We start from the raw sequence: 103,323 nt of genomic DNA on the forward strand, positions 1-103,323 counted from the left end.
CCTTGCCGCGTGCCGAGACCGAGCTGACGATCCCCTTTCACGATATCGACATGATGCAGGTGGCCTGGCATGGCCACTACGTCCGCTACCTGGAGATCGCGCGCTGCACGCTGCTCGATGCCATCGACTACAACTACCCGCAGATGAGCGAGTCGGGATTCGCCTGGCCGGTGATCGACCTGCGCCTGCGCTATGCCGCCCCGGCGGTGTTCGCCCAGCGCATCGCCATCGAGGCGCGACTGAGCGAATGGGAGCATCGCCTCAAGATCGACTACACCATTCGCGATGCCGAGACGCGGCGACGCCTGACCCGCGCCTGGAGCGTACAGGTCGCGGTGGGCCTGGACGACCGGGAGATGCGCCTGGCGTCACCGCCGGCCCTGGTCGATCGACTCCTCGCCTGGCAGGAGGCCAACCTCTGATGCGCCAGATGCTCGGTGCTGTCAGCCTCGGCCTGCTCCTGTGCACTGGCCAGCCCCTCTGGGCGTCTCCGGAAGCCGGTGCGCTCGCCGAACGCCTCGCCGACCATGCGCCGCAGTGCGCCGGCTTCGAGCAGTCGCGCTGGCTGGCCGACCTCGAGGTCCGACTCGACAGCCGCGGCCATTTCCGACGCCGGGACAACGCACTGGTCTGGTCCACCACGGCGCCGGTGGCGGATCGCCTCTACCTGAGCGAAGAGAGCGACGACCTGCCGATGGGCTTCCGGGTGCTCCTGCCGGTCTTCACCGGCCTGCTGTCGGGAGACTGGCAGGCCCTGGAGCATCACTTCACCATCGCGCTCGGTGGTGAGCTGGACGAGTGGCGGGCCGACCTGACGCCCATCGACCCGGCCCTCGGCGAACACCTCTCGCAGCTGGTGGTACAGGGTGGGGAACGCGTCGAACGGCTCGCTATCGCGTTCCGCGACGGCGACCGCCTCGAGCTGAGCCTGACACCGGTCGACTGCGCAAGCCTCGATGACGGAAACGCCGCCCAGTGAGCGGGCCGACACGGATGAAGCAGGCCGAACGCCTCGGTGCCTGGTGCTGGGCCTTGCTCCTGCTGGGCGCCGCCCTGCTGCTGGTCAGCCAGCTGCGCCAGGCAGCGCCCCTGGACACCCGCATCACCGCCCTGTTGCCGGAGGTCCGGGAGACCCCGCTGATCGAGCAGGCCGAACGGCACCTGACGCAGGCCTTCGAGGACCGCTTGGTGCTGCTGGTCAGGGGCGAGGATCCCGCACGGCTGGTCGCCGATCTCAGGGATCGCCTGCGCGACTCCCATGCCGTGGCGGAGTTCGACGATGGCGCCATCGAGCGTGCCGATCGAGCCCTGGCGGACTACCGCTATCGCCTGCTGGCCGAACCACTGGCCAGTGCTGGCGACGAGGCCTGGACGCAACGGGCCCTGTCACGACTCTTCGCCCCCGGCGTGGGCGCCGATCCACTCGGTGACCCCTTCGGGCTGCTCGACGCCTGGCTGTCCCGGCTGCTCGACGGCCCGATCCGCCCCGTCGAGGGCCTGCCCGCCGTCGACGACGAGGGCGGCCACTGGTTCCTGGTGGGGGGGCGATTGGCTGCCAGCCCCTATGACATGACACTGCAACGGCAGCTGGTGGGCGCCCTGGATGGCTTCCGAACGGCCCACCCCGACGCCGAGCTGCTGCGCGCGGGTCTGGTCTTCCACGCCGCATCCGGCGCCAGCCAGGCCAAGCGCGAGATTTCCACCATCGGGCTGGGCGCCCTGCTGGGTATCCTGCTGCTGCTCTGGTGCGTGTTCCGGCGCGGCGTCACGCTGTTCAGCCTGCTGCTGCCGGTGGCCTGCGGAGTGCTGTTCGCGCTACCGCTGACCTGGGCGCTCTTCGGCACCCTCAACCTGTTGACGCTCGCGTTCGGCGCCAGCCTGATCGGCGTCGCCGTCGACTATGCCCTGCATCTGCAGTGTGCCCGCCAGCTCTCCCCCGATCGCCCCTTGTCGAGGATCTGGCCGGGGCTGTGGCTGGGTCTGGCATCGAGCCTGGCCGCCTATCTCGCCCAGCTCGCCACACCGCTCCCGGGCTTGCGCCAGATGGCGACGTTTGCCGCCCTGGGGCTGCTCGGCGCCTGGCTCACCGTGCGCCTGTGGCTGCCCCACTTTGCTGTGCAGCCACACCCGGTCACGGCTAGCCTGGCCGAACGCCTCGACCGCCTGCGTCTGCCATCGCGGGCGCCGCTGAGCTGGGGCGTGCTCACCCTGCTCGGCGTGGCCGCCGTGGCGGTGATCGCCATGCGCCTGACGACCAGCGACGACCTGCGCCAGCTCAACCCGTCTCCCGCCTCCCTGATCGCCGAGCAGCAGCGCGTACAAGCCCTGCTGCAGCGCCCCACCGGCAGCCGTTACCTGGTTGTCACGGCCGACCACGAGGACGAGTTGCTGGAGCGGCTTGAAGCCCTCGAGGCACCGCTGGCGGAGCTGCACGGGAAGGGCCATCTGACCGGCTATCGCCATCTCGGCCGTGCCGTGCCCTCGCCGGCCACCCAGCAGGCCAACCTGGCGCGGGTACGCCAGGCCTATGCCCACGCGCTGCCGCCAATGATCGAACGCGCCGGCCTCCCCATGCATCTGCAGGACTCAGCCGAGGAGTTCCTGGATGCGGCACCACTACTGGCAATCGACGAGTGGCTAAAGATGCCACTGGGGCGTGCCGATAGCATGCTGTGGCTGGGCCGGGTCGCGGTGGACGGCGAGCTTCGGTCGGCATCGTTGGTCGTGCTGGGCGATGCCGATGCCGTCGCCCAGCGACAACTGGCCCGGCTCGCCAGCGTGCCGCATGTCCACTATCACGACCGGATAGCCGCGCTCTCCACCCACCTGGCCGACTTGCGCGACACCATCGCCCTGTGGCTGATCGCCGCGGTGGCGGGACTGACGTTGCTCTTCGGCTGGCGCTACCGAAGCCGCACCTGGCGTGTGCTGCTGCCGCCGCTGGGCGCCGTGGTGGCGACCCTGGCGCTGTTCGCTGCCCTGGGGGTCGGCCTGACCCTGTTCCACCTGCTGGGGTTGCTGCTGGTGCTGGGGATCGGGCTCGATGCCGGCATCTTCAGCACCGAACACCCGGAAAGCCCCGCGGCGTGGCTGGCGATCAGCCTGTCATGCGCCTCGAGCCTGCTGGCATTCGGCCTGCTGGCATTCAGCGCCACGCCGGCCTTGCACTACCTGGGCATGACCTGCCTGGTGGGCCTCGCGGCGACCTGGGCGCTGGTGCCCTTTGCCCGGGCCGATACGAGGGACACCCCATCGACACCTGCCATCCGCGATGGCCGATAGGAGAACCGATCTCATGGAAGCACGGCATGCAGTGCCGCAAGGGCAGACCGTCACGGACGTCGCCATCATCGGCGCCGGACCCTCCGGCGCCGCGGCAGCGGCCTGGCTCGCGCGACGTGGCCTGGCCGTCAGGGTCATCGAGCGCAGCCGTTTTCCACGCTTTTCCATCGGCGAGAGCCTGCTGCCCCAATGCATGGTGCACCTCGAGGCTTGCGGGCTGCTCGAGGCCGCCCGGGGCGGCAATTTCCAGGTCAAGAACGGTGCCGCCTTTACCTGGCGCGGGCGGGACACGACCATCGACTTCCGCGACAAGTTCACTCCCGGCCCCGGCACCACCTGGCAGGTCGAGCGTGCCGAGTTCGACCAGCGCCTGATCGAAGGGGCACGACGCGCCGGCGCCGAGGTGGAATTCGGCAGCACCGTCGAGGCCTTCGTCCCCGATGCCGAACGACCTCGATTGACGATCACCGACGCCCGGGGCGAACGCAGCACCCTCGAGGCCCGGTTCGTGCTCGATGCCAGCGGCTATGGCCGCGTCCTGGCCAGGCTCACCGGGCTCGCCCGGCCCTCCAGCCTGGAGTCGCGCTGCGCCCTGTTCACCCATGTCGAGGACCGCATCGACTGCTCGCGACATGACCGCGAGAAGATCCTGATCGGCATCCACCCCGACCACTCGGACATCTGGTACTGGCTCATCCCCTTCCGCGAGGGGCGTGCCTCGGTCGGTGTGGTCGGAAACCGGGCCACCCTCGAAGCCGTCGGCACCAGCGATTCCGAGCGTCTCTGGCATTTCATCCATGCCGAACCGCGGCTCGCCGAACTCCTTGCCAAGGCCGAGGCCGTTCGCGATACCGGACGCCTGGAAGGGTATTCCGCCGACGTCGAACGCCTACACGGCCCTGGCTTCGCACTGCTGGGAAATGCGGGCGAGTTTCTCGATCCGGTATTCTCCTCGGGGGTCACCATTGCCCTGGACTCGGCATTACGCGCGGCCCCGCTGGTCGAACGCCAGCTCGGCGGCGAAGGTGTCGCCTGGGACACGGAGTTCGAGCAGCCACTGCGGCGCGGCATCGCCACCTTCCGCGAGTTCGTCGATGCCTGGTACGATGGACGTCTTCCCCGCATCATCTTCAATGAACGGCAGACGCCACGCATCCGCTCGATGATCAGTTCGATACTCGCCGGCTATGCCTGGGACACGGCCAACCCCTTCGTGGCCGCCAGTCGCCGTCGACTCGACAGCCTTGCCGAGGCCTGTACCGTCGAGCCTTACAACGTCGCCACTTCCGCCGAGCGCCACCCATGACCTTAGCGCGCCTCGTCATCCACTCGCTCCTGGCTGGCTGGCTGGTACTGTCGACCGGTTGTGCCACGCGAGCTGTCCATGCACCCTTGCCGGAGCTGTCGACACTGCCCGCGGCCGATGCCCGGACCCAGCGACTGACCTTCATCCATCAGGACGAACGGCACGAGCTGCTCGGCGTGTTGCGCCACGATGAAAGCGGATTGCAACTGGCCCTGCTCAGCCCCCAGGGTCAACGGCTGCTGACCCTGGTGCATGATGCCCGGGGACCTCGCTTCCTGCCTGGCGCCCGGTTCGAGCCACCGTTCACGGCCGAGTGGCTCGCCAGCCGCCTGGCCTGGAGCCTGTGGCCTGCACCAGCGCTGGAGCAGGCCTTCGGCGACAGCGGCTGGACACTCCGGGATGCTGCCGATGGGCGCATCGTCGAGTATCGCGGCCGAACGATGGCCCGCATCATGGGCAGCAGCGACTGCCGCATCATCGACGACATCGAGGGCGGCTATCGCCTGCGTGTCGCCACCCTTGGCGATGACTCCAACCGGACCGAAGCTGCATGCCCGACCGACTGACACCCTTGCAGACACAGCCCTGTCGACTTTCCCCACCGGCCCTGGTCTGCCCGTTGGGAGACGACCTGGCCACCATCGCCGATGCCCTGTTCCGCGGTCAGCGCGCCCTGGTGCGAGCCGACACCTTCACCCCCGGGCGCCCGTTGCCATTGGGCCGCGTGACCGCGACGCTGCCCGCCACCCGAGCCTGGCCAGCCGAGCATCGCTCGCGCAACAACCAGCTGCTGGCGGCGGCAGTGGAGCGGCTGTTGCCGACGCTCGACGCCTTTCGCGAGCGTCGGCCCCGCGCGCGCATCGGGGTCGTCCTGGGTACCAGCACCTCGGGAATCGGCGAGACCGAAGTCGCGCTGAGTGCCCGCCAGCAGAGCGGGAGCTGGCCCGAATCGTTTCACTACCAGCGTCACGAAATCGGCTCGCCGGCACGATTCGTGGCCGACCGACTGGGGCTCGAGGGGCCTGTCTATACGCTGTCCACTGCCTGCACGTCGAGCGCCCGTGCCCTGATCAGTGCCAAGCGGTTGCTGGCGACAGGCGCCTGTGATGCGGTCATCAGTGGTGGTGCCGACAGCCTCTGCGGCCTGACCGTCAACGGCTTCGCCTCGCTCGAAGCCTTGAGCGACTCGCCTTGCCAGCCATTCTCGGTCAATCGCTCGGGTATCAATCTGGGCGAAGCCGCCGCCCTCTTTCTTGTCACCAGCGAGCCCGGCGGCATCCAGCTCGCCGGTTATGGCGAAACCAGCGACGCCTACCATATCTCCGCGCCGCGGCCGGATGGCCAGGGAGCCGCAGACGCCATGCAGGCCGCCCTGGACATGGCCCGATGCCCGTCCAGCGCCATCGATTATCTCAACCTGCACGGTACCGCGACCCGCCAGAACGACAGCATGGAGGCGCTGGCCGTCTCGCGGGTCTTCGGCGACCGCCTGCCGTGCAGCTCGACCAAGGCCCTTACCGGCCATACCCTGGGGGCCTGCGGGGCCCTGGAAGCGGCTTTCTGCTGGCTGACCCTGGATGCCGGCCGCCTGCCCCCGCAGGTTCACGATGGCCAGGTCGATCCCGAACTGCCAACGCTGACCTACGCCACCGCCACGCCATGCGATGCCACCCACACCCTGAGCAACTCGTTCGCCTTCGGGGGCAACAACGTCGCCTTGCTGATGGAGCGCCGCTCATGACCGATACCCCGATGCCCCCCTCGCTGCCCTGCGCTATCGCGCCCTTCGTGCCACACCGCCACGGCATGTGTCTGCTCGATACGTTGCTCGAGGTCGGCGATGAGCACCTGCTCGCCGAGGTCACCCCGCGCCGAGACGGCCTGTTCGCCGCTGCCCGGGGAGTCCCCGCTTGGGTCGGTCTCGAGTGGCTCGCCCAGGCCGTCGCGGCCTGGGCCGGGGTGCAGGCCGTGCGCCAGGGCGACGAGCCGCGTATCGGTTTCTTGCTCGGCACGCGTCGCTACCGATGCCAGACCCCATGGTTCGCGTTCGATCGGCCGGTACGGGTCGGCGTCGCTCTCGACTTTCGTGCCGACAACGGCCTCGGCGCCTTTCGCGGCGAGCTGCGAGGAAGCCACGGGGAATCACTCGCCACCACCACGCTCAATGTCTTCCAGCCCGAGTCACTGGAAGCGCTGGAAGCCATCCAACGAGGGGAGAGCCCATGACCGCCAGCATTCTGATCACCGGCTCGAGCCGCGGCATCGGTCGCGCCATCGCCCTGCGCCTGGCCCGTGACGGCTTCGACATCGTCCTGCACTGTCGGCACCGACGCGAGGCCGCCGATGCCGTTGCCGAGCAGATCACCGCCATGGGTCGTTCGGCCCGGGTACTCTGTTTCGACGTGGCCGACCGCCAGGCGGCCCGCCAGGCCATCGAGGCCGACATCGAGGCACATGGGGCCTATTACGGCGTGGTCTGCAATGCGGGCATCACCGCCGACGGCGCCTTCCCGGCGCTGTCCGACGAAGACTGGGACAGCGTCATTCACACGAACCTGGACGGCTTCTACAACGTGGTGAAACCCCTGGTCATGCCGATGGTCCGTCGCCGTGCACCGGGTCGCATCGTGGTGATGTCCTCGGTGTCGGGGTTGATGGGCAACCGGGGACAGGTCAACTACAGCGCCGCCAAGGCCGGCCTGATCGGGGCGGTCAAGGCCCTGGCGGTGGAGCTGGCCAAGCGCCGAATCACCGTCAACTGCGTGGCCCCGGGCCTGATCGACACCGACATGACCGATGACCTGGTCACCGAGGAAGCCCTCCGGATGATTCCCATGCGTCGTACCGGCAGCGGCGAGGAAGTCGCTGCCACCGTGAGTTTCCTGTGCTCGGGCGATGCCGGCTACATCACCCGCCAGGTCATTGCCGTCAACGGAGGGATGTGCTGATGTCGAGCAAGGGGCTTCGTAGCGACGGCCTCGGCCGACGGGTGGTGGTCACCGGCATGGCGGGTTTCTCTCCCATCGGCAACGACTGGCCCAGCATTCGTTCGCGGCTCGAGCGTCTGGAGAACGGCGTCCGCCATGTCGATGAGTGGTCCGTCTACGATGGCCTCAATACCCGTCTCGGCGCCCCCGTCGTCGATTTCGACCTGCCCTCGCACTATCACCGGCGTGTGTTGCGCAGCATGGGGCGGGGAGCACAGATGGCCACCCGCGCCAGCGAGCTGGCGCTCGAGGATGCCGGCCTGCTCGGCTCGCCACTGCTCTCCAGCGGAGACCTGGGCATCGCCTATGGCGCCTCGGCGGGGGAACCCGATGCCGTGGCCGATTTCGGCAACATGCTGATCAACAAGTCCACCGACGGGCTGAACGCCAATTCCTATATCCGCATGATGGCCCACACGGCGCCGGTCAACATCGGGGTCTTCTTCGGCATACGCGGGCGCATCCATACCACCTCGAGCGCCTGCACCTCGGGTAGCCAGGGGATCGGCTACGCCTTCGAAGCCATACGCTTCGGTCGCCAGAAGGCGATGATCGCCGGCGGCTGCGAAGAACTGTCGGCCTCCGAAGCCGCGGTCTTCGATACCCTGTTCGCCACCAGTACCCGCAACGATGCCCCGCACACGTCACCGCGGCCCTTCGATGTCGAACGCGATGGACTGGTGATCGGTGAAGGGGCGGGCACGCTGATCCTCGAGGAACTCGAGCATGCCCAGGCCCGTGGGGCGACCATCCATGCAGAGCTGGTCGGGTTCGGCACCAACAGCGACGGTCGCCATGTCACCCAGCCCGATGCCGGCATGATGGAACAGGCGATCCACCTGGCGCTGGCCGACGCCGGACTGGCTCCACAGCAGATCGGCTATGTCAGTGCCCATGGCACGGCCACCGATCGCGGCGATATTGCCGAGAGCCATGCGACCCATGCGGTATTCGGCAAGCGCATGCCGATCAGCGCCTTCAAGAGCTTCACCGGGCACACCCTGGGCGCGTGCGGCGCCCTGGAAGCCTGGGTGGCCATCGAGATGATGCGTGAGGGGCGATTCCATGCCACCGCCAATCTTCACCGCCCCGACCCCGCCTGCGCCGACCTCGACTATCTCCGCGACGAGATGCGGTCTATCGATTGCGAATACGTGATGAGCAACAACTTCGCCTTCGGGGGGATCAACACCTCGTTGATCTTCCGCCGCTGGCCTTGATGCCGGCATGCCCGAGGTGCCGACGACCGGCACCGCTCACCTACCTGAACGCAAGGAATGATAAATGACCAGGGGACTGCTATCGCTCACCCTTCTGATCGGCGGCTTGGCACTGGCCGCTACGGCACAGGCCAGGGATACCCGGCACCTGCTGTCGATCGAGGAAGCCATGAACACCTCCGCGGCCAGGGAGCGCCTCGATCCCGAGATCCGCTTCGTGTTCGCCGATGCCGACCACGGTGAGGTCGTCGCCGAGCACGGCAACTACGTCACCAACAAGAAGACCAATGCCTTCAACAAGAGCGACGAGGAGGCCTGCCGTTGGGTCATGCTCTCGGCACTGCTCAGCCTGCAGGAGCGCGTCAGGGCGGAGGGCGGCAATGCCGTGATCAATATCGAGAGCTACTACAAGCGCAACACCATGGCGTCGCGAACCGAGTATGAATGCCATGCCGGGGCAGTGATGGCCGGGGTAGCCCTGCGCGGCGACGTCGTCACCCTGCGTTGAGCGGATGAAGGCTCACCTGGAGCTGATCCTGGCGCAGGCTCCCCCTGCCAGCAGCGGAGCCTGCCTGTCTCGGCTCGGGCGCGAGCTGTTGTCTCGGCTCGCCGCACGTCGTGGCCTCGACTGCCCTCTGGCCGACTGGTCGCCCAGGGGGCAGGGGGCGCCGCGACACCCCGCACTCCCCATGCCCTGGCGTGCTTGCCTGAGTCATCGTGATGGACGCGTCGTGGCGGGGCTCGCCACGGTGCCGGTCGGCATCGACCTCGAGCATGCTCGTCCCAGGCACGGTGCTCGCCTGGCGGAGCTGGTCGACCTGTTGCCCGAAGCCAGGGTACGCCGTGCCATTCTCGAGGCGGCCAGCCCACTGGGTGCGTTCTATCGCGCCTGGACACTGCACGAAGCCCTGTTCAAGCTCGACTGTCTCTCTGGCCGGCCCCCAGGCAGCGTACTGGAAACGAGACTCTCACGGTTGCTTCCCGGCGGCGGAGTCCAGGCGTGGCAGTGGCAGCACGACGGCTGGACATTGAGCATCTGCAGCTACCAGCGCCGACTATGCATTCATTCACTCCCCCCGGCTGGCGATCGCGGAAAGCTGGCTTCCCCAGACAGGCCACGAAGATAAAGACGGCCAGCTCGGCGGGGACCGCCCCGCCTGACGCGACGAAGCCCCGCATCGCGGGGCTCCATCTCCGGTCGCCGGCCACGGCTCGTCAGCCGGCGAAGGCCGCGTAGATGATGATCACCAGCACCACCAGCACGCCCCCGGCTGGCACCGCCCCCCGCCAGGGGGTCAGATCGACGTCGCCGCTGTATTCATGCACCCAGTCGGTGGCCCGCGGCCGCAGCCTGCCGATGAGCAGCATGATCCCCACCAGCAGCACGAAGACCCCGGCCACGAAGTGGAACTCGTGCATGATCTCCGGCAGCTTGTCGAACGGCGGCACGAAGTAGCCGGCGGCGATCAGCAGGCAACCGCCGATCAGGGCGACCTTGGCAGCCATGGGCGGCACCCGTCTGGTCAGCAGCCCCACGATCACCACCGCCAGGATCGGGATGAAGTAGATGGCGTTCATCTTCTGCAGGTAGCCGAACAGGCTCTCCTGCCCGGCCAGCAGCGGGGCGATGGTCATGGTGGTGATGGCCATGATCCAGCCGAACACCTTGCCCGACTTCACCACCTGCTCCTCGGAGGCGTCCTTCTTGAGCACCCCCTTGTAGATGCCGAGGCTGAAGATGGTAGTGGTACTGTTGAGCGCCGAGTTGAAGGACGACAGGATGGCGCCGACCATCACCGCGGCGAAGAAACCGGTGAGGTAGGGCGGCAGTACATTGAACACCAGATGGCCATAGGCCTCGTCGGCGCGCACGCCCTGCTCGGCGTAGAGGTGGTAGGCGATGATCCCCGGCAGCACCAGATAGAGCGGGCCGAGCAGCTTGAAGAAGCCGGTCAGCAGCACGCCCTTCTGCCCCTCGGCGAGGGTCTTCGCGGCGAAGGTCCGCTGGATGATCTGCTGGTTGGTGGTCCAGTAGAAGAGGTTGATCAGGAACACGCCGGTGAACAGGGTGAAGAACGGCACCTGCTGCTCGGCACCGCCAATGGAGTTGAGCTTGTCCGGGTCGCTCTCCTTGAGGATGTTCCAGCCCTCCAGCAGGCCACCGTCGCCGCTCACCGCCTGCAGGCCGAAGTAGACGATCACGAAGCCACCGACCAGCAGGCCGACGCCGTTCAGGGTATCGGACACCGCCACGGTGCGCAGCCCCCCGAACAGCGCATAGAGGGACCCGATGATGCCGACGACCCACACCGTCAGCCACAGCAGCGCAGTGGGCGACTGGATGCCGGTGAGCCCCTGGAGGTCGAGCATGCCCTGCAGGCCCATGGCCCCGGAGTAGAGGATGATCGGCAGCAGGATCACCGCATAAGCGATCAAGAAGATCACGTTGGTGATCAGCTGGGTGCCGGCGTCGAAGCGAATCGCCAGCAACTGCGGCAGGGTGGCGATGCCGCTACGCAGGAAGCGCGGCAGGAAGAACAGCGCCAGCGCCACCAGGGCGATCACCGCCACCACTTCCCAGGCCATCACGCTCAGGCCGTCGGCGAAGGCGGCACCGTTGAGGCCGACCATCTGCTCGGTGGAGAGGTTGGTCATCAGCAGCGAGCCGGCGATCAGCGGGAAGGTCAGGGAGCGCCCGGCGAGGAAGTAGCCGCTGGTGCTCTCGTGATCGTCGCGCCGCGTGAGGCGCCAGGTGATGAGGGCGACCAGTCCAGTGAAGAACAGGAAGGACGCCAGGGTCAACGCATGCATGGAGGTCTCGCTCCGGGGTCGACGTGGAAGGTTCAGCCTGCACCGTGGCGCGGACCACAATGTCGGACATTGATAAACAACGAGATTCTAGGCAGATGACCCGCAAATAATATGCGACTTTCGTCTATTTCAAGTCTTTAACATTCGTAATATTACGAATAAAAACGGCTCGACCGCCAGGCGCCGGGGGCAAGGCCGGTGCTGCGCTTGAAGGCGCGGCTGAAGGCCGCCTCGGATTCGTAGCCGACGTCTGAGGCGATCTGCGCGATGCTGGCACCGCCACGGGTCAGCTTGCCCGCCGCCACCTGCATGCGCCAGTGGCAGAGATAGGTCATGGGCGCGACGCCGACGCGTTCTGTGAAACGGCTCACCAGCACGGTTCGGGAAACGGCCGCTTCCCTGGCGAGGGTGTCCAGGGTCCAGGCTCGTTGCGGATTCTCGTGCAGCAGGCGGATGATGCGCCCGACGTGAGGGTCCGCCAGCGCGGCCAACCAGCCGGTGGCATCGTCGGGAAGCGACTCCATGTGGCTGCGCACCACTTCGATGAAGAGCAGCTCACTGAGTCGTGCCAGCACGTTGTCGACCCCGACGCGCTGGCGGCGGCTCTCCGTCATGATTGCCTGGATCAGGCTGCTCAACCAGCCATCGCCGGCTGTATAGCCATCGGGAATATGCACCATGCGCGGCAGCGCCTGGATCACGGGATTGAACGGCAACAGGTCGCAGCCAAGGAACCCACAGATGAGCCTCGTCTGCTCGGGGCCGCCACCGAATTGCTCGATATAGAAAGGGGGCGACAGTTCCGCGGGTTGAGCGAAGAGGCCGACGTTGGGCTCCGCCCGCATTTGCGGGCGGCTGGACAGCGCGTGCGGGTCGCCCTGGGGAAACATGATCACGCTCCCGGGCGCCAGCCGTACCGGATCCTCCGGCGAATCGATCAGCGTTGCCCAACCGCAGCCGCTGGTAATCACGTGATACTCGATGAGGTGTTGCGCATTCGGCATCACCAGTGGCAGCAGCGAGGCAGCGGCCGGCGCTTCGGCCACCCAGGGCGAAGACGCGGCGACGTCGAAGAATACCGCCCCCGACAGGCTCACGGAGCGCAGCACCTCGGACAGGATGTCCTCTTTCATGATGCCCCCCCGCGGCCCGATTCCCTGCGGCGACACGCGCCGAGCGCAAGATCCGGACGATCGGGCAAGAAACCCGGCCGCCCGGTCATGTCCAGTAACGTCCCGGCCAGCCAAGCTTCGTCTCACGCTCGCCGTATTCGAGCGCTCCCCAACCCGGCTGGCGGCTGGAGCCCGCGCCGGTCTCACATGACAGAGGAATCACTATGGACAGCGCAACCGTATCTGTACAGGTCAACGAAGAGCGCCTCGGAGCCTTCGTAGACAAGGTGATGGAAGACATCGGCGGCTCCTTCGCCGTCCTGCTCTCCTTCCTGGGCGATCAGACCGGTGTCTACCGCACCTTGCGCGATATCGGCCCCTGCAGCACCACGGAACTCGCCCGACGGGGCAAGGTCGACGAGCGCTATCTGCGGGAATGGCTCAGCGCCCAGGCGGCGGCGGGCTACGTGCTCTATCACCCGGAAGACGATACCTTCTCCCTCACCCCGGAACAGGCCATCGTACTCGCGCAGGAAGGCCATCCCGCCTGCATGCAGGGCTTCTTCCAACTGCTGGTCTCGCAATTCACCACCCATGACAAGGCGGTGGACACCCTGCGCTCCGGTGACGGTCGGGACTGGGGAGAACACCACGGCTGCTGCTTCTGCGGCACCGATCGTTTCTTCCGGCCGGGCTATGCCGCGAATCTCGTCGACGCCTGGCTGCCGGCACTCGAGGGCGTGACGGAAAAGCTCGTCGCGGGCGGCAAGGTCGCCGATGTGGGTTGTGGACACGGCTCGTCCACGGTGTTGATGGCACAGGCCTTTCCGAACTCCACCTTCTACGGCTATGACTTTCACGCGCCCTCGATCGGCATTGCCACGGAAAAGGCTACTGCGGCAGGCACGGCAGCGAACACACGCTTCATCACCTCGACGGCCAAGGACATTGCCGATGACGGCTTCGACCTGATCTGCATGTTCGACGCCCTGCACGACATGGGCGACCCCGTCGGCGCGGCACGGCGCCTTCGCGAACGCCTGAAGCCCGATGGCACCCTGATGCTGGTCGAGCCCCTCGCCGGCGATCACCTGACCGACAACCTGCATTTGCTCGGGCAGATCTTCTACTCCGCTTCGACCATCATCTGCACCCCGGCCTCGCGGGCCCAGGAGGTAGGGCTGGCGCTGGGCGCGCAGGCGGGTGAGCGAAGGCTGACCGAAATCTTGAAGGAAGCGGGGTTTCGGCAGGTGCGACGGGCCACGCAGACGGAGGTGAACATGGTGCTGGAAGCGCGTCCCTGAATTCCATGATGAGTCCTACGGGAGGCGGCCATGACCCGATTCCACAAGCTTGTCGAAACCCGGCAGCAGTTGCGTGCCGTGCTGCCGGAGCCCAGTGAACTCGTGACCCGCAAGTGCCTGTCCGCTCTGGACAGGCACTGCGCCCTGTTCATCGGGCGCTCGCCCTTCATGCTGCTCGCCTCGGCCGATGCCCAAGGCAATGTCGACATCTCGCCCAAGGGGGACCCCGCGGGTTTCGTCAAGATTCTCGATGCCCGGACCCTCGCCATTCCCGATCGGCCGGGGAATCACCGTGCCGACTCGATGGAGAACATCCTGACGAATCCCAAGGTCGGATTGATCTTCCTGATCCCCGGCAAGACCGAAACCCTGCGCGTCAGCGGCACGGCCACCATTACCCAGGACCCGGCGCTGCTCGACTCGCTGGCGATCGCCGGAAGAAGCCCGAGGCTGGCGATCCTGGTCCAGGTGGAGGAAGCCTTCTTTCATTGTTCGAAGTGCATGATTCGCTCGAAGCTCTGGCAACCCGAACATTGGCCGGACCTCGAGGGATTGCCGCGCCTGGCACAAACGATGGTCGACGCCGGCAATCTCGAACTCACGGAAAACGAGATGCACCGGATCGTGGCAAACGACGAACGCGAGCGACTCTATTGAACGGCGACCTCTCGAGGAGTGGGGACGTGATCAGGTGGGGATGCCGGCCGGGCTGGCGGACCGGCATCCCTGTCACCGTTCCTCAGGGCTGCTCGGGAGCCGGCGGCTCCCTCAGTAGCTGTAGTCGCCGATCACCAGGGCGGTGACGGTGACCTCCACGCGCAGCTCGTCGGCAGGCATGGGGGCGCAGACGCAGGTGCGGGCCGGGGCGTGACCGGTGGGCACCCAGGCGTCCCACACCGCGTTCATGGCCGCGAAGTCGTGGCCGTCCTTGAGGTAGATCGTCGCGGTGAGCAGGTGCTCGCGGTCGGAGCCGATCTCGGCCAGCAGGGCATCGACGCGCGCCAGCATGCTCTCGGTCTGCTCGGTGATGTCGCCGTGGCGGGCCTCGGGGCCGGCCACCTGCCCGCACAGGTAGGCGATGCCGTTGTGGATCACGGCGCGGCTCATGCGCGCCTTGGTGTCGTGCCGAACGATGGTCATCTGTTTTTCTCCGGAAAGACGGGAAGGATATAGCGTTACTATCTGCCGAGTTAACTACAAGCAGTCGATTCTACCCCATCATTCGGCGCAGTCGATGCACTTGAGCACCAGGGGATCCCACTCGAGCCGTTTCGTGGCGATCCATTCGCCGCACTCGATGCATTCGCCATACTCGCCCCGGTCGATGCGTGTCAGGGCCGCCGCGATGCGCCGCAGCGCCAGTTGACGCCGCTCCTCTTCGGCCTTGGCCATGGCCTGCCCCTGCAGGGCATCCATGCGCGACAGCCGCCCCACCGAGGTCTGGTCGAGCACCACGGTATCCCGGGCGTCGCGGCTCGACTCGCTCTCCTCGAGCAGTTCGGCGCGCATGGTCCGGAGTCGTTCACGGACGCTTTCCATCTCGAGTTCGGGATGATTCATGGCAACCTCCCTGACGTCAGGGTGACGGGGGCCGGCAAGGCGCTCCACCACCCCGCGATGACTGATATGATATGCCGCTTCGACGAATCGACCTGGGGAAGCCCCATCTTGCCATCGCGGTGCGGCCACCGCACCCATGCATCACAGGGAGGTCTTCATGGGCTACCGCACCCTGCTGCGGGATCATCGCGGCCTGCTCGGCATCGCCTTCCTGGCGCTGTTCTCCTCGAGCCTGGGCCAGAGCTTCTTCATCGGCCTGTTTCAGGTACCGATCAGCGAGCGGTTGGGCCTGTCCGCCGGTCAGTTCGGCAGCGCCTACGCCCTGGTGACCCTGATCGCCGGCTTCGCCATGCTGCGCCTGGGGCCCAGCATCGACTGGGTGCCGCCGCGACGCTTCGCGGTGATCGTGCTCGGCACGCTGCTGATCGGGGTGCTGCTGCTGACGCTCGCGCCCTGGTGGGGGCTGGGGCTGCTCGGCCTGGGCCTGGTGCGGCTGTGTGGCCAGGGGATGATGACGCATCTGGGCAACACCCTGGCGGGGCGCGAGTTCGTGGCCATGCGCGGCCGCGCCCTGGGGCTGGTCAGCATGGGCATCATGCTTGGCGAGACGGCGCTGCCACCGCTGATGGCGGCGGCGCTGGTATGGCTCGGCTGGCGGGAACTCTGGTGGCTCTTCGTGCTGGTGCTGGCGGGCCTGTGGATACCATTGCTGATTCGTGGCCCCTGGCCCGGGGCACCGGGGCTACGGCCTAAGCATGGCCAGCGCCGTGGCGGCCCGCGCCCCTTCCGCGACCGGCGCTTCTGGTTCCTGCTGCCGCTGCTGATGATCCTGCCGGTAACCATGACGGGGCTGTTCATCTACCAGGCGCGCATGACCGCGGACCTCGGCAGCACCCTGGGCGTCTACGCCTTGGCACTGACCGGCATGGGGCTGGCCAAGCTGCCCGGCGCCCTGCTCGGCGGACGCTGGGTGGACAAGCTGGGGCCGGTGCGCCTGGCGCGGCTCTATCTGCTGCCCTTTGCGCTGGCACTGGTGGTGGCCCTCGCGATCGGCGGCCACGCCGGGGTCTGGGCGCTGATGGTCGGTGGCGGGCTCGCCATGGGGGCCCAGGAACCGATCGCCACCAGCCTGCTGGTGCGACTCTGGGGGGCCGAGCATCTCGGCACGGTACGCGCCACCCTGAGCGCCTGCATGGTATTTTCCACCGGCATCGCCCCGGCGATACTGGGCGTGGCGCTGGACCTCGGTGCCGACTTCCCCCTGGTGCTGGCCGGCATGCTGGCGTTTCTGGTCATCGGCTGGGTGCTCGCCCAGCGGGTGCTGGCCAGCCCGGAAGCGACGACCCCCTGACACGACACCGCCGGCCCCGGGGCCGGCGGTGTCATGCGCCTCGGTCGCGGCAGGGGCTCAGCGCAGCAGCAGCACCGGTACGCTGGCCTTGCGCAGCATGGCGGTGGTGGTGCTGCCCACCAGCAGGTGGCGGATGCGCGAGTGGCCATAGGCCCCCATCACCAGCAGGTCGATGTCATGCTCGGCCTGGTAGGCACGCAGGGTCTCCTCCACCTCACCGGCGCGGATCGCGCCCTCGGCCTCGTGGCCGGCGTCACTCAGGGTCGCCAGCGCCCAGTCGAGCTGGGAGCGGTTGTCGCCGGTCTCGGCGCCGACGATCACCACATGGCAGGGGATGCCGTTGAACAGCGGGCTCCTGGCCAGCATCTCCACCCCCTTGCGGGTGGTCTTGCTGCCGTCGAAGGCGATCATCACCTTCTCCGGCCGCTTGAAGGCCTCGGGCACCATCAGGATCGGCCGGTGCAGGGTGCGCACCACCCGCTCCAGGTTGGAGCCCAGGTGATCGACGGCCTGATGGGCGGTCTCGCCGCGCTTGCCCACCACCAGCAGTCGGATCTCGCCTTCCAGTTCCTCGAGTGTCTCCACCAGGGTGCCGTTGCGCTGGCGGGTGGCGGGCTCGCTCACCCCGTCCTCGACGGCCCGCTCCTTGGCTGCCTTGAGCATCAGCCGACCCTGCTCCTGGGCCACCTTGGCGCGCTGCTCATCGAGGGTGGCCAGCTCCTCGAGGAGGTGCTCACGGGAGCCCAGGCCAATGTTGCCGGAGAGATCCGCCTCGGCGGTTTGGGGGTGGTTGTCCACCACGTGCAGGAAGGTCAGCGGCGCGTCGAGCGCCAGGCTGGCCCAGGCCGCGTAGTCGCACACCCCTTCCGAGAACTGCGAGCCGTCGATGGCGGCCATCACCTGATCTGTCATCTTGTCGTTTCCCGAGCTGGCGTGGGTTGGCGGCGGGTGCGATCGTATCGACCCGCCGTTACACAAGTTCTACACCATCGGGCCGGCGCATCACAGAGGCAGGCCGGCCCGCTGGCGCGGGTCTCGTCACGAATCAATGGCCGCCCATCAGCTTCTCGACGGCTTCCGGGTCGTCATGCACCGCATAGCGATCGACGATGGTGGCGCTCGCCTCGTTGAGGCCGATCAGCTCCACCTCGGTACCCTCGCGGCGGAACTTGATCACCACCCGGTCCAGGGCCTGGACGGCGGTGATGTCCCAGAAGTGGGCACGCGAGAGATCGATGGTCACCTTCTCCACGGTCTCCTTGAAGTCGAAGGCGTTACCGAAGCGCTCGGAGGAGGCGAAAAACACCTGCCCCACCACCTTGTAGACGCGATGGCGGCCCTGTTCGGTTTCCTCGGAGCCGATATAGAAGATATTGCCCACCTTGTTGGCGAAGTTCATGGCGGCGAGCAGCACGCCGACGAAGACGCCGATCGCCAGGTTATGGGTGCCCACGGTGACCACCACGGTAACCACCATCACCATGTTGGTGCTCATGGGATGCTTCTTGAGGTCGCGGATGGAACTCCAGCTGAAGGTACCGATGGCCACCATGATCATCACCGCCACCAGGGCCGCCATCGGGATCCGCGACACCCAGTCGGCGAGGAAGACCACCATCAGCAGCAGGGCGACACCGGCGATCAGCGTCGACATACGGCGACGACCGCCCGACTTGATGTTGATCACCGACTGGCCGATCATCGCGCAGCCCGCCATGCCGCCCAGCAGGCCGGCACCGATGTTGGCGATGCCCTGGCCCTTGCATTCGCGGTTCTTGTCGCTCTGGGTATCCGTCAGATCGTCGATGATGGTGGCGGTCATCATCGACTCGAGCAGGCCCACCACGGTGAGCATCAGCGAGTAGGGCAGGATGATCATCAACGTCTCGAGGTTCAGCGGCACGTCGGGCCACAGGAACACCGGCAGGCTGTCCGGCAGTTCGCCCATGTCCCCCACGCTGCGGATCTCCATGCCGGTCATCATGTAGATCGCGGTCAACACCACGATACACACCAGCGGCGACGGCAGCGACTTGCCCACCACCGGCACGTAGGGGAAGCCGTAGATGATGGCCAGGCCGGCGATGGTCATGGCATAGACATGCCATGTAACACCAGTTAATTCAGGAAGTTGGGCCATGAAGATCAGGATCGCCAGGGCGTTGACGAAGCCGGTGACCACCGAGCGCGAGACGAAGCGCATCAGGTCGGCGAGCTTGAGATACCCCGCAACGATCTGCAGCACCCCAGTGAGCAGGGTGGCGGCCAGCAGGTACTGCAAGCCGTGTTCCTTGACCAGGGTGATCATCAACAGCGCCATGGCCCCGGTGGCCGCGGAAATCATGCCGGACCGGCCGCCGGTGAAGGCGATGATCACGCAGATGGCGAAGGAGGCATAGAGGCCGACCTTGGGGTCGACCCCGGCGATGATCGAGAAGGCGATGGCCTCCGGGATCAGCGCCAGGGCCACGACGATGCCGGAGAGGGTGTCGCCCTTGAGATTGGAGAACCAGCTCAGTTTCATTTTTTCGTACATGCTGCGGTCCAGTCTGGGGTGATTGTCATGCCGTGAGGCGCCAGGGGTCTTGCCGTCGCACGCCATGCCTTCGGCCACGCCGGGTCAGGCACGGCTCGCGGCGGGCGTGTCGCGATGGATGGCTCACAGGGTGGGCGCGGGGCGCCCGGGACATCGGCGTGATGTCGGGCGATGACGCAGCATCGCCAGGATAAGGAAGGAGGTTGCGCTAGGGCGGCGTGGCCGGCCCTGCCAGGGGGGTCATCACGGTCTGTCGATTCCCTTGCTCTGTATCAACTGCTCTTGATCAACGGGGCGTCGTGAGACGAAAGTCCAACGCTCGCTCCCGACAAGAGCGCAAGAGTCTACCAGAACTCATGCTGCGGTGCACCCGAGGGTGCAATGCCACGGCCGTCCGGCCGTGGCACTGGCCGGGTCAGGTGTCGTCGCCACTATCCGGTGTCGCCTGGCCGGCACGCGCCTGCGCCGCGGGGGAGGCCTTCATCTGCCGGAAGGCCTCCATGATGTCCATGGGCAGCGGCACCACGATGGTCGAGGCGTTCTTGTTGCTCATGTCGCTCATGGTCTGTAGATAACGCAGTTGCAGGGCGGCGGAGTTCTCTGACATCACGTTGGCCGCCTGGACCAGCTTCTTCGAGGCCTGCAGCTCGCCCTCGGCATGGATCACCTTGGCGCGCCGCTCGCGTTCGGCCTCGGCCTGGCGGGCAATGGCACGGATCATGCTTTCGTCGAGGTCGACATGCTTGATCTCGACGTTGGCCACCTTGATCCCCCACCCCTCGGCGGAGCTGTCGATGATCTCCTGGATGTCGTCGTTGAGCTTGTCACGCTCGGAGAGCATCTCGTCCAGGTCGTGCTTGCCGAGTACCGAACGCAGCGTGGTCTGGGCCAGCTGGCTGGTGGCATTGACGTAATTCTCCACCTGGATGATCGCCTTCTCCGGGTCCACTACCCGAAAGTAGAGCACCGCATTGACCTTGACGGTGACGTTGTCCTGGGAGATCACGTCCTGTTCCGGTACGTCCATGGTGATCACCCGCAGGTCGACCACATCCATCTTCTGGATGCCGGGGATGATGATGATCAGCCCCGGCCCCTTCACCGCCTGGAAACGGCCGAGGAAGAACACCACGCCGCGCTTGTACTCCGGCAGGATACGAATCGCGGCGGCGAGCAGCATGAGCAGCAGAACGACCGGAACGAGATAGGTAATCATCATGACGGGTTCTCCCTGTACGGCTTGAACAGTACGCCTTGAACGATACGACGCGAACGCTTCAGTCGTTCCCGCCTCGGTCACTCTCCTCGAGCGGCGCGACATCGACGGTCAGCCCGTCGATGGCCTGCACCCGCACGACCTGCCCCTTGCGCAGCGGCCGGGAACTGCGGGCTTTCCAGCGCTCCCCGTGCAGCCGGACATGCCCCTGCCCCTCGAAATCCTCCAGCACCGTGGCCTCGCTGGCGACGAGCTCCTCCTCGCCGGTTCTCACCGGCCGACGCCTGAGCCCCACGAAGCGCGTCATGACCCACAGCATCAGTGCGGCGGCCAGCAGGGCGATGCCGCCGATCATCGGCAGCGAGACACTCAGGTTTTCCGCATCCATCAGTATCACCGATCCGATCACGAAGGCGACGATGCCGCCAATTCCCAATATGCCGAAACTGGGCATCAGCGCCTCGCCCACGATCAGCCCCAGTCCCACCAGGATCAGCGCCAGCCCCGCGTAGTTGATCGGCAGCACCTGGAAGGCAAACAGCGCCAGCAGCAGGCAGATGATGCCGATGGTGCCCGGCACCAGACTGCCCGGATTGGACAGCTCGAAGATCAGCCCGTAGAAGCCGATGATCATCAGGAAATAGGCGACATTGGGGTTGGTGATCACCGAGAGCAGTTCGGTGCGCCAGTCGGGATCGAAGCGCACGATGACCAGCTCGCTCGTCTCCAGCGTCCGTTCGCCATGCTCCATCACCACCGTTCGGCCATCGATCTGTGCCAGCAGGTCGTCGATGTCGCCGGCCACCACGTCGATGACATTCCTTTCCAGCGCCTCGCGAGAGGTGAGGTTGACCGCCTCGCGTACCGCCTCCTCGGCCCAATCGGCGTTGCGGCCATGGCGGTCGGCGAGGCTGCGGATATAGGAGACGGCATCCTCCAGCACCTTGCGCTCCATGGCCGACTCGCCGCGGCGCGGGCCCTCGGCGGTCTCCTCACTGGCCTCGTCATCATCAGATACGGCTTCCTCGTCATCACTGGCAGCGGCATCGTCACCGTTGGCGGCATCACCATCATCGCCGGTGGCACTCTCTTCCTCCGCCCGGACACCGCCGCCGTTGCCGTCATCCTCCTCCTCATCGTCGCCCAGCCCCGGCAGGCCTCCACCGCCTATCTGCACTGGCGTCGCCGAGCCCAGGTGGGTGGCCGGGGCCATCGCCGCCACATGGCTGCCGTAGAGCAGGTAGGTGCCCGCACTGGCCGCGCGGGCACCACTGGGCGAGACATAGATGGCCACCGGCACGGAAGCGTTGAGCATGCTGCGGATCATGCTGCGCATGGAGGCATCGAGCCCGCCGGGGGTGTCCATCTGCACCACCACCAGCTCGGCATTGCCCTCTTCGGCCTTGCGCAATCCGCGCTGGAAGTAGTCGCTGATGGCCGGCCCGATGGCCCCGTCGATGGTCATTACCAGGGCGGTCCGCTCCTCCTGCTGGGCATGGGCATGCCAAGCCAGCAGGCCACCCACTCCCAGACACAGCAGGCTGAACAGCAGCAGCATGCGCCTGGTCATGGCCCCGCGGAGTCCACTCGTCATAATGTGCCCTGCCCTGCGTCTTCTGCCCTTGAGAGTCGCAATCGCGCACCGTGGTTCAGCCGTTGCCGATATCAGCGTAGGCAGAAGAACGACTCCACCGCAACAGCGGGCCACCGCAACCGCGGTCGTCGAGTGGCGGCCTTCTCCCTTCCCGTCGATTCACCGAGGCCCGTTCCGGCCGACCGCCTCGGGCCGTTGACTGCTCTCTGGTACTGAATTGGCATAACCTGAACTCAGACGCGGTACTCTTGCTTCTGTAAGGAACCGACACACGTCCTCGACCACTCAATTGCATGGGCATGACGGATGACGAGGAGCACCATGATCGACGCCACGCTACCGGAAGGCGACGAGGGTCCCCGGGGCCTGCTCGACAGGTTACGCCTGGCCCTCCAGCGGTCCGGGCACGATGCGAGCGTTCATGAACTGCGCCCGATGGCCGACACCGGCCTGGCGCATCACCATGTCTGGCTGGTCCGCGACACCATCGATTGGGTCGCGCGCCTGCCCAAGCAGAGCCAACTGGGGCTAGGCGCACGGGCCAACCTCGATTATCAGGCGGCCTGCTTCGCCCGAGCGAGCGAGAGCGGGCACACGCCGGCACTGCACGGGGTCCTCCCCCCATCCGACGACCTGCCGCGAGGTGGCCTGCTGGTCAGCGCCATTCGCGGTCGGCCGGCGCGCCTGCCGGATGATCTCCCGGCCATCGCCGAGGCCTTGGCCTGCCTGCACGCCCTGGAAATACCGCCCTGCGGACAGCGCGAACCGCTGCAGGCCCCTGGCGATCCCTGGGCCGCGATGCACGACGAGGTCACGACACAGGCCCGCTTTCTGGACCGAGCGGACCTGACGCCGGCGGTGCGGCGTTGCCTGGAGGCCGAGCTCGCCGCCCTGCCACAGCGGCTGCCCGCCGCCGAGCCCCGGCTGATCAGCTTCGACGCCCACCCGGGCAACTTCCTGATCACCGACTCGGGACGCGCCGTGCTGGTGGATCTCGAGAAGTGCCGCTACGGCCTGCCCGGCTTCGACCTGGCCCATGCCAGCCTCTATACCTCGACCACCTGGGACCTCGTCAGCCGTGCCGAGCTGTCAGCGGGGCAGGTGGCCGACTTCTACCGCCGCTGGATCATGGCGACGGGCTTCGACGGCGATACCTCGGTCCTGCTCGCCTGTCGCCGTGCCATGTGGCTCTGGTCGCTGACCTGGTGTGCCAAGTGGCGTGCCAGCCATCGCCGGAGGCGTGACGCCCATGCCCGCGGCGAGGACTGGTCCGCCGAGCTCAGCGACGAGGCGCTGATCGCCCATGTGCGCGATCGGGTCGACCACTATCTCTCCCTGCCCGCCATCAGGCGTGTGCAGGATGAATTTCGCACCCTCGAGGGCGCGCTGACTACCGCCATGAATTGAAGAAGGATTCCCTTGATGCCGAGCCGTCTTCTCGCCGCTGCTTCGCTTTCTCTGCTGCTCGCCACTCCGCTTCACGCCACCCCCGATCCCGGCGACTGGGAGGCCGTGCTCGACGAGGCCCGCGGCCAGACCGTCTACTGGAATGCCTGGGCGGGCGACACCCGCACCAATCGCTATATCGAGTGGGTCGACCGGCGCATGCGGGACGAATACGATGTGACGGTGGTGCATGTGAAGCTCGACGACACCAGCGCTGCCGTGTCTCGCGTCCTGGCCGAGAAGTCCGCCGGCAACCGCGAGGACGGCAGCATCGACCTGATCTGGATCAATGGCGAGAACTTCGCCGCCATGAAGGCGGCCGACCTGCTGTTCGGTCCCTTCGCCGAGCGGTTGCCGAACTTCGCGCTTACCCACCCCGAGCATAACCCCGAGGTGGTCACCGACTTCACACTGCCCACCGAAGGCTTCGAGGCCCCCTGGGGCAAGGCACAGATCACCTTCTACCATGACAGTGCCGAGCTCGAGTCGCCGCCCCGTGACATCGAGACACTGCTCGCGTGGGCCGAGGCCAACCCCGGCCGCTTCACCTATCCCCGCATTCCCGACTTCACCGGCAGCACCTTCCTCAAGCAGGCGCTGATCGCCCTGACCGATGCCGACGAGGCGCTCTACGCCCCGGTGGAGGAGAGCGACTTCGCGGTCGTCACCGCCCCGCTGTGGGACTACCTGGACGCCCTGCACCCCCACTTGTGGCGCGGCGGGCGGCAGTTCCCCGCCACCGGTCCGGAGCTGCGCAACCTGATGAGCGACGGCGAACTGGCCCTGGCCTTCACCTTCATTCCCTCGGAGCCGGCCGCCGCAGTGGCCGACTTCGAGCTCCCGCCCTCCACTCGCAGCTATGTGCTGGAGGGCGGCACCCTCGGCAACGTGCACTTCGTCGCCATTCCCTTCAACTCACCCCACAAGGCCGGCGCCATGGTGGTCGCCGATTTCCTGCTCTCCCCGGAGGCCCAGGCCCACAAGCAGGACCTGTCGGTGTGGGGTGACCGCACCGTGCTCGACGTGACGCGCCTCGATGAGCAGTCACGAGCGCTCTTCACCCTGGACGAGGAGAACCCGGCGATGCTCCCCCCCGGCGCCCTGGACCAGACGCTGCCCGAGCCGCACCCGAGCTGGATGACCGCTCTGCAGGAGGCCTGGCGCGAGCGCTATGTGCGTAACTGATGACGATGGCTCTCTGCACCACAGCCGGTGACGAGGCGCGATCGGGATGATCCTGCGCCTCGCTCCCGTGCTGATCGTCACCCTGCTGGTCGGTCCCATCCTCGCCGGCCTGGCCATGGCGGTGCTGCCCGCCTTCGGCTACCTGCCGGCACTGGGTGGCGACGACTTCAGTCTGGTTCCCTGGCGGCAGCTGTTCGCCCAGCCCGGTCTGGCGCGCTCGGTGGCGATCAGCCTGGCCAGCGGTCTGGTCACCACCGCGGTGTCGCTCGTCGTGGTGCTGCTGTTTCAGGCCGGAGTCTCGGGCAGCCGGTTGGATCACTGGATTCGCCGGCTGGTCTCGCCGCTGCTTTCGGTCCCTCATGCCGCCGCCGCCTTCGGCCTGGCCTTCCTGATCGCCCCCTCGGGCCAGGTGGCCCGGCTGCTCTCGCCGGGGCTGACCGGCTGGGAGCGCCCCCCGGACCTGCTGATCGTCCAGGACCCCTGGGGCCTGTCGCTGATGGCAGGGCTGATCATCAAGGAGATCCCCTTCCTGCTGCTGATGAGCCTGGCGGCCCTGCCCCAGCTCGACCCCGAGCGGCGCGTGGCCATGGCCCGCTCATTGGGCTATCGCCCGGCCATCGCCTGGCTCAAGGTCGTCGTCCCGGCGCTCTATCCGCTGATTCGTCTGCCGGTCTATGCGGTCATCGCCTACGCTTCCTCGGTGGTCGACATGGCCGTGATTCTCGGCCCCACCCTGCCGTCCACGCTCAGCGTCTCGGTTCTGCAGTGGTTCGGCGATCCCGATCTCGACCGACGCTTCATGGCCGCGGCCGGCGCGGTACTGCAACTCGGCGTCACCGCCGCAGCGCTGGCGATCTGGTGGTGCCTTGAATGTCTCGTTGTTCGCCTGGGGCGGCACTGGATCCACCGTGGCGGCCGACAAGGTGGCGAACGGAGCCTGCGGTTTCTCGGCAAGGCGTCGATCCTGCTGACGAGCCTGACCGCCTTCACCGGCATCGCCGGCCTGGCGCTCTATTCGGTGGCCGGCTTCTGGCGCTTTCCCGATGTGCTGCCGCAGGGCTTCACCCTGCTGCACTGGAGCCGGGCCCTGCCATCGCTGGCAGGGCCAGCGGGTTCGACCGTCGTCATCGCCATCGTCTCGACGGCGATCGCCCTGGCCCTGGCCCTGGCCGCACTGGAGAACGAGCAGCGCACCGGGCGTCACCCCTCCGGGAGGCTCTTCTCGGCGCTGGGGCTGCTCTATCTGCCGCTGATCGTGCCGCAGATCGCCTTCCTGTTCGGAGTGGTGGTGGTGGTGGAGTCGCTCGGCATCCGGCCGCAACACGCCCTGGTGATCTTCGGCCACCTGCTGTTCGTGCTGCCCTACGTCTTCCTGTCACTGTCGGAGGCCTACCGACGCCTCGATCCCCGCTGGTCGCGGCTGGCACAGACCCTCGGCGCCTCGCGCAACGCCACCTTCTGGCGGGTACGCCTGCCGCTGCTGCTGGCCCCGCTGCTCACCGCCATGGCGGTGGGGCTGGCGGTGAGCATCGGCCAGTACCTGCCTACCCAACTGCTCGGTGCCGGCCGCGTGCCCACCGTGACCACCGAGGCGGTGGCCCTGGCCGCCGGCGGCAACCGGCGGGTGATCGGCGTCTGGGCGCTGGTTCAGGCCTGCCTGCCGTTGGTGGGCTTCATCATCGCCGTGGGCCTCCCCCGGCTACTCTGGTCCAACCGCCGCGGCATGCGAGGGGCGCCATGAACGATCGCCACCACCTGGCCCTGAAGGAGATCCATATCGCCCTGGACGGGGTGACGCTGCTCGAACTCGAGGCCGCGGTCGGCCCCGGCGAGGTGCTCACCGTGATGGGCCCGTCGGGCTCGGGCAAGTCGACCTTGCTCGCCTTCCTGGCCGGGTTTCTGGGCGCGGCCTTCCAGGCCAGCGGTCACGCGCTCCTCGATGGGCACGACATCACCCACCTGCCAGCGGAACGCCGCGGCATCGGCCTGCTGTTCCAGGATCCGCTGCTGTTCCCGCATCTCTCGGTGGCCGGCAACCTGCGCTTCGGCCTGCCACGGTCGACCCCCGACAAGGCGGCACGGGTCGAGGCCGCCCTGGGGGAGATCGGCCTGGCCGGTTTCGGCGACCGCGACCCGGCGACCCTCTCTGGCGGCCAGAAGGCGCGAGTCGCCCTGATGCGCCTGCTGCTCTCCGAGCCTCGTGCCGTCCTGCTCGACGAGCCCTTCTCCAAGCTCGACACCCACCTGCGCCACGAGATGCGCCAACTGGTGTTCTCCCGCCTGCGCGAGGCCGGGCTACCGAGCCTGCTGGTCACCCACGACCGGGAGGACGCCGAGGATGCCGGCGGGCGGGTGATCGAACTATGAGGCTGAGCGTGATCGTGCCGACCCTCGACGAGGCCGAGGGCATCGAGGCGAGCCTGGCGACTCTGCCGCCGCTTCGCGACATCGAGCTGATCGTTGTCGACGGTGGCAGCCACGACGACACCCCGGCGCGAGCCAGTCGCTTCACCGAGCGGGTCATCCGGAGCGCCCCGGGGCGGTCGCAGCAGCTGAATGCCGGCGCCGAGGTGGCCCATGGCCGGCACCTGCTGTTCCTGCACGCCGATACGCGACTCCCGGCCCATGCCGATCGGCTCATCGAGCGGGCCTTGTCGGGCGAGCGGTGCTGGGGACGCTTCGATATTCGCCTCGAGGGACGTCATCCCCTGCTGCCGGCCATCGCCACGGCCATGAATATCCGCTCCCGGCTCACCGGTATCGCCACCGGTGATCAGGCGCTGTTCATGACCCGTGAGGCGTTCACCGCCGTGGGCGGCTTCCCCGAGCAACCCCTGATGGAGGACATCGAGATGTCGCGTCGACTGAAACGCCTCTCTTCCCCCGCCTGTCTGCGCCACAAGGTGGTGAGCAGCGGCCGGCGCTGGGAGCAACAGGGCGCCTGGACGACGATCCTGATGATGTGGCGGCTGCGCTGGCGCTACTGGCGGGGCGAATCGCCGGAGACCCTGGCACGGGACTATCGTCATGTCCGCTGACTTTCCCCTGGCGATACTGGCCAAGGCACCGCTTCCCGGCCGGGTCAAGACGCGCCTGATCGACGCTCTCGGCGCCGAGGGTGCGGCGAGACTGCACCAGCGCCTGCTGTGTCATACGCTGAAAGTCGCCGCGGCCGCCACGTCGGCCCATCGCATTACCCTGTGGACGGCACTGGATCATGCCCATCCGCTGTTCCTCGAACTGGCCGGCCAGTACGGCATCGAGCTTCGCGCCCAGCCGGAGGGCGATCTGGGGGCGCGCATGCATCACGCCCTGAGCACCATGCCCGGCCCGGGCCTGTTGATCGGCAGCGACTGCCCCATGCTCACGCCGATGCTGCTGCAACGCTGCTGGAGGGCCCTGGTCCAGGCGGATGCGGTCTTCCTGCCGGCCGAGGACGGCGGCTATGCGCTGGTCGGCGTGCAGCGCCCCGACCCGCGACTCTTCGAATCGATCGCCTGGGGCACGGGCCGGGTGATGGACCAGACCCGGCGGCGAGCCCGTGAGCTCGGCTGGCGGCTGGCCTGTCCGGCCAGAGTATGGGATGTTGACCGGGAGAGCGACGTTCGACGCCTTGGCAGGACCTTTCCCGACCTGCTGACGTCGTGAGCCACGACGCGATGCATCACTGGAGCACACCTGCATGTCCGATGATACCGAGGCACGGATGCAGCGGCTGACGGCCATACGACCGCGCCTGATCTCCTTCGCCCGCCTGCACCTGCGCGACCCTTCGCTGGCCGAGGATGCCGTTCAGGAGTCGTTGATGGCCGCCATCGAGAAGAACGACAGCTTCGACGGCCGCTCCAGTTACGAGACCTGGGTATTCGGTATCCTCAAGTACAAGATCCTCGATGCCATGCGTGCCCTGAAGCGCCAGGGCAAGTGGCAACCCCTGGAGGACGAGACCGACGACGACGCCATCGACCGTCAGTTCCAGCAGAGCGGCCGCTGGCGGGTCGAGGCGCGACCGGCTCACTGGGGGGATCCGGAGGCCGCCTTCGAGAGCGAGCTGTTCTGGCAGGTCTTCGATGCCTGCATGATTGCCCTGCCGGACACCATCGCCCGGGTCTTCTCGCTGCGCGAGTTGATGGGGCTCTCCACCGAAGAGATCTGCCGGGAAATCGGCATCAAGGAAAACAACTGCTGGGTGATTCTGCACCGAGCCCGTCTGCGGCTGCGTGCATGCATCGAGCAGGGCTGGCTGAAGGAGGGATCGGCATGATGATGTGCAAGCAGGCGACCCGCTTGATGTCACTCAGGCAGGACCGCCCTCTCACCCTTCGGCAGCGTCTCTCGCTGCGCTTTCACCTGATGATGTGCGACGCCTGTACCGAGTGCAACCGCCAGTTCGACCTGTTGCATGAGGCGGGGCGACGCCACGCCTCGGCGCTGCAGGAGGACGACGACGCCCGCTAGCCCCGGACACCGACCCCGCCTTCTCGGCGGCAATGTCTTCCCGTACCTTGCAGTCTCTCGGGGCGAGGGCATTGGCTTGATTTATGGACTGATCAATTCTAAATTCGAGAGGGAGCAATCCAACCGAAGAGGTCAGGCTCATGCTCAGAGCAATACTGGCGACCCTCGGTGCTTCGCTTCTGGCTGCACAGGTCCAGGCATCCGACCCGACGACACCGCTGGTCGATGGCGACTGGCTCGACAGGCATCTCGACGACGATGACCTCGTCGTGCTCGATGTTCGCTCGTCCATCGATGATGGCGGCGATCGTGACAGCTTCGAGGCCGCGCGCATCCCGGGCAGCCGTTACAGCAACTATACCGACGCCGGCTGGCGCGAGGACCGCGACGGAGTCGCCGGCCTGATGCCCGACGTCGAGGACCTGGAGGCATTGATCGGTGGGCTGGGGATCGGTAACGACGATACCGTGGTCATCGTGCCGGCAGGCACCGGGCCCACCGACTTCGGCAGCGCCGCGCGTGTCTACTGGACCTTCAAGGCGCTGGGCCACGACGAAGTGACGATTCTCAACGGCGGCTTCGCCGGCTGGGAGGCGCAGGGCCACGAGGTCGCCAGCGGCCCGGTGGGTGACACCGAGGCGGTCAGCTTCGAGGGCACCCTGCGCGAGGCGCTGCTGGCCACCACCGAGGAGGTTGAAGCGGCCCGCCAGGCCGAGGAGCAGCTGGTGGACGCCCGACCGCCGGCCTTCTTCATCGGTGAGGCTCAGTCGCCCGCGGCACGAGTCCCCGGCACCATCCCCGGATCGGTGAACCTGCCCCATGACAGTCACCTGGTGGAGCAGGACGGGGCCTACTACCTGAATGCCAAGGCACTGGCGGCGCACATCGACGAATTGGGGCTGGACCGCGAGGCGCCCACCGTCGCCTTCTGCAACACCGGCCACTGGGCGGCCAGCGGCTGGTTCCAGCTCAGCGAGCTGGGCGGTGTCGAGAACGCCAGCATGTACGACGGCTCCATGGCCGCCTGGACCCGCGACAATGAGCGTCCCGTGCAGCTGGCCGACCGGGGCACCCTCGCCGTCGGCGAGCTGGTCGAGTAACCGACGCCGACGACTCCGCCATGACGCCCCGCGACCCACCGGCCGCGGGGCGTTTTGCTGCTACCCCAACCGTTCGGCCAAGGCGTCGAGATCTGAGCATGAAACCGCCATCGATATGAGCGGCTTGTACCACAACACTACGGTTGCCATCGCGTAGCACACTCCGCAGCTTGGTATGATGCGGCCCTGCCGGATTCCAGATTTCGCTCCGGTTCACTATCTGGGCAGGCGAATCCCGCCTCAGCTGATAACGCGTGACGCCACCGACCATCCGTGAGTTCGAGTTGCCGGCTTCGAGAACTATCGGACCGCCAACCGACGCGGCAGAGACCTGGCCAATCCCCCCATCATCATGCTGGCAAGAAGCGCGACAGCAATTTTTACACTAGTTCTCATGACCTTATCTCCATCAGCATTGCCGTTAGATCGTCATTGGTGCACCAAGAAGCCCATGCTGTGACTTCTTGCCTCTTGGCATGAATGAAATCTTGTTTCTTACGGCAATACAGCGGAACAGAAAGATCGATTCACAATAGGCTTCTGGAAATATATTACAAAAACGACTGTAAGCTTTCCTCATTCGCTACGACTAAGTCATTCAGCGTGCTATCACTCGTCGCGAAAAATATCCGACGAGCACCTACATCGTCACCAAGCTCTTCCTGAAAAATGGTCGAGCGATGGACAGGGATAAGCCCGTTCCCGATGGGCCTGCGAGTTTCCCACATCCGTGTGGGTCACAAGGCAAGAAGCGGCGAAGAATCATCAGCACTGACGATTGGGGGTGGTCGCTATATCGCTGTCTTAACACCCGAAAGCGTCGATGAAACGTGGATCCATCATCAACCGGGAGCAGCTGACATGGCGCGTCGAGGTCGTCCCCTATCCAGGCTGAGCATCTTCCGTCTACTACGCAAGATTGCCACTGACAAGCCAATGACCATGCTCATCAGGATTCGCGATGCGCTCGTCACCAGTCCCCAACACCTGCAGCGCTCCTGGCGAATCAGCCCCCCATTCTTGCTGATCGTTGGGTTCGCGGTCTTGATCCTTGTGGGAACGGGATTGCTCAAGCTACCGCTCTCCTTGAATGCCCCCATTTCGTGGAGCGATGCCCTGTTCACCGCCACCTCCGCGGTAACCGTTACCGGCCTGACCGTAACCGAAACCGGCCCCACCTTCAGTGTTGTTGGCGAGGTTGTCATTCTCGTATTGATGCAGGCTGGTGGCCTGGGACTCATGACATTCGCCGTACTGGCCTTGCTGTCACTCGGCGGTCGCATCGGGGGAAGACGTTACCAGGTCGCGAGCGGGTCCTACAACGAAACCCACCCTGGGGACGTCATGCGCACCGCCAAGGTGGTGGTCAAACTGGCGCTTGTTATCGAAGGTGTCGCCTTGATTCCGCTGGCGGTGGTCTGGGTACCTGAACATGGGTGGATTCAGGGGCTCTGGTGGTCCCTGTTTCACACCGTTTCCGCCTTCAATAATGCCGGTTTTACCCTTTCACCCGATAGCCTCATGGCGTACGCCGGTAACCCGGTCATCAATACGGTGATCCCCTCCCTCTACCTCATCGGAGGAGTGGGCTTCATCGTGATCATGGGAATTCTCGACTATCGCCACAGTCGGCAACTGAACATCAACGTCAAGGTGGTGCTCTTCGGTACCGTGGTATTGAGCCTCATGGGAGCCGCCATGATCTATATGCTGGAGTCGGATAATCCAGCCACATTGGCAGCACTACCCGGTCTTTCCGATCAGCTCTGGGCCTCCTGGCTGCAGGCGACGACACCACGAACCGCGGGGTTCAACAGCCTCGACATCAGTGCTCTCACCCAGCCCACCAGCCTCGTGTTGATGCTGCTGATGTTCATTGGCGCGGGGGCCAGCGGCACCGGCAGCGGCATTAAAGTGGCCACCCTGTTCGTCCTGCTCGCCGTCACCTGGACCTACATTCGACGGCGGCGCGAACCCACGCTATTTTCGCACCCCATTGATACGACCACCCTGCTCAAGGCACTTGCGGTAACGGTGATGGCCGTACTCGGCATCTTCATGGGTACCCTGGCCCTGTCCATTACCGAAGACGCCGACCTGCTGACGGTTGCGTTTGAAGCCACGTCCGCCCTTGGCACCGTTGGCCTGACGCGGGGCTTGACGACGGAGCTCTCCGGCTGGGGACAGGGTATTGTCATGATGATGATGTTCGTGGGACGCGTGTGCCCGCTGACGGTAGCCTATCTGGTCGGCTCCGCCTTTGCGGCCTCCCGGGATTCGGTGCAGTCGGAGTTGCAGATTGGCTAGAGCCTCAGAAGCATTCCGCCAGTTCGGCCAGATCGCCGACGGTGACATCGGGCTCTCCGCCCCAGGGGTCAAAGGGTGCCTCGGCACTGCGTCGGACCCAGGCGGCGTGCAGTCCGGCATGGCGGGCACCGATGACGTCGAACGGATTGCTGGAAATCAGCCAGGTGTCGGCAGCAGCACTTTCCAGGCGCACGCGTAAATGACCATAGACCGCCGGGTCGGGCTTGAAGCGCTTCACCTCGTCGACGCTGATCACCGCCTCGAAGTGCTCGAGCAGGCCGGCCTGCTCGAGCAGCTCGGTGACGGCATCAAAGGTCCCGTTGGAAAAGGCCACGCAGTGCACCCCGGCGGTGGAGAGCCGTGACAGCGCCTCGGCCGCCTCGGGAAAGGCCGGCAACCGAGCATAGGTGGCCATCAGGTGGTCCTTGGCGACGTCGGACAGGCGGGTCTGCAGGGCGCGGTCGGTGAACTCCAGGGCTTCTCGCGTGCACTGCGAGAAGGCCACATAGGCGCCCATCAGCCCACGGCGGAAGCTGTATTCGAGCTGCTTGTCGCGCCAACGTCGCGAGAACTCGGCGGCCAGCTCCGCTTTACCGGAGGCGGCGAGCCGCTCCTCCAGCTCGGTGACCACGCCATGGGTATCGATCAGGGTGCCGTAGACATCGAAGGCCAGTACCGTTGCCATCTGCCGTTCTCCTTGGAGTATCCAGTCATCCCAGCAGCATGAGGCCTGTCGCCCCGCGTCTCAAGACGACCACTCGAGCCCAGCCTCCCTGAGGGGATCACCCCGCTGCCAGCCGGGTGAGGGCGAAGCCGGCGATCGCCGTGTCCTGCACCCCGGTACCGGTCAGGTCACACACCGTGATGGTGGCGTCCGACAGGCGCAGCCGTTGGCCCTCGGCGATCACGCGGCCCAGCTCATGCACCTTGAAGGGGGCCTCCCTGCCTCCCAGCGCCTTGAGCTCGCCGTTGCGCTCGCTCTGGGCCCGGGTGTCGCAGACGAAGGCGTCGGCACGGGTCAGCACCGACTCGTCGAGTTCGCGCTTCTCCGGGCTGTCCGAGCCCATGGCGGTGACGTGCACGCCCTCGGGCAGGTCCCGTGCCTGCAGGATCGGCTCCCGCGACGGGGTCGTGGTGATGATGATATCGGCCCGCTCGCAGGCGGCATGAACGCTGTCGTGCACCTGCACGGCCAGCCCACGGTCGCGCATCGTCTCGGCGTAGGACTCGGCGGCTTCGCGACGACGGGCCCAGACGTCGATGGTGTCGATGTCACGCACCAGGCGCAGTGCCTCGACCTGGCGCTCGGCCTGCTCGCCGGCCCCCAGTACCGCTACCCGACGGCTGTTCTCCCGGGCCAGATGCTTGGCGGCGATGGCCCCGGCGAGTGCAGTGCGCACCATGGTGAGATAGCCCTCGTCGAAGAGCACGGCGTCGACCCGGCCGGTCTTCGCCGAGAACACCAGCATCAGGCCGTTGAGGCTCGGCAGGCCCAGCTTCGGGTTGTCGAAGAAGCCGGGGCTGACCTTGATGGCGAAGCGCTCGGCGCCGCGGATATGGGCGGTCTTGACGTCGACCTCGCCGTTGGACTCCTCGATCGCCATGGAGAGGATCGGCGGCTGGACGACCTCGCCGCGTCCCAGGGCAGCGAACCCCGCCTCCACCACCGCCAGGGCGTCGCGATCGATATGCACGGCCGCGGCAATGGCATCGCGATGATAGAGCTGCATGACATCCTCCCGAATCATTCGTCTCGTCCGGCGATTTTCCGCGCCCGGTCGAAGGTTTCAAGGGCGACCCCGTTGCCGGACAGAATCAGCGACACGCGCTGACCGCGGACATCGAGGCCATGCTCGGCCAGGGCGGCCAGCCCCACCGCCGCGGCCCCCTCCACCAGCAGCTTCTCGTGCTCGAGGATGTCGACCATGGCACGGGCGATGGCGGTTTCCGAGACCTGCAGGTGATCGTCCATCACCTCGCGCACCAGGGCGAAGGTACAGCAGTTGTCGAGGCCGATGCCGCCGCCCAGCGAATCGCCGAGGCTCTCGACCTCCTCGACCTCGACGGGGTGGCCGGCCTGCAGGCTCGCCCACATGGCCGCCCCCTGCGACAGGCTCACTCCGATGACACGGGTCGCGGGCCGGATCGCCTTCACCGCCGCGCCGATCCCGCCGAGCAGTCCGCCGCCGGAGAGCCCGACGATGACCCGGTCGAGCGCGGGGGCATCCTCCATCAGTTCGAGGCCGATGGTGCCCTGTCCCGCGGCGATCAGGGGATCGTCGAAAGGTGGAATCGGCGTCATGCCCTGGTCGCTCACCAGCCGTTCGACCTCACCGAAGGCCTCGTCCTGGCTCGTGCCGATGCGCCGCACTTCGGCGCCCAGCGCCTCGATGGCACGCGCCTTGTTCTCCGGCACCAGCCGCGAGAGACAGATCACCGCCGGCACGCCGAGGCGCGCGGCGGCATGGGCCACCGCCCGGCCATGGTTGCCGGTGGAGGCGGTGGTCACCCCGGCCGAGAGTGACTCTCGGCCTCGGGTTTCGATAAGTGCGGCGATCATGTTGGTGGCGCCGCGCAGCTTGAAGGCGCCGGTCGGCTGGCAGGTCTCCAGCTTGAGCAGCACCTCGGCGTCGAAGCGCGCCGACAGCGCCGCCGAACGCACCAGCGGCGTGCGTACCACCTGGCCGGCGATACGCTTGCGGGCCGCGTAGATCGATGCCAGTGTCACGCCATGCAGGGATTCAGCCATCGCGGGTCCTCTCCACCACCGTCCGTCATTCTCTCACCCTACAAGAACGCCGCGGGGCGCACACCCCGCGGCGAATGGGATCGGAGCCTGCCGACTCAGGCCGCCTTGATGTCACCCGAGCGCAGCAGCTCGTCGGCCACCTTGTCCACCGCGCGCTTGGCGCGGGCGACGATCTCGTCGACCTCGGCACGGCTGGTGGTGAGCGGCGGCGCGAAGCCGAGGATGTCGCCCTGGGGCATGGCGCGAGCGATCAGGTTCTCGTCGAGTGCCGCGGCGGCGATGCGCGGGCCGACCTTGAGCGCCGGGTCGAAGGCCTGGCGCCGGGCCGGGTCGGCGGCGAACTCGAGGGCGGCCAGCATGCCCACGCCGCGCACGTTGCCGACGATGGGGCTATCGCCGAACGCCTTCGCCATGGCCTGCTGCAGGTAGGCGCCGGTCTCGGCGGCGTTGGCGGTCAGCCCCTCGCGCGCGATGATCGCCAGGTTGGCGAGACCCGCGGCACAGCCCAGGGCGTGGCCGGAATAGGTCCAGCCGTGACCGATCGGGCCGAACTCGCCGGTGCCCTGCTCGAGCACCTTCCACACGCGGTCGCCGACGATCACCCCGGAGAGCGGCTGGTAGGCGCTGGTCAGCCCCTTGGCCACGGTGATCAGGTCGGGCTTGATGCCGTAGAAGTGGCTGCCGAAGTCGGTGCCGATACGCCCGAAGCCGCACACCACCTCGTCGGCGATCAGCAGCACGTCGTACTTGGCCAGCACCGCCTGGATCTCCGCCCAGTAGCCCTCCGGCGGCGGCACGATGCCGCCGGTGCCGAGCACCGGCTCGCCGATGAAGGCGGCCACGGTGTCGGGCCCCTCGGCCAGGATCATCTCCTCGAGCTTCACCGCACAATGCTTCGAGAACTCGCGCTCGGTCATGCCTTCGAGCTCGGCCGCCCGCTGGTAGTAGAACGGCGCCTCGGTGTGACGGATCGTCTCGATGGGCAGGTCGAAGTGGTCGTGGAACGCCTTGAGGCCGGTCAGCGATCCGGAGGCGATGCCGGAGCCGTGGTAGCCGCGCATGCGCGAGATGACCTTCTTCTTCTGCGGACGACCGAGCACGTTGTTGTAGTAGCGCACGATCTTCAACTGGGTCTCGTTGGCGTCGGAGCCGGACATCCCGTAGTAGACCTTGGACATGCCGGGGCCGGCCAGCTCGAGAATCTTCTCGGAGAGCGCGATCTGCGGCTCGTTGGAGTGCCCCACATAGGTGTGATAGTAGGAGAGCTCCAGGGCCTGCCGGTAGATCGCCTCGGCCACCTCGGTACGGCCGTAGCCGATGTTGACGCAGTAGAGGCCGGCGAAGCCGTCGATGAACTCGCGGCCGTCCTTGTCGACGATGGTGATGCCCTGGCCGCCGGTGATCACGCGGCCCGGCGCATCGCCATGGGCGAAGTCGCGCAGGTGGGTGGAGGCGTGGAAGGTCACCTTGCGGTCACGGTCGATCAGGTCCTGGTGCTGCTGGCTCATGTCTCTCTCCTTGGGCTCCCCGGCTCCGCCGGGGAGGGTTTTCATCAATTCGTATGCCGGTTGGCATCGCCGTCATGAGCCCTCTCGCGATGCCCAAGGACGAAACCCTGGGGCTACGCTTGCGGCTTGCGCGTCGGACCGGAACAAGGTCCCTCTTGCCGGTCCTCGATCGACATCCCTGTCGATCACCGCGCGCCGCTACGCTTGCCCCAGCGCCCTTGGGTAGATATCGCTCGCTGGCGCATCCCGGCTGGGTCTCGAAAGCTAGCTCCCGGAAACCGAACCAAGCCCGCCCAGGCAGTAGTACTTGGTCTCCAGATACTCGTCGATGCCGGTGATGCCACCCTCGCGGCCCAGGCCCGACTGCTTGACGCCGCCGAAGGGCACCGGGGGACCGGTCATCTTCACCGAATTGACCGAGACCATGCCGTACTCCAGCGCCCGCAGCAGCTTCCAGATGCGACGGATGTCGTGGGTGTAGACATAGGCCGCCAGGCCGTACTCGGTGTCGTTGGCCATCTCGATCACCTGGTCGTCGTTCGAGTAGGCGGTGACGCCGGCCACCGGGGCGAAGTTCTCCTCGCGCCACACCTTCATCTGCGGGGTCACCCCGGTGAGCAGCACCGGCATGAAGAAGTTCGGGCCCGGTGCCTGGTTCTGATCGCCGGCGACCAGGGTGGCGCCCTGGGAGATGGCGTCGTCGACGATGGCCGAGGCCTTGTCCACCGCCTGGCGGTGGATCAGCGGGCCCAGGTCGACCTCGCTCTCCAGGCCGTTGCCCACCGTGAGCGCCGCCATGCGCTCGGCGAAATGGGCAACGAAGTCGTCATGGATCGACTCGTGCACCAGGATGCGGTTGGCCGCCAGGCAGTCCTGGCCGGCGGTCTGGAACTTGGCCGCCACCGCGGCGTAGGCCGCCTCCTTGGGATCCATGTCCGGCCCGACGATAAAGGGGGCGTTACCGCCCAACTCCAGCGACACACGCTTGACCGTCTGCGCGCTCTGCTCCAGCAGCAGCCGGCCAACCCGAGTGGAGCCGGTGAAGGAGAGCGCCTTGACGCGCTCTTCGGCACACAGAATTTTCGAGACTTCCGCCGGCTCGCCCAGCACCACGTTGAACACCCCGGCCGGGATGCCGGCACGCTCGGCCAGCTCGGCCAGCGCCAGGGCCGAGAACGGCGTCTCGCCGGCCGGCTTGACGATCACCGGGCAGCCGGCGGCCATGGCCGCAGCGGCCTTGCGGGTGATCATCGCCAGCGGGAAGTTCCACGGGGTGATCAGGGCGGCGATCCCCACCGGCTCCTTGAGGGTGCCGAGGGCGGCATTGGGGATATGGCTGGGAATGGTCTCGCCGAAGGTACGCTTGCCTTCCTCGGCGAACCAGCGCACGAAGCTGGCACCGTACTCCACCTCGCCGCGGGCGTCGGGCAGCGGCTTGCCCTGCTCCAGGGTCATGATGGTGGCCAGGTCCTCGCGATGGGCCTGGAGCAGGTCGTACCAGGCCAGCAGGCGCTCGCAGCGCTCGTCGGCGCGCAGCGCCCGCCAGTGCACGAAGGCGGCTTCGGCGGCGTCCACGGCCTCGCGGATCTGATGGGCCTCCAGCCAGGGGATGTGCCCGATCGCCTCGCCGGTGGCCGGGTCGAACACGGCCGCCTCGCGACCACCGTCACCGTGGGTCCACTTGCCGTCGACATAGGCATGCTGGCGAAACAGACGCGGATCGCTCAGCGCGTTGGACAGGGTCTTGGACAGTTTCATGCGGGACCTCCCCTTGCACACCGGCGGCGGGATCGAGCGCCGGTGATGACGAAAACGACCGGCGGCCCGGGGGGCCGCGCGATAGCGTCATGGTAAGGGAGATCGTGGTTCGGGACTTTCCGATAACGCCGCCGGCGGCGGCAGGAATTTTTGTCCTCGTCCGGGAAGTTGCGGTTTTTTCTGCGCAGCCGCGGCCTGGGGCCGCCGGCGCGGGATCAGCCCTCCGCGGGGGCGGCCAGGGCCGCCTCGGTGAACACCAGCAGGCCGAGCTCGGGACGATAGCCGTGGATCTCGGTCACGTCCAGCGCCTGCAGGAAGGCGAGGATCCCCTCGCTGATCACCTGCCCGGGCACCAGCACCGGAAAGCCCGGCGGATAGGGAATCACGAAGCTCGCCGAGACCACGTCGCGGCCGGCCCGCATCTGCGCCTGCAGTTCGCCGTTGTCGAAGCGCAGGTACTCGGTGTTCTCCTCGTCGTAGCTGAGGAAGTAGGCCCGCCGGATGTCTCCTTCCGGGGTGTCCCCCGCGGGATCGGGGCGGAAGGCGTCGTGGAAGCGGCTGAAGTCCGGTAGCGGCGGCAGCTCCTGGGTCAGGGAGTGGACGCGGTGCTCGATGATCCGGCGCTCCGGCCGGCTGCTCTCCTCCCAGCGGCTGTCGAACTCCTTGGCCAGCTTGATCAGCACGTCGAGCAGGTAGGCGATGGAGCCACGAGTGGTGCCGATGTTGGTCATGAACAGCACGGTATTGCGCGAGGTCTTGTTGATCTGGATGCCGTACTTGTTCATCAGGAATTCGTTCTTGAAGGTATCGCCATCGACCCCGGTCGCGCCGATGGCGATGGTCACCCGGGTCGGGTCGACCACGAACTCGTCCCGGGCCCAGGCCTCCTCCATCTGGTTCCAGCCGGTGACCGGGTCGTAGTAGGACTCGACCCCGGACTCACGGTAGGCCGCGGGCACCATGTCGCTGTTCTTGAGCACCCGGAAGTACTTCTGCAGCAGCGGGTGGGTATAGAGCTGCTCGCGCAGCGACAGTGCCGCCTCGACCTGGGCATGCACCAGTTCGAACCCCTCCATTTCCGCCTGCATGCGCCCCACGTCGAGCGACGCCACGATCTGGTAGTTGGGCGAGGTAGAGGTATGGGTCATGTAGGCCTCGTGAAACGGCGCCTCGACCTTCTGGCGGAAGTCCTGGTCCCAGACATGGATCATCGAGCCCTGGCGCAGCGAGGTCAGGGTCTTGTGGGTGGAGTGGGTAGCGTAGGTACGGATGCGCACCGCGTCGGGGTCGGGCATCAGCCGGCGGTCGAGCCAGGTGGCGTCGTCGTCGGGGTCGAGCTGGTCGAACTCGGCCTTCCAGGCCGCGTACTCCTCGCGGTAACTCTCGCTGCGGTAGCGGTCACGCAGGCTGCGCGCCGTGTGCATGGCGGTGCGCGGCCGATAGGTGGGATTGAACGAGGCGAAGGCGAACCAGGCCTCGTCCCACAGGAACACCAGGTCGGGCTTGATCGCCAGGCACTCCTCCATCACCCGGCGCACGTTGTAGACCACGCCGTCGAAGGTGCAGTTGGTGAGCAGCAGCATCTTGACCTTGCTGAGCTGCCCGGAACGCTTGTAGCGCAGCAGGGTCTTCTTGATCTCGTGCAGCGGCACCGCCCCGTACATCGAGTAGTCGTCGAGCGGGTAGGAGTCGAGGTAGCTGACATGGGCCCCGGCCAGCACCATGCCGTAGTGGTGCGACTTGTGGCAGTCGCGGTCGACCAGCACGATGTCGCGGGGCTTGACCAGCGCCTGCACCACGATCTTGTTGGCCGTCGAGGTGCCGTTGGTGACGAAGAAGCTCTGCCGCGCACCGAAGGCTCGGGCGGCATACTCCTGGGCCTTCTTGATCGGCCCGTAGGGCTGCAGCAAGGAATCGAGCCCGCCGGAGGTCGCCGAGGTCTCGGCGAGGAAGATGTTGATGCCGTAGAAGTCGATCATCTGCCCCGCCCAGTGGGAGCGGGTCACCGACTTGCCCCGCGAGATGGGCATGGCGTGGAAGACCCCGGTGGGCTTCTTGCTGTACTCGCGCAGGGCATCGAAGAAGGGGGTGCGGTAGCGACTGTCGATGGCACGCAGGATGGTGTGGTGCTGCTCGATGTAGTCGGTCTCGCGGTAGAAGATGCGGTTGAAGTGGCGGATGTCGCGGCTCGCCGTGGCCTCGACGTCGCCGCTGGTAACCAGGAACTGGTCGATCTCCGGGCGCAGCTCGTGGATCATGCTGCTCAACAGGATGCTGCGTTCGGCCTCGGTCTGGTGCTCCAGCTCCTTCTCCGACAGGCCTTCGAGGTAGTTGCGCAGGGCGCTGAGGTTGTACTTCGACTTGTAGGGAAACTCGTAGCGGATCAGGCAGGCCTGGATGTTGGGGTTGACCAGCACCGCGATCAGGGCGTCCTCGAAGCTGCGCACCGTGACCACGTCGTAGACGAACTTGTCCTCGGGACGGCGCATGTTGTGGAAGGCCTCGCGGACGACCTCCTCCTCCTGGGCCGACAGGTTGTCGACGATCAGCAGTTCGAAGTAGGGCTGGGCCGAGCTGTTCGAGGCGGGGTGACCGCGCCTGAGCTGGGCCAGGGCGTCGAGGGTCTCGAGGTCCTCGGCGTCGGCGTCGGTCTCGCTGAGGTCGACGTGGCGGCGGCGGTAGGACTCGCTGATCAGCGCCCGCACCAGGCGCTTGACCACCTTCTCCAGCAGCACGAACTCCTCGCGGTCGAAGAGCGTCCAGAGATGCCGGAAGTCCTCCTTCGAGGGGAAGGCGTGGTAGTCCTCGACGATCTCCAGCCGGGTCAGCTTGACGTCGATCGCCTTGATCAGGTTCTTCGCCCGGCTCTCGTCATCCAGTCGCACCAGGATACCGAGGTCGCGCTTCAGCGCATTCCAGGTGTCGGCACGCAGTTGGGAGATCTTGTGGTAGAAGCCCAGCGCCGTGTAGGGAGTTTCCGAATAGCTTGTCTCTTGCATGACGACACCCGCCTCTCGTGTTGTTTGCAATGTTGCCGGGGGCAGCCCCATCCACTGGGACACCGCCGCCCTCAGCCGGTAATCAGGTGGCGCGAACCGTAACGGATCGCCAGGCGCTCCTCGGTAAAATCATCGAAGGAAAGATCCAGCGACTTGCCGGGCCAGTGGTACTGAGAGCGGCCGGACCGGGGCCGGTAGACCGCCGTGTAGACGGTACCCAGGCCGCGTTGGTAGTCATGGCGGAACAGCGGCGGCGAGAAGAAGGCCGAGATCAGGCGCTCCTCGGTAGTCGCCTCGTCGTCCACCAGGATCGACAGCTGGCGCTCGCGGATCAGGGTCTCGGAGGCCAGGGCATGGGCGTACCATTCGATCTTCTTCTGGTGATTGGTGGCCACCGCCACGCGACGCAGGCTGGCGCGGCGGTCCGGGGCGATCATCGCCGTGATGTAGCGCCCGGCGGCATCGGCCACCGTGATGTTGTAGGCCATGTGGGTCGGTACCCGGGCCAGCACCTCGGCGGCCTCGGGCACCGTGTCGCAGAACTCCAGGATATAGCGCAGGATGATCGGTGCACCGAAGCCGTCGCCCACCACCTTGCGGCCGCCGAAGGCCAGCGAGACGGCAAGCCCCCGGTCGTTCAGGCCGTCGAGCACGCCCCACAGGCAGTCGGACATGCCGATCACCCGCCGCTCGTTCCAGTGGCTGTAGAGGATGGTGCCCTCGCACAGCTCGGGCGGGTAGTCGTAGTTGCGCGCCAGCACGGTGGACGAAGGCCGCGCCAGCACCGCCTGGGAACAGCCGGTGATGTAGGGCGGCGGCCGGTAGAGGCTGAGCAGCCGCGCCGCCAGGTCGCCGCCACCGGCCAGCTCGCAGAGCGCCTTGTAGGTGTCCACCAGCTCCGGCATGTGGCGACGCAGGGCGTTGTAGCAGGCCAGGTAGGCGGGGCGCTCCCGCTCTCCCTCGCTCAGGTACCACTGCTCGTAGGCCGGCCAGTGGTAGTCGAACAGCGACCGCCACTTGGGCCCCGGCGCCGGCTCGCGCACGGTGTGAAATACCAGCGTCTTGTCCATGGCACACTCCGCCCCGCCGCCATCGGCCGGCGGGGCTGCATCCCCGCTCAGAGAATCTTGAAGTTGCCACCACCGACGGCATGGCTGACGGCGACCTCTTCCACCACCGGGTCCTGCAGCGACTGCCCGGCATACTGGCCGTGAATGCCCTCGATCCAGGCCTTGGCGCGTTCGGTGAGCTGGAAGTCGTCGTCCATCAGCCGGCCGCGGGTGATCAGGATGCCGAGGTCGGCGCCCTCGTAGCGGAAGTCGCCGGCACCGCTGATGCGCAGGAAGAAGGCCTCCTGCTCGTTCTCGGCGGCGTGGGGGTGGTAACTGTAGTGGTCGTAGGCAACGCTGCCGTCGGCGGCCATCTTCCACACCCCGGTGCGCGGGGCCTGGGTCAGCAGGTCGACGCTCTCGTCGGTGTGCTTGATCACCAGCTGGCTCCAGCTGTCGACGCTGTCGGGGTGCGACCAGCGCTCGTTGATCTCCTCGATGTCCAGCTCGAAGTCGACGTCGGAGAACTCCAGCAGGTGGAAGAGAAACAGTGGGATGTCGGAGTGGGCGAAGGCGGCCACGTTGGTCAGCGAGCTGGCCCCGGTGACACGGGGGTTGAGCTCGCCGAGATAGACCTCGCCGTTGTCCATGTCGATCAGGAAGTCGAGCTCGAAGTAGCCGCGATAGCCCTCCTCGCGCAGCGCCTCGCCGAACTTGAAGGTGTACTCTCGGGCCTTGTCGCGAATCTCCTGGGTGAAGGCGCCGGCGAACATCTCGTTGCCGCACCAGCCCCCCTTGTAGGGGGTCAACGACTTGAAGCCCACCAGCTCGGTCATCAAGGGCCCCACCACGGTGCCGCAGCGGGTGGCACAGGCCTCGATGGCCGAGCCGCGGCAGTTGATGCGCTTCATGATCTTGACCTCGGGCTCGGCCTCGATCTCCTCGGCATGCTTGTAGTAGTCGTCCTCGCTGGCGATGAAGAAGGTGGTATGCCCCGAGTCGCCGAAGGCGGTCTGCACCACCAGGTCGCTGCCAAGCTCCTGGCTCACCTCGCAGAGCTCCCGGTAGCTGCCCACCCTGGCCAGCACGTTGGGCACACTGGGCACGCCGGCCTTGTTGCCGATACGCACCGTCTCGATCTTGTTGTCCATGCGGCTTCGCAAGGCCGCCGGTGGGAAGGCGACCCGGAGACCCAACTGCTTGCACACCTCCTCGGTGTGCTCGTCGAACATCAGGAAGGCGGCCACGCCGGCGTTGTCGCCATCGGCCCGCGACTGGATGAAGTCGATGACCTCCTTGTGCTCGAGCAGGTAGTTGTTGATGTCCTCGATGCTCTCGAAGTCACGCGGAAACTTCTCCCTGGGCACGAAGACGTTGCGCTGCTGGCCGTCGAAGCAGTCGATGTAGTTGATATGACGGAAGGTGCCCACCCAATCGCCGATCCCCAGCAGATTGAAGTTGGTGGCCGAGATGAAGTAGATGGGCTCCTTGTTGTTGCGGAAGTGGCGGCGAACATCGGCAATGCTTGTTATTTTGCTCATCGGGGTCGCTCCATCGGTGGCGGAAACGGACTCGGTGGGGGCCGGCGCCGCATCGCGGGGCTCGGTGCGGAGGTGCTCCTCGTGGCTTTCTCCGACTATAGACGGGCCGAACAGGCGGCGCAGGGCTCGTAGCAAGCGCTCCAGCATGGTGATCTCCTTGTCGACTGCGCCGCCCGGGGCGGTGGATCAGTACTCCTCGACGTCGGCGCGCAGCGGCTTGGCCAGTGGCCCCAGGGTATCGAGGAAGGGGGTCGAGCCGTTCTCGCCGCGGTACACCGAGAAGTCGACACGACGGTCGCGGAAGCTCTTCAATGGCTGGCCGAGGCCGCGCAGCCCGGTCTCGCGCTCGCGACGCACCCGGTTGAGATCGACCTCGATGGGCATGACCTCCTCGCCGGTGCCGGCCTGGTGAATGACGTCGCCGGAGGGGCCGACCACGATGGAGCGGCCGTTGCCGATGGCCCCGGCGCCGTTGATGTCGAAGAAGTAGCACTGGTTGACCGCGGCGTTGGTACGGGCAATGGCCAGCTCGATGTCGCGGTCGATGGTGTCGGTCATGGTGGGATGCAGGATCACCTCGGCGCCCATGGCCGCGAGCGTCCTGGTGGTCTCGGGGAACCACATGTCGTAGCAGATCGACACCCCGAAGCGGCCCACGTTGGGCACGTCGAAGGCGACGAACTCGCTGCCGCTCTCCACCCCGGCCTCGTAGGGACGGAAGGGGAACATCTTGCGGTAGCGGGCCACCACCTGGCCGTGGGGGTTGATCACCGACAGGGTATTGTAGATCCGCTCGTCAACCTGCTCGAACATCGAGCCGGGAATCAGCCAGATCCGGTGCTGCTCGGCGAGCTGGCAGAACATCGCCTCGGCGTTGCTGGGCATCGGTTCGGCGTGATGCGGCGAGGCGCCCATGGGCATCAGCTCGCTGAAGACGACCATCTGCACCTGGGGGAAACGGTTCATCAGAACGTCGACCCGGTGGCGCATGGCCTCGGTGTTGTCGCCGTGATGCAGGGCATACATCTGCACGCCGGCAATGGTGAAGTAGGACATCGTGGTCTCTCTGCGTCAGGCGATCTCGAAATCTTCCAGGGCGCTATCGACTATCCATCCAACATGACCGGCACCATTGGGAGATCAGTGCCGGTGGGATCGCCCGGCAAGGGTGAGCAGCGGCTCACCTCCACGATCAAGCTTAAGCCAGAATTCGCCCTCTTGTAATCAACGCTGTTGTTTCGTTTGTGCGGTCAGGCACGGACGGCCCCGGAAATCGCCGGATTCAGGCGAAGTCGCCGGGGTCGAAGCCGGGGGAAGGACGCTTCACCGTCTTGGTGACGATGTAGGTGAAGTAGCGCTCGATACCGGCATCGCCGGTCAACCAGGCATCGAACAGGCGCTGGTAGGCGTCGATGGTCTCGGCCTCGACCTTGATCAGGTAGTCCACGCCGCCGCCCACCGCCACGCATTCGGTGACCTCGGGGGTGTCGAGGACCAGGGCCTCGAAGCGGGCGAAGCTCTCGGCATTGTGCTGCTTCAGCTCGATCTGCACCCATACCGGCGTGCGCCGGACCAGGGCACTGGGATTGATGCGGGCGCTGTAGCCCTCGATGATGCCGGCCTTCTCCAGCCGCCGGACCCGCTCCCAGCAGGGGCTGACCGAAAGGTTGATCGCCTCGGCCAGCTTCGACTTGGTGATGCGCCCGTCCCGGGAGAGGATCTCGAGAATCTTCAAATCATAGCGATCGAGCTTCATGCGTTGCCTTCTTGACGTGTCCGGGTCAGCCCAGCGAATCGACGACTTCGGCGATCACCGCGATGGTATCCCCCATGTTGACCTGGGCCGGGAAGCGCCGTGCCGCCAGCACCCCGCTGCGCCCGGCGCGATACTCCACCGGCGGGGTGCCGCTGCGGGTCATGTCGTAGACCCGGGCGATCACCTGCCCCTCTTCCACCGCCTCGCCCAGCGCCAGGGTCAGCTCGAGCAGGCCGGAGTGCTCGCTCTGCACATAGCAGCTGGCATCGGGCATGTCGAGGTAGACCTGGGGCTCTGCCGGCAGCTCCAGTTCGCCGGCCGTCAGGCCGAAGTGGATCAGGAAGTTGCGGATACCGCGCTCGGTGATGGCCAGGCTCTCCGGGGTCGAGGTGCCGCCGCCGCCCAGCTCGGTGGCGACGAACACCTTGCCCTCGCTCTCCACCGCGGTGTCGAAAAGCGCCGCGGCGTCGAGCTCGAACATCATCATCGCATAGGGGGCGCCGAAGGCCTTGGCACCCTCGAGCGCCTGGCGCTGCTGCTCGGCGTTCTCCAGCACATGGGAGGCACCGAAGGGGATGATGTCGAGGGTGCGGCCGCCGGAGTGCAGGTCGAGCACCACATCGCACATCGGTACCATCACCCGGGTGAAGTAGTCGGCAATCTTCTCGGTGACCGTGCCGTCGGGGTCGCCGGGAAAGCTGCGGTTGAGGTTGCCGCCATCCATCGGCGAGGTGCGCTTGCCGGCCATCACCGCCGGGGCATTCATCATCGGCACAATGATCACCCGGCCAGTGACGTCCTCGGCCTGCAGCGAGCTCGCGAGCTTGAGCAGCGCGGTGATGCCCTCGTACTCGTCGCCGTGGTTGCCGCCGGTGAGCAGGGCCGTGGGGCCCTCGCCGTTCTTGACCACGGTGACGGGGATCATCACCGCCCCCCAGGCCGACTCGTCGTTGGAGATGGGCAGCTTGAGGAAGCCGTGCTGGACGCCGTCGGCGGCGAAGTCGACGGTGGCGCTAATCGGGCTTGGGCGCAGGGGGCTGGGTCGCTTGCTCATGGTCGTCTCCTCACTTGACGAACAGCTGGCGCGGGAAGTCGGCCAGGGTCTCGGCGCCGGTCTCGGTGATCAGGATGCTCTCGGTGATCTCCAACCCCCACTCCTCCTCCCACAGCCCGGGCATGAAGTGGAAGGTCATCCCCGGCTGCAGGATGGTCTCGTCGGAGGGGCGCAGGCTCATGGTACGCTCGCCCCAGTCCGGCGGGTAGCTGATGCCGATGGGGTAGCCGCAGCGGGCACCGCCGCGGTCGAAGCCGTACTTGTCCATGGCCGCGCCCAGCGCCATGGCGATGTCGGCGGTGCGATTGCCGGGCCTGGCCACCTCCAGGCCGTTCTCGATGCCCTCGAGCAACGCCGACTCGGCACGCACGAACTCCTGGGGCGGCCGGCCGAGGAACACCGTGCGCGACATGGGGGCATGGTAGCGCTTGTAGACCCCGGCGATCTCGAAGAAGGTGCCCTCCCCCTCGCGGAAGGGGGTGTCGTCCCAGGTGAGGTGGGGTGCGGCGGCGTCCTTGCCGGTGGGCAGCATGGGCACGATGGCCGGGTAGTCGCCGCCATAGACCCGGCCAGCCGGATCCGTCCAGCCCTCGATGCCGACCCGGTAGATCTCCGAGACCAGCTTGCTCTTGGGCAGCCCCGGTTCGATCACTTCGAGGATCCGCGAGTGCATGCCCTCGACGATGCGGGCGGCGACGCGCATGTACTCGATCTCCTGGGGCGACTTGATGGCACGGCACCAGTTGACCAGCCCATTGGCATCCAGGAAGCGCGCATGGGGCAGTTCGCGCAGCAGGCTCTGGTAGGCCTTGGCCGAGAAGTAGTAGTTGTCCATCTCCATGCCCACGACCCCCCGGTGCCAGCCACGGTCGGGCAGGATGGTCTGGGCGAGGTAGTCCATGGGGTGCATGTCCGGATTCTGCACATAGTAATCCGGGTAGTAGGTGATGTTGTCCGGATCGATCCAGCAGGTCCGCAGGGCCCCGTTGGCGTCCATGCGCCGGCCGTACCACACCGGTTCACCCTCGAGGCCGACCAGCACGCACTGGTGGACGTAGAACGACCAGCCGTCATAGCCAGTGAGCCAGGCCATGTTGGACGGGTCGCTGACGATCAGCACGTCGATGCCCCGACTGGCCATCTCGGCGCGAACCTTCCACAGGCGGCTTGCATATTCCTCACGAGTGAAAGGCAGGGAAACCTGAATCATGTGGCCACTCGCCATCGCATCACCAAGAACCGGCCACCTTCCACCTGGGAGAAGGTCGGGCCGCAGGGGTAACGGTCACTGGCAACGATTGAAAGATCGTCGTGATTATTGTCATGATTCATTTACATCAAAACCATGACAATTGCCACTCAATGCCGCTAGGCGGATACTAGCACCACTCGTTGGCTGGCGGTCAAAGGCTTTATTGCATCATGACAATTGATCTCACCCCCTATCTGGCCGACACGGGCCCCAAGTACCTGGCCATCGCCCGGGCGCTATCGGAAGCGATCCGCCAGGGCGAGCTCACGCCGGGCACCCGGCTGCCGCCCCATCGCCAGCTCGCCGAATCCCTCGGCGTCAGCGTGCAGACGGTGTCACGCGCCTATGCCCAGGCCGAGAAGATGGGCCTGGTGCAGGCACGGGTCGGCAGCGGGACCTGGATCAACGCCCTGGACGATGCCAAGGAGTCGGCCTACCTGCGCGGTCACGAACCGCGCCACGAGGCCCCCCTGATCGACCTCTCCATCGCCCACCCGGTCTGCCCGCCCGGGCACCACCTGCGTTTCCGCCAGGCGCTCGCCGAGCTGGCCAAAAGCGCCAGCCCCGAGGTGATCACGGCCAACCGGCCGATCGCCGGGCTCCTGCACCAGCGCGAACGCGCCAGCACCTGGCTCGCCACTCGCCTCGGCGTCCCCGGCGAGGTCGACGACCGCATCCTCTGCAACGGCGCTGCCCACGGCCTGATGCTGGCGATCTCCACGGTCGTCCAGCACGGCGACCTGGTACTCACCGAGGCGCTCACCGACCATGGCCTGATCGCCCTGTCGCGCACTCTCGGCTTCCAGCTGCGCGGTGTGACCGTCGACGACCAGGGCGTGATCCCCGAGGCCCTCGACGTCGCCTGTCGTCGCTTCAAGCCCCGCGCCGTCTGCCTGACACCCACTCAGCTCAACCCCACGGGCGCGACCATGGGCGAGGCGCGCCGGGATGCCGTGGCCGAGGTACTCGACCGCCACGGAGTCTGGCTGATCGAGGATGATGTCCATGCCCTGCTGGAAGCGCCGGGGCTGACACCACTCACCGCCCGGCTTCCCCACCTCGGCTTCCATGTCACCAGCCTGACCAAGGTCACGGTGCCGGGGTTGCGGGCCGGCTACCTGACGGTACCCCGGGGCCAGCTGCACCACACCCTGCCGCGGATGCGCGCCACCACCTGGATGGCCACCCCGCTGGTCTTCGAGCTCGCCCACCTGTGGCTGGCGGACGGCGGCGTCGAGGCCCTGGCGGCCGAGCAGCGCGACCTGCTTGGCAAGCGCCAGCGGCTCGCCGCCCGGTTGCTGGATCGCCACCCCTATGTCTCGCGGCCCAGCAGCCTGCACCTGTGGATCACGCTGCCCGGCGCCTGGCGGGCCGAGGAACTCCAGCAGCATGCCGAGCAGGAGGGGCTGGCCATCACCACGGCGGTGCCCTTCATGGTGGAGCAGACCCCGCCGCCGCGGCGCATCCGCGTCAGTCTCGGCGCCGAGCCCGACATCGCCCGCCTCGATGAGGGGCTGACCCGCCTGGCCGGCTTGCTCGACGAGGCGCCACCGCCCATGATGCAGATCGTGTACTGACCCCACCGCGACTCAGCAGAGGGAGCCGACATGCGCGTATTGCTCCATATCGACGACGCCGAGACCTGGCGTGACGCCCTCGCCGAACGCCTGCCGGAGGCCGAGATCGTCACCAGCGACGCCCCCGCCGAGGCGCGTCGGGACATGGACTACCTGGCGGTCTGGAAGCCCCCCGCCGAGCTGCTCCGCGAACAGACCAAGTTGAAGGGCATCGTCAACCTGGGGGCCGGGGTCGATGCCCTGCTGGGCAACCCCGGGCTTCCCGCGGGCATCCCCATCGTCAAGCTGCGCGACGCCGGCATGAGTGATCTGATCGGCGACTACGTGCGCTACGGCGTGCTGCACTTCCAGCGCGACTTCGACCGCTACCGGCGTCAGCAGGCGCGCTCCGAATGGCGTGAACACGCCGTGGTCGACAAGACCGACTGGCCGGTGGGCGTGCTGGGGCTCGGCGCCATCGGCGCCAAGGTGGCGCGCATGATCGCCGCCGACGGCTTCCCGGTGCACGGCTGGAGCCGCTCGCCCAAGACGCTCGACGGTATCACCTGCCACCATGGCGACGACGGTCTCGTCGGGCTGCTCGGCCAGGTCCACACCCTGGTGCTGCTGCTGCCCGACACCCGGGAGACCCGACATCTCATCGACGCCGAGGCCCTGGCGGCCCTGCCCGAGGGGGCCAGCCTGATCAATCCCGGCCGCGGCACCCTGATCGACGAGCAGGCGCTGCTCGCCGCCCTCGGGGAGGGCGAGTCGGAAGGCCGGCTGCGCGGTGCCATCCTCGACGCCTTCCCCACGGAACCCCTGCCGGCCGATAGCCCGCTCTGGTCGCACCCTCGGGTCTGGGTCACGCCCCACATGGCCGGCCCCACCCCGCTAACGACGGCACTCGACCAGGTGGCCGAGACGCTGCGCGCCTTCGAGGCCGGCGAGCCGGTGGAAACCGTGGACCCCGCCGCCGGCTATTGAATCATCACGGCCTCGACCTCATTCCTAGCTACAAGAATGGCGGAACAGGCGATAGGCTGAAGAAGACACCCATCGACCACTCGGGAGGTGCACGATGACGATCCAAGTGGACTATGGCCCCCATGACGTCCTGCTGGTCGTGGACATGCAGAATGACTTCTGCGAGGGCGGCGCCCTGGCGGTGACCGGCGGCTCCGCCCTGGTGCCGGTCATCAACGCCGAGATCGACGCGGCCCAGCGTGCCGGTGCCCTGGTGGTCGCCTCCCGCGACTGGCACCCCGTCGACCACATCAGCTTCGCCCACCGCGGCGGCCCCTGGCCGGTACACTGTGTGCAGGACACCGAGGGCGCGGCCTTCCATCGCGACCTCACCCTCCCCGAGGGCACCATCCGGGTCAGCAAGGCCACGGCCTTCGACCGCGACGCCTACTCCGCCTTCGACGACACCGGGCTCGCCGGCTACCTGAAGGAGAGGGGCGCCGAGCGGGTGATCGTCTGCGGACTGGCGCTCGATGTCTGCGTCAGGGCCACGGTACTCGCGGCCCGCCAGGCCGGCTTCACCACCCTGCTGCTGGAGAACCTGAGCGCGGCGGTGGACGCACAGGCCGTCGAGGGCTGCCGACGCGAATTCGAAGACGCCGGTATCGAGGTCCGTCCATGAGCGAGCCAATCCCCGTGCAGGTCAACGACAGCGATCTGGCCCTGCTCACCGACCTCTACCAACTCACCATGCTCCAGGCCTACTGGAAGGAGCAGATGCACGAGCGGGCCACCTTCAGCCTCTACTTCCGCAAGCTGCCACCGACACGGCGCTTCATGCTCGCCTGCGGCCAGCAGCATGCCGCCGCCCTGGCCAGCCAGCTCCGCTTCACGCCGTCGGCGCTGGAGCAACTGGCCGGCACCGGGAAGTTCGACGACGCCTTCCTCGAGTGGCTCGCCGGCTGGCGCTTCCGCGGCGATATCTGGACCCTGCCCGAGGGCACCCCGGTGTTCCAGAACGAGCCCTTCATGGAGGTCGACGCCCCCATCGCCGAGGCCCAGTTGCTCGAGAGCCTGATCATGAACCTGGTACAGCTCGAGACGGTGCTGGCGTCCAAGACGGTACGCATCGTGATGGCGGCCCGCGACCGCCCGGTGGTCGACTTCGGCTTGCGCCGCATGCACGGGGTCGACGCCGCGGTGCGCGGCGTACGCGCCTACCGCACGGCCGGGCTGGCCGGCACCAGCAACGTGCTCGGCGGCCTGCGCCACCACCTGGCCCTCAACGGCACCATGGCCCACAGCTACATCCTCGCCCACGACGACGAACGCAAGGCCTTTCACGCCTTCGCTCGCCACTATCCCGGCACCACCCTGCTGGTGGACACCCACGACACCCTGGAGGGGGTGCGCAAGGTGATCGAGCTGATGCGCGACGATGCCGAGGTGCGGGTGAGTGCCATCCGGCTCGACTCCGGCGACCTGGGCGAGCTGGCCAAGGGAGCCCGCGCCCTGCTCGACGAGGCCGGTCATCCCGAGGTAAAGATCGTCGCCAGCAGCGGGCTCGACGAGCACAAGATCGACGACCTGCTCGAGGACGACGCCCCCATCGACGCCTTCGGCGTGGGTACCGAGATGGGGGTCTCGGCGGATGCCCCGGTGATCGACCTCTCCTACAAGTTGGTGGAGTACGCCGGCACCCCTCGGGTCAAGCACTCGCCCGGCAAGATCAACCTGCCGGCACGCAAGCAGCTCTATCGTCGCCGAGATGCCGAGGGGCACTATGCGGGCGACGTCATCGCCCTGCGTGACGAGCCGATCGAGGAGGGCGAGCCGCTGCTGGCACCGCTGGTGCGCGCCGGCAGGCTCGATGAAGCGGAAATGGCCCGGGCGGCCGGGGCCCGGGAACGGGTGCGGGACGCCCTCGAGCGCCTGCCTGGCGAAGTGAGGAGCCTGGCACCCGGCAAGAGTGACTACCCGGTGGAGCTCAGCCCGGGGCTGCAGCGCCTGCAGTCGTCGACCTGATCCCCTCCGACCATCGCGCTGGGTGACTCGCCGTCCCGACGTCTCGTCACCCTCATGGCGGACGCCGGGTCCACGACGACGCCCCAGCCTACAGCAGCGCGTTGAACTGGCTGAGCCAGGCCGGATGCGCCGGCCAGGCAGGCGCCGTGACCAGCTTGCCGCTCGACACGGCCTGGTCGACCTCGATCTCGGCATAGTCGCCGCCGGCCAGGCGAACCTCCGGCGCACAGGCCGGGTAGGCCGAGACCCGGCGTCCCTCCAGCGACACCGCCGCCGCCAGCAGCTGGGCACCGTGACAGATCGCGGCGACCGGTTTTTCATGTTCGAAGAAGTGACGAACCATCTCCAGCACCCGCTCGTCGAGGCGCAGGTATTCCGGGGCGCGCCCACCCGGGATCACCAGGCCATCGTAGTCGGCTACCTCGACCTCGGCGAAGGTGGCGTTCAGGGTGAAGTCGTGCCCCGGCTTCTCGGTGTAGGTTTGATCGCCCTCGAAGTCGTGTATCGCCGTGCGGATCCGGTCCCCCTCGCGCTTCTCCGGGCAGACGGCATCGACCTCGTGCCCCATGGCCTGCAACGCCTGGAAGGGCACCATGATCTCGTAGTCCTCGACGAAGTCACCGGCAATCAGCAAGAGTCTGGCCATGAGAGAATCCTCCATGAAGGGCCGCGACGGAACTGTCGTGACCTGCAGCCAGAAGCGTAGCAGCCCGTCGGCCACCCCGCCCGAGCGTCCACGGGGGAACCCGAGGCATGCCTTCGGGTTCACATCCCTGTCATTTCATCGTCCGGTTACGTCAATCCCCGGGGAAGCTCCGTCATGCCACCACTCTCGACCCCACTACGCCTGTTGCTACTGCTGTTACTGCCCCTGACCTCGGCCGTGGCCGAGTCATCCGCGGCGGCCCTCGAGGCGCAGGCAGTGCCCCAGCCCTTCACCGCCAGCTACCGGCTGGAGGTGCCGGGCTGGCCCAATGCCACCATCGAGCACCGGCTGACCCACGAGGGCGGCCACTGGCAGAGCCGCATGCAGGCGGCCATCTCCGTGGCGCGTGGCAGCGAGCGCAGCCGCTTCATCGTCGAGCCGCAGGGCGTGCGCTCGGTGAACTACGCCAGCGGCTACTCGTTGCTGGGCCTCGGTGGCGACTACCGGCTGGCAGGCGATGCACTGGCCGAGCGGCCGGACCGTCAGGCGGCCCTGTTCGAAATGTCCCACCGGACCCTCAACGGCGACTGCCGCGAGGCCTCCTGCCGGCTCGACTACCAGGACCACCGTGGCCGCGAGGAGCAGCTCGACTACCGGGTTCTCGACCGCGAGGCGATCGCCCTGCCCGCCGGTGAGTTCGACGCCGTCCGCGTGGAGGCCACCGATCCGGAAACACCCGATCGGCGGTTGCTGTTCAGCTTCCACCCCGAGCTTCCCGGATTGTTGCTGGCGGTCGAGTACCACCGCGACGGCAAACGCCGAAGCCGGTTGTCGCTGACCGAGCTGTCCCTGTCCGACTGACATTCGCGTCACTGATCACCGATTCGGAAAAAGCCGTTCCCCCGCTCCACGCGATTCACTACAGTAAGCAGCTTTCCGGCCGCCGCCGGCGGCCTTCGCAGAGAAGGGAGTCTCGATGCTGTCCGGCCTGCTGATCGTGCTGTTGCCGCTGGTGCTGGGCTACCTGGTACCGGTGCGCCATGCCGGGGCCATGGCCCTGATCAATCGCGGGGTGAACGCCTCGGTCTACGTGATCCTGCTGCTGATGGGGGTGAGCCTCGCCGGGCTCGAGGACCTCGTCAGCCAGCTCTCGCGCATGGGCGGCCAGGCCCTGCAGCTGTTCGCCGTCATCGGGGTCCTGAACCTGGCGGGCCTGTGGTGGCTCTCCCGGCGGCTCGCCCTGCGCGCGGACCCGTCGCGGGTGGTGCCCGGCGCCCCCACCAGCAAGCTGGCCGCCATGACCGGCTCGCTGTCGCTGGTCGGCGTGGTAGTGCTGGGCATACTGCTGGGCGCGGTCGCCGGCGGCCTGGCGGGCGACACCCTCTTCGCCCGGGCCGAGATCCTCGCCGAGTGGGCGCTCTACGCCCTGCTGGCGCTGATCGGCTGCCAGCTGCGCAACTCCGGCATGCCCCTGCGCCAGATCCTGCTCAATCGCTTCGGCCTGGCCATCGCCACGGTACTCGCCGCCACCTCGCTCGCCGGCGGGCTGCTGGCCGCTCCCCTGCTCGGGCTGAGCTGGAACGAGGGGCTGGCCATGGCCGCCGGCTTCGGCTGGTATTCGCTCTCCGGCATCCTGATCGCCGACCAGCTCGGGCCGCTGCTCGGCGGCGTCGCCTTCTTCAACGACCTGACCCGGGAGCTGCTCGCCTTCGTGCTGATCCCGCTGGTGATCCGCCGCCACGCGGCGCTGGCCATCGGCTATGGCGGCGCCACCTCCATGGACTTCACCCTGCCGGTGATCCAGCAGCACGGCGGCGTGGCCTGCGTGCCCATCGCCGTGGTCAGCGGCTTCATCCTCTCGCTGCTCTCGCCGCCGCTGATTCTCTTCTTCCTGTCGCTGTAGAAACTTCCCCTGCCGCTTTCCAGAGTTCACCCAGCAGCACGGCGGCGTGGCCTGCGTCCCCATCGCCCGAGCACACAAGAAGCCCGCGTCCGAAGGCGCGGGCAAGATCGAAACGGCAAGCCTTGAGTCCGGCAGACTCCCGGCTTAGAACCAGACTTCGGTCTGGACGCCGAAGCTCCACTGGCCGCCGGTGAAGCCGTCTTCGCCGAAGCTGCCGTTGAAGTCGTTCAGCTCCTCGTCCCAGTCGGTGTAGGAAGCGAAGAGGCGAATCTCGGGACGCTGCCAGAAGCCGCCCACCTGGGGCTTGAAGGTGGGGGCGATGGTCAGCTTGCCCCAGTTGCCGCTGACGGCGTTGCCGCCCTCGCCCTGGTCGAGATCCATGTACTGGTAGCTGCCCTCGTACTGCATCTCGAAGTTCTGGGTGATCTCGTTGGCCAGGCGCACGTTGAGAGTCGCCCACTCGAAGCGGTCGCCGGCAGCGAAGCGATCCTTGCTGGTCTCGGCCAGCAGCGCCGGGGCGATGCGCCAGTTGGGGGCCAGGTAGGTGGTGCCGTAGATGCCGAGGCGGGTCGACTGGGCATCCTCGGTCAGATCGCCGTTGCTGCCGAGCCCCTTGACCTCGGCACCCAGGCCCTGGCCGTGCAGCAGCGCCACCTTGAAGTTGCCCTCACCCACGCCGAAGAAACTGTCGCCGTGGTAGGCCACCATGGTGTGCCAGCCGCTGTCGGCCGCGGTCTGGCCAACCCCGATATCGCGCTCGTCGTTGTCGGCGGCGGAGATGCCGTTGACCATCCACTGCCAGTTGCCGAAGTAGTTGTTGGTGGTGAGGATCAGGCTGTCGGTGCTGCTGGTCAGGCCCGGGTCCTCGCGACTGACCTGGAAGTCGCTGAAGCTGCGCCCGTAGAGCGAGAAGTTGGAGCGCCAGTTGTCGGCCAGCTGGACATCGTAGATGCCCGCCCCGGTACCGGCCAGGAAGACGAAGTCGGTGTCGAGCCAGTGGATATCGAAGTTGTCGCGATCGAAGCGCTTGCCCGCCCAGATGGCAGCGTTCTCGAAGGCGCCGGTGAAGGTCGGCAGGTCGCTGAACTCGGCATAGACCTGGCGGACGTTGATGTTGGAGTCGTCGTTCCAGTCGTTACTGGTCGTCGTACCGTCGGCCATCATGAAGTGATAACGCGCCAAGGCACCATTGTCATACCGCATCCGGTAATCGACCTTGGCCTCGGCGTAGGTATCGTCCTCATTCCCCAACCGGCCGACACTGCCACCGAGCGGGCCCGCTGGCGTCACTCCAGGGCCGCCCGGGATGCTCTTGCGGTCCTCGCCGAGCAGCAGCCCGGAGCGCGCATAAGCACCGAACGAGAAGCCCTCCTCCCCGCTCGCCTGTCGCTCGACCCTGGCCAGGCGCTCCTCCACCTCCTCGGCGGAGAGGCGCCCCTCGGCCTGGGCCTCGGCAAGCTCGGCGCGCTGTTCGGCGGCATTGGCCCGCTGCTCGGCGGCGGCGATGCGCGCCTCGAGATCGGCCAGGCGCTGATCGAGATCGGTCGACTGGGCGCCGGCGGTACCGGCCAGGGCGACCCCGGCGGTGGCGATGGCGATGGCGAGCGGTGTCTTGAAGGTGGCTACGTTCATGTTCGTTGTTTCCCCTGTTGTTATGCGTGATGGTGCGCCGGGGGTGGTGACCCTGGCGTCAGGCCCCTGGCCCGGCCGTTCTCGGAGGGACTGTAACGTTTAAGTTCCGAGGCACACTCCTGCGCCATGGCGATGCGAAGAGCACGCCAGAAACTTAATCGTTTAAGAGCATCCACTCAACGCGCACCGAAGAAATTGCGACCAATGTCTAACGCATCGAAGGGAATCGGCGGCGAATCGTCGAGCAGCATCATTATTAGCCTGCTACATAGTTAGCGAGCACTGACATCGCACTAGACAAAAGTCTAGGTTGATGGGGCTCCGGCCGATGGTCTTTACTTAGCGCCACGAACTTAATCGTTTAAGAGCATCTGCCAGCGCCACTGCCTATAACAACTCAATGAATGCCGACGAGGATTCCATGATGTACAAGAAACCACTGATCGCCACTATCGCCCTGGGTGCCGCGACCCTGGCCGGTACCGGCCAGGCCCAGGCGGCCGACCTGACCATCTCCTGCGGCGCCGTGGGCACCGAGCTGACCCTCTGCCAGCAGGGCGTGGCCGCCTGGGAGGAGCAGACCGGCCACAGCGTCGATATCGTCTCCACCCCCAACTCCTCCACCGAGCGGCTGTCGCTCTACCAGCAGATCCTCTCCGCCAACTCCCGGGATATCGACGTCTTCCAGATCGATGTCATCTGGCCGGGTCTGCTGGGCAACCACCTGCTCGATCTCGCCGAGGTGCTGGGCGATGACGCCGCCGAGGGCCACTTCCCGGCCATCGTCGAGAACAACACCGTGGACGGCCGCCTGGTGGCCCTGCCCTGGTTCACCGACGCCGGGGTGCTCTACTACCGCGCCGACCTGCTCGAGAAGTACGGCTTCGAGGCGCCCGAGACCTGGGAGGAGCTCACCGAGATCGCTCGCACCATCCAGGACGCCGAGCGCGAGGCCGGCAACGAGCGCATGCACGGCTTCGTCTTCCAGGGCCGCGCCTACGAGGGGCTGACCTGCAACGCCCTGGAGTGGATCGCCAGCCACGGCGGCGGCACCCTGGTGGAGCCCGACGGCGAGATCAGCATCAACAACGGCCAGGCCGCCGCGGCCCTGGACCTGGCGGCCAGCTGGATCGGCGAGATCACCCCGAACGGCGTGCTCAACTACACCGAGGAGGAGGCCCGTGGCGTCTTCCAGGGCGGCAATGCGGTGTTCATGCGCAACTGGCCCTACGCCTGGGCGCTGGCCCAGAGCGACGGCAGCGAGGTGCGCGGCAAGGTAGGCGTGGTCAAGCTGCCCCACGGCGGTGCTGGCGGCGAAAACCAGGCCGCGGCTTCGGGCGGCGAAAACCAGGCCGCGGCTTCGGGCGGCGAAAACCAGGCCGCGGCTTCGGGCGGCGAAAACCAGAGCCAAAGTGCGGCTACCCTGGGCGGCTGGAACCTGGCGGTCTCCCGCTACAGCGAGAACCCCGAACTGGCCGCCGACCTGGTCGCCTTCCTCACCGGCCTGGATGAGCAGAAGCGCCGCGCCATCGAAGGCGCCTACAACCCCACCCTGGAGGCCCTCTACCAGGACGAGGAGGTGCTCGCGGCGGTGCCCTTCTTCGGCGACCTCTACGACACCTTCGTCAACGCCGTGGCGCGCCCCTCGGCGGTGACCGGCGACGCCTACGGCCGCGTCAGCAACGCCTTCTTCAGCACCACCCACGACGTGCTCTCCGGCAGCAAGAGCGGCGAGCAGGCCGTGGCCGACCTCGAGCGCGACCTGTCGCGCGTCAAGCGCCGCAACTGGTAACCCGGGAGCCTTCCCATGAGCACGACCCTCGACGACAGCGCGCCCGCCGTGGCGCGCCCCCCCTCCGGCCAGTACCGCAGCACCAAGGTCCGCCGCCAGCGCGTCAAGGCCGCCTGGACCTTCCTGGCGCCGATGCTGGTGGCGCTGGCCCTGGTGGCCGGCTGGCCGCTGCTGCGCACCTTCTACTTCAGCTTCACCGATGCCTCCCTCTCCGACCTCAGCGACGTCTTCTTCATCGGCCTGGAGAACTACCTGGTCTACGACAACGGCCAGTGGTACGGCGTGCTCGCCGATCCCATCTGGTGGCGGGCGGTGTGGAACACCTTCTACTTCGCCATCGTCTCGGTGTCGCTGGAGGTGGTGTTCGGCATCATCGTCGCGCTGATCCTCAACGCCGAGTTCAAGGGCCGCACTTTCGTGCGCGCCGCGGTGCTGATCCCCTGGGCCATCCCCACCATCGTCTCGGCGCAGATGTGGGCCTGGATGCTCAACGACCAGTTCGGAATCATCAACGAGATCCTGATGGCGCTCGGCATCATCTCCGACCCCATCGCCTGGACCGCCGACGCCGCCTACTCCATGTGGGCGGTGATCATGGTCGACGTCTGGAAGACCACCCCCTTCGTCGCCCTGCTGGCGTTGGCCGCCCTGCAGATGCTGCCCAAGGACTGCTACGAGGCCGCCGAGGTGGATGGCATCCACCCGGTCAGGGTGTTCTTCAAGGTCACCCTGCCGCTGATCACCCCGGCGCTGATGGTGGCGGTGATCTTCCGCCTGCTCGACGCCCTGCGCGTGTTCGACGTCATCTACGTGCTGACCTCCAACTCCACCAGCACCATGTCGATGTCGATCTACGCCCGCCAGCAGCTGGTGGAGTTCCAGGACGTGGGCTACGGCAGCGCCGCCTCGACCCTGCTGTTCCTGATCATCGCCCTGTCCACCATCGCCTACCTCTACCTGGGCCGACACCGTTTCAACCTGGGAGGTGACGAATGACCTCGCGCCAGTTCAACAAGCTCGCCACCCGTATCGGCTTCTGGGCCCTGGTGGCCTTCGTGGTGGTGATCGCGGTGTTCCCCTTCTATTACGCCGTGATCACCTCCTTCAAGCCGTCCAGCGACCTCTTCCGGGTCGAGCTGTGGCCCAGCACCTGGAGCCTGGCCAACTATGTCCAGGTATTCACCCAGCGCAGCTTCATCCAGGCGATCTTCAACTCCATCCTGATCGCCACCAGCGTGGTGTTCATCGCCCTGCTGCTCGGCATCACCGCCTCCTACGCCCTGGGCCGGGTACGCTTCCGCGGTCGCTCTACGGTGCTGCTGGTGATCCTCGGCGTGTCGATGTTTCCCCAGGTGGCGGTGCTCTCCGGGCTGTTCGAGGTGATCCGCGCGCTCAACCTCTACAACAACCCGGGCGGCCTGATCCTCAGCTACACCATCTTCACCCTGCCCTTCACCGTCTGGGTGCTGACCACCTTCATGAAACAGCTGCCCATGGAGCTGGAGGAGGCGGCGATCATGGACGGCGCCACCCCCTGGATCACCATCACCAAGGTGTTCCTGCCGCTGATGTGGCCGGCCATGGCGACCACCGGGCTCTTGGCCTTCATCGCCGCCTGGAACGAGTTCCTGTTCGCCCTGACCTTCACCCTCACCGACAGCCAGCGCACCGTGCCGGTGGCCATCGCCCTGCTCTCCGGCGGCAGCGCCTACGAGCTGCCCTGGGGGCCGATCATGGCCGCCTCGGTGATCGTGACCGTGCCCCTGGTGATCCTGGTGATCATCTTCCAGCGGCGCATCGTCTCGGGGCTTACCGCCGGTGCGGTCAAGGGGTAATCACCTTATGTCTCTCAAGGATCCCAAGATGCAGGACAACACCCTCTGGTGGCGCGGCGGCGTCATCTACCAGATCTACCCGCGCAGCTTCATGGATGCCAACGGCGACGGCATCGGCGACCTCAAGGGGATCACCGAGAAGCTGGAGTACGTGGCGAGCCTCGGCGTCGACGGCATCTGGCTGTCGCCCTTCTTCACCTCGCCGATGCTAGACTTCGGCTACGACGTCAGCGACTACCGCGATGTCGACCCGATGTTCGGCACCCTGGACGACTTCAAGGCGCTGCTCGCGAAGGCCCATGCGCTGGGCCTCAAGGTGATGATCGACCAGGTGATCAGTCACACCTCGGATCAGCATCCCTGGTTCCAGGAGAGCCGCACCGATCGCACCAACCCCAGGGCCGACTGGTACGTCTGGGCCGATCCCAAGCCGGACGGCACGCCGCCCAACAACTGGCTGTCGATCTTCGGCGGCTCGGCCTGGACCTTCGACTCCCGACGGCGCCAGTACTACCTGCACAACTTCCTGACCAGCCAGCCGGACCTCAATTTCCATCACCCGGAGGTGCGTCAGGCGCAGCTCGACAATATGCGCTTCTGGCTGGAGCTCGGCGTCGACGGCTTCCGCCTGGATACCGTCAACTTCTACTTCCACGACGCCGAGCTGCGCGACAACCCGCCGGTGCCGGCGGGCGAAGCCAAGACCCTGGGCGCCCCGGACGCCAACCCCTACACCTGGCAGCGCCACGTCTTTGATCTGAGCCGCCCGGAGAACCTCGACTTCCTGCGCGACCTGCGCGCCCTGATGGACGAGTTCCCCGGCACCACCACGGTGGGCGAGATCGGCGACGACAATCCGCTCGAGCGCATGGCCGAATACACCGCCGGCGGCGACAAGCTGCACATGGCCTACACCTTCGACCTGCTCAACGCGCCCCACTCGGCGGCCTATCTCCGCGAGGTTGTCGAGCGCTTCCAGCGCCTGGCCGGCGACGCCTGGCCCTGCTGGGCGCTCTCCAATCACGACGTGGTGAGAAGCGCGACCCGCTGGGGCGTGGACGAGGACCCCATCGCCTATCCCAAGGTGGCCCTCGCCCTGCTCTTCTCCCTGCGCGGCAGCGTCTGCCTCTACCAGGGCGAGGAGCTGGGCCTGCCCGAGGCCGAGGTGCCCTACGAGCGCATCCAGGACCCCTACGGCAAGGTGCTGTGGCCGGAGTTCAAGGGTCGCGACGGCTGTCGTACCCCCATGCCCTGGGAGCATGACGAGACTGGCGGCTTCACCGCCGCGGGCATGGAGCCCTGGCTGCCGGTGGAGGCGCGCCAGCTGCCGCTGGCCGTCGCCGAGCAGCAGGACGACCCGGACTCGGTGCTCAACGCCACCCGCCGCCAGCTCGCCTTTCGCACCACCCATCCGGCACTGGTCGATGGCGACCTCGCCCTGGTGGAGGTCGGCGAGGCACTGCTCGGCTTCGTCCGCCAGAAGGGCGAGGAGAAGGTTCTCTGCGTCTTCAACCTCACCGGCCAGGCCCGGGAGACCCGGCTGCCCCTGGCGGTACAGGCCCCCCTCGAAGGGCACGGCTTCACCCACGAGCGCGATGGCGAGACCCTGCGCCTGCCGCCCTATCAGGCCGCCTGGTTCGCCCTCTGAGCCACACTGACAACAACAGGCCGGCCCGCGGCGAGACCATTCATCACCAAGCCACCACCGGGCCGGCAAGGAGACACCCCATGGCAAGCGTCACCCTCGACAAGGTCAACAAGGTCTTCGGCAGCACCCATATCATCAAGGACGTCGATCTCGACATCGGCGCCGGCGAATTCGTGGTCTTCGTCGGCCCCTCCGGCTGCGGCAAGTCCACCCTGCTGCGGCTGATCGCCGGGCTCGAGTCGATCAGCGACGGCGAGCTCTCCATCGGCGACACCGTGGTCAACGAACTGCCGCCCCGGGAGCGCGGCGTCGGCATGGTCTTCCAGTCCTACGCCCTCTACCCCCACATGACGGTCTACGAGAACATGGCCTTCGGCCTCAAGCTGGCCAAGGCCAGCAAGGAGACCGTCGACGAGCGGGTCATGGCCACCGCGCGGATCCTGCAGCTCGAGGAGCTGCTGCACCGCAAGCCCAAGGCGCTCTCCGGCGGTCAGCGCCAGCGCGTGGCCATGGGTCGCGCCATGGCCCGGGAGCCGCGCATCCTGCTGTTCGACGAGCCGCTCTCCAACCTGGATGCCTCCCTGCGCGTGCAGATGCGCAACGAGATCGCCCGCCTCCACCAGCGCCTCGAATCCACCATGATCTACGTTACCCACGACCAGGTGGAGGCCATGACGCTGGCCGACAAGATCGTGGTGCTCAACGCCGGGCGGGTCGAGCAGGTGGGCACGCCCCATGAGCTCTACCAGCGTCCGGCCACCAAGTTCGTGGCGGGCTTTATCGGCTCGCCCACCATGAACTTCCTGCCGGCCTCCCTGGTGGCCGGCGACCAGCGCGGCTGCCGGGTGCGCACCGCCGGGATCGGCGAGCTGGTCCTGCCCCAGGACACCGCCCAGCACGCCGCCGGCGAGGCGCTGACCCTGGGCGTGCGCCCCGAGCACCTGCGCCTGGCCGAGGCCAGCGGCGACAACGCCTTCGAGATCGTCAACGTCGAGTACCTGGGCAACGAGGTCTACGTCTACCTGGAGCCCAGAGACGGCGAGACCCTGCTGATCCACCGCAGCGAGGCACCGAGCCCCTGGCGGGTCGGCCAGCGGGTGGCGCTCACGCCAGATCCCGAGCACGTCCACCTGTTCGATGGCCAGGACCGGGCACTGGGCGTCGTCCCGGCCCGGGCCGTGGCCTGATGGCATTGTTGGATACCGCTCGGGAGACAGCCATGACGACACGACAGCTCGGTGGCGATCCGGACTGGTGGCGCGGCGCGGTGATCTACCAGGTCTATCCGCGCAGTTTTCAGGACAGCCGCGGCGACGGCATCGGCGACCTCCAGGGGGTGATCGACCGGCTCGACTACATCGCCTCGCTGGGCGTCGATGCCATCTGGCTGTCGCCCTTCTTCACCTCGCCGATGAAGGATTTCGGCTACGACGTCAGCGACTACCGCGGCGTCGACCCGACCTTCGGCACCCTCGACGACTTCGACCGCCTGGTGGCGGCCGCCCATGCCCGCGGCCTGCGGGTGACCATCGACCAGGTGCTCTCCCACTCCTCGGACCAGCACCCCTGGTTCGCCGAGAGCCGGTCGAGCCGCGACAATGCCCGCGCCGACTGGTATGTCTGGGCCGATGCCCGTCCCGACGGCTCGCCGCCCACCAACTGGCAGGCGATCTTCGGCGGCTCCGCCTGGCAGTGGGACACCCGCCGCTGCCAGTACTACCTGCACAACTTCCTGGTAGAGCAGCCGGACCTCAACTTCCGCAACCCCGAGGTGGTCGAGGCGATCCTCGGCGAGGTGCGCTTCTGGCTGGAGCGCGGCGTCGACGGCTTTCGCCTGGATGCGGTCAACTTCTGCACCCATGGCGAGTTGAAGGACAATCCGCCCCGGGAGGAGATCGTCGAGGGCTTTATCGGGGTACGCCCCGACAACCCCTACGCCTTCCAGCGGCACCTCTACGACAAGACCCAGCCGGAGAACCTGGCCTTCCTGGAAAAGCTGCGCGCCCTGCTCGACGAGTACCCCGGCACCACCACCATCGGCGAGGTGGGCGACGACGACTCGCTGGGCGTGATGGCCGAGTACACCCAGGGCGGCAACCGCCTGCACATGGCCTACTCCTTCAACCTCCTCACCGACAAGGCCGCCCCCGCCGACCTGCTGGCGCCCCTGACCGAGATGGAGGCGCGCATCGGCGACGGCTGGCCCTGCTGGGCGGTGGGCAACCACGATATCACCCGCATCGCCACGCGCTGGAACGCCGCCGGCGATATGGCGAAGCTGCGCCTCTACCTGACCTTCCTGCTCACCCAGCGCGGCAGCGTCTGCCTCTACCAGGGTGAGGAACTGGGCCTGACCGAAGCCGAGCTCGCCTTCGAGCAGTTGGTCGATCCCGCCGGCATCACCTTCTGGCCCAGCTACAAGGGCCGCGATGGCTGCCGCACCCCCATGCCCTGGGTGGCCGATGCGCCCCATGGCGGCTTCTCCACGGCAGCACCATGGCTGCCGGTGCCCGAGGCGCACCTGGGCCTGGCGGTGGATCGACAGGAGCGCGATCCCGACTCGCTGCTCCATGCCACTCGGGACTTCCTGGCCTTCCGCCGCCGCCAGCCGGCCCTGGTCAAGGGCGAGATCCGCTACCACCCGCTGCAAGACGACGTCATCCGCCTCGAGCGGCAGTATGGCGGCGACCGGCTGCTGGTGGCACTGAACTTCGCCGACGAACCCCGCCGGCTCGCGGCGCCCACCGAGGCCGAGGGACTTCCCGAGGCCCCGGCCTGGATCAACGGCCGCTGGGTCGAGGGTCGGCTCGAACTGCCCGCCTATGGTATCGCCATCGCCCGCTGCCCGATCGAGACACCCCATCAATAACCACAACCAGAGGACCCCACTCCATGCCCTCCTTCTCTCGCACTCCCATCGCCCGTCAGGTCCTGCTGGCCTCCCTGCTGGCCGGCGGCCTGGCGCTGACCGCCGCCCAGGCGCAGGCGGCCACCATCACCATCGCCTGCGGCGACGGTGGCGCCGCCGACTTCTGCCCGGTGCTCGCCGAGCAGTGGGCCGAGGAGACCGGCCATGAGGTGGCGGTGGTCACCACGCCCCAGTCGGCCACCGAGAAGCTCTCCCTCTATCAGCAGCTGCTCGGCAGCCAGTCCGGCGACATCGACGTGCTGATGATCGACACCGTCTGGCCCGGCCTGCTCGCCCCCCATCTGGTGGATCTCGCCGAGCACCTGCCCGAGGACGCCACCGCGGGCTTCTTCCCGGCGATGATCGACAACAACACCGTGGACGGCCGCCTGCTGGCGCTGCCCTGGTTCACCGACGCCGGCCTGCTCTACTACCGCCGCGACCTGCTGGAGCAGTACGGCCATGAGGTGCCAGAGACCTGGGAGGCGCTGACCGAGATCGCCCGGGAGATCCAGAACGCCGAGCGCGAGGCGGGCAACGAGCGCATGCACGGCTTCGTCTTCCAGGGCCGCGCCTACGAGGGTCTGACCACCAACGCCCTGGAGTGGATCGCCAGCTACGGCGGCGGCACCATCGTCGACGACGAGGGCAAGGTCACCGTCAACAACCCCCGCGCCGCCGAGGCGCTGACCCTGGCCGCCACCTGGATTGGCGACATCGCGCCGCGCGGTGTGCGCAACTACATGGAGGAGGAGGCCCGCGGGGTCTTCCAGTCCGGCAACGCCGTGTTCATGCGCAACTGGCCCTATGTCTGGGCCCTGGGCCAGGCCGACGGCACCGCCATCCAGGGCAAGTTCGGCGCCGCGCCGCTGCCGCGCGGCCCCGAGGGAGAATCGGTCGCTACGCTCGGCGGCTGGAGCTGGGCGGTATCGCGCTACTCCGAGAATCCGGACGTGGCCGCCGACCTGGTGGCCTACCTGACCGGCGAGGCCCAGCAGAAGGCCCATGCCATCCAGTTCGGCATGAACCCCACCCGCGAGACGCTCTATCGGGACGAGGAGGTGCTCCAGGCCCAGCCCTTCATCGGCGAGCTCTACGATACCCTGGTGGGCGGCGTGCCGCGTCCGGCCAACGTCACCGGCGAGCACTACCCGCGGGTCTCCAACGCCTTCTTCAATCGCGTCCACGACGTGCTCTCCGGCAACATCTCCGCCGAGCAGGGCCTGGAGCAGCTGGAGCGCGAGCTCAGCCGCATGAGCCGGCGTGGCTGGTAATTCATCCGTACACCTTCTCCTCACCATTATCCCAACGCCGGGAGGGCCAACCAGCCCTCCCGAGCGCAGGAGACCTCGATGACACTGTCGCAGCAACGCCGCGAAGCAGACACCGACTGGTGGCGCGGCGCCACCCTCTACCAGATCTACCCGCGCAGCTTCATGGACGCCAACGGTGACGGCATCGGCGATCTCAAGGGCATCACCGCACGGCTCGACCATGTAGCGAGCCTGAATGTCGATGCCATCTGGCTGTCGCCCTTCTTCACCTCGCCGATGAAGGACTTCGGCTACGACGTCGCCGACTACTGCGACGTCGACCCGATGTTCGGCACCCTCGACGACTTCCGTACGCTGGTCGACCGCGCCCATGAGCTCGGGCTGCGCGTGATCATCGACCAGGTGCTGTCGCACAGCTCCGACCAGCATGCCTGGTTCCAGGAGAGCCGCCAGGATCGCACCAATCCCAGGGCCGACTGGTACGTCTGGGCCGACCCCAGGCCCGACGGCACGCCGCCCAACAACTGGATGGCCGCCTTCAGCGGCCGCGCCTGGACCTTCGATGCGCGGCGCCGCCAGTACTACCTGCACAACTTCCTGCCCAGCCAGCCGGACCTCAACTTCCACCACCCCGAGGTACAGCAGGCCCAGCTCGACAACCTGCGCTTCTGGCTGGAGCTCGGCGTCGACGGCTTCCGCTTCGACGTGGTCAACTACTACTTCCACGACCCGGCCCTTACCGACAACCCGCCGATGCCTCGCGAGCGAGTCCAGCCCGGCAATCCCCAGAGCTATCAGTTCCAGCGCCACAATATCGAGCAGCCCGAGAACCTGCCCTACCTCGAGCGCATCCGCGCTCTGCTCGACGAATTCCCGGGGTCCACCACGGTGGGCGAGATCGCCGGCAACGACCAGTTGCCGACCATGGCCGCCTACACCCAGGGTGAGTCGCGATTGCACATGGCCTACACCTTCGACCTGCTGGGCAGCACCGGCAATGCCGAGGAACTGTATGGGGTGCTCGCCCGCTTCCGTGAGCTGGGCAAGGACGCCTGGCCCTGCTGGGCGCTGTCCAACCACGATGTCGTGCGCAGCGCCACCAGCTGGGGCGAGGAGCGCGCCCTGCTGGCGCTGACCGTGCTCTGCTCGCTGCGCGGCAGCCTGTGTCTCTACCAGGGCGAGGAGCTGGGCCTGCCCGAGGCCGAGCTGGCCTATGAGGACCTGCAGGATCCCTTCGGCATCAACCTCTGGCCCGAGGTCAAGGGCCGCGACGGCTGCCGCACGCCGATGGTCTGGACGGACGGCCCGAAGGGCGGCTTCTGTTCCGAGGGCGTCGCCCCCTGGCTGCCGGTTTATTCCCGGCATCGCCCCCTGGCCGTGGCCCGTCAGGAGGCCGATTCCGGCAGCCTACTGGCCCAGGTGCGCCGGCTGCTGCAGCTGCGCGGCACCAGTGAGGTGCTGCGCCGGGGTGAGCAGACCCTGATCGATCCCGCCTCCCTGCCCGACGACGTTTTCGGCGTGCTGCGTCATGACGGCGATCAGCGCCTGCTGTGCCTGGCCCATCTGGGCCGGAAAGGTAGCGTGGCGGCACGGCTGCGGCTCGACGCCCTGGCACCCGGCGCCAACGGCTGGTCGAGCACTCCCCTGCCCGGCATGACCGCGCCACAGCTGGAGGGACGCGAGCTCAGCCTCGAGCCCGGCCAGGCCACCTGGCTGGCCATTACCTGAGCCACCCGCGGTCGGCGGCGGCCCCGGCGCCGTCCGACCGCACTGGCGGCCCAGTGCCCGACGCGCTATGCTAGGCTGCTAACTAAATCGTTACAGCTCAATGGAGCCGCAAACCGTGCCCCCCTCCCGCCGCATCACCTTGAAGGACCTGGCCCGGGAGCTCGGCGTCTCCACGGCGACCGTCTCCAACGCCTTCAATCGCCCCGACCAGCTCTCACCAGCCCTGCGCAAGCGCATCCTCGGCGAGGCCAAACGCCTGGGCTACCGGGGGCCCGACGCCAAGGCGCGCAGCCTGCGCACCGGCCGCTCGCGGATCATCGCGGTGATCCTCGCCGAAAGCCTCACCTACAGCATCAACGATGCCGTGGCCAGCGAACTGTTGTCCGGTGTCGCCGAGGTGCTGGATGCCCATGGCCATACCCTGCTGCTGCTCTCGGGCCGTCAGCACGCCTCTCAGACGCCCGGCTCGGCCAGCATGGCCGATGGCTTCATCGCCTACGGCCTGATGCCGCCGAGCCTGATGGCCTCGGCGGACCTGCCCGCCCAGCGCCCACTGGTGGCGATAGACTTCAGTCCCGAGGGCTATCCCACCGTGCATATCGACAATGAGCCGGCGAGCTACGCCATCGCCCGCCATGCCCTGCACACCCCAACGCGTCGGCCGGCGATAATCAGCCTGCGGCTCACCGAGTCCCCCTGCAATGGCCGGGTCACAGAGCAACACGCCCTGCTGCCCCCCGCGCGTTCCATCACCCGTTCGCGGCTCGCCGGCTTCTACCGGGCACTGGAGGAGCGCGGCTTCACACCCTCGGACGTGCCGCTGTGGAATATCGAGGAGAACACCTACGAGGTGTGTGCCCCGGTGATCGAGGAGATCCTCGCCCTGCCCGACGACGAACGCCCCGACCTGCTGCTGTGCATGTCCGACCGTATCGCCCTGACCGTGCTGACGCTGGCCGAACAACGCGGCCTGCGCATCCCCGAGGACCTGCGCATCACCGGTTTCGACGGCATCGCCGAGGGCCAGTACCGGGCCCCGCGGCTAACCACGGTGCGCCAGGACAGCACCGAGAAGGGCCGCATCGCCGCCCGCATGATCCTCGGCCTCTCGCCGGCCGAATCGACCCTGCTACGCACCGAGACGATGATCGGCGACACCGCCCCCTGAGATACCCGGGGGGGGGGTATCGCTTGCCGGCGCTTGCACCTTGCTTGCACAGTGCCTGACCAATGACTGCATCGCGCTGGGCGATGCTGTGATCTCCGTTCTTCCGTCTCGAGTCGCCCATGAGCCCCCGCCTCCCCCATCTCGCCGTGTCCCGCCTGGGCATCAAGCTGTTCGTGATCATTCTGGTGGTCAACGTGGCCATCTCGGCGCTGGTCTTCCTGGCGGTATCCCGCAGCCTCGACCGCGGCTTCATCGAGTACCTCGACACCACCCAGACCAATCGCGCCGAGACCCTCGCCGAGGGACTCGGCGAGGAGTGGGCCCGTCGCGGCGACTGGCAGTGGCTGCGTCACTCCCCCGACGCCTGGCACCGTCTGGTACGCCGCCAGCTGTGGCCCGGCGAGGGACCACCGCCCCACGGCATCGAACGGCGCCTGGGCGAACCCAGCGACTTCGTGCTTCACGATGCCACCGGCCTGCCGGTGATCGGGCTCCCTCCGGCGCCACCCGACGAGGAGAGCCCGCCCCCCGAGTTGCGTTGGCTGCCGATCGAGTACGACGGCGAACGCGTGGGCACCCTGGGGTATCGCCCGCCCGAGCAGCTGATGGCCCGCATGGACCGCATCTTCCTGGCACGCCAGCAGCGCAACCTGGCGATCATCGTCGGCTCCCTGGGCATCGCCTCGTTGCTGCTGGCCGGCGGTCTCTCCTGGTGGCTCGGCCGGCGAACTCGCAGCATGGCGCTGGCCACCCGGCGACTCACCGAGGGCGACTACAGCATCCGCCTGCCGGAACGGGGCCGCGACGAGCTCTCGCGGCTGGCCCGTGATTTCAACGTCCTGGCCGGCACCCTGGAGGCCAGCCGGGCGGCGCGCTCACGCTGGGTCTCCGACATCGCCCACGAGTTGCGCACCCCGCTGGCCGTGCTACGTGGCGAGATCGAGGCGATGCAGGACGGCATCCGGGCCCTCGACCACGACAACCTCCACTCCCTCTTCCAGGAGGTGGGCCAGCTCGAGCGGCTGGTCGCCGACCTGCGCCTGCTGTCCCAGAGCGACGCCGGTGCCCTCGAGGTCCAGCTCGCCCCGCTCGATCTGGCCGAGAACCTCGCGAGCCGGCTGGAGGAGGCCCGCGGCTGGCTCGACGGCCACAGCATCACCCTCGAGACCGCGATCACCGGCAAGGCCTGGATCCGCGGCGATATTCAGCGTCTGCGCCAGCTGTGGAACAACCTGCTCGACAATACCTGCGCCTACACGCATTCTCCCGGCCGGCTGCGGGTGAGCGTGCAGGTGCTCACAGACCGGATCCGGGTGACCTGGGAGGACAGCGCCCCGGGGGTACCGCCGCCGGAACTGCCGCGGTTGACCGAACGCCTCTATCGCGTCGAGGGGTCACGCAGCCGCGCCAGCGGCGGCAGCGGGCTGGGGCTCTCCATCGCCACCGCCCTGGTCAAGGCCCATGGCGGTCGCATGGAGGCCTCGTCATCGCCGCTCGGTGGGTTATGCTGGACACTGGAGTTTCCGGTACTCGACGACCCAGGCTTCAGGGAGAAACATGCATGCACCACCACGACACGCCGACGGACACCATCCTGATCGTCGAGGACGAGCCCAAGATCGCCCGCCTGGTCGCCGACTACCTCGAGGGCAACGGTTTCATCACCCACCACCTGGACCATGGCGATGCGGTACTGCCCTGGCTCGAGGACGCCAGGGGCGGAAGCAACGCTCCCGACCTGGTGCTGCTCGACCTGATGCTGCCGGGTACCGATGGCCTGACCCTGTGTCGCGAGATCCGCCAGCGCTGGCCACGGCTGGCGGTGATCATGCTCACCGCCCGCGTCGAGGAGGTCGACCGCCTGCTGGGGCTCGAGCTCGGTGCCGACGACTACATCTGCAAGCCCTTCAGCCCGCGGGAAGTGGTCGCCCGGGTCAAGGCGGTGCTGCGCCGCGGCCGGGCGGCCCGGGATCCCGACACCTCGGCTGGCAGTGACCTGGTACTCGACGACGACGGCTGGCGGGCCCTGGCCGACGGCCAGGACCTGGGCCTCACCGCCGTGGAGTTCCAGTTGCTGCGGGTGATGATGCACGCCCCGGGCCGGATCTTCTCCCGCGACCAGTTGATGGACCACATGTACCGCGACCACCGTATCGTCTCCGAACGCACCGTGGACAGCCACGTCAAGAAACTGCGCAAGAAGATCAGCGAGGTGTGGCCGGAGCGGGAGATCATCCGCTCCGTCTATGGCGTAGGCTACAAGTACCAGCCGGAGGAGTAGCCGGTCCCGGGCGGCCGATGCACCACCTTTGCACCTTCGCTGCATCCCTCTTGCACGGCGGCGGGCGAGACTGCCATCGTCCATCCGAGCCCCGCAAGGAGTGCCACCATGAAGACATCCCTGTCCCGCCAGCTGCTGATACCCGCCCTGCTCGCCATGGCCATCGCACCGCTGGCCCTTTCCGCCACCGCCGACGCTCACGGTGAGGGTCGCCACCCGGGCTGGGAGCAGCGCCAGGAACAGCGGGAGGCCAAGCGTCAGGCCCTGTTCGAGCGCGCCGGCATCGACGAGGCCACGGCCGCCGAACTGGAAGAGGCCCTCGGCGAACACCGCCAGGCCATGCGAGACCTGCATCGGCAGCACCGCGAGCGTGTCGACGCGATCCTCGACGAGGAGCAGCGTGAGGCCCTGGCGCAGGCTCGCCGTGACATGCACGAGGAGCAGCGCAGCGAGTGGCGCGAGGCCCGTCGCGCCGCCCTGCAGGAGCGCCTCGAGGCGCTGGTCGACGGCTGGGAGCTCTCCGATGAGGAGCGCGAGGCCCTGCGCGAGACCCGCGAATCGATCTACGCCGACCTGAACGAGCTCCGCGAGCGCGAGTTCGACTCCCGGGACGAGCGTCGCGCCGCCATGCAGGAGCTCCGCGAGGAGCACCATGCTGCCCTCACCGAGATCCTCAGCGACGAGCAGCTCGAGGAGCTGAAGGCCGCCATGGAGCCGCGCGGCGGCAAGGCCCATGGCAAGCGCCACGGTCATCACCGTTACCATCACGGCGGTGACACCCCGCACGGCGAAAAAGACGAGAGTCGCAACGACTGACCCGCCCTACCTCTCGCCGCGTTCTCGAAGGCCCGACCCTGCGTCGGGCCTTCGTTTCATGCTGCCGCGGCTGAATTCAACGCAGGGTTGCAGCCGACAACAGAAGTGCGTATTTTATTTGAACGACCAATCAATAAAAATCATCATGCGACGACTGCTCGACCGCGGCCTGCGAAACCCGGAGACGGTTCGCTCTCCATTCGGCACGCGCCGTACCGATGGCCCGTGACCGTGGTCGACACGGGCACCCCGGCGGGGCCGACACTTCAGCCCGTCTCATGGCCAGCGGCGTCGTACCAGGGTCTCGGGGACCAGCCAAGGCACACCGACCGCACGACAGCCCTGCCCCCGTCGCCCGACGGCATGAAACTCGACATCAACAACATTCAGGGAGTCAGCCCCATGGCGCATGACACTGCAGTTCCCGAACGACGGGACCGTCTCAACCCCGCCGTGTTTCACGGTTCGGTTGCCGGCATCCTGGTCTTCCTCGTCCTGACCATGCTGTTCACCGAGCGGGCCGGCGCCTTCTTCGATGCCGGCCTGGCCTGGGTCAGCGAGACCTTCGGCTGGTACTACATGCTGGCGGTGGTCGCCTACCTGGTTTTCGTGATTGCCATCGGTGCCTCGCGCTTCGGCAGCATCCGCCTCGGCCCCGACCATTCGCGGCCGGAGTTCTCGCTGCTCTCCTGGTCGGCGATGCTGTTCGCTGCCGGCATTGGCATCGACCTGCTGTTCTTCAGCGTCGCCGAGCCGGTCGCCCACTACCTGGCGCCGCCGGACCTGACCCCGGAGAGCCAGGAGGCGATGCGTGCCGCCGTGGTCCAGACCTTCATGCACTGGGGGCTCTCCGGCTGGGGACTCTACGTGTTGATGGGCATGGCACTGGCCTACTTCAGCTATCGCCATCGCCTGCCGCTGGCCATCCGCAGCGCCCTCTATCCCCTGCTCGGCAAACGCATCCACGGCCCCATCGGCAGCGCCGTGGACATCACCGCGGTGATCTCCACGGTGTTCGGCATCGCCACCAGCCTCGGCATCGGCGTGATGCAGCTCAACTACGGGCTCGCCTACATGTTCGACGTGCCGGAGAGCCTGTCGGTGCAGATCATCCTGATCGCCCTGGTGGTGGTGCTGGCCACCATCTCGGTGGTCAGCGGCGTGGAGAAGGGCATCCGCCGCCTGTCCGAGTTCAACATGCTGCTGGCCCTGGCGCTGCTGCTGTTCGTGCTCTTCCAGGGCCACACCCTGAAGCTGCTCGACATGGTGGTGAACAATGCCGGCGACTACTTCTCTGGCTTCGTGGCCAAGAGCTTCGATACCTACGCCTTCGCCGGCGACGCAGCCAATGAGTGGAAGCAGTGGTGGACGATCTTCTTCTGGGGCTGGTGGATCGCCTGGACGCCCTTCGTCGGCCTGTTCCTGGCGCGCATCTCCCGCGGCCGGACCATCCGCGAATTCGTCGCCGGTGCGCTGGGCATTCCGCTGGCCTTCATGATGGTGTGGATGTCGGTGTTCGGTAACAGCGGCATCGAGCTGGTCGCCAATCAGGGTATCGTCGAGCTCGGCGAACAGGCGCTGAACACGCCGCAGACCACCATGTACACCCTGCTCGAGCATTATCCCTGGGTCGGGCTCACCGCCGCCGTGGTCACGGTACTGGGCATCGTCTTCTTCGTCACCTCGGCGGATTCCGGCGCCCTGGTGCTGGCCAACTTCACCTCGATCCTGTCCGACGTGAACCACGACGCCCCGGTGCGCCTGCGCATCTTCTGGTCGGCGGTGATCGGTCTGGTCACCGTCGCCCTGCTGATGGCGGGTGGGCTCAATGCCTTGCAGAGCGCCGTGGTGATCACCGCCCTGCCCTTCTCGCTGGTGATCTTCGCGATCATGGTGGGCATGGTCAAGGCACTGAAGCTGGAGGGCCGCAAGGCCGATGCCCGGCGCCGCGTCTCCGGCACCGCCCCGGGCGGCGACTGGCGCGAGCGCCTCGACCGCGCCCTGGACACCTCGACCCGGGCCGGCGCCGCCTCCACCATCGAGCATGCCATTCGCCCGGCGCTGACCCAGTTCGCCCAGGAACTCGAGAGCCGCGGCCAGGAGGCCACGGTGACCGAGGAGCCGCTCGAAGGCGAACCACTGCCGAGCCTGACCCTGCAGGTGCAGCTGGAGAACGCCGCCAGCTTCGTCTACCAGGTCTGCCCGCACCGCATGCGCACCCCGAGCTTCCTGCCGGTGGATGACGACTACTATGTGCGACTGGACGTCTACCTGGCCGAGGGCGGTACCGGCCAGGACCTCAACGGCTATACCCGCGGCCAGGTGATCGGCGACGTGCTCTCGGAGTACGAACGCCACCTGCACTTCCTGGCGCTCGCCGGCGAGGGCGGCAACGTCCAGGCCATGCCCGGCGCCGTGGGCGAGCCCCCCGTGGAGGCGACCCCGGCCTGATCGAGCCGGACTCGACGACGGCGGCGGCCCCAGGGCGCCGCCGTTTTTCGTTGTATGGCGGTCATACCTTGGCCGCCTTGCGGCAGTGCAACGGCCAGGCGTAGCTTAAGGAACGCTTTCCCTGGCAAGGAACCGCCATGTCCCACCCCACCGACAAGCCCCCCTATCGCCTGCCCGTTCCCGGTAGCGCCCTGCTCGCCGCCTGGCGCCAGGGCTACGGCGTCGCCGAGTTGCGCCGCGACCTGATGGCGGGCCTGACCATCGGCATCGTCGCCGTGCCGCTCTCCATGGCGCTGGCCATCGCCACCGGCGTGCCACCCCAGCACGGCCTCTACACCGCCATCGTCGCCGGCGCCATCATCGCGCTCACCGGCGGCTCGCGCTTCAACATCTCTGGCCCCACCGCCGCCTTCGTGGTGATCCTGTTTCCCATCGTCGCGAGCCACGGCGTCGGCGGCCTGCTGATCGCCACCCTGATGGCGGGGCTGATCCTGGTGACCCTGGGGCTGGCGCGGCTGGGCAGCCTCATCCAGTTCGTGCCCTACCCGGTGGTGCTGGGCTTCACCGCCGGCATCGCGGTAGTGATCGCCCTGCTGCAATTGCCCGACTTCCTGGGCCTGGCCGGGGTCGAGCTCGGCGACAGCACCCTGCACAACCTGGGCGCCATCGCCCGCGGCGTGCCACGCCTGGCCCCGGCCGAGCTCGGAGTGGGATTGGTCACCCTGGCCACCCTGATCCTCTGGCCCCGGCTGAAGCTGCCGGTGCCGGCGCCACTGGTCGGCCTGGTGGTCGGTACCCTGGCCGCGCTCGCGGTCGTCCCGCTGGGAGTCGAGATCGACACCATCGCCTCGCGCTTCAGCTGGGAGGTCGCGGGCCAGGCCGGCAGCGGCATTCCTCCCTTCGCCCCGAGCCCGGTGGTGCCCTGGCGGCTACCGGGGCCGGACGGCATGCCGCTCGCCGTGGACTTCGCGCTGATCCGCGAGCTGCTCGGCCCGGCACTGGCCATCGCCATGCTGGCGGCGATCGAGTCGCTGCTCTGCGCGGTGGTCGCCGACGGCCTGACCCGCACCCGTCACGACCCCAACGCCGAGCTCCTCGGCCAGGGGCTCGGCAACATCGTGGTGCCCTTCTTCGGCGGCATCACCGCCACCGCGGCGCTGGCGCGCACCGCCACCAACATCCGCAGCGGCGCCGTTTCGCCGGTGGCCGCCGTGGTGCACTCGCTGGTGGTACTGCTCGCGGTGGTGGCGCTGGCCGGCGTGCTCGGCCTGGTGCCCATGGCCGCACTGGCCGCGCTGCTGTTCGTCATCGCCTGGAACATGAGCGAGGCACGCCACGTCGTGCACACCCTGAAGAGCGCCCCGGCGAGCGACGTGGCGATCCTGGTGATCTGCTTCGGGCTCACGGTGATCGTCGACATGGTGCTGGCGGTGGCCGTGGGCATCGGGCTCGCCGCGGCGCTGTTCATCCGCCGCATGGCCGAGCTGACCCACGCCCGCAGGCTGGACGCCGACGACAGCGAACTGGCCCGCGACCTGCCGCGCCAGGTGGCGCTCTACGACGTCAACGGCCCGCTGTTCTTCGGCGCCGCCGAGAAGGCGATCTCGTCGCTACGGGTGGTGGACCCGGAGGTCAGGGTGGTGATGCTCGACATGCACGACGTGCCGAGCCTGGATGCCACCGCCATCGTCGCCCTGCAGGCGCTGGCCGAGGAGCTGCGCGCGCAGCGGGTGGGGCTGATCTTCATCGGCATGCCGGCACGGATGGTGATGAAGCTGCGGCGTGCCGGACTCTACCGCGAGACCGGCCGGCTCGCCGCCGTGCGCCACCTGGACCACGCCCGACGGCTGGCCGGCCACTGGCTGGCCGCGCACCGCGACTGACCGCGGCTCGCCGCGTCTCATTCACCGTGGAGAGTGGCGATCAGCCGGCGGACGCCGCCCTGGTCGCGATGCTCGCCGAGCCACAGGCCCTGCCAGGTGCCCAATACCAGGCCGCCGTCGCGCACCGCCAGCGTGAGCTGGGTGCCGAGCAGGCTGGCACAGACATGGGCCGGCATGTCGTCGGGGCCCTCCAGGGTATGGCGGAAGTAGGGCAGGTCGCCGGGCACCAGGCGTCGCAGGAAGGCGTCCATGTCGTGGCGAACGTCCGGGTCGGCGTTCTCGTTGAGGGTCAGCGACGCCGAGGTGTGCAGCAGCTGCAGGTGGAGGAGCCCCGAGGAGACCTCCCGCAACCAGGGCAGGCCGTCGACCACCTCGTCGGAGATCAGGTGAAAGCCGCGCGGGCGCGGCGCCAGGCGCAGTTCCCGTTGTTGCCACATGGCGCGATTCCTCATGACAGTGAATATCCCGCCATGCTAAACCCGCGGCAGCGATGCCGCACGCCATGCCGGGCGTGCGGCATGCCGCCGCCGTTCACTCGGCGGCCACCGTGGTGGGCTGGCCTTCCGCCGCGGCGAACACCACCAGGATCTTGGCGTCGCTATCCGTCACATTGAAGAGCTGATGGTCCCGATTGAGTGCCTCGATATAGGCCTCTCCCGGCCCGTAGACATAGGGATCGCCACCCTCGGTGCGCAACTCGACCTCGCCCTCGAGGATATAGACGAAGACCGGCACCGGATGCTGATGCAGCGGCGTCCGCCCACCCGGCTCGATGGTGCCGATCACCGAGACAATCTCCGCCGTCCCCTGGGGCCAGGTGATGGCGTCACCGTCGCGGGTGGTGACCGTCTTCAACACTGGCTCCGTCTGGAAACCTGCCGGCAAGGCATCGTTATCCTGGGCGAGTGCCGCGGCGATGGGCAGGACCGCGACCAGCCCCAGGCCCAGGGCTGACTGCTTGATGATGGCTTTCATGGTGCTTCACTCCTCTGCGATATGTGATGCTTCTTCACTCAGGCCTTGATGGCCAGCAGCGAGATGCTCTTGACGCCGTAGGTCTCGCTGGCACCCCGGGCCGACTCGGTCAGGAAGCGGTACTCGGGATGCTCGCGCAGCGGCTGCACCCCGAATCCCGCCGCCTCGATGGCCCGACGATAGTCGTCTACCTGACTGGCGCCACCGATACAGGCGGCCCACAGGGTGGCGTTGCAGGAAACCTTCTCCGGCAGCGGCGACTCGGTGACGATGTCGGCGAGCGCCAGCCGCCCGCCGGGGCGCAGCACGCGGGCCGCCTCGGCGAAGACCCGCGGCTTGTCCGCCGACAGATTGATCACCCCGTTGCTGATCACCACGTCGACACTGCCGTCGGCGAAGGGGGGCGACTCGATGTAGCCGGCATGGAACTCGACGTTGGTGAAGCCCGCCTCGGCAGCCAGCCGCGTCGCCTTCTCGCGCTGGGCCTCGGTCATGTCGAGTCCCAGCACCCGGCCCTCGGGACCCACCGCCAGGGCGGCGAGCAGGCTGTCCATGCCGGAGCCGCTGCCGAGGTCGAGCACCGTCTCGCCGGGCAGGAGGTCGGCCAGGTCGAGGAAGTGCCCGACCCCGGCGAAGGAGTCGATGGCCGCGGCGGGGATCCGATCCAGGGCGTTCGACTCATAGCCCAGCCGTTCGGCCAGGGCGCGCCCCATCTCGAAATGGAAATCCCCTTCCGGCGTCTCGGCCACCTCGCGATACATCGCCTTGACCCGCGCTTCGAGTTCGTGGCGATCCACCGCGGGCGAGGTGGACGGTGCACTGGACGTGGAGGTTGCCGTGATGGTCATGATCTCTCTCCTCTTCGACTGGACATGGCACGACACCAGAGTGCCGTGTGCCCCAGGACGCAGTCGCCGACGGGATGGTTCCCGTCACGGGACGGGAACCCGGAAGCCAGTCGCCGCGTCCTTGCCATACCCTCGACTTGCCCGCCGCCGGCGCGCGTTCCATGCTCGAAGAGGTAAGCCATGTCCCTTGCCAGCCAGTTCACCAGCTCCCCGATGCCGTGGCCCGTCATGCCCCATCGGGACGATGCCCCGGGGACCACCATGAGCTACCCCGATGCCACCAGTCGCCGGCAGTGGTTCGAACAACGCCTGGAGCCGTTGATGGACCGGCTCTACGGCACGGCGCTGCGACTGACCCGCAATCCGGACGACGCCGAAGACATCGTCGCGGAGGCGGTGGGCAAGGCCTGGACCCGGCTCGACAAGCTGCGCGACCCCGAGCGCTTCGACGCCTGGCTGTTCCATATCCTCACCAATACCTTCATCAGCGAGTGGCGACGGCGGCAGAGCCGCCCCCAGCCCCCCAGTGGCAACGAACCGTCGTCCCCCGACGATCTCGACGCCGACCACTTCACTCTCTTCCAGCACTTGCATCAGCCCTTCCTGCTCTGGTGGGGCAGCCTGGAGGAGCAATTCTTCAACACCCTGCTGCAGGAGGACCTGCAGCGGGCCCTGGATGCCCTGCCTGACCCCTTCCGGGTGGCGATTGTACTGGTGGAGGTGCAGGGCTATACGTATGAGGAAGTCTCTCGCCTGCTCGGCATCCCGCTGGGCACGGTCCGCTCACGCCTTAACCGAGCACGTGCCCGGCTGCAGAGGACGCTCTGGGAGCAGGCCAGGGACGCCGGCGTCGTTTCCGGCCATCCGGGGCCCGAGCACCCGGGAACGGGAGGACAGCGCTCATGAGCCCCAGAGACATGAGCTGCGAGGAGGTCATCGAGCGGCTCTTCGACTATCTCGACCGGGAGCTGGATCACCAGCAGGCGGCCGATATCGAGCGACACCTGCATCGGTGCCGCGACTGCTTCACACGGGCCGAGTTCGAGAAACGACTACGCGCCAGGGTGGAAGCCTCAGGCACGGTGAAGGCTCCGCCACGCCTGCGCCAACGCATCCGCAGTCTGCTCGACCGGTTCGACGGCGACGAGACGGATGCGTGAGGAGACCCCATCATGGTGGCCATACTCGGGTACTCAACCCAACAGATCACCGATGCCGTCCAGGGCATGTACAGCGCCGTGGCCGACACCCCTGACTCCCACTTCCACTTCCCCGTGGGTAGCTCGGCCTGCCGGGCGCTCGGCTACCCCGAGGAGCAGCTGGCGGACCTGCCGCCACCACTGCTGGCCTCCTTCGCCGGCGTCGGGTACCCCTTTCGCGCCGGGGCCATCCGCGCCGGCGACCGAGTCCTCGACCTCGGGGCCGGTGCCGGCAACGATTCGCTGATCGCCGGCCGCCTCGCCGGACCCGACGGCCGGGTCGTCGCCCTGGACCTCACCGCCGCCATGACCCGCAAGCTCAAGCGCACGGCCGATGGCACCGACAACCTCAGCGTGGTCCAGGGCTCGGCGGAACGCCTGCCGCTGGCCGATGCCAGCGTCGACAGTATCACCAGCAACGGCGCCCTCAACCTGGTGCCGGACAAGCGCCGTGCCGTAGCCGAGATGTTCCGGGTGCTCAAGCCGGGAGGACGCCTGCAACTCGCCGACGTGGTGATCCACCGACCGGTCTCGGTAGACTGTCACGAGGACCCGCGCCTGTGGGTCGAGTGCGTGGTGGGCGCCACCGTCAAGGAGGAACTGCTGGCGCTGTTCGAGGAGGCCGGCTTCGAGGGGATCGAAGTGGTAGGCCGCCACGACTACTTCGCCCTGAGTCCCAGCGCCCAGACCCGGGAGGTCGCTGCGAGCTTCGGCGCCCACTCGATCGAAGTCGCCATGCGCCGCGGAGAATCGGCGCCGTCGCGCCTCCGGCAATGGTGGCGGCGGCTCGATCCGCGGCGTGGATTACTGCTGCTGCGTCGCCGCGGCCTGCTGGGCATGGCCGCGCTCATCATGGCCCTGCTGAGCTGCTACGGTACCCTGGCGCTGGTCGGCCTGCTACCGTTGCTGGGCATCGGCCTGGCGCTCGACGAGGGGGCCTGGGCCGTTGCCATCGCCGTCTTCGTGCTGCTGACCCTGGCGACGCTGGCCGCCGGCATCCGGCGCCACCACGCCATCGGCCCGACGCTGCTGGCGACGGCGGGCAGCGCTACCATCCTCTACGCGCTATTCGTCGACTATCGCGCCGCGGTCGAGCTGGCCGGCTTCGTGCTGCTGGCCGCCGCCACCCTGTGGGACCTGCGCCAGCGACGACGCCAGGAGGCCCGGGTGCTGGGGCTCGGCTAGCAGGCGCATAAAAAAGGGCGCGACTCGCGTCACACCCCAAGCTTCTCACCGCTGACACTACACGGCTTGCCTTACGAGAGAGCCTTGCACGGAGAACCGTTGCCGCAGCCTCAGAAGAAGCCCAGCGGATTGATGTCGTAGCTGACCAGCAGGTTCTTGGTCTGCTGGTAGTGCTCGAGCGCCACCTTGTGGGTTTCGCGGCCGACGCCGGACTTCTTGTAGCCACCGAAGGCGGCATGGGCCGGGTACTGGTGGTAGCAGTTGGTCCAGACGCGGCCGGCCTGGATGCCACGCCCCATGCGGAAGGCGACGTTGATGTCGCGACTCCACACCCCGGCGCCAAGGCCGAACTCGGTGTCGTTGGCGATCGCCAGCGCCTCGGCCTCGTCCTTGAAGGTGGTCACCGCCACCACCGGGCCGAAGATCTCCTCCTGGAACACGCGCATCTTGTTGTGACCCTTGAGCAGGGTCGGCTGGATGTAATAGCCCTTGTCGTAGGCCGGGTCGAAGCTCGCCTTGTCACCGCCGGTGAGGAATTCGGCGCCCTCCTCGCGGGCGATGTCCATGTAGGACATGATCTTGTCGAACTGCTCCTGGGAGGCCTGGGCGCCGACCTGGACGTCGGTATCCAGCGGGTTGCCGCGCTGGATCTTGACCACCCGTTCCATGACCTTGGCCATGAAGCTGTCGTAGATGCTCTCCTGGATCAGCGCCCGCGACGGGCAGGTGCACACCTCACCCTGGTTGAAGAAGGCCAGCACCAGGCCTTCCGCCGCTTTCTCGATGAACTCGGGCTCGGCGTCCATGATGTCGGCGAAGTAGATGTTGGGCGACTTGCCCCCCAGTTCCACGGTGGAGGGAATGATGTTCTCGGCGGCGCACTTGAGGATGTGTGCACCCACCGGGGTGGAGCCGGTGAAGGCGATCTTGGCGATGCGCTTGCTGGTGGCCAGCGCCTGACCCGCCTCGGCGCCATAGCCGTTGACCACGTTGACCACGCCGGGAGGGAGCAGGTCACCGATCAGCTTCATCAGTTCGAGGATCGATGCCGGGGTCTGCTCCGCGGGCTTGAGCACCACGCAGTTGCCGGCGGCCAGTGCCGGCCCCAGCTTCCAGACGGCCATCAGCAGCGGGAAGTTCCAGGGAATGATCTGCCCCACCACGCCCAGCGGCTCGTGGAAGTGATAGGAGACGGTGTTGGCGTCGATATCGGCCGCCGTGCCCTCCTGGGCGCGGATGCAGCCGGCGAAGTAGCGGAAGTGGTCGACGGCCAGCGGCAGGTCGGCGTTGAGCGTCTCGCGCACCGCCTTGCCGTTGTCCCAGGTCTCGGCCACGGCCAGCGCCTCCAGGTTCTGCTCGATGCGATCGGCGATCTTGAGCAGGATATTGGAGCGCTCGGTCGCCGAGGTCCTGCCCCAGGCGGGGGCGGCGGCGTGCGCGGCGTCCAGTGCCAGCTCGATGTCCTCGGCCGTGGAGCGCGGAATCTCGCAGAATACCTCACCGTTGACGGGACTGATGTTGTCGAAGTACTGCCCCTTCACCGGAGCGACGAATTCGCCGCCGATGTAGTTGCCATAGCGCTGGTCGAAGGAAACGATGGATCCTGCGCTGCCGGGGTTGGCGTAGATCATGACGTGCACTCCTGCGTGTAGTGAGATCTCTGGTGGCTCGACGGCCGGCGGTGTCCCGTAGTCGTTGACCGAGCCTGTGGTAGAGCGTAGCGAAATCTGACGGACGGCCCATGCTGCTATGGAGGGTGGCAACAGGGTCCTTTGGTCGTAGGTCGCGAGCCTCACGGTCGTTACCCGGCCCGGCAACACCGGGCCGGGCAGCGCTCAGCGATTGGCCAGATCCTGACCGGCATGTTCCCCGGGCAGCTTGAAGGTCCACAGCATGCCGCCCTGGTTGAACTCCTTGACGACCTTGGCCACCTCGCCCCCCCACAGCGGCACCGCGCCTCCCCAGCCCGAAGCGACGGAGACATACTGTTCGCCGCCCATGGTCCAGGTGATGGGTGTGCCGACCACGCCGGAGCCGGTATTGAAGCGATACAGTTCTTCACCGGTTCTGGCATCGAACGCCTTCAGGTAGCCCTCGGGGGTACCGGTAAATACCAGGTTGCCCGCCGTGGCCATGACACCGCCCCAGAGCGGAGCGCGGTTCTCATGGCGCCAGACTTCCTCACCGGTCTTCGGATCCATGGCCCTGAGCACCCCGATGTAATCCTCGTTGGCCGGCTTGATGGTGAAACCCGCTCCCAGATAGGCCGCCCCTTTCTTGTAGGAGACCGGTTCGTTCCAGATATCCATGGCCCATTCGTTGGAGGGCACGTAGAACAGGCCGGTATCCTGGCTATAGGCCATGGGCATCCAGTTCTTGCCCCCCAGGAAGGCCGGACGGGCCAGCACGGTCTCCCCTTTCTCGCCCTCCACATCGGCGGGGTTGCCTGGCCGTCCCTCGGTAAAGATCGGCCGTCCGGTCTCGTCGAGCCCCTCGGCCCAGGTGATCTCGTCGACGAACGGGAAGCCACGAATGAAGCTGCCGTCGTTACGATCGAGGACATAGAAGAAGCCATTGCGGTCGGCGGTGGCGGCCGCCTTGACGATCGTGCCGTTCTCTTCGTAGTCGAAGGAGATCAGTTCGTTGACACCGTCATAGTCCCAGCCATCGTTGGGCGTGGTCTGGAAGTGCCACTTGATGCTGCCGTCATCGGGGTCGAGCGCCACCCGGGAGGAAGAGAAGAGATTGTCCCCGGGGCGCAGGTGCGAGTTCCAGGGTGCCGGATTGCCGGTACCGAAGAAGAGCGTGTCGGTATCCGGATCGTAGGTCCCACCCAGCCAGGTCGCCGCCCCGCCGGTCTTCCACATGTCACCCGGCCAGGTCTTGCCGGCTTCACCACCGGAGATGCCGTTCTCGATGGCTTCGCCATCCCGGTAGACATAGCCCATGTGCCCTTCGACGGTCGGGCGGGTCCACAGCTTGTCCCCGGTCTTCGGATCATACGCCTCGACCTTGCCGACGATGCCGAACTCACCGCCGGAGACGCCGGTGATCAGCTTGCCCTTGACGATCATGGGCGCGGCGGTGATGGAGTACCCTTCCTGGTAATCCGCCACCGGCTTGATCCATACGACCTTGCCCGTCTCCTTGTTCAGGGCGACCAATTTCGCATCGAGTGTCGCGAAGAAGAACAGGTCGCCATACAGGGCACCGCCGCGGTTGATCACGTCACAGCACGGCATGATGCCATCCGGCAAGCGGGCGTCGTATTGCCAGATCTCCTCACCGGTTCTGGCGTCGATGGCATAGGCACGCGAATACGAAGCCGTCACGTACATCACCCCATCCTTGATCAGGGGCTGGGACTCCTGGCCTCGCATCTTCTCTCCACCGAAGGAGAACGCCCAGGCTGGCTGCAGGAATTGGACGTTGTCCGCATTCAGGATATCGATGGCACTGTAGCGCTGGCCCTGCAGCCCCATGCCATAGCTGACCACGGCATCGGCCGTGTCGTGATCGTTCATGATATCCTCATCGGTAACCGCATACGCACCAGAGGACACGGCCAGCGCAAGTACACTGAAGGCAAACTGTCGACCGACTGGATTCAATTTCATGGTTGCGCTCTCACTCTCTTGTTTTCAGAATTTCGCGGCACACCGGGAAGTCTTCCCGTCTCCCGAGCAATTCTTGTCGGCAAGCTTTCCGGCAACAATCGCACCCTCGCACGACTTCCCTCATCACTTGGTAGTAAGACCTTCAAGCGCACAAAAAAACCGCAGGGAGTGCCTGCGGTTACCGAGGGCCCGTGCGCCAGGCCAATCAGCCGTAGCCAGTTTCCTGTCATGACGAGTCCTCATCTTCGGCACCCAGGATTTCCTCGTAGAACGCGGGCATGCCATAGCGCAACCCATGGCGCTCGAAGATCTCGGCGATCTCGCCCTCGCGCACCAAACGATCCACTATCTCTTCGATCGCATATCCCAACTGTCGGTGCGTGTGCTTGACAGCCATGCCAACGTCCCAGGCCTGCCTGCCCATTCCCGGAAAGCCATTGCCGGCCGCCTCGAAAGACTGACCAGAATGGATACCCAGCTCATGGTCGATCTCGGCCCGCATCCCCATGACCGCGCTCACCTCACCGTCGGCCATCGCCTTGAAGGCCTGACGAATGTTGGCGAAATGGTGCGTAGTGTCGCGCAATTGACCCGCAAAGGCAGACGTCAGGTATGTCGCCGGCAAGGTATCGATCTCGACGCCGATGGGGTGATACTGGAATACCGCCATCGTTCCCACATCGTCCATGTCGTGGGTGTCGTAGGCGATCTGCCACTGCTCCCTCTGGTAGGGCGCGAACATGACGACCTGATCATTGATCACCTCACCGGTGGAATCGCGCATATAGGCATACGTCTTGTCATAGGGCACGCGCAGCATGACATCGGCGATGCGGCGCTTGGCCAGATAGTGCCCTTTCCAGATATGATTTCGCAGGTCGTCGTCCAGGGTTTCGTCGGGGATAATCCAGTAGACGCGGAACTCCACGCCGAGCCCTTCGGCAATCTTCCTGCCGATATCGATATCGACGCCGACCGCTTCCCCTTCTTTCTCGTAGGAGTAGGGCGGAAAGTCACGATAGACCCCGACATTCAAGTAACCCGACTCGATGACGATGTCATGGGTTCTCTCGGGAGCACGCTCGAGGATCGACTCGCTCGCATTCGAGAGTGCGCTCCATGCCAGCGTGAAAACGGCAAGCCATCGAATCAACAGCATGACTCTTCTCCCCCTCACTTTCATGGAACCGTGGCGTCACTCCTTGACCGACTCGACATACGTCTTGATTGCCCAGATAGCATTCTGGTCAAGGTTGCTCTTGAAGGATGGCATTCCCCGGTCGGTCCCGTTCAGCACACGACCAATAAAATATTCGTCATCCCACTCTTCGAGTTCGCGCAAGTCCGGCGTCAGCCCCCCCGACTGCGCCTGGATACCATGGCAGCCGGCACAGTTCCCGGAGTACCCTCTCTCCCCGACCTTGATCGCCTCATCATGATAGTCATCGTGCTCGTTACCGGTGCGGAAGGGGTTCTCCGTCAACGGCTCGGAACCCAGCACGGGAAGGCTCCCGGTATCGACTTCCTGAGGTGTCACGTCGCCATGGCCCATGACCAGTGCCGCCCACCCCAACAGGCCGGCCGCAACACATGTTTTGAGAGGGAAGGGAGCTGTCATACCGATTACCTCTGTTGGATGCTCGTGGTCCGAACCGCCACTGTCGAGAGTGGGTGGTCGGCAATGTGATCCAAGTCTAGCCCCCCCCTAACCCACCCCGAATGCCACTTTCGAGCCTTCACCCCCGTTCCTTGGTAGTAGCCACGAGGAAGAGGCGCCAAAGCAGGACGTCAGCCATCAACATCGGAAAAGCTGAAAGAATACAAGCCATAGGCAAGCCGGCGGGCACTTCTCCCGAGTTCTACTGGTTTTTTCCCGGGTCTACAGTGCGATATTCCGTCGCCTGGCGGATTCTCCAGTGCTGATACTTCATCCCCAGCGCACCGCAGGAAAGCCCGCACCGGTTGCGCTTGTCACTTCAGACATGAAGGGGAAACACCATGAAAACAAGCAGAACGCAACGCCCCCTGGTTCAAGGCATCGCCCTTGCCTTGCTCATGGGGTCGGCCGCTGGTCTGGTGGCGAACGCCCATGCCAAGGCCGTCACCTGGGAAGACATAGAGAACGATGCCCAGACGACCGAGAACGTACTCGGCTATGGCATCGGTCCCAAGGCGCAGCGCTACAGCCCGATGACCTTGATCAACAAGGAGAACGTTGAACGCCTGGTTCCGGCCTACACGTTCTCGTTCGGCGACGAGAAGCAGCGCGGCCAGGAAACCCAGGCACTGGTGCACGATGGCGTCGTGTATGTAACGGGTTCCTACTCCCGCCTGTTCGCACTGGACGCTCGTACCGGCAAGAAGATCTGGGACTACAGTCACCGCTTGCCGGAAGGCATACGCCCCTGCTGCGACGTAGTGAACCGCGGTGCCGCCATCTTCGGCGACAAGGTGTTCTTCGGCACCCTGGATGCCGGCATCGTGGCCCTCGACAAGGACACCGGTGACGTCGTGTGGCGCGAGAAGTTTGGTGACCATGAGGCGGGCTATACCATGACCGGCGCCCCCACCCTGGTCAAGGATCAGGAGACCGGCAAGGTGCTGCTGATTCATGGTTCTTCCGGTGATGAATTCGGCATCGTCGGAAAGCTCTTTGCCCGTGACCCGGATACCGGCGAAGAAGTCTGGATGCGTCCTTTCGTGGAGGGGCACTACGGACGGCTGAACGGCGAGCAGAGCACGCCCACCGGCGACCCTGACGCCCCGACCTGGCCCGACGACCCCACGACCGAGACCGGCAAGGTGGAAGCCTGGAGCCACGGTGGTGGTGCTCCTTGGCAAAGCGCCAGCTTCGATGTGGAAACCAACACCATCATCATTGGCGCCGGCAACCCGGCCCCCTGGAACACCTGGAAGCGCACCTCGCCGGGTGGCAACCCGCAGGACTACGACAACCTCTATACATCCGGCCAGGTTGGCGTCGATCCCACCACCGGCGAGGTGAAGTGGTTCTACCAGCATACCCCGAACGATGCCTGGGATTTCTCAGGCAACAACGAACTGGTGCTGTTCGAGTATGACGAAGGCGGCGAGACCATCAAGGCAACCGCCCATGCCGACCGTAACGGTTTCTTTTATGTGGTCAACCGCGAGAATGGCGAGTTCCTCAAGGGCTTCCCGTTTGTGGACAACATCACCTGGGCCACGCATATCGACTCGGAGACCGGTCGGCCTGTCGAGGTCGAAGGGCAGCGCCCCCCTCCCTTGAAACCCGGCGAAAGCAAGGGGGAATCCATCGAGGTCTCCCCGCCCTTCCTCGGTGGCAAGAACTGGAACCCCATGGCCTACAGCCAGGATACCGGCCTGTTCTATATTCCGGCCAACCACTGGATGGAGGACTACTGGACCGAAGAGGTGACCTACAACAAGGGCTCCGCCTATCTGGGCCAGGGCTTCCGTATCAAGCGTATGTATGACGATCATGTCGGTACCCTACGGGCTCTGGACCCGCTGACCGGCGAGGTCGCCTGGGAACACAAGGAGCCGCTGCCGCTATGGGCGGGTGTGCTGGCAACCAAGGGGGGGCTGGTATTCACCGGTACCGGTGACGGCTACTTCAAGGCCTTCGATGCCGACACCGGCGAGGAACTCTGGTCGTTCCAGACCGGCTCCGGGATCATCTCCTCCCCCATCACCTGGGAAATGGACGGAGAGCAGTACATCGGCGTGGCCTCAGGCTACGGTGGCGCGGTCCCGCTGTGGGGAGGCGACATGGCGGAGCTGACCCGCCCCATCTCCCAGGGCGGTTCGTTCTGGGCCTTCAAGCTGCCGAGTTGGGCAGCGGAATGACGTGACTCCCCACTTGACCCGGCCCCGCCGGGTCTTCTTGCTTCGCCGGAGAACCACCATGAAACATACCGTGTTCGCTTGTCTGCTCGCTGGCTCGCTCGGCGCGCTCCCTGCCGTCGGTGATGCCCCGGACGACACCATCAATGGTTGCGTGCTCGAGCCGGGTGCCGATTGCCGGGGCCTCGACCTGCGGGGCGCCGATCTCGCCAACCGCGACCTCCACGGCATCGACCTCTCCGGGGCCGATCTCAGCGGCGCCATCCTGCGCCATGCGAACCTTCGGGAAGCCAACCTGAGGGGCGCCACCCTGGTGGATGTGGCGGGCGCACGGGCGCGCCTGTTTCGGGCCACCCTTCAGGGCGCAAACGCGGCAGGCGCCAACTTCAGCGGGGCGGACGCCCGCTACCTGTTTGCCCAGGGGGCCGATCTGCGCGACTCGGACCTGACCGGCGCCGACTTCGAGTTTGCCCGCCTGTCCGGAGCGAACCTGCAGCGGGCCAATCTTCGCGCCGCCAATCTCGAGATCGCCTGGTTGCCGAAGGCGGACCTGGAAGGGGCCGACCTCACGGATGCCAACCTGCAGGAAGCCAAGCTGAATGCCGCCAATCTGGCGGAGGCCGACCTGAGCGGCGCGCGGATTCACTACGCGACCTTCGTGGGCACCTACATGGAGGGCTGCAATGCCTGCCCGTTCGACTGGTGACCCCGCTAGCCCGGCCGAGTGTCACGCCGCTGGCCGTAACGCACCAGGCCGGCATCGGCGGCCAGGTGAATCAGCTCGATGGTCGAGGTCACCTGGAGCTTGCTCTTCAACAGTGCCAGGTGGTTGGAGACGGTCTTGTTGCTGATGCACAACCGACGCGCAATCCCCGGGATGGCCTCGCCACGTGCATACATCAGCAGGACCTCCATTTCACGCTGGGTCATGTCGCGCAGGCGCTGATCCACCGGACGCTCCTGATTCATGGCCAGCCGGGTGGCGATGCGGTGTTCGATATAGGGCTGGCCCGCTCCCACCCGTCTGACGGCCTCGGCCAGTTCTTCCGGGGCACAGCTCTTGGAGACGAAACCCAGGCCGCCGATGTCGAGCGCCTGGCGGACCATGGGCAGCTCGTCGTGCATGGTGAAGAACAGGATGCGGGCACCGCGCCAGCGCCCGCGAATGCGTCGTGCCACTTCCAGCCCGGAAATGTCCGGCAGTCCCATGTCCAGCAGAAGCACGTCGGGCAGTACATCGACATAGCCGGACAGGGCCGCCTGGCCGCAGTCCGCTTCTGCTACCGTCAACCCCGGCAGCAGGTTGCGCAGCAGGTTGGCGATGCCCTGGCGCACCACCAGGTGATCGTCAACGATCAGGATCTTCATGGTCACCTCCTGCTCGTCACAGCGGAATGGTCAAGCTGACGTGTACGCCCCGCCCGGGTTCGCTGCTGAACGCGACCGTGCCTCCCAGGCAGCGCGCTCGTTCACGCATCGAACGTATGCCGAGGCCGATACGCTCCCCCAGGACCAGGCCGCCGCGACCGTTGTCGGAAACGGCCACCTGCAGGCCCTGCGCGACACGCCCGACCGCCAGCGTGGCCTGAGTGGCCTCGGCATGGCGCGAGATGTTGTTCAGCGCTTCCTGCAGGAAGCGATAGAGGTGGGTCTGGTCCTCTCCCACCAGGTCCGGCAGGCTCTCGTCCAGCACCAGCTCGCAACGCAACCCGCTGAGTTGCTGCCACTGCTCCACCAGGTGCTGAATGGCGGATCCCAACCCCAGTTGCTCCATGACCAGGAGGTGGAGATCCTGAAGGAGGCCGCGGAAATGGGCGTGCACCGTCTCGCAATGCACTGCCAACTGGCGTGCCTGCTCCCGTTGCGCCTCGCTCAGGTCCGGTTCGTGGACCCAGCTTCTGGCCTGCGCACGGATTCCGGTCAGATACTGCCCCAGGTCATCGTGCAAGGTTCGGGCGATATGGGCCCGTTCCCTGTCCTGGAGTTGCAACAACTCGTTCAGCAGGCGAGCCACCGTCTGCTGTTCTATCTCGAGCGCCGCCGCCATCGCATTGAACCGCATCGCGAACTGGTCCAGCTCAAGGGTGGCTTGACGCGGCAAGCGCGCCGCCAGTCGACCGGCCGCCAGGGCCTCCATCGCCTCCCCCAGCGAACGCAGCGGATGGACGCCACGCCGAACCGCCCAGAACAGCGCAACGAAGCACATCAGCATCCCGACGCCGTAGGCGGACGAAATCAACACGAAGCCTTCCCATATCTCTTCCACTTCATCGCCAGGGTCGATCACCCAGCCTTCCACCCTCGGCAACGGGCCCTTCTCCACCAGCAGCCGGGAAAAAAATTCCGGCGCCTCGTTTGCCGAGGCGCCCCTGCCGAGTGGACTTTCCGGGAGCATATGGCGAACCGCCGCCACCACGCCCGGCTCGAGCCGGTCGGGGTGGCCGATGGCACGTGCAATTATCGTCGCAGCTTCCCGTTCGCGCAGGACATCATGACGCCCCTGCTGGATAAACAGAAATATCCCGACACTATATACACCGATGAACACCGCCAACATCAGCAGCGCGATCCGCGCATAGGCACTCATTTTCCACCCCTCTAACTGGTGATGAAACCCATGCTATCGACACACTGATCGATCGGAATAGTACTTTAGTACACACGCATTGCTACTTTCTGAATATTTCCGTGCTTTCCCCCTCACTCTAAACTCTCTGCAATAACGACAACTCTCGAGACTGCCATGTTCACCTCTCAAAAACTCCTCATGGCCATGTTATTTGTCGGCTGGATGTCGATGCCATTGGCCGCCATGGGGATGGATATCCGCATCGGTTATATCCAGTGGGTACCGGACCAGGGACCCGTCCTTTCCAATGTCACCCCGGAGCCGGAAGACGCTGGCCTGCGTGGCGCCGAACTGGCCATCGAGGACAACAACACCACCGGCCGATTCCTGGAGCATCTTTACACCTTGACGTCACGGGTGGTGGACTCCGAGGACCGGGCACAGGAAGCCATCGAGCAAATGCTGGAAGAAGGGATCACTCTGTTCGTGCTGCGGGTTCCGGCCGACACGCTGGCCACCATGGCGAACAGGACGACGGGTAAAGCGCTGCTGTTCAATGCCGGGGCGAGGGACGATGAACTGCGCACAACGACGTGCCATTCCAATGTCATGCACACCCAGCCCAGCTACGCGATGCTCACGGATGGTCTTGCCCAGTGGCTCAACCTGCGGCGCTGGAAGAAGGTGTTCATGATCACCGGTCCGACCGACAGTGACCTTGCCTGGGCAGAGGCCTTTCGCCGCGCCGCCACACGCTTCGGCTTGACAATCGTTGACGACAAACCCTGGACCTTCGACGCCGATCTGCGACGCACGGCGTCACAGGAATTGCCTCTGTTCACCCAATCGGACGACTACGATGTCGTGCTGGTGGCCGATGTACGGGGAGACTTCGGTGAATACGTTCCCTTCAATACCTGGCTGCCCCGGCCGGTGGTAGGCACGCAGGGCATGTCGCCGGAGGCCTGGCACCGGGTCGTGGAAAGCTGGGGAGCCGCCCAGCTGCAGAACCGCTTCCGAGACCTGGCCGGGCGTGACATGAACGGTAATGACTATGCCGCCTGGGCCGGCGTGCGATCCCTGGGCACCGCCGTGACCCGGCTCGATGCCGCGGAGTCCGGTGCGATTCGCGACTTCCTGCTCTCCGATGATTTTCAACTGGCCGCCTTCAAGGGCCGCAAGCTCAGCTATCGCCCGTGGAACGGTCAGCTTCGCCAACCGATTCCACTGGTTCACCCCCAGGGTCTCGTTGCCACCGCTCCGTTCGAAGGCTTCCTTCACCCGGTAACCGATCTCGACTCCCTGGGATATGACGAGGCGGAAAGCGACTGCCGCATCGACTCCTAGCCGGCCAGTGATCTCCCATTGCTGCATGAACAACCGAAGGAAAACTCACATGAAGAATATTCTCCGTAGTTCTGTGCTGGCGACCCTGATGGGACTCTCGGCTCCCGCTCTGGCCAGCCTGGCCTACGTGTCCAACGAAAAGGACAACAGCATCTCCGTGATCGACATCGACTCCCTGGAAGTGGTCGAGACGATCCCGGTCGGCCAGCGCCCCCGAGGCATCCTGCTCTCCAAGGACCATACCAGGCTTTATATCTGCGCCAGCGACGATGACACCGTGCAGATCATGGATCTGGAAACCCGCAAGATCATCGATACCCTGCCGTCGGGTGAAGACCCCGAACAGTTCGCCTTGCATCCCAACGATCGTTGGCTGTTCATCGCCAACGAAGACGATGCCATCGTGACCGTAGTGGACGTTCAGACGAAGGATGTTCTGGCGCAGATCGACGTTGGCATTGAGCCGGAAGGCATGGCAGTCAGCCCGGACGGAAAATGGGCAGTCAACACGAGTGAAACCTCCAGCATGCTGCACTGGATCGACACCGAAAGCTTCGAGATCAAGAAGAACATGGTGGTCGGCCAGCGCCCCCGTCACGTCGAGTTCAGCCGCGACGGCAAGATTGCCTGGGCCTCCGCGGAAATCGGCGGCACGGTCCACATCATCGATGTGGATGAGCTGGAAGAGATCGCGACGCTGGACTTCAGGATTCGTGGCGTCAATCAGGACAAGGTGCAGCCGGTCGGCATCGCGCTGACCTCCGACGGTCGCTATGCGTTCGTGGCACTGGGGCCCGCCAACCATGTGGCGGTCGTCGACGCCCAGAGCTACGAGATCCTCGACTACCTGCTGGTGGGGCGGCGGGTGTGGCAACTGGCACTGACCGAGGACGAGAGCCAGTTGCTGACCACCAATGGCGTCAGCGGAGACGTGTCCGTGATCGATGTCGACAGCCTCCAGGTCACCCGGTCCATCGCGGTCGGCCGCTATCCCTGGGGCGTGGTCGTGGCGCCATGAATAGCGTCGCTCGCCCCACGGGTGTGCCCGGCCCGATGCTCGAGGTCGCCGGTGTCAGCCATTGCTACGGGGCCCACCAGGCGCTCGAGCGGGTGGATGTCTGCCTGGCACGGGGCGGCTTCCACGCCCTGCTCGGCCCCAACGGGGCCGGCAAGAGCACCCTGATCGCCCTGGTCACCGGGCTGCTGCGGGGCCAGGCCGGCGAGATCCGCGTCGCCGGTCATCCACTGTCGCGGCGGCCGCGCGATGCACGGCGACACCTCGGCGTCGTCTTCCAGCAGCCGACCCTGGATCTCGATCTGAGCGTCCGTCAGAACCTGCTCTACCATGCGTCGCTGCATGGGCTGGGGCGACGCCAGGCTCGCGAGTGCTGCGACCGCGAGCTGGCCCGTCAACATCTCGAGGCGCGTGCCGACGACAAGGTGCGGCTGCTCAACGGCGGCCACCGACGCCGCCTGGAAATCGCCCGGGCGCTGCTGCACGAGCCGGCACTGCTGATCCTCGACGAGGCCAGCGCGGGGCTCGATACCGCCAGCCGCCAGGCGCTCAACGAGCATGTGCGCACCCTGTGCCGGGAACGCGGCATGACGGTCCTGTGGACGACCCACCTGCTCGACGAGATTGTGCCTTCGGATCACGTGGTGGTGCTGTGTGCCGGCCGGGTGATCGCCGACAGCCAGGCACAGGCGCTGTGTACCCATACCGGTACCCAGACGCTGCAGGAGGCCTTCCATCGTCTTACCGCCACGTCCGGCGGTACCGTCAGGGAGGGGGCATCATGAACGCTGGCGCCTACCTGCACTGCTTCGTGGGGGTCAGCGGTCGCGAGTGGCGACGCTTCGTCCAGCAGCGTACGCGCTTCTTCAGCGCCCTGGTACGCCCCCTGCTGTGGTTGGTGGTCTTCGCTGCCGGCTTTCGCGCCGTGCTGGGCATCTCGATCATGGCGCCTTACGGCACCTACATCGTCTACGAGGTCTACATTACCCCGGGGCTGTGCTGCATGATCCTGCTGTTCAACGGCATGCAGGGCTCGCTGTCGATGGTCTACGACCGCGAGATGGGCAGCATGAAAGTACTGCTGATGAGTCCGCTGTCACGCCCCTTCCTGCTGCTGTGCAAGGTCCTGGCGATCTCGCTGGTGTCGGTGGTCCAGGTCTATGCCTTCCTCGCCATCGCCTGGTGGTACGGCATCCGGCCGCCGACGCTGGGGCTGATCACGGCCCTGCCGGCACTGCTGCTGGTCGCGCTGATGCTCAGCACCCTGGGGCTGGTACTGGCCAATGCCATTCGCCAGCTGGAGAACTTCGCCGGGGTGATGAACTTCGTGATCTTCCCGCTGTTCTTCCTCTCCTCGGCGCTCTACCCCTTGTGGAAGATGCAGGAGGCGGGGCCCTGGCTGTACTGGCTGAGCGCCTACAACCCCTTCACCCACGGGGTGGAACTGGTGCGCTTTGCGCTCTATGCGCAACTGGCGGCTGGCCCGCTGCTGTGGTGCCTGGGGCTGACCGGGCTGTTCGGCCTGATCGCGGCCGCGACCTTCCATCTGCAGCGCGGGCAGGGCCTCTGACCGACGTCCCTGCCGGTCCTGGCGCCCGCCTGTGTTGCCGCAGTGCCGATCATGACACTCACCAGTCGTGTTGCGCCGGACCGTTACCGCCGAACGACTGATCCATCACAAGAAGTCCGGCGTCTGGCGATGGTCAAGAAGGAAGCGATACCCCGCGGGCATCCCTCCATCGGCATGGGCCCTAAGTACCTGTCAATCGCGACCATCGGCATATATCGGTGCCTGGCCCGATCCGCCTAGTCTTCTCCCATGGCCCCGTTCCCTCCGTTGCGGCTGCTGGCCGCCGGGGATGACTCCACCGAGAGGAGTTCCTGTCATGTCCCGATTCCCCCTCACCAGCACTCCGGCCAGAGCCGCCATGCTGGCACGCTGCATGTTCGGCAACGACAGCGCCACAGACGACGGCACCCGACAGGACGACACCGGTCTCGGGTCCCTCGACCCCAAGGACACGGAGACCGCTGCTACCGGCCCCGTCATCGGCACCGCGGATCCGGCAGAAGGCGAGCCGGGGGGCGTCAGACCACATCGTCCTCGCGACGGTGCAACATCCGGGTAATACCCGCAACGTCACCGCCACTCATCAGCCGCTCATCGCACCGCAGCCGGGCCGGCTGGCCATCGAGGTACCAGATCCGGTTGGCCAGCTCCCCGGCATCGTGGATGTCGTGGGTGACGCAGATCATCGCCATGCGCGGGCGCGCTTCCAGCAGCCCGCCGATGAGCCTGCGCAGGGACTGTGCCCGCTGGGGATCGAGCGACGCGAAGGGTTCGTCGAGCAGCAGCAGGTCCGGCTTGACGGCCAGGCAGCGTGCCAGGGCCGCGCGACGCGCCATGCCCAGCGACAGCTGATCCGGCAGGTGATTCCCACACCCGGCGAGCCCCACCTGGGCCAATAGCGGCTCCACCTCGTGCGACCGCACACCCACCAGCCTCAGGTTCTGGCGCAGGGTGCGCCACGGCAGCAGCCGATGCTCCTGGAAGAGGTAGCCGATCCGCAGGTTCGGGAGCCGTCTCACCTCGCCGGCAGGGATCGACTTGTCCAGCCCGACGATGGCATTGAGCAGGGTCGTCTTGCCGATGCCCGAGGGCCCCAGCAGACAGATGCGGTCGCCCTCGGCGACATGGGCGACGATATCGCCCAACACGGGCCGGCGGGACTCGATACGCAGTTCAAGCATGGTGCTCCCCCACGCTCCGCCAGCGCGAGGCGCGCCGCTCCATGGGCTGCAGCACGGCCAGCTCGATCACCTGCACCACGGCGATGAACGCCAGGCTGTAGGCCAGGATGCCGGCCACATCGAACACCTGAAATGCCATATGGAGCTGGAAGCCGATGCCGTCAGAGCGGCCCAGCAGCTCCACCACCAGAACGATCTTCCAGATCAGCGCCAGCCCGCCCCGGGTCGCCGCCATCAGGTAGGGAAACAGCTGCGGGGTCCACACATGCGCCAGGCGCTGCCAGCGGGTGAAATGGTACACCTCGGCCATCTGCTCCAGCCGATGGTCCAGGCTACGCGCCCCCTCGCGCACGGTCACGGCCACATTGGGCACCTTGTTGATCACCACCGCCAGCACCGCCGCCGCTTCCACCAGGCCAATCCAGACATAGAGCAGGATGATGGTGACCAGGGCCGGCAGATTGAGGAACAGCACCAGCAGCGGATCGAGCAGCGCATTGATCAGCGGCGAGCGGCCCATCCACACACCGATCAGCGTGCCCAGCGCCATGGCCAGCGCGAAGCTGAGCATGACCCGGCGCAGCGTCACCCCCAGGTGGTGCTGCAGCTCACCGGCCTGTACTTCTCCCCACAGGGTCTCGAGCACGGCCAGGGGCGTGGGCAGCAGGGGGGAATCCAGCATCCCGGCCACCACCGCCCAGGCCAGCAGCGCCGCCGGCAGGGCGACCCAGTGGGTCCAGGGCGCGACCCTCATGGCCCCTCCCCTTCGGCATCGGCCCGATAGAACAGCCGGTCGGGCATCACCCGGTCCGGCGCGGCGCCGGTCAGCGTCAACAGCGTCTGCAGGTCGGCGATGCGCCGGTCATCCAGCGGTGCCGGTATGCCGGCGACAAAGCCCTCGCGCAGCGCCTCGAAGTCGGCCTCGTCTTCCACCCGCATCAGTGAGCGGATCGCCGTCCAGTGCGACGGCTCCTCGGCCAAATGCCGCTTGGCCTCGGCCAGGGTCTCGGCGAAACGATCGAGCAGGTCGCGGTGCTCGCGCCCCCACGCCTCGCGAAATACGTAGCCCAGCACCGGCAGGTCCCGATCCAGCGACAGGGCATCGAGCAGGTCCGCCATCTTGAACGCCGTGCGGGCGTCACCCGCCGCCCTGAGCCTGGCGGCGAAATGCCAGTAGGTGACCAGCACGTCGATCCTGCCCCGCCGCAGGGCCTCGTTGAGCAGCGGCGGGGCCGCATAGCTGACATCGGCTTCCCGTTCCAGGTCCAGGCCCCGGTCGGCCGCCACTCGTTTCAACAACACCCAGCCCTTGCTGTCGGGCCCGCCGGCCACGCCGATTCGCCTGCCCCGCAGGTCGACGATGGAGTCGATGCCGGAATCCTCGGCTACCAGGATTTCGCCAATCGAGGAGGAAAACGGCAGATAGAGGTAAGGCTCACCCTGCTCATGGCGAGCCTGTGCCCACAGCAGATCGACGACGGCGCCCTGCACGTCGCCACTGGAAACGGCGATGTGCGAGGCCGGCAAATGGGGTACCAGCCGCACCTCCAGTTCGAACCCCGCCTGCCGATCCAACCCCTGACGTCGGATATGATCCAGCTCCCAGTGAGCCGTGCCGAACTGCAACACACTCAGCCTCAGCACCGGCATCTCACCCGCGATGGCCAGGGGACCCGAGAACACCATGCCGCCTGCCCCCACCCACAGGGCAACGAGGAATCGGCACCATGCCAACCAGGAAGCACGATGCCGTGGCGAGGGAGTGTGTCGGTTCATGTCTTCACGATAACGAAGGGCATTCATCCGCCAGAATAGTACTTTGGTGCCTCTCCACAGAGACAATGGTGGCATTCCCACCGGCGCACGACATGTCGTTCAATGAACGGCATCACGACAACGAATCGAGGCGCCGCCCCCATGCTGAATGCCCACGGGAGAGGTCGTGATGAATCACCTGGCCCATACTTCGATAACAACGACGACAATCAGGCCTCTGCCATGTACAAACTGCTGATCGCCGACGATCACCCGCTCTTCCGCGAGGCCATCGGCCGCGTCATCCGCGATGGCTTCACCGATGCCGAGATCCTCGAGACCGAGGATCTCGATTCGACCCTGGCCCTGGCGCAGCAGCACGACGACCTCGACCTGATCCTGCTCGACCTCAACATGCCGGGCGTGCACGGCCTGTCCGGGCTGATCCAGCTGCGCAACGAGGCGCCGACCATCCCGGTGGTGATCATTTCCGCCGAGGAGGAGAAACAGGTGATCCTGCAGGCGGTGACCTACGGCGCGGTGGGCTTCATCACCAAGTCGTCGCCCCGTGAGCAGATGACCCAGGCCATCGCCCAGATCCTCGACGGCAACATCTACCTGCCGTCGGATATCATCCGCGCCAGTGGCACCTCACGGCGCAGCGCCTCCCGCGACGAGCATGCCATCACGGCGCAGCAGCTCGAGACGCTGACCCGCAAGCAGCTGCAGGTCCTCGAGCACATGACCCGCGGCGAGTCGAACAAGATGATCGCCTACCATCTCGATATCGCCGAGACCACGGTCAAGGCCCATGTCTCGGCGATCCTGCGCAAGCTCGGGGTGCACAACCGGGTCCAGGCGATCCTCTCGGCGAGCGATATCGACTTCAGCGCCTATCTCCGCAAGCACTGAGTGCCTAATCCGAGAGGCGCCCCGTGACCAGCCGCGACAGTGCCATGCGCAGCTTGAGCGGCTTGACCGGCTTGTGCAGCAGCGCATAGCCCAGCTCGCGCATGCGCTGCTTGAGCTCAACGCTGTGATTCGCGGTAATCGCCATTACCGGCAACGGCGCCCGCCGCCGGGTATTGAGTCGCTCGGCGAGCGCCAGGCCGGTATCGCCGTCGTCGAGGTGATAGTCGACGATCAGCGCATCGACGGGGGCCGTGGCCACTGCCACCTGGGCGGCCAGTGACGCTTCGCTGTCGGCCACCACGACCCGACATCCCCAGCGCGTCAACAGCACGCGCATGGCCTCGCAGATATCGGCATCGTTGTCGACCACCCAGATCCGCCGCCCCTCCAGCACGCTCTCTCCTACCGCCGTCTTCGGCGCCTGGGAAAGCTGGCTGCGCGGCGCCAGCTCGCCGTAGGGAAGCCGCACGCTGAACAGCGAACCACGCCCGGCGACCGAGGTCACCGCGAGCGGATGTTCGAGCATGCGCGAGATCTTGTCGGCGATCGCCAGGCCCAGCCCCAGGCCGCGATCCTGGCGCCGGCCGGCGGCATGGGAACGGCGAAACTCCTGGAAGATCACCCCCAGTTCCTCGGTGGCAATCCCCATGCCGGTATCGCCGACCATGACCTCCAGGCCGTCGGCACGCCGCCGGCAACCCAGCAGGATGCGCCCCTCGCCGGTATAGCGAATGGCGTTGGTGAGGAAGTTGCGCACCACCCGGGTCAATAGCTGGATATCGCTGCGCACCACCACACGGCTCGGCACGTAGTGCAGGTCCAGCCCTTCGCTGGCCGCCACCTGGCGATACTCGCGGGCCAGGCCGTCGAGCAGGTCGGCCACCGGGAAGGCGTCGACGTCCGGGGTCACCACCCCGGCATCGAGCTTGGAGATGTCGACCAGGGTGCCGAGCAGGGTCTCGACGTCCTTCAGCGAACGCCCGATCTGCTCGATCAATTCTTGGCTGCCCGGCGCCGCGTCCTGTTCGCTCAAGGCGCCGGTGAACAGCCGAGCGGCGTTGAGCGGCTGCAGCAGATCGTGACTGACCGCGGCCAGGAACTTGGTCTTCGACAGGTTGGCCGCCTCGGCCTCGGCCTTGGCCTCGCGCAGGCGCTGTTCCGCGGCGGCACGCTCGGCGATCTCCTCGCGCAACTGGCCATTGACCTGGGTCAGCTCGGCGGTACGCTCGCGCACCCGTTGCTCCAGGTTCTGGTAGGCCTGGTGCAGGGCCTCGGCGGTACGCCGCCGTTCGGTGATGTCGCGGATCAGCACGAACAGGCCGATCACCTCGCCCTCGCTGTCGTAGTGCGGCACATAGGCGCGCAGCAGCACCCGGTGCTCGCCACTGGCGCTCTGCTCCGGGAACTCGAAGGAGACGCTCTCCCCGGCCAGGGCCCGGTCGAGGTAGGGACGCAGCCGGGCACAATGCTCGGCGCTGTGCAGGGCCTCCAGTTCGCCGCCCAGCAGCAGGTCGCGGGGCCAGCCGTACCACTCTTCGTAGACACGGTTGGTGAAGACATAGCGCAGATCGCGGTCGAGGTAGGCGATCATCGCCGGCAGTTCGTCGGTGATGGTGCGAATCCAGTGTTCGCGTTCACGCAGGGTCTCGGTGTGACGAATACGCTCGGTGACGTCGGTATAGGTCAACACCTGACCACCGCCGGGCATGGCGTGCCCGCGCACCTCCACCACCCGGCCGTCGGCGAGCCGACGCTCGCAGGCTGCGGTCACCCCATGGGCATCCTCGGCGGCGATCAATTCGCTGCGGTGACACAGCGCCGCCAGGTCATGCGGCACCCCGAGTGCCTCGAGCCCGGTCAGGTCGCGAAAGCGCTGGTTACACATCTCCAGCATGCCATCGGCGGTGACCACCGCCACCCCCTGGGAGAGGCTGTCCACGGTGGCCTGCAGCAGCCGCGTCTTCTGGGCCAGGGCATGCTCGCGACGGGCATGCTCCTGGCGCTTGAGCGCGGTGATATCGACATAGAGGATCACCCGGCCGCCGCCCCGGGTGGGGCGCTGGTGCACCTGGACCCAGCGATCGTCGTGCAAGCGGTAGACGGTGCGCCGATCGCGGTGCCCCAGTTGCTCGCTGATCACCAGCCCCGAGCTCAACGCCATGCGGCGCAGGTCCTCCAGGTGCATGCCTTGGCGGATGCGGATCCCCGCCGGTCGCCAGAACTCGGCGAAGCGGCTGTTGAAGCGCTGGATGCGCTGGTCGGCATCGAACAGCACGAAGGCGTCGGTAATGCTCTCGATGGCATCGACCAGGTGCTGGCCGGCGGTCTCCGCCCGCTCGCGGGCCTCCGCCAGCAGGCGGTTGCTGGCCCGCAACTCGTGGGTGGTCTGGTTGAGCGCCTGGGTGCGCTCGCGCACCTGCTCGGCGAGCAGCACCGAGTGTTCGAAGGCAGCGTAGGGGGCGCTGCGCGGCAGGTTGCTGGCCTCGACGCGCTCGATCAGGGCGGCGTTGATGCGCTTGAGCTTGGCGATCTCGCGCTCGAGCTCCCGCTCGCGCTCGCTGGGATCAGCCACCGCGACGTGACTGGCCAATGACGACTCCCGTGAAGGTCTGGTTGAGGTGCATGCCATTGCACTGCTCTCCATAGGTGTTGAAGCCCACCACGCGATAGTCGCGCAGCAGTGCCGAGGCAGCCTCGCTCTTGCCGTCCGACTCGATCTCCAGGCGACGCAGGAAACAGTCACAGCCGATCACCAGCCGGGGCGGGCCCAGCCGTGCCACGATGCCGTCGAGGACCTCCCGCAGGTCGTCGAGGATCGGTGCGGCGCGCATGGCGGTCAACACGATGCCGTTCTCCACCGCGCAGTAGAAGCTCAGGCTGAGGTCCTCGTTGACCCGCTGGATCGAGCGCACATAGGCCTGGTCGTGCAGGCGCACCGCCAGCGGATGACGGGCGAAGGTCTCCTCGTCGAGCTCCTCGACCCGCCGTCCCACCAGCCGGGCGTACTCCTCGGCGGCGGGCTCGGCATTGAGCTCGATCACCCGGCGGTTCTCGCGATCGGCGGCGGTGACCACCAGCTTGTCGGCGAGCGGTCGCAGGTGGTGGGTGGTGAAGACCTCGAAGTCGAGCGCGGTATTGAGCATCACCACCACCGCGGCGCCGGTGCGGAAGCGGCCGTCGCCGTAGACATGGGTTCCGGCCAGGCGATTGTCGTCACCGGCACTGCCGCCGAAGTGAGGGATGCTGCCGAGCGCCGCATTCAACGTCGCCAGCACTCGCTCCTCGCTGGCCGACAGGCCGTCGAGCAGCGTCAGGGCGAAGGTATGGCCCTTGATCGGTGCGATACCCACCTGCCGGCATTGATCGAGCAGGCGGTCGGTCAGTTGTTGCGCGGCCAACAGCGAGAAATCGTCGAGATCGTCGATCACCGCGTAGTCGAGAGCGAAGTCGCGATGATCGAACCCGATGGCGGTGATGCCGCCGCGGCCATAGCCCTCATCGGTGATCTCGCCGGCGGTGGTGCAACCACACACTCGCACGCCACCGAAATGTTGCTCCAGCGCCAGACCCAGGGCCGCGAGATCGTACTCCGCCGAGCAGAAGAACAGCACCCCCCCGAGCCAGGGGTGCAGCAGGCTGCGCGCCAGGTCCTGGGCGGCCATGTCGGGGTCGCGGGACCGTGACTGGGCAATCAGCACGGCATCCTGGCGAGCGGCAGTGTCGGCAGTCGGTGTCGGAAGGTCGATGTCCATGAGCGGCTCTCGGCGAACGGAGGCGGGTTGACTCGAAGTATAGGAAGCCCCCCTCTCGCTGGATATGCCACTTGGGTGCCGTCCCTGGCCCCCGGTGCCCCTACCAAGGTAGTAGACGACCCCCGTGGCAGATCCCCGCAGGGTGGGCGAGAGAGTACGCGATTCCCCTGCCACTCGCCCTATGGCCGTCGCCTCACCCGCGACAGAACACCCGCGACTCGCGCGCGTTGCGCGGCGTCAGCGCTGTCAGCGGGCGGCTGTCGTCGGCGGCCTCGGCACGCGCGGCCTCGATCAGGGGATGGTCCGGCGACAGGTCGCACACCGGGTCGGCGGCGGCGGGATCGCCGGTCAGCAGGTAGGCCTGGCAGCGGCAGCCGCCGTGGTCCCGGTGGCGCTCGTCGCAGCTCCGGCACGGCTCGACCATCCAGGCCTCGCCGCGGTAGCGGTTGAAGGCGGCGCTGTCGTACCAGATCGCGCGCAGCGGCTGCTCGCGCACGTTGGGGAAGGCCATCGGCAGGAGCCGGGCACTGTGGCACGGCAGCACCGCGCCGTCGGGGGCCACGGTCATGAAGATCGATCCCCAGCCGCCCATGCAGGCC

At 66.8% G+C, this 103,323-nt stretch carries 90 protein-coding genes (1 of these 90 only partly in view); 53 read left to right on the forward strand and 37 right to left on the reverse strand.

Annotated elements, in window-relative coordinates:
• From AC5W54_RS08915 to AC5W54_RS08960, 10 genes are all read left to right on the forward strand, one after another.
• Nucleotides 1-422, forward strand: the 3' portion of a protein-coding gene (locus AC5W54_RS08915) for an acyl-CoA thioesterase (protein ID WP_495961722.1). It extends 19 nt beyond the left edge of the window; 422 of the gene's 441 nt are visible here — the last part of the coding sequence; its start codon lies off the left edge, out of view; its stop codon occupies nucleotides 420-422.
• A complete protein-coding gene (locus AC5W54_RS08920; protein ID WP_495961723.1) occupies nucleotides 422-979 on the forward strand; it encodes a LolA-related protein in 558 nt (185 codons plus the stop codon). Before AC5W54_RS08915 ends, AC5W54_RS08920 begins: the two co-directional genes overlap by 1 nt.
• Complete coding sequence (locus tag AC5W54_RS08925; RefSeq protein ID WP_495961724.1) at nucleotides 976-3,282, forward strand: MMPL family transporter; 2,307 nt, start codon at nucleotides 976-978, stop codon at nucleotides 3,280-3,282. Before AC5W54_RS08920 ends, AC5W54_RS08925 begins: the two co-directional genes overlap by 4 nt.
• A gap of 13 nt (nucleotides 3,283-3,295) precedes the next feature.
• Nucleotides 3,296-4,588, forward strand: a complete 1,293-nt coding sequence (locus AC5W54_RS08930; RefSeq protein WP_495961725.1) for an NAD(P)/FAD-dependent oxidoreductase — start codon at nucleotides 3,296-3,298, stop codon at nucleotides 4,586-4,588.
• A complete protein-coding gene (locus AC5W54_RS08935) occupies nucleotides 4,585-5,154 on the forward strand; it encodes a DUF3261 domain-containing protein (RefSeq protein WP_495961726.1) in 570 nt (189 codons plus the stop codon). The genes AC5W54_RS08930 and AC5W54_RS08935 overlap by 4 nt, the downstream gene beginning before the upstream one ends.
• The gene (locus tag AC5W54_RS08940; protein ID WP_495961727.1) at nucleotides 5,139-6,329 is read left to right on the forward strand and encodes a beta-ketoacyl-[acyl-carrier-protein] synthase family protein; all 1,191 of its coding nucleotides are present in this window, start codon (nucleotides 5,139-5,141) and stop codon (nucleotides 6,327-6,329) included. Before AC5W54_RS08935 ends, AC5W54_RS08940 begins: the two co-directional genes overlap by 16 nt.
• Nucleotides 6,326-6,814: a hotdog family protein gene (locus AC5W54_RS08945; RefSeq protein WP_495961728.1), complete on the forward strand. Its 489-nt coding sequence runs from the start codon at nucleotides 6,326-6,328 to the stop codon at nucleotides 6,812-6,814. Before AC5W54_RS08940 ends, AC5W54_RS08945 begins: the two co-directional genes overlap by 4 nt.
• Nucleotides 6,811-7,536, forward strand: a complete 726-nt coding sequence (gene fabG / locus AC5W54_RS08950) for a 3-oxoacyl-ACP reductase FabG (protein WP_495961729.1) — start codon at nucleotides 6,811-6,813, stop codon at nucleotides 7,534-7,536. The genes AC5W54_RS08945 and fabG overlap by 4 nt, the downstream gene beginning before the upstream one ends.
• Nucleotides 7,536-8,795, forward strand: a complete 1,260-nt coding sequence (locus AC5W54_RS08955; protein WP_495961730.1) for a beta-ketoacyl-ACP synthase — start codon at nucleotides 7,536-7,538, stop codon at nucleotides 8,793-8,795. The genes fabG and AC5W54_RS08955 overlap by 1 nt, the downstream gene beginning before the upstream one ends.
• A 64-nt stretch (nucleotides 8,796-8,859) precedes the next feature.
• Nucleotides 8,860-9,303, forward strand: coding sequence for an excinuclease ATPase subunit (locus AC5W54_RS08960; protein WP_495961731.1), 444 nt, complete (start codon nucleotides 8,860-8,862; stop codon nucleotides 9,301-9,303).
• A 707-nt stretch (nucleotides 9,304-10,010) separates the two neighbouring features.
• Here the strand turns inward: AC5W54_RS08960 and AC5W54_RS08965 are convergent.
• Together AC5W54_RS08965 and AC5W54_RS08970 are read right to left on the reverse strand one after the other, a co-directional pair.
• Nucleotides 10,011-11,606 (reverse strand): solute:sodium symporter family transporter, encoded by a 1,596-nt coding sequence (locus tag AC5W54_RS08965; RefSeq protein WP_495961732.1) that lies wholly within the window; start codon nucleotides 11,604-11,606, stop codon nucleotides 10,011-10,013.
• Between the two features lie 152 nt (nucleotides 11,607-11,758).
• Nucleotides 11,759-12,739 (reverse strand): AraC family transcriptional regulator, encoded by a 981-nt coding sequence (locus tag AC5W54_RS08970; protein WP_495961733.1) that lies wholly within the window; start codon nucleotides 12,737-12,739, stop codon nucleotides 11,759-11,761.
• Nucleotides 12,740-12,942: 203 nt separating this feature from the next.
• Between AC5W54_RS08970 and AC5W54_RS08975 the strand changes: the two genes are divergently transcribed.
• Nucleotides 12,943-14,022, forward strand: a complete 1,080-nt coding sequence (locus tag AC5W54_RS08975; RefSeq protein WP_495961734.1) for a class I SAM-dependent methyltransferase — start codon at nucleotides 12,943-12,945, stop codon at nucleotides 14,020-14,022.
• Nucleotides 14,023-14,052: 30 nt separating this feature from the next.
• The gene (locus AC5W54_RS08980; RefSeq protein ID WP_495961735.1) at nucleotides 14,053-14,679 is read left to right on the forward strand and encodes a pyridoxamine 5'-phosphate oxidase family protein; all 627 of its coding nucleotides are present in this window, start codon (nucleotides 14,053-14,055) and stop codon (nucleotides 14,677-14,679) included.
• A gap of 111 nt (nucleotides 14,680-14,790) precedes the next feature.
• Here the strand turns inward: AC5W54_RS08980 and AC5W54_RS08985 are convergent, their stop codons facing one another.
• Together AC5W54_RS08985 and AC5W54_RS08990 are read right to left on the reverse strand one after the other, a co-directional pair.
• Nucleotides 14,791-15,162, reverse strand: coding sequence for a RidA family protein (locus tag AC5W54_RS08985; protein WP_495961736.1), 372 nt, complete (start codon nucleotides 15,160-15,162; stop codon nucleotides 14,791-14,793).
• A 78-nt stretch (nucleotides 15,163-15,240) separates the two neighbouring features.
• Nucleotides 15,241-15,582 carry a TraR/DksA family transcriptional regulator gene (locus AC5W54_RS08990; RefSeq protein ID WP_495961737.1) on the reverse strand — a complete coding sequence of 114 codons (342 nt, stop codon included), beginning with the start codon at nucleotides 15,580-15,582 and terminating at the stop codon, nucleotides 15,241-15,243.
• 157 nt (nucleotides 15,583-15,739) lie between these two features.
• Here AC5W54_RS08990 and AC5W54_RS08995 point away from each other — a divergent pair, with 157 nt between their 5' ends.
• The gene (locus AC5W54_RS08995) at nucleotides 15,740-16,933 is read left to right on the forward strand and encodes an MFS transporter (RefSeq protein ID WP_495961738.1); all 1,194 of its coding nucleotides are present in this window, start codon (nucleotides 15,740-15,742) and stop codon (nucleotides 16,931-16,933) included.
• A 57-nt stretch (nucleotides 16,934-16,990) separates the two neighbouring features.
• Here AC5W54_RS08995 and AC5W54_RS09000 read toward each other — a convergent pair whose 3' ends face one another.
• The 4 genes from AC5W54_RS09000 to AC5W54_RS09015 form a co-directional block, all read right to left on the reverse strand.
• Nucleotides 16,991-17,845 carry a universal stress protein gene (locus AC5W54_RS09000; RefSeq protein WP_495961739.1) on the reverse strand — a complete coding sequence of 285 codons (855 nt, stop codon included), beginning with the start codon at nucleotides 17,843-17,845 and terminating at the stop codon, nucleotides 16,991-16,993.
• A 133-nt stretch (nucleotides 17,846-17,978) separates the two neighbouring features.
• Entirely contained in the window at nucleotides 17,979-19,469 is a 1,491-nt protein-coding gene (locus AC5W54_RS09005) for a SulP family inorganic anion transporter (RefSeq protein ID WP_495961740.1), read from the reverse strand.
• Between the two features lie 415 nt (nucleotides 19,470-19,884).
• Entirely contained in the window at nucleotides 19,885-20,688 is an 804-nt protein-coding gene (locus AC5W54_RS09010; RefSeq protein WP_495961741.1) for a slipin family protein, read from the reverse strand.
• A gap of 58 nt (nucleotides 20,689-20,746) precedes the next feature.
• On the reverse strand, nucleotides 20,747-22,255 hold the full coding sequence (locus AC5W54_RS09015) for an NfeD family protein (protein ID WP_495961742.1): 1,509 nt from the start codon (nucleotides 22,253-22,255) through the stop codon (nucleotides 20,747-20,749).
• Nucleotides 22,256-22,600: 345 nt separating this feature from the next.
• On the opposite strand from AC5W54_RS09015, the gene AC5W54_RS09020 reads away from it, so the two are divergent.
• From AC5W54_RS09020 to AC5W54_RS09065, 10 genes are all read left to right on the forward strand, one after another.
• Nucleotides 22,601-23,686, forward strand: a complete 1,086-nt coding sequence (locus AC5W54_RS09020) for a phosphotransferase family protein (RefSeq protein WP_495961743.1) — start codon at nucleotides 22,601-22,603, stop codon at nucleotides 23,684-23,686.
• A gap of 15 nt (nucleotides 23,687-23,701) precedes the next feature.
• Nucleotides 23,702-24,910, forward strand: coding sequence for an ABC transporter substrate-binding protein (locus tag AC5W54_RS09025; RefSeq protein ID WP_495961744.1), 1,209 nt, complete (start codon nucleotides 23,702-23,704; stop codon nucleotides 24,908-24,910).
• 46 nt (nucleotides 24,911-24,956) lie between these two features.
• Nucleotides 24,957-26,651 (forward strand): ABC transporter permease, encoded by a 1,695-nt coding sequence (locus tag AC5W54_RS09030; protein WP_495961745.1) that lies wholly within the window; start codon nucleotides 24,957-24,959, stop codon nucleotides 26,649-26,651.
• Nucleotides 26,648-27,277, forward strand: a complete 630-nt coding sequence (locus AC5W54_RS09035; protein ID WP_495961746.1) for an ATP-binding cassette domain-containing protein — start codon at nucleotides 26,648-26,650, stop codon at nucleotides 27,275-27,277. The genes AC5W54_RS09030 and AC5W54_RS09035 overlap by 4 nt, the downstream gene beginning before the upstream one ends.
• 8 nt (nucleotides 27,278-27,285) lie before the next feature.
• Nucleotides 27,286-27,948 (forward strand): TIGR04283 family arsenosugar biosynthesis glycosyltransferase, encoded by a 663-nt coding sequence (locus AC5W54_RS09040; protein WP_495961747.1) that lies wholly within the window; start codon nucleotides 27,286-27,288, stop codon nucleotides 27,946-27,948.
• The gene (locus AC5W54_RS09045; RefSeq protein WP_495961748.1) at nucleotides 27,938-28,558 is read left to right on the forward strand and encodes a TIGR04282 family arsenosugar biosynthesis glycosyltransferase; all 621 of its coding nucleotides are present in this window, start codon (nucleotides 27,938-27,940) and stop codon (nucleotides 28,556-28,558) included. Before AC5W54_RS09040 ends, AC5W54_RS09045 begins: the two co-directional genes overlap by 11 nt.
• 34 nt (nucleotides 28,559-28,592) lie before the next feature.
• Nucleotides 28,593-29,174, forward strand: a complete 582-nt coding sequence (locus tag AC5W54_RS09050) for a sigma-70 family RNA polymerase sigma factor (RefSeq protein WP_495961749.1) — start codon at nucleotides 28,593-28,595, stop codon at nucleotides 29,172-29,174.
• On the forward strand, nucleotides 29,171-29,368 hold the full coding sequence (locus tag AC5W54_RS09055; RefSeq protein WP_495961750.1) for a zf-HC2 domain-containing protein: 198 nt from the start codon (nucleotides 29,171-29,173) through the stop codon (nucleotides 29,366-29,368). Before AC5W54_RS09050 ends, AC5W54_RS09055 begins: the two co-directional genes overlap by 4 nt.
• Before the next feature lie 140 nt (nucleotides 29,369-29,508).
• Nucleotides 29,509-30,468 carry a sulfurtransferase gene (locus AC5W54_RS09060; RefSeq protein ID WP_495961751.1) on the forward strand — a complete coding sequence of 320 codons (960 nt, stop codon included), beginning with the start codon at nucleotides 29,509-29,511 and terminating at the stop codon, nucleotides 30,466-30,468.
• Nucleotides 30,469-31,404: 936 nt separating this feature from the next.
• A complete protein-coding gene (locus AC5W54_RS09065; protein ID WP_495961752.1) occupies nucleotides 31,405-32,775 on the forward strand; it encodes a TrkH family potassium uptake protein in 1,371 nt (456 codons plus the stop codon).
• Nucleotides 32,776-32,779: 4 nt separating this feature from the next.
• On the opposite strand, the gene AC5W54_RS09070 is transcribed toward AC5W54_RS09065, so the two are convergent.
• The 12 genes from AC5W54_RS09070 to doeA form a co-directional block, all read right to left on the reverse strand.
• On the reverse strand, nucleotides 32,780-33,460 hold the full coding sequence (locus AC5W54_RS09070; protein ID WP_495961753.1) for a haloacid dehalogenase type II: 681 nt from the start codon (nucleotides 33,458-33,460) through the stop codon (nucleotides 32,780-32,782).
• Nucleotides 33,461-33,557: 97 nt separating this feature from the next.
• Nucleotides 33,558-34,505 carry a cyclodeaminase gene (locus AC5W54_RS09075; protein WP_495961754.1) on the reverse strand — a complete coding sequence of 316 codons (948 nt, stop codon included), beginning with the start codon at nucleotides 34,503-34,505 and terminating at the stop codon, nucleotides 33,558-33,560.
• A gap of 14 nt (nucleotides 34,506-34,519) precedes the next feature.
• On the reverse strand, nucleotides 34,520-35,524 hold the full coding sequence (eutB, locus tag AC5W54_RS09080) for a hydroxyectoine utilization dehydratase EutB (RefSeq protein ID WP_495961755.1): 1,005 nt from the start codon (nucleotides 35,522-35,524) through the stop codon (nucleotides 34,520-34,522).
• Between the two features lie 95 nt (nucleotides 35,525-35,619).
• The gene (locus AC5W54_RS09085) at nucleotides 35,620-37,032 is read right to left on the reverse strand and encodes an aminotransferase (protein ID WP_495961756.1); all 1,413 of its coding nucleotides are present in this window, start codon (nucleotides 37,030-37,032) and stop codon (nucleotides 35,620-35,622) included.
• 264 nt (nucleotides 37,033-37,296) lie between these two features.
• Entirely contained in the window at nucleotides 37,297-38,790 is a 1,494-nt protein-coding gene (locus AC5W54_RS09090; protein WP_495961757.1) for an NAD-dependent succinate-semialdehyde dehydrogenase, read from the reverse strand.
• A 215-nt stretch (nucleotides 38,791-39,005) separates the two neighbouring features.
• On the reverse strand, nucleotides 39,006-41,789 hold the full coding sequence (locus AC5W54_RS09095) for an aminotransferase class I/II-fold pyridoxal phosphate-dependent enzyme (protein WP_495961758.1): 2,784 nt from the start codon (nucleotides 41,787-41,789) through the stop codon (nucleotides 39,006-39,008).
• A 71-nt stretch (nucleotides 41,790-41,860) separates the two neighbouring features.
• Complete coding sequence (locus AC5W54_RS09100; RefSeq protein WP_495961759.1) at nucleotides 41,861-42,859, reverse strand: C45 family autoproteolytic acyltransferase/hydrolase; 999 nt, start codon at nucleotides 42,857-42,859, stop codon at nucleotides 41,861-41,863.
• Nucleotides 42,860-42,906: 47 nt separating this feature from the next.
• Entirely contained in the window at nucleotides 42,907-44,379 is a 1,473-nt protein-coding gene (locus AC5W54_RS09105; protein ID WP_495961760.1) for a biotin carboxylase, read from the reverse strand.
• A gap of 186 nt (nucleotides 44,380-44,565) precedes the next feature.
• Complete coding sequence (locus AC5W54_RS09110) at nucleotides 44,566-45,435, reverse strand: carbon-nitrogen hydrolase family protein (protein ID WP_495961761.1); 870 nt, start codon at nucleotides 45,433-45,435, stop codon at nucleotides 44,566-44,568.
• Between the two features lie 226 nt (nucleotides 45,436-45,661).
• Nucleotides 45,662-46,135 (reverse strand): Lrp/AsnC family transcriptional regulator, encoded by a 474-nt coding sequence (locus AC5W54_RS09115; RefSeq protein ID WP_495961762.1) that lies wholly within the window; start codon nucleotides 46,133-46,135, stop codon nucleotides 45,662-45,664.
• 25 nt (nucleotides 46,136-46,160) lie between these two features.
• Nucleotides 46,161-47,189 carry a N(2)-acetyl-L-2,4-diaminobutanoate deacetylase DoeB gene (gene doeB, locus AC5W54_RS09120; protein ID WP_495961763.1) on the reverse strand — a complete coding sequence of 343 codons (1,029 nt, stop codon included), beginning with the start codon at nucleotides 47,187-47,189 and terminating at the stop codon, nucleotides 46,161-46,163.
• 10 nt (nucleotides 47,190-47,199) lie between these two features.
• Entirely contained in the window at nucleotides 47,200-48,399 is a 1,200-nt protein-coding gene (doeA, locus tag AC5W54_RS09125; protein ID WP_495961764.1) for an ectoine hydrolase DoeA, read from the reverse strand.
• 212 nt (nucleotides 48,400-48,611) lie between these two features.
• Between doeA and ehuR the strand changes: the two genes are divergently transcribed.
• From ehuR to AC5W54_RS09145, 4 genes are all read left to right on the forward strand, one after another.
• Nucleotides 48,612-50,018: a MocR-like ectoine utilization transcription factor EhuR gene (gene ehuR, locus AC5W54_RS09130; RefSeq protein ID WP_495961765.1), complete on the forward strand. Its 1,407-nt coding sequence runs from the start codon at nucleotides 48,612-48,614 to the stop codon at nucleotides 50,016-50,018.
• Nucleotides 50,019-50,048: 30 nt separating this feature from the next.
• On the forward strand, nucleotides 50,049-50,984 hold the full coding sequence (locus AC5W54_RS09135; protein WP_495961766.1) for a 2-hydroxyacid dehydrogenase: 936 nt from the start codon (nucleotides 50,049-50,051) through the stop codon (nucleotides 50,982-50,984).
• 94 nt (nucleotides 50,985-51,078) lie between these two features.
• Nucleotides 51,079-51,645, forward strand: coding sequence for a nicotinamidase (locus tag AC5W54_RS09140; RefSeq protein WP_495961767.1), 567 nt, complete (start codon nucleotides 51,079-51,081; stop codon nucleotides 51,643-51,645).
• The gene (locus AC5W54_RS09145) at nucleotides 51,642-52,988 is read left to right on the forward strand and encodes a nicotinate phosphoribosyltransferase (RefSeq protein WP_495961768.1); all 1,347 of its coding nucleotides are present in this window, start codon (nucleotides 51,642-51,644) and stop codon (nucleotides 52,986-52,988) included. Before AC5W54_RS09140 ends, AC5W54_RS09145 begins: the two co-directional genes overlap by 4 nt.
• Before the next feature lie 88 nt (nucleotides 52,989-53,076).
• Here AC5W54_RS09145 and AC5W54_RS09150 read toward each other — a convergent pair whose 3' ends face one another.
• Nucleotides 53,077-53,634 carry a DJ-1/PfpI family protein gene (locus tag AC5W54_RS09150; protein ID WP_102628251.1) on the reverse strand — a complete coding sequence of 186 codons (558 nt, stop codon included), beginning with the start codon at nucleotides 53,632-53,634 and terminating at the stop codon, nucleotides 53,077-53,079.
• Between the two features lie 174 nt (nucleotides 53,635-53,808).
• On the opposite strand from AC5W54_RS09150, the gene AC5W54_RS09155 reads away from it, so the two are divergent.
• Complete coding sequence (locus tag AC5W54_RS09155) at nucleotides 53,809-54,495, forward strand: hypothetical protein (RefSeq protein WP_495961769.1); 687 nt, start codon at nucleotides 53,809-53,811, stop codon at nucleotides 54,493-54,495.
• Nucleotides 54,496-54,610: 115 nt separating this feature from the next.
• Nucleotides 54,611-55,537 carry a LysO family transporter gene (locus AC5W54_RS09160; RefSeq protein WP_495961770.1) on the forward strand — a complete coding sequence of 309 codons (927 nt, stop codon included), beginning with the start codon at nucleotides 54,611-54,613 and terminating at the stop codon, nucleotides 55,535-55,537.
• A 144-nt stretch (nucleotides 55,538-55,681) separates the two neighbouring features.
• Here AC5W54_RS09160 and AC5W54_RS09165 read toward each other — a convergent pair whose 3' ends face one another.
• Nucleotides 55,682-57,169 carry a carbohydrate porin gene (locus tag AC5W54_RS09165; RefSeq protein WP_495961771.1) on the reverse strand — a complete coding sequence of 496 codons (1,488 nt, stop codon included), beginning with the start codon at nucleotides 57,167-57,169 and terminating at the stop codon, nucleotides 55,682-55,684.
• Between the two features lie 424 nt (nucleotides 57,170-57,593).
• On the opposite strand from AC5W54_RS09165, the gene AC5W54_RS09170 reads away from it, so the two are divergent.
• From AC5W54_RS09170 to dauA, 14 genes are all read left to right on the forward strand, one after another.
• On the forward strand, nucleotides 57,594-58,961 hold the full coding sequence (locus AC5W54_RS09170) for an ABC transporter substrate-binding protein (protein ID WP_495961812.1): 1,368 nt from the start codon (nucleotides 57,594-57,596) through the stop codon (nucleotides 58,959-58,961).
• A gap of 15 nt (nucleotides 58,962-58,976) precedes the next feature.
• Nucleotides 58,977-59,957: a carbohydrate ABC transporter permease gene (locus AC5W54_RS09175; protein ID WP_495961772.1), complete on the forward strand. Its 981-nt coding sequence runs from the start codon at nucleotides 58,977-58,979 to the stop codon at nucleotides 59,955-59,957.
• A complete protein-coding gene (locus AC5W54_RS09180; RefSeq protein ID WP_495961773.1) occupies nucleotides 59,954-60,796 on the forward strand; it encodes a carbohydrate ABC transporter permease in 843 nt (280 codons plus the stop codon). The genes AC5W54_RS09175 and AC5W54_RS09180 overlap by 4 nt, the downstream gene beginning before the upstream one ends.
• Nucleotides 60,797-60,824: 28 nt before the next feature.
• Nucleotides 60,825-62,444: an alpha-glucosidase family protein gene (locus tag AC5W54_RS09185; RefSeq protein ID WP_495961774.1), complete on the forward strand. Its 1,620-nt coding sequence runs from the start codon at nucleotides 60,825-60,827 to the stop codon at nucleotides 62,442-62,444.
• 80 nt (nucleotides 62,445-62,524) lie between these two features.
• On the forward strand, nucleotides 62,525-63,631 hold the full coding sequence (locus tag AC5W54_RS09190; protein WP_495961775.1) for an ABC transporter ATP-binding protein: 1,107 nt from the start codon (nucleotides 62,525-62,527) through the stop codon (nucleotides 63,629-63,631).
• 32 nt (nucleotides 63,632-63,663) lie between these two features.
• Nucleotides 63,664-65,313 (forward strand): alpha-amylase family glycosyl hydrolase, encoded by a 1,650-nt coding sequence (locus tag AC5W54_RS09195; protein ID WP_495961776.1) that lies wholly within the window; start codon nucleotides 63,664-63,666, stop codon nucleotides 65,311-65,313.
• A 23-nt stretch (nucleotides 65,314-65,336) separates the two neighbouring features.
• Complete coding sequence (locus tag AC5W54_RS09200; protein ID WP_495961777.1) at nucleotides 65,337-66,626, forward strand: ABC transporter substrate-binding protein; 1,290 nt, start codon at nucleotides 65,337-65,339, stop codon at nucleotides 66,624-66,626.
• Between the two features lie 78 nt (nucleotides 66,627-66,704).
• Nucleotides 66,705-68,354 (forward strand): alpha-amylase family glycosyl hydrolase, encoded by a 1,650-nt coding sequence (locus AC5W54_RS09205; protein WP_495961778.1) that lies wholly within the window; start codon nucleotides 66,705-66,707, stop codon nucleotides 68,352-68,354.
• 100 nt (nucleotides 68,355-68,454) lie between these two features.
• Nucleotides 68,455-69,522 (forward strand): LacI family DNA-binding transcriptional regulator, encoded by a 1,068-nt coding sequence (locus tag AC5W54_RS09210; RefSeq protein ID WP_495961779.1) that lies wholly within the window; start codon nucleotides 68,455-68,457, stop codon nucleotides 69,520-69,522.
• Nucleotides 69,523-69,641: 119 nt separating this feature from the next.
• Nucleotides 69,642-71,120: an ATP-binding protein gene (locus AC5W54_RS09215; protein ID WP_495961780.1), complete on the forward strand. Its 1,479-nt coding sequence runs from the start codon at nucleotides 69,642-69,644 to the stop codon at nucleotides 71,118-71,120.
• The gene (locus tag AC5W54_RS09220; RefSeq protein WP_495961781.1) at nucleotides 71,084-71,803 is read left to right on the forward strand and encodes a response regulator; all 720 of its coding nucleotides are present in this window, start codon (nucleotides 71,084-71,086) and stop codon (nucleotides 71,801-71,803) included. Before AC5W54_RS09215 ends, AC5W54_RS09220 begins: the two co-directional genes overlap by 37 nt.
• A gap of 108 nt (nucleotides 71,804-71,911) precedes the next feature.
• Nucleotides 71,912-72,619: a Spy/CpxP family protein refolding chaperone gene (locus tag AC5W54_RS09225; RefSeq protein ID WP_495961782.1), complete on the forward strand. Its 708-nt coding sequence runs from the start codon at nucleotides 71,912-71,914 to the stop codon at nucleotides 72,617-72,619.
• A 402-nt stretch (nucleotides 72,620-73,021) separates the two neighbouring features.
• Nucleotides 73,022-75,070 carry a choline BCCT transporter BetT gene (betT, locus tag AC5W54_RS09230; protein ID WP_495961783.1) on the forward strand — a complete coding sequence of 683 codons (2,049 nt, stop codon included), beginning with the start codon at nucleotides 73,022-73,024 and terminating at the stop codon, nucleotides 75,068-75,070.
• A gap of 137 nt (nucleotides 75,071-75,207) precedes the next feature.
• Nucleotides 75,208-76,953: a C4-dicarboxylic acid transporter DauA gene (gene dauA / locus AC5W54_RS09235; protein ID WP_495961784.1), complete on the forward strand. Its 1,746-nt coding sequence runs from the start codon at nucleotides 75,208-75,210 to the stop codon at nucleotides 76,951-76,953.
• A 17-nt stretch (nucleotides 76,954-76,970) separates the two neighbouring features.
• Here the strand turns inward: dauA and AC5W54_RS09240 are convergent, their stop codons facing one another.
• The 3 genes from AC5W54_RS09240 to AC5W54_RS09250 form a co-directional block, all read right to left on the reverse strand.
• Nucleotides 76,971-77,390 carry a secondary thiamine-phosphate synthase enzyme YjbQ gene (locus AC5W54_RS09240; RefSeq protein WP_495961785.1) on the reverse strand — a complete coding sequence of 140 codons (420 nt, stop codon included), beginning with the start codon at nucleotides 77,388-77,390 and terminating at the stop codon, nucleotides 76,971-76,973.
• Between the two features lie 94 nt (nucleotides 77,391-77,484).
• A complete protein-coding gene (locus AC5W54_RS09245; protein ID WP_495961786.1) occupies nucleotides 77,485-77,928 on the reverse strand; it encodes a cupin domain-containing protein in 444 nt (147 codons plus the stop codon).
• 38 nt (nucleotides 77,929-77,966) lie between these two features.
• Entirely contained in the window at nucleotides 77,967-78,776 is an 810-nt protein-coding gene (locus AC5W54_RS09250; protein WP_495961787.1) for a methyltransferase domain-containing protein, read from the reverse strand.
• A gap of 180 nt (nucleotides 78,777-78,956) precedes the next feature.
• Between AC5W54_RS09250 and AC5W54_RS09255 the strand changes: the two genes are divergently transcribed.
• Genes AC5W54_RS09255 through AC5W54_RS09265 form a run of 3 tightly spaced genes read left to right on the forward strand, consistent with a single transcriptional unit; the run spans nucleotide 78,957 to nucleotide 81,160 of the window.
• Nucleotides 78,957-79,682, forward strand: coding sequence for a sigma-70 family RNA polymerase sigma factor (locus AC5W54_RS09255; protein ID WP_495961788.1), 726 nt, complete (start codon nucleotides 78,957-78,959; stop codon nucleotides 79,680-79,682).
• Nucleotides 79,679-79,936 (forward strand): anti-sigma factor family protein, encoded by a 258-nt coding sequence (locus AC5W54_RS09260; RefSeq protein WP_495961789.1) that lies wholly within the window; start codon nucleotides 79,679-79,681, stop codon nucleotides 79,934-79,936. The genes AC5W54_RS09255 and AC5W54_RS09260 overlap by 4 nt, the downstream gene beginning before the upstream one ends.
• Before the next feature lie 12 nt (nucleotides 79,937-79,948).
• A complete protein-coding gene (locus AC5W54_RS09265; RefSeq protein WP_495961790.1) occupies nucleotides 79,949-81,160 on the forward strand; it encodes a MerC family mercury resistance protein in 1,212 nt (403 codons plus the stop codon).
• Between the two features lie 110 nt (nucleotides 81,161-81,270).
• Here the strand turns inward: AC5W54_RS09265 and exaC are convergent, their stop codons facing one another.
• The 4 genes from exaC to pedF form a co-directional block, all read right to left on the reverse strand.
• Nucleotides 81,271-82,791, reverse strand: coding sequence for an acetaldehyde dehydrogenase ExaC (exaC, locus tag AC5W54_RS09270; protein ID WP_495961791.1), 1,521 nt, complete (start codon nucleotides 82,789-82,791; stop codon nucleotides 81,271-81,273).
• A 204-nt stretch (nucleotides 82,792-82,995) separates the two neighbouring features.
• Nucleotides 82,996-84,777, reverse strand: coding sequence for a PQQ-dependent methanol/ethanol family dehydrogenase (locus tag AC5W54_RS09275; RefSeq protein WP_495961792.1), 1,782 nt, complete (start codon nucleotides 84,775-84,777; stop codon nucleotides 82,996-82,998).
• 226 nt (nucleotides 84,778-85,003) lie between these two features.
• Nucleotides 85,004-85,936, reverse strand: a complete 933-nt coding sequence (locus tag AC5W54_RS09280) for a substrate-binding periplasmic protein (RefSeq protein ID WP_495961793.1) — start codon at nucleotides 85,934-85,936, stop codon at nucleotides 85,004-85,006.
• 36 nt (nucleotides 85,937-85,972) lie between these two features.
• Nucleotides 85,973-86,395 (reverse strand): cytochrome c-550 PedF, encoded by a 423-nt coding sequence (gene pedF / locus AC5W54_RS09285; protein ID WP_495961794.1) that lies wholly within the window; start codon nucleotides 86,393-86,395, stop codon nucleotides 85,973-85,975.
• A gap of 380 nt (nucleotides 86,396-86,775) precedes the next feature.
• Between pedF and AC5W54_RS09290 the strand changes: the two genes are divergently transcribed.
• The gene (locus AC5W54_RS09290) at nucleotides 86,776-88,626 is read left to right on the forward strand and encodes a PQQ-dependent methanol/ethanol family dehydrogenase (protein ID WP_495961795.1); all 1,851 of its coding nucleotides are present in this window, start codon (nucleotides 86,776-86,778) and stop codon (nucleotides 88,624-88,626) included.
• A gap of 58 nt (nucleotides 88,627-88,684) precedes the next feature.
• Nucleotides 88,685-89,329, forward strand: a complete 645-nt coding sequence (locus AC5W54_RS09295) for a pentapeptide repeat-containing protein (protein WP_495961796.1) — start codon at nucleotides 88,685-88,687, stop codon at nucleotides 89,327-89,329.
• Nucleotides 89,330-89,334: 5 nt separating this feature from the next.
• Here AC5W54_RS09295 and AC5W54_RS09300 read toward each other — a convergent pair whose 3' ends face one another.
• Both AC5W54_RS09300 and AC5W54_RS09305 read right to left on the reverse strand, forming a co-directional pair.
• The gene (locus tag AC5W54_RS09300; protein WP_495961797.1) at nucleotides 89,335-89,991 is read right to left on the reverse strand and encodes a response regulator; all 657 of its coding nucleotides are present in this window, start codon (nucleotides 89,989-89,991) and stop codon (nucleotides 89,335-89,337) included.
• A gap of 16 nt (nucleotides 89,992-90,007) precedes the next feature.
• Nucleotides 90,008-91,210, reverse strand: coding sequence for a sensor histidine kinase (locus AC5W54_RS09305; protein WP_495961798.1), 1,203 nt, complete (start codon nucleotides 91,208-91,210; stop codon nucleotides 90,008-90,010).
• 156 nt (nucleotides 91,211-91,366) lie between these two features.
• Between AC5W54_RS09305 and AC5W54_RS09310 the strand changes: the two genes are divergently transcribed.
• From AC5W54_RS09310 to AC5W54_RS09325, 4 genes are read left to right on the forward strand one after another with little or no spacing between them, the layout of a single operon-like run.
• Nucleotides 91,367-92,539 carry an ABC transporter substrate-binding protein gene (locus tag AC5W54_RS09310; RefSeq protein WP_495961799.1) on the forward strand — a complete coding sequence of 391 codons (1,173 nt, stop codon included), beginning with the start codon at nucleotides 91,367-91,369 and terminating at the stop codon, nucleotides 92,537-92,539.
• 49 nt (nucleotides 92,540-92,588) lie between these two features.
• Entirely contained in the window at nucleotides 92,589-93,557 is a 969-nt protein-coding gene (locus tag AC5W54_RS09315) for a YVTN family beta-propeller repeat protein (protein ID WP_495961800.1), read from the forward strand.
• Nucleotides 93,554-94,339 carry an ABC transporter ATP-binding protein gene (locus tag AC5W54_RS09320; protein ID WP_495961801.1) on the forward strand — a complete coding sequence of 262 codons (786 nt, stop codon included), beginning with the start codon at nucleotides 93,554-93,556 and terminating at the stop codon, nucleotides 94,337-94,339. The genes AC5W54_RS09315 and AC5W54_RS09320 overlap by 4 nt, the downstream gene beginning before the upstream one ends.
• Nucleotides 94,336-95,124, forward strand: coding sequence for an ABC transporter permease (locus AC5W54_RS09325; protein WP_495961802.1), 789 nt, complete (start codon nucleotides 94,336-94,338; stop codon nucleotides 95,122-95,124). Before AC5W54_RS09320 ends, AC5W54_RS09325 begins: the two co-directional genes overlap by 4 nt.
• Nucleotides 95,125-95,642: 518 nt before the next feature.
• Here the strand turns inward: AC5W54_RS09325 and AC5W54_RS09330 are convergent.
• Genes AC5W54_RS09330 through AC5W54_RS09340 form a run of 3 tightly spaced genes read right to left on the reverse strand, consistent with a single transcriptional unit; the run spans nucleotide 95,643 to nucleotide 98,081 of the window.
• Nucleotides 95,643-96,305: an ABC transporter ATP-binding protein gene (locus AC5W54_RS09330; protein WP_495961803.1), complete on the reverse strand. Its 663-nt coding sequence runs from the start codon at nucleotides 96,303-96,305 to the stop codon at nucleotides 95,643-95,645.
• Complete coding sequence (locus AC5W54_RS09335) at nucleotides 96,298-97,059, reverse strand: ABC transporter permease (RefSeq protein WP_495961804.1); 762 nt, start codon at nucleotides 97,057-97,059, stop codon at nucleotides 96,298-96,300. Before AC5W54_RS09335 ends, AC5W54_RS09330 begins: the two co-directional genes overlap by 8 nt.
• Nucleotides 97,056-98,081, reverse strand: coding sequence for an ABC transporter substrate-binding protein (locus AC5W54_RS09340; RefSeq protein ID WP_495961805.1), 1,026 nt, complete (start codon nucleotides 98,079-98,081; stop codon nucleotides 97,056-97,058). The genes AC5W54_RS09335 and AC5W54_RS09340 overlap by 4 nt, the downstream gene beginning before the upstream one ends.
• A gap of 222 nt (nucleotides 98,082-98,303) precedes the next feature.
• Between AC5W54_RS09340 and AC5W54_RS09345 the strand changes: the two genes are divergently transcribed.
• The gene (locus tag AC5W54_RS09345; protein ID WP_495961806.1) at nucleotides 98,304-98,972 is read left to right on the forward strand and encodes a response regulator; all 669 of its coding nucleotides are present in this window, start codon (nucleotides 98,304-98,306) and stop codon (nucleotides 98,970-98,972) included.
• Between the two features lie 4 nt (nucleotides 98,973-98,976).
• On the opposite strand, the gene AC5W54_RS09350 is transcribed toward AC5W54_RS09345, so the two are convergent.
• From AC5W54_RS09350 to AC5W54_RS09360, 3 genes are all read right to left on the reverse strand, one after another.
• Nucleotides 98,977-101,562 carry a hybrid sensor histidine kinase/response regulator gene (locus AC5W54_RS09350; RefSeq protein ID WP_495961807.1) on the reverse strand — a complete coding sequence of 862 codons (2,586 nt, stop codon included), beginning with the start codon at nucleotides 101,560-101,562 and terminating at the stop codon, nucleotides 98,977-98,979.
• On the reverse strand, nucleotides 101,537-102,724 hold the full coding sequence (gene nosP, locus AC5W54_RS09355) for a nitric oxide-sensing protein NosP (protein ID WP_495961808.1): 1,188 nt from the start codon (nucleotides 102,722-102,724) through the stop codon (nucleotides 101,537-101,539). The genes AC5W54_RS09350 and nosP overlap by 26 nt, the downstream gene beginning before the upstream one ends.
• Before the next feature lie 193 nt (nucleotides 102,725-102,917).
• Nucleotides 102,918-103,323, reverse strand: a 406-nt coding sequence (locus AC5W54_RS09360; RefSeq protein ID WP_495961809.1) for an SPASM domain-containing protein, incomplete at its 5' end; no start/stop codon positions are given.

Source organism: Halomonas sp. LMYGS-3 (assembly GCF_059509875.1).

Bases quoted from the DNA above. Each gene is read 5' to 3' on its own strand.
- AC5W54_RS08920 (WP_495961723.1), top strand. From the start codon at position 422: ATGCGCCAGATGCTCGGTGCTGTCAGCCTCGGCCTGCTCCTGTGCACT.
- AC5W54_RS08930 (WP_495961725.1), top strand. From the start codon at position 3,296: ATGGAAGCACGGCATGCAGTGCCGCAAGGGCAGACCGTCACGGACGTC.
- AC5W54_RS08935 (WP_495961726.1), top strand. From the start codon at position 4,585: ATGACCTTAGCGCGCCTCGTCATCCACTCGCTCCTGGCTGGCTGGCTG.
- AC5W54_RS08940 (WP_495961727.1), top strand. From the start codon at position 5,139: ATGCCCGACCGACTGACACCCTTGCAGACACAGCCCTGTCGACTTTCC.
- AC5W54_RS08945 (WP_495961728.1), top strand. From the start codon at position 6,326: ATGACCGATACCCCGATGCCCCCCTCGCTGCCCTGCGCTATCGCGCCC.
- fabG (WP_495961729.1), top strand. From the start codon at position 6,811: ATGACCGCCAGCATTCTGATCACCGGCTCGAGCCGCGGCATCGGTCGC.
- AC5W54_RS08955 (WP_495961730.1), top strand. From the start codon at position 7,536: ATGTCGAGCAAGGGGCTTCGTAGCGACGGCCTCGGCCGACGGGTGGTG.
- AC5W54_RS08960 (WP_495961731.1), top strand. From the start codon at position 8,860: ATGACCAGGGGACTGCTATCGCTCACCCTTCTGATCGGCGGCTTGGCA.
- AC5W54_RS08965 (WP_495961732.1), bottom strand. From the start codon at position 11,606: ATGCATGCGTTGACCCTGGCGTCCTTCCTGTTCTTCACTGGACTGGTC.
- AC5W54_RS08970 (WP_495961733.1), bottom strand. From the start codon at position 12,739: ATGAAAGAGGACATCCTGTCCGAGGTGCTGCGCTCCGTGAGCCTGTCG.
- AC5W54_RS08975 (WP_495961734.1), top strand. From the start codon at position 12,943: ATGGACAGCGCAACCGTATCTGTACAGGTCAACGAAGAGCGCCTCGGA.
- AC5W54_RS08980 (WP_495961735.1), top strand. From the start codon at position 14,053: ATGACCCGATTCCACAAGCTTGTCGAAACCCGGCAGCAGTTGCGTGCC.
- AC5W54_RS08985 (WP_495961736.1), bottom strand. From the start codon at position 15,162: ATGACCATCGTTCGGCACGACACCAAGGCGCGCATGAGCCGCGCCGTG.
- AC5W54_RS08990 (WP_495961737.1), bottom strand. From the start codon at position 15,582: ATGAATCATCCCGAACTCGAGATGGAAAGCGTCCGTGAACGACTCCGG.
- AC5W54_RS08995 (WP_495961738.1), top strand. From the start codon at position 15,740: ATGGGCTACCGCACCCTGCTGCGGGATCATCGCGGCCTGCTCGGCATC.
- AC5W54_RS09000 (WP_495961739.1), bottom strand. From the start codon at position 17,845: ATGACAGATCAGGTGATGGCCGCCATCGACGGCTCGCAGTTCTCGGAA.
- AC5W54_RS09005 (WP_495961740.1), bottom strand. From the start codon at position 19,469: ATGTACGAAAAAATGAAACTGAGCTGGTTCTCCAATCTCAAGGGCGAC.
- AC5W54_RS09010 (WP_495961741.1), bottom strand. From the start codon at position 20,688: ATGATGATTACCTATCTCGTTCCGGTCGTTCTGCTGCTCATGCTGCTC.
- AC5W54_RS09015 (WP_495961742.1), bottom strand. From the start codon at position 22,255: ATGACCAGGCGCATGCTGCTGCTGTTCAGCCTGCTGTGTCTGGGAGTG.
- AC5W54_RS09020 (WP_495961743.1), top strand. From the start codon at position 22,601: ATGATCGACGCCACGCTACCGGAAGGCGACGAGGGTCCCCGGGGCCTG.
- AC5W54_RS09025 (WP_495961744.1), top strand. From the start codon at position 23,702: ATGCCGAGCCGTCTTCTCGCCGCTGCTTCGCTTTCTCTGCTGCTCGCC.
- AC5W54_RS09030 (WP_495961745.1), top strand. From the start codon at position 24,957: ATGATCCTGCGCCTCGCTCCCGTGCTGATCGTCACCCTGCTGGTCGGT.
- AC5W54_RS09035 (WP_495961746.1), top strand. From the start codon at position 26,648: ATGAACGATCGCCACCACCTGGCCCTGAAGGAGATCCATATCGCCCTG.
- AC5W54_RS09045 (WP_495961748.1), top strand. From the start codon at position 27,938: ATGTCCGCTGACTTTCCCCTGGCGATACTGGCCAAGGCACCGCTTCCC.
- AC5W54_RS09050 (WP_495961749.1), top strand. From the start codon at position 28,593: ATGTCCGATGATACCGAGGCACGGATGCAGCGGCTGACGGCCATACGA.
- AC5W54_RS09055 (WP_495961750.1), top strand. From the start codon at position 29,171: ATGATGATGTGCAAGCAGGCGACCCGCTTGATGTCACTCAGGCAGGAC.
- AC5W54_RS09060 (WP_495961751.1), top strand. From the start codon at position 29,509: ATGCTCAGAGCAATACTGGCGACCCTCGGTGCTTCGCTTCTGGCTGCA.
- AC5W54_RS09065 (WP_495961752.1), top strand. From the start codon at position 31,405: ATGACCATGCTCATCAGGATTCGCGATGCGCTCGTCACCAGTCCCCAA.
- AC5W54_RS09070 (WP_495961753.1), bottom strand. From the start codon at position 33,460: ATGGCAACGGTACTGGCCTTCGATGTCTACGGCACCCTGATCGATACC.
- AC5W54_RS09075 (WP_495961754.1), bottom strand. From the start codon at position 34,505: ATGCAGCTCTATCATCGCGATGCCATTGCCGCGGCCGTGCATATCGAT.
- eutB (WP_495961755.1), bottom strand. From the start codon at position 35,524: ATGGCTGAATCCCTGCATGGCGTGACACTGGCATCGATCTACGCGGCC.
- AC5W54_RS09085 (WP_495961756.1), bottom strand. From the start codon at position 37,032: ATGAGCCAGCAGCACCAGGACCTGATCGACCGTGACCGCAAGGTGACC.
- AC5W54_RS09090 (WP_495961757.1), bottom strand. From the start codon at position 38,790: ATGAAACTGTCCAAGACCCTGTCCAACGCGCTGAGCGATCCGCGTCTG.
- AC5W54_RS09095 (WP_495961758.1), bottom strand. From the start codon at position 41,789: ATGCAAGAGACAAGCTATTCGGAAACTCCCTACACGGCGCTGGGCTTC.
- AC5W54_RS09100 (WP_495961759.1), bottom strand. From the start codon at position 42,859: ATGGACAAGACGCTGGTATTTCACACCGTGCGCGAGCCGGCGCCGGGG.
- AC5W54_RS09105 (WP_495961760.1), bottom strand. From the start codon at position 44,379: ATGAGCAAAATAACAAGCATTGCCGATGTTCGCCGCCACTTCCGCAAC.
- AC5W54_RS09110 (WP_495961761.1), bottom strand. From the start codon at position 45,435: ATGTCCTACTTCACCATTGCCGGCGTGCAGATGTATGCCCTGCATCAC.
- AC5W54_RS09115 (WP_495961762.1), bottom strand. From the start codon at position 46,135: ATGAAGCTCGATCGCTATGATTTGAAGATTCTCGAGATCCTCTCCCGG.
- doeB (WP_495961763.1), bottom strand. From the start codon at position 47,189: ATGAGCAAGCGACCCAGCCCCCTGCGCCCAAGCCCGATTAGCGCCACC.
- doeA (WP_495961764.1), bottom strand. From the start codon at position 48,399: ATGATTCAGGTTTCCCTGCCTTTCACTCGTGAGGAATATGCAAGCCGC.
- ehuR (WP_495961765.1), top strand. From the start codon at position 48,612: ATGACAATTGATCTCACCCCCTATCTGGCCGACACGGGCCCCAAGTAC.
- AC5W54_RS09135 (WP_495961766.1), top strand. From the start codon at position 50,049: ATGCGCGTATTGCTCCATATCGACGACGCCGAGACCTGGCGTGACGCC.
- AC5W54_RS09140 (WP_495961767.1), top strand. From the start codon at position 51,079: ATGACGATCCAAGTGGACTATGGCCCCCATGACGTCCTGCTGGTCGTG.
- AC5W54_RS09145 (WP_495961768.1), top strand. From the start codon at position 51,642: ATGAGCGAGCCAATCCCCGTGCAGGTCAACGACAGCGATCTGGCCCTG.
- AC5W54_RS09150 (WP_102628251.1), bottom strand. From the start codon at position 53,634: ATGGCCAGACTCTTGCTGATTGCCGGTGACTTCGTCGAGGACTACGAG.
- AC5W54_RS09155 (WP_495961769.1), top strand. From the start codon at position 53,809: ATGCCACCACTCTCGACCCCACTACGCCTGTTGCTACTGCTGTTACTG.
- AC5W54_RS09160 (WP_495961770.1), top strand. From the start codon at position 54,611: ATGCTGTCCGGCCTGCTGATCGTGCTGTTGCCGCTGGTGCTGGGCTAC.
- AC5W54_RS09165 (WP_495961771.1), bottom strand. From the start codon at position 57,169: ATGAACGTAGCCACCTTCAAGACACCGCTCGCCATCGCCATCGCCACC.
- AC5W54_RS09170 (WP_495961812.1), top strand. From the start codon at position 57,594: ATGTACAAGAAACCACTGATCGCCACTATCGCCCTGGGTGCCGCGACC.
- AC5W54_RS09175 (WP_495961772.1), top strand. From the start codon at position 58,977: ATGAGCACGACCCTCGACGACAGCGCGCCCGCCGTGGCGCGCCCCCCC.
- AC5W54_RS09180 (WP_495961773.1), top strand. From the start codon at position 59,954: ATGACCTCGCGCCAGTTCAACAAGCTCGCCACCCGTATCGGCTTCTGG.
- AC5W54_RS09185 (WP_495961774.1), top strand. From the start codon at position 60,825: ATGCAGGACAACACCCTCTGGTGGCGCGGCGGCGTCATCTACCAGATC.
- AC5W54_RS09190 (WP_495961775.1), top strand. From the start codon at position 62,525: ATGGCAAGCGTCACCCTCGACAAGGTCAACAAGGTCTTCGGCAGCACC.
- AC5W54_RS09195 (WP_495961776.1), top strand. From the start codon at position 63,664: ATGACGACACGACAGCTCGGTGGCGATCCGGACTGGTGGCGCGGCGCG.
- AC5W54_RS09200 (WP_495961777.1), top strand. From the start codon at position 65,337: ATGCCCTCCTTCTCTCGCACTCCCATCGCCCGTCAGGTCCTGCTGGCC.
- AC5W54_RS09205 (WP_495961778.1), top strand. From the start codon at position 66,705: ATGACACTGTCGCAGCAACGCCGCGAAGCAGACACCGACTGGTGGCGC.
- AC5W54_RS09210 (WP_495961779.1), top strand. From the start codon at position 68,455: ATGGAGCCGCAAACCGTGCCCCCCTCCCGCCGCATCACCTTGAAGGAC.
- AC5W54_RS09215 (WP_495961780.1), top strand. From the start codon at position 69,642: ATGAGCCCCCGCCTCCCCCATCTCGCCGTGTCCCGCCTGGGCATCAAG.
- AC5W54_RS09220 (WP_495961781.1), top strand. From the start codon at position 71,084: ATGCACCACCACGACACGCCGACGGACACCATCCTGATCGTCGAGGAC.
- AC5W54_RS09225 (WP_495961782.1), top strand. From the start codon at position 71,912: ATGAAGACATCCCTGTCCCGCCAGCTGCTGATACCCGCCCTGCTCGCC.
- betT (WP_495961783.1), top strand. From the start codon at position 73,022: ATGGCGCATGACACTGCAGTTCCCGAACGACGGGACCGTCTCAACCCC.
- dauA (WP_495961784.1), top strand. From the start codon at position 75,208: ATGTCCCACCCCACCGACAAGCCCCCCTATCGCCTGCCCGTTCCCGGT.
- AC5W54_RS09240 (WP_495961785.1), bottom strand. From the start codon at position 77,390: ATGTGGCAACAACGGGAACTGCGCCTGGCGCCGCGCCCGCGCGGCTTT.
- AC5W54_RS09245 (WP_495961786.1), bottom strand. From the start codon at position 77,928: ATGAAAGCCATCATCAAGCAGTCAGCCCTGGGCCTGGGGCTGGTCGCG.
- AC5W54_RS09250 (WP_495961787.1), bottom strand. From the start codon at position 78,776: ATGACCATCACGGCAACCTCCACGTCCAGTGCACCGTCCACCTCGCCC.
- AC5W54_RS09255 (WP_495961788.1), top strand. From the start codon at position 78,957: ATGTCCCTTGCCAGCCAGTTCACCAGCTCCCCGATGCCGTGGCCCGTC.
- AC5W54_RS09260 (WP_495961789.1), top strand. From the start codon at position 79,679: ATGAGCCCCAGAGACATGAGCTGCGAGGAGGTCATCGAGCGGCTCTTC.
- AC5W54_RS09265 (WP_495961790.1), top strand. From the start codon at position 79,949: ATGGTGGCCATACTCGGGTACTCAACCCAACAGATCACCGATGCCGTC.
- exaC (WP_495961791.1), bottom strand. From the start codon at position 82,791: ATGATCTACGCCAACCCCGGCAGCGCAGGATCCATCGTTTCCTTCGAC.
- AC5W54_RS09275 (WP_495961792.1), bottom strand. From the start codon at position 84,777: ATGAAATTGAATCCAGTCGGTCGACAGTTTGCCTTCAGTGTACTTGCG.
- AC5W54_RS09280 (WP_495961793.1), bottom strand. From the start codon at position 85,936: ATGCTGTTGATTCGATGGCTTGCCGTTTTCACGCTGGCATGGAGCGCA.
- pedF (WP_495961794.1), bottom strand. From the start codon at position 86,395: ATGACAGCTCCCTTCCCTCTCAAAACATGTGTTGCGGCCGGCCTGTTG.
- AC5W54_RS09290 (WP_495961795.1), top strand. From the start codon at position 86,776: ATGAAAACAAGCAGAACGCAACGCCCCCTGGTTCAAGGCATCGCCCTT.
- AC5W54_RS09295 (WP_495961796.1), top strand. From the start codon at position 88,685: ATGAAACATACCGTGTTCGCTTGTCTGCTCGCTGGCTCGCTCGGCGCG.
- AC5W54_RS09300 (WP_495961797.1), bottom strand. From the start codon at position 89,991: ATGAAGATCCTGATCGTTGACGATCACCTGGTGGTGCGCCAGGGCATC.
- AC5W54_RS09305 (WP_495961798.1), bottom strand. From the start codon at position 91,210: ATGAGTGCCTATGCGCGGATCGCGCTGCTGATGTTGGCGGTGTTCATC.
- AC5W54_RS09310 (WP_495961799.1), top strand. From the start codon at position 91,367: ATGTTCACCTCTCAAAAACTCCTCATGGCCATGTTATTTGTCGGCTGG.
- AC5W54_RS09315 (WP_495961800.1), top strand. From the start codon at position 92,589: ATGAAGAATATTCTCCGTAGTTCTGTGCTGGCGACCCTGATGGGACTC.
- AC5W54_RS09320 (WP_495961801.1), top strand. From the start codon at position 93,554: ATGAATAGCGTCGCTCGCCCCACGGGTGTGCCCGGCCCGATGCTCGAG.
- AC5W54_RS09325 (WP_495961802.1), top strand. From the start codon at position 94,336: ATGAACGCTGGCGCCTACCTGCACTGCTTCGTGGGGGTCAGCGGTCGC.
- AC5W54_RS09330 (WP_495961803.1), bottom strand. From the start codon at position 96,305: ATGCTTGAACTGCGTATCGAGTCCCGCCGGCCCGTGTTGGGCGATATC.
- AC5W54_RS09335 (WP_495961804.1), bottom strand. From the start codon at position 97,059: ATGAGGGTCGCGCCCTGGACCCACTGGGTCGCCCTGCCGGCGGCGCTG.
- AC5W54_RS09340 (WP_495961805.1), bottom strand. From the start codon at position 98,081: ATGAACCGACACACTCCCTCGCCACGGCATCGTGCTTCCTGGTTGGCA.
- AC5W54_RS09345 (WP_495961806.1), top strand. From the start codon at position 98,304: ATGTACAAACTGCTGATCGCCGACGATCACCCGCTCTTCCGCGAGGCC.
- nosP (WP_495961808.1), bottom strand. From the start codon at position 102,724: ATGGACATCGACCTTCCGACACCGACTGCCGACACTGCCGCTCGCCAG.